This is a genomic window from Pseudomonas sp. CBC3 (assembly GCF_037967085.1).
Classification (GTDB): Bacteria; Pseudomonadota; Gammaproteobacteria; order Pseudomonadales; family Pseudomonadaceae; genus Stutzerimonas.
On the sequence record NZ_JBANEO010000003.1, the window covers coordinates 396,051 to 509,660 of the forward strand.

108 protein-coding genes, 1 tRNA gene and 2 pseudogenes (2 of these 111 running past the window's edge) are annotated in these 113,610 nt (G+C 60.2%); 74 read left to right on the forward strand and 37 right to left on the reverse strand.

Translation table 11 applies throughout. The annotated features are described in order from the left end of the window. The 3 genes in view from V6943_RS14380 to V6943_RS14390 are tightly spaced (each overlapping or abutting the next) and all read right to left on the reverse strand, a layout consistent with a single transcriptional unit that may run on beyond the window. On the reverse strand, positions 1-869 hold the 5' portion of the coding sequence (locus V6943_RS14380; RefSeq protein ID WP_340554087.1) for an efflux transporter outer membrane subunit. 526 nt of this gene lie to the left of the window's left edge; the window shows 869 of its 1,395 coding nt (coding positions 1-869); its start codon is at positions 867-869; its stop codon lies off the left edge, out of view. Then, complete coding sequence (locus V6943_RS14385) at positions 866-2,050, reverse strand: HlyD family secretion protein (protein WP_445324136.1); 1,185 nt, start codon at positions 2,048-2,050, stop codon at positions 866-868. The genes V6943_RS14380 and V6943_RS14385 overlap by 4 nt, the downstream gene beginning before the upstream one ends. Next, positions 2,047-3,624: an MFS transporter gene (locus tag V6943_RS14390; RefSeq protein ID WP_131650587.1), complete on the reverse strand. Its 1,578-nt coding sequence runs from the start codon at positions 3,622-3,624 to the stop codon at positions 2,047-2,049. Before V6943_RS14390 ends, V6943_RS14385 begins: the two co-directional genes overlap by 4 nt. A 276-nt stretch (positions 3,625-3,900) precedes the next feature. Here V6943_RS14390 and V6943_RS14395 point away from each other — a divergent pair, with 276 nt between their 5' ends. Together V6943_RS14395 and V6943_RS14400 are read left to right on the forward strand one after the other, a co-directional pair. Beyond that, entirely contained in the window at positions 3,901-4,353 is a 453-nt protein-coding gene (locus V6943_RS14395; RefSeq protein ID WP_131650586.1) for a PA2169 family four-helix-bundle protein, read from the forward strand. A 122-nt stretch (positions 4,354-4,475) separates the two neighbouring features. Then, entirely contained in the window at positions 4,476-5,396 is a 921-nt protein-coding gene (locus V6943_RS14400; protein WP_131650585.1) for an AraC family transcriptional regulator, read from the forward strand. A 3-nt stretch (positions 5,397-5,399) separates the two neighbouring features. On the opposite strand, the gene V6943_RS14405 is transcribed toward V6943_RS14400, so the two are convergent. The 7 genes and pseudogenes from V6943_RS14405 to V6943_RS20485 all read right to left on the reverse strand — a co-directional run. Beyond that, entirely contained in the window at positions 5,400-5,861 is a 462-nt protein-coding gene (locus V6943_RS14405) for a carboxymuconolactone decarboxylase family protein (protein WP_131650584.1), read from the reverse strand. 10 nt (positions 5,862-5,871) lie between these two features. After that, complete coding sequence (locus V6943_RS14410; protein WP_131650583.1) at positions 5,872-6,609, reverse strand: SDR family oxidoreductase; 738 nt, start codon at positions 6,607-6,609, stop codon at positions 5,872-5,874. A gap of 182 nt (positions 6,610-6,791) precedes the next feature. Continuing rightward, complete coding sequence (locus tag V6943_RS14415; protein WP_371924072.1) at positions 6,792-8,318, reverse strand: sialate O-acetylesterase; 1,527 nt, start codon at positions 8,316-8,318, stop codon at positions 6,792-6,794. Positions 8,319-8,452: 134 nt separating this feature from the next. Next, on the reverse strand, positions 8,453-10,054 hold the full coding sequence (locus V6943_RS14420; protein ID WP_445324144.1) for a response regulator: 1,602 nt from the start codon (positions 10,052-10,054) through the stop codon (positions 8,453-8,455). An 82-nt stretch (positions 10,055-10,136) separates the two neighbouring features. Then, a complete protein-coding gene (locus tag V6943_RS14425; protein ID WP_340554090.1) occupies positions 10,137-11,660 on the reverse strand; it encodes an ATPase domain-containing protein in 1,524 nt (507 codons plus the stop codon). A 378-nt stretch (positions 11,661-12,038) separates the two neighbouring features. Further along, positions 12,039-12,881 (reverse strand): methyl-accepting chemotaxis protein, encoded by an 843-nt coding sequence (locus V6943_RS20480; RefSeq protein ID WP_445324145.1) that lies wholly within the window; start codon positions 12,879-12,881, stop codon positions 12,039-12,041. 12 nt (positions 12,882-12,893) lie between these two features. Next, positions 12,894-14,030 (reverse strand): annotated as a pseudogene (locus tag V6943_RS20485) (HAMP domain-containing protein); the annotation flags it as partial. 213 nt (positions 14,031-14,243) lie between these two features. Here V6943_RS20485 and V6943_RS14435 point away from each other — a divergent pair. Continuing rightward, positions 14,244-15,188 (forward strand): class I SAM-dependent methyltransferase, encoded by a 945-nt coding sequence (locus V6943_RS14435; RefSeq protein ID WP_340554093.1) that lies wholly within the window; start codon positions 14,244-14,246, stop codon positions 15,186-15,188. A gap of 67 nt (positions 15,189-15,255) precedes the next feature. Beyond that, positions 15,256-17,691, forward strand: a complete 2,436-nt coding sequence (locus V6943_RS14440; protein WP_445324137.1) for a PAS domain S-box protein — start codon at positions 15,256-15,258, stop codon at positions 17,689-17,691. Between the two features lie 65 nt (positions 17,692-17,756). Here the strand turns inward: V6943_RS14440 and V6943_RS14445 are convergent, their stop codons facing one another. From V6943_RS14445 to V6943_RS14475, 7 genes are all read right to left on the reverse strand, one after another. Further along, complete coding sequence (locus V6943_RS14445) at positions 17,757-18,563, reverse strand: outer membrane protein OmpK (RefSeq protein WP_340554095.1); 807 nt, start codon at positions 18,561-18,563, stop codon at positions 17,757-17,759. A gap of 355 nt (positions 18,564-18,918) precedes the next feature. Then, positions 18,919-20,193 (reverse strand): hypothetical protein, encoded by a 1,275-nt coding sequence (locus V6943_RS14450; RefSeq protein WP_340554097.1) that lies wholly within the window; start codon positions 20,191-20,193, stop codon positions 18,919-18,921. A gap of 52 nt (positions 20,194-20,245) precedes the next feature. Continuing rightward, on the reverse strand, positions 20,246-20,722 hold the full coding sequence (locus V6943_RS14455) for a curli production assembly protein CsgB (protein WP_340554098.1): 477 nt from the start codon (positions 20,720-20,722) through the stop codon (positions 20,246-20,248). Positions 20,723-20,845: 123 nt separating this feature from the next. Next, positions 20,846-21,682 (reverse strand): CsgG/HfaB family protein, encoded by an 837-nt coding sequence (locus V6943_RS14460; protein ID WP_131650574.1) that lies wholly within the window; start codon positions 21,680-21,682, stop codon positions 20,846-20,848. Positions 21,683-21,700: 18 nt separating this feature from the next. Then, positions 21,701-22,114, reverse strand: a complete 414-nt coding sequence (locus V6943_RS14465; RefSeq protein ID WP_131650573.1) for a curli assembly protein CsgF — start codon at positions 22,112-22,114, stop codon at positions 21,701-21,703. Next, complete coding sequence (gene csgE, locus V6943_RS14470) at positions 22,111-22,494, reverse strand: curli production assembly/transport protein CsgE (RefSeq protein ID WP_181100692.1); 384 nt, start codon at positions 22,492-22,494, stop codon at positions 22,111-22,113. The genes V6943_RS14465 and csgE overlap by 4 nt, the downstream gene beginning before the upstream one ends. Next, complete coding sequence (locus tag V6943_RS14475) at positions 22,491-23,141, reverse strand: helix-turn-helix transcriptional regulator (protein WP_181100694.1); 651 nt, start codon at positions 23,139-23,141, stop codon at positions 22,491-22,493. The genes csgE and V6943_RS14475 overlap by 4 nt, the downstream gene beginning before the upstream one ends. A gap of 241 nt (positions 23,142-23,382) precedes the next feature. Here V6943_RS14475 and V6943_RS14480 point away from each other — a divergent pair, with 241 nt between their 5' ends. The 4 genes from V6943_RS14480 (at position 23,383) to V6943_RS14495 (ending at position 26,450) form a co-directional block, all read left to right on the forward strand. Next, complete coding sequence (locus V6943_RS14480; protein ID WP_340554101.1) at positions 23,383-24,018, forward strand: LysE family translocator; 636 nt, start codon at positions 23,383-23,385, stop codon at positions 24,016-24,018. Positions 24,019-24,109: 91 nt separating this feature from the next. Beyond that, the gene (locus V6943_RS14485; RefSeq protein WP_131650569.1) at positions 24,110-24,571 is read left to right on the forward strand and encodes a VOC family protein; all 462 of its coding nucleotides are present in this window, start codon (positions 24,110-24,112) and stop codon (positions 24,569-24,571) included. Then, positions 24,571-25,395 carry an aldo/keto reductase gene (locus tag V6943_RS14490; RefSeq protein ID WP_340554103.1) on the forward strand — a complete coding sequence of 275 codons (825 nt, stop codon included), beginning with the start codon at positions 24,571-24,573 and terminating at the stop codon, positions 25,393-25,395. The genes V6943_RS14485 and V6943_RS14490 overlap by 1 nt, the downstream gene beginning before the upstream one ends. Before the next feature lie 83 nt (positions 25,396-25,478). Then, complete coding sequence (locus V6943_RS14495) at positions 25,479-26,450, forward strand: SDR family oxidoreductase (RefSeq protein ID WP_340554104.1); 972 nt, start codon at positions 25,479-25,481, stop codon at positions 26,448-26,450. An 11-nt stretch (positions 26,451-26,461) separates the two neighbouring features. Here the strand turns inward: V6943_RS14495 and V6943_RS14500 are convergent, their stop codons facing one another. Beyond that, complete coding sequence (locus V6943_RS14500; RefSeq protein ID WP_340554106.1) at positions 26,462-27,337, reverse strand: DUF6279 family lipoprotein; 876 nt, start codon at positions 27,335-27,337, stop codon at positions 26,462-26,464. 211 nt (positions 27,338-27,548) lie between these two features. Here V6943_RS14500 and V6943_RS14505 point away from each other — a divergent pair, with 211 nt between their 5' ends. Continuing rightward, entirely contained in the window at positions 27,549-27,740 is a 192-nt protein-coding gene (locus V6943_RS14505; RefSeq protein ID WP_131650565.1) for a hypothetical protein, read from the forward strand. A 6-nt stretch (positions 27,741-27,746) separates the two neighbouring features. On the opposite strand, the gene V6943_RS14510 is transcribed toward V6943_RS14505, so the two are convergent. The 4 genes from V6943_RS14510 to V6943_RS14525 all read right to left on the reverse strand — a co-directional run bounded on the left by V6943_RS14510 (position 27,747) and on the right by V6943_RS14525 (position 30,292). Next, positions 27,747-28,280: a hypothetical protein gene (locus V6943_RS14510; RefSeq protein WP_131650564.1), complete on the reverse strand. Its 534-nt coding sequence runs from the start codon at positions 28,278-28,280 to the stop codon at positions 27,747-27,749. A gap of 78 nt (positions 28,281-28,358) precedes the next feature. Next, positions 28,359-29,120, reverse strand: coding sequence for a substrate-binding periplasmic protein (locus V6943_RS14515; protein ID WP_131650563.1), 762 nt, complete (start codon positions 29,118-29,120; stop codon positions 28,359-28,361). A gap of 160 nt (positions 29,121-29,280) precedes the next feature. Continuing rightward, a complete protein-coding gene (locus V6943_RS14520) occupies positions 29,281-30,003 on the reverse strand; it encodes an RNA pseudouridine synthase (protein WP_340554108.1) in 723 nt (240 codons plus the stop codon). Between the two features lie 109 nt (positions 30,004-30,112). Beyond that, complete coding sequence (locus V6943_RS14525; RefSeq protein ID WP_131650942.1) at positions 30,113-30,292, reverse strand: hypothetical protein; 180 nt, start codon at positions 30,290-30,292, stop codon at positions 30,113-30,115. Positions 30,293-30,445: 153 nt separating this feature from the next. Between V6943_RS14525 and V6943_RS14530 the strand changes: the two genes are divergently transcribed. The 14 genes and pseudogenes from V6943_RS14530 to V6943_RS14590 all read left to right on the forward strand — a co-directional run bounded on the left by V6943_RS14530 (position 30,446) and on the right by V6943_RS14590 (position 46,858). Continuing rightward, positions 30,446-31,603 carry a PQQ-dependent sugar dehydrogenase gene (locus tag V6943_RS14530; RefSeq protein WP_340554110.1) on the forward strand — a complete coding sequence of 386 codons (1,158 nt, stop codon included), beginning with the start codon at positions 30,446-30,448 and terminating at the stop codon, positions 31,601-31,603. Positions 31,604-31,626: 23 nt separating this feature from the next. Continuing rightward, positions 31,627-31,819: pseudogene (locus tag V6943_RS20490) on the forward strand (hypothetical protein); the annotation flags it as partial. A 123-nt stretch (positions 31,820-31,942) separates the two neighbouring features. Further along, positions 31,943-32,779, forward strand: a complete 837-nt coding sequence (locus V6943_RS14535; protein ID WP_131650560.1) for a CvfB family protein — start codon at positions 31,943-31,945, stop codon at positions 32,777-32,779. A 422-nt stretch (positions 32,780-33,201) separates the two neighbouring features. Continuing rightward, complete coding sequence (locus V6943_RS14540) at positions 33,202-34,359, forward strand: outer membrane beta-barrel protein (RefSeq protein ID WP_131650559.1); 1,158 nt, start codon at positions 33,202-33,204, stop codon at positions 34,357-34,359. Positions 34,360-34,401: 42 nt separating this feature from the next. After that, a complete protein-coding gene (locus tag V6943_RS14545) occupies positions 34,402-34,935 on the forward strand; it encodes a polysaccharide biosynthesis/export family protein (protein ID WP_131650558.1) in 534 nt (177 codons plus the stop codon). After that, positions 34,935-37,133, forward strand: coding sequence for a GumC family protein (locus tag V6943_RS14550; RefSeq protein WP_131650557.1), 2,199 nt, complete (start codon positions 34,935-34,937; stop codon positions 37,131-37,133). The genes V6943_RS14545 and V6943_RS14550 overlap by 1 nt, the downstream gene beginning before the upstream one ends. Before the next feature lie 141 nt (positions 37,134-37,274). After that, positions 37,275-38,621, forward strand: a complete 1,347-nt coding sequence (locus tag V6943_RS14555; RefSeq protein ID WP_340554112.1) for a UDP-glucose dehydrogenase family protein — start codon at positions 37,275-37,277, stop codon at positions 38,619-38,621. A gap of 14 nt (positions 38,622-38,635) precedes the next feature. Continuing rightward, a complete protein-coding gene (locus tag V6943_RS14560) occupies positions 38,636-40,015 on the forward strand; it encodes an oligosaccharide flippase family protein (protein ID WP_181100717.1) in 1,380 nt (459 codons plus the stop codon). Next, positions 40,012-41,241: a glycosyltransferase family 4 protein gene (locus tag V6943_RS14565; RefSeq protein WP_340554114.1), complete on the forward strand. Its 1,230-nt coding sequence runs from the start codon at positions 40,012-40,014 to the stop codon at positions 41,239-41,241. Before V6943_RS14560 ends, V6943_RS14565 begins: the two co-directional genes overlap by 4 nt. A gap of 168 nt (positions 41,242-41,409) precedes the next feature. Next, the gene (gene gmd, locus V6943_RS14570) at positions 41,410-42,534 is read left to right on the forward strand and encodes a GDP-mannose 4,6-dehydratase (RefSeq protein ID WP_340554116.1); all 1,125 of its coding nucleotides are present in this window, start codon (positions 41,410-41,412) and stop codon (positions 42,532-42,534) included. Between the two features lies 1 nt (position 42,535). Continuing rightward, on the forward strand, positions 42,536-43,504 hold the full coding sequence (gene fcl, locus V6943_RS14575) for a GDP-L-fucose synthase (RefSeq protein WP_181100727.1): 969 nt from the start codon (positions 42,536-42,538) through the stop codon (positions 43,502-43,504). Positions 43,505-43,844: 340 nt separating this feature from the next. Continuing rightward, a complete protein-coding gene (locus V6943_RS14580) occupies positions 43,845-45,089 on the forward strand; it encodes a hypothetical protein (RefSeq protein ID WP_131650551.1) in 1,245 nt (414 codons plus the stop codon). Next, on the forward strand, positions 45,052-45,816 hold the full coding sequence (locus V6943_RS14585) for a glycosyltransferase (protein WP_131650550.1): 765 nt from the start codon (positions 45,052-45,054) through the stop codon (positions 45,814-45,816). Before V6943_RS14580 ends, V6943_RS14585 begins: the two co-directional genes overlap by 38 nt. Before the next feature lie 61 nt (positions 45,817-45,877). Next, the gene (locus tag V6943_RS14590; RefSeq protein ID WP_181100732.1) at positions 45,878-46,858 is read left to right on the forward strand and encodes a phosphoribosyltransferase family protein; all 981 of its coding nucleotides are present in this window, start codon (positions 45,878-45,880) and stop codon (positions 46,856-46,858) included. 41 nt (positions 46,859-46,899) lie between these two features. Here the strand turns inward: V6943_RS14590 and V6943_RS14595 are convergent, their stop codons facing one another. Continuing rightward, positions 46,900-47,886: a glycoside hydrolase family 5 protein gene (locus V6943_RS14595; RefSeq protein WP_340554118.1), complete on the reverse strand. Its 987-nt coding sequence runs from the start codon at positions 47,884-47,886 to the stop codon at positions 46,900-46,902. Positions 47,887-48,060: 174 nt separating this feature from the next. On the opposite strand from V6943_RS14595, the gene V6943_RS14600 reads away from it, so the two are divergent. Continuing rightward, positions 48,061-48,924 carry a WecB/TagA/CpsF family glycosyltransferase gene (locus V6943_RS14600; RefSeq protein ID WP_340554120.1) on the forward strand — a complete coding sequence of 288 codons (864 nt, stop codon included), beginning with the start codon at positions 48,061-48,063 and terminating at the stop codon, positions 48,922-48,924. Positions 48,925-49,006: 82 nt separating this feature from the next. On the opposite strand, the gene V6943_RS14605 is transcribed toward V6943_RS14600, so the two are convergent. The 3 genes from V6943_RS14605 to V6943_RS14615 form a co-directional block, all read right to left on the reverse strand. Further along, positions 49,007-50,230 (reverse strand): lipopolysaccharide biosynthesis protein, encoded by a 1,224-nt coding sequence (locus tag V6943_RS14605; protein WP_340554122.1) that lies wholly within the window; start codon positions 50,228-50,230, stop codon positions 49,007-49,009. A 316-nt stretch (positions 50,231-50,546) separates the two neighbouring features. Further along, on the reverse strand, positions 50,547-51,113 hold the full coding sequence (locus tag V6943_RS14610) for a DUF488 domain-containing protein (protein WP_340554124.1): 567 nt from the start codon (positions 51,111-51,113) through the stop codon (positions 50,547-50,549). Next, positions 51,110-51,325, reverse strand: coding sequence for a hypervirulence associated TUDOR domain-containing protein (locus V6943_RS14615; protein WP_131650545.1), 216 nt, complete (start codon positions 51,323-51,325; stop codon positions 51,110-51,112). Before V6943_RS14615 ends, V6943_RS14610 begins: the two co-directional genes overlap by 4 nt. Before the next feature lie 517 nt (positions 51,326-51,842). Here V6943_RS14615 and V6943_RS14620 point away from each other — a divergent pair. The 6 genes from V6943_RS14620 to V6943_RS14645 all read left to right on the forward strand — a co-directional run bounded on the left by V6943_RS14620 (position 51,843) and on the right by V6943_RS14645 (position 57,985). Then, positions 51,843-53,651 (forward strand): glycoside hydrolase family 5 protein, encoded by a 1,809-nt coding sequence (locus V6943_RS14620; RefSeq protein WP_131650544.1) that lies wholly within the window; start codon positions 51,843-51,845, stop codon positions 53,649-53,651. A 446-nt stretch (positions 53,652-54,097) separates the two neighbouring features. Further along, positions 54,098-54,946 (forward strand): hypothetical protein, encoded by an 849-nt coding sequence (locus V6943_RS14625; RefSeq protein ID WP_340554125.1) that lies wholly within the window; start codon positions 54,098-54,100, stop codon positions 54,944-54,946. Next, positions 54,943-55,383 carry a phage holin family protein gene (locus tag V6943_RS14630; protein ID WP_177493054.1) on the forward strand — a complete coding sequence of 147 codons (441 nt, stop codon included), beginning with the start codon at positions 54,943-54,945 and terminating at the stop codon, positions 55,381-55,383. The genes V6943_RS14625 and V6943_RS14630 overlap by 4 nt, the downstream gene beginning before the upstream one ends. Beyond that, positions 55,380-56,189, forward strand: coding sequence for a DUF3618 domain-containing protein (locus tag V6943_RS14635; protein WP_340554127.1), 810 nt, complete (start codon positions 55,380-55,382; stop codon positions 56,187-56,189). The genes V6943_RS14630 and V6943_RS14635 overlap by 4 nt, the downstream gene beginning before the upstream one ends. Before the next feature lie 96 nt (positions 56,190-56,285). After that, positions 56,286-56,361 (forward strand) — tRNA-Thr (locus V6943_RS14640). A 301-nt stretch (positions 56,362-56,662) separates the two neighbouring features. After that, positions 56,663-57,985 (forward strand): amidohydrolase, encoded by a 1,323-nt coding sequence (locus V6943_RS14645; protein ID WP_340554128.1) that lies wholly within the window; start codon positions 56,663-56,665, stop codon positions 57,983-57,985. Between the two features lie 268 nt (positions 57,986-58,253). Here the strand turns inward: V6943_RS14645 and V6943_RS14650 are convergent, their stop codons facing one another. Together V6943_RS14650 and V6943_RS14655 are read right to left on the reverse strand one after the other, a co-directional pair. Then, positions 58,254-59,495, reverse strand: a complete 1,242-nt coding sequence (locus tag V6943_RS14650) for a polysaccharide pyruvyl transferase family protein (protein ID WP_340554129.1) — start codon at positions 59,493-59,495, stop codon at positions 58,254-58,256. Then, the gene (locus V6943_RS14655; protein WP_340554131.1) at positions 59,492-60,724 is read right to left on the reverse strand and encodes an oligosaccharide flippase family protein; all 1,233 of its coding nucleotides are present in this window, start codon (positions 60,722-60,724) and stop codon (positions 59,492-59,494) included. Before V6943_RS14655 ends, V6943_RS14650 begins: the two co-directional genes overlap by 4 nt. A gap of 432 nt (positions 60,725-61,156) precedes the next feature. Between V6943_RS14655 and V6943_RS14660 the strand changes: the two genes are divergently transcribed. The 5 genes from V6943_RS14660 to V6943_RS14680 all read left to right on the forward strand — a co-directional run bounded on the left by V6943_RS14660 (position 61,157) and on the right by V6943_RS14680 (position 65,367). Beyond that, the gene (locus V6943_RS14660) at positions 61,157-62,032 is read left to right on the forward strand and encodes a YihY/virulence factor BrkB family protein (RefSeq protein ID WP_131650540.1); all 876 of its coding nucleotides are present in this window, start codon (positions 61,157-61,159) and stop codon (positions 62,030-62,032) included. Positions 62,033-62,203: 171 nt separating this feature from the next. Further along, positions 62,204-63,319: a glycosyltransferase family 4 protein gene (locus tag V6943_RS14665; RefSeq protein WP_340554133.1), complete on the forward strand. Its 1,116-nt coding sequence runs from the start codon at positions 62,204-62,206 to the stop codon at positions 63,317-63,319. After that, positions 63,312-64,076, forward strand: coding sequence for a polysaccharide deacetylase family protein (locus V6943_RS14670; protein WP_340554135.1), 765 nt, complete (start codon positions 63,312-63,314; stop codon positions 64,074-64,076). Before V6943_RS14665 ends, V6943_RS14670 begins: the two co-directional genes overlap by 8 nt. After that, entirely contained in the window at positions 64,073-65,068 is a 996-nt protein-coding gene (locus V6943_RS14675) for a lysylphosphatidylglycerol synthase transmembrane domain-containing protein (RefSeq protein ID WP_131650537.1), read from the forward strand. Before V6943_RS14670 ends, V6943_RS14675 begins: the two co-directional genes overlap by 4 nt. Positions 65,069-65,175: 107 nt before the next feature. Continuing rightward, positions 65,176-65,367, forward strand: a complete 192-nt coding sequence (locus V6943_RS14680; protein WP_340554137.1) for a CsbD family protein — start codon at positions 65,176-65,178, stop codon at positions 65,365-65,367. 204 nt (positions 65,368-65,571) lie between these two features. Here V6943_RS14680 and rne read toward each other — a convergent pair whose 3' ends face one another. Then, positions 65,572-68,754 carry a ribonuclease E gene (gene rne / locus V6943_RS14685; protein WP_340554139.1) on the reverse strand — a complete coding sequence of 1,061 codons (3,183 nt, stop codon included), beginning with the start codon at positions 68,752-68,754 and terminating at the stop codon, positions 65,572-65,574. Positions 68,755-69,303: 549 nt separating this feature from the next. Between rne and rluC the strand changes: the two genes are divergently transcribed. From rluC to V6943_RS14700, 3 genes are read left to right on the forward strand one after another with little or no spacing between them, the layout of a single operon-like run. After that, positions 69,304-70,257 (forward strand): 23S rRNA pseudouridine(955/2504/2580) synthase RluC, encoded by a 954-nt coding sequence (rluC, locus tag V6943_RS14690; protein WP_340554141.1) that lies wholly within the window; start codon positions 69,304-69,306, stop codon positions 70,255-70,257. Next, positions 70,250-70,939, forward strand: coding sequence for an HAD-IA family hydrolase (locus V6943_RS14695; RefSeq protein ID WP_340554143.1), 690 nt, complete (start codon positions 70,250-70,252; stop codon positions 70,937-70,939). The genes rluC and V6943_RS14695 overlap by 8 nt, the downstream gene beginning before the upstream one ends. After that, positions 70,929-71,918 (forward strand): S49 family peptidase, encoded by a 990-nt coding sequence (locus V6943_RS14700; protein ID WP_131650055.1) that lies wholly within the window; start codon positions 70,929-70,931, stop codon positions 71,916-71,918. The genes V6943_RS14695 and V6943_RS14700 overlap by 11 nt, the downstream gene beginning before the upstream one ends. A 3-nt stretch (positions 71,919-71,921) precedes the next feature. On the opposite strand, the gene V6943_RS14705 is transcribed toward V6943_RS14700, so the two are convergent. Then, a complete protein-coding gene (locus tag V6943_RS14705) occupies positions 71,922-72,500 on the reverse strand; it encodes a Maf family protein (protein ID WP_131650056.1) in 579 nt (192 codons plus the stop codon). A gap of 103 nt (positions 72,501-72,603) precedes the next feature. Between V6943_RS14705 and V6943_RS14710 the strand changes: the two genes are divergently transcribed. The 14 genes from V6943_RS14710 (at position 72,604) to V6943_RS14775 (ending at position 84,350) form a co-directional block, all read left to right on the forward strand. Next, on the forward strand, positions 72,604-73,131 hold the full coding sequence (locus V6943_RS14710) for a YceD family protein (protein WP_340554145.1): 528 nt from the start codon (positions 72,604-72,606) through the stop codon (positions 73,129-73,131). A gap of 11 nt (positions 73,132-73,142) precedes the next feature. Then, entirely contained in the window at positions 73,143-73,325 is a 183-nt protein-coding gene (rpmF, locus tag V6943_RS14715; RefSeq protein WP_037021568.1) for a 50S ribosomal protein L32, read from the forward strand. A 3-nt stretch (positions 73,326-73,328) separates the two neighbouring features. Further along, on the forward strand, positions 73,329-74,399 hold the full coding sequence (plsX, locus tag V6943_RS14720) for a phosphate acyltransferase PlsX (RefSeq protein ID WP_340554149.1): 1,071 nt from the start codon (positions 73,329-73,331) through the stop codon (positions 74,397-74,399). Between the two features lie 61 nt (positions 74,400-74,460). Next, the gene (gene fabD / locus V6943_RS14725; protein ID WP_340554151.1) at positions 74,461-75,396 is read left to right on the forward strand and encodes an ACP S-malonyltransferase; all 936 of its coding nucleotides are present in this window, start codon (positions 74,461-74,463) and stop codon (positions 75,394-75,396) included. 14 nt (positions 75,397-75,410) lie between these two features. Further along, positions 75,411-76,154 carry a 3-oxoacyl-ACP reductase FabG gene (gene fabG, locus V6943_RS14730; protein WP_340554153.1) on the forward strand — a complete coding sequence of 248 codons (744 nt, stop codon included), beginning with the start codon at positions 75,411-75,413 and terminating at the stop codon, positions 76,152-76,154. A 191-nt stretch (positions 76,155-76,345) separates the two neighbouring features. After that, positions 76,346-76,582 carry an acyl carrier protein gene (gene acpP / locus V6943_RS14735; RefSeq protein ID WP_003283670.1) on the forward strand — a complete coding sequence of 79 codons (237 nt, stop codon included), beginning with the start codon at positions 76,346-76,348 and terminating at the stop codon, positions 76,580-76,582. A gap of 180 nt (positions 76,583-76,762) precedes the next feature. Beyond that, on the forward strand, positions 76,763-78,007 hold the full coding sequence (gene fabF / locus V6943_RS14740; RefSeq protein WP_131650061.1) for a beta-ketoacyl-ACP synthase II: 1,245 nt from the start codon (positions 76,763-76,765) through the stop codon (positions 78,005-78,007). A gap of 2 nt (positions 78,008-78,009) precedes the next feature. Next, positions 78,010-78,825 (forward strand): aminodeoxychorismate lyase, encoded by an 816-nt coding sequence (pabC, locus tag V6943_RS14745; RefSeq protein WP_340554182.1) that lies wholly within the window; start codon positions 78,010-78,012, stop codon positions 78,823-78,825. Continuing rightward, complete coding sequence (gene mltG, locus V6943_RS14750) at positions 78,822-79,889, forward strand: endolytic transglycosylase MltG (protein ID WP_340554184.1); 1,068 nt, start codon at positions 78,822-78,824, stop codon at positions 79,887-79,889. The genes pabC and mltG overlap by 4 nt, the downstream gene beginning before the upstream one ends. Beyond that, positions 79,886-80,518 carry a dTMP kinase gene (gene tmk / locus V6943_RS14755; protein ID WP_181100794.1) on the forward strand — a complete coding sequence of 211 codons (633 nt, stop codon included), beginning with the start codon at positions 79,886-79,888 and terminating at the stop codon, positions 80,516-80,518. Before mltG ends, tmk begins: the two co-directional genes overlap by 4 nt. After that, the gene (locus V6943_RS14760) at positions 80,511-81,500 is read left to right on the forward strand and encodes a DNA polymerase III subunit delta' (RefSeq protein WP_231752225.1); all 990 of its coding nucleotides are present in this window, start codon (positions 80,511-80,513) and stop codon (positions 81,498-81,500) included. Before tmk ends, V6943_RS14760 begins: the two co-directional genes overlap by 8 nt. Positions 81,501-81,532: 32 nt before the next feature. Continuing rightward, a complete protein-coding gene (locus V6943_RS14765) occupies positions 81,533-81,889 on the forward strand; it encodes a PilZ domain-containing protein (RefSeq protein ID WP_131650066.1) in 357 nt (118 codons plus the stop codon). A gap of 90 nt (positions 81,890-81,979) precedes the next feature. After that, positions 81,980-82,765, forward strand: a complete 786-nt coding sequence (locus V6943_RS14770; protein ID WP_131650067.1) for a TatD family hydrolase — start codon at positions 81,980-81,982, stop codon at positions 82,763-82,765. 187 nt (positions 82,766-82,952) lie between these two features. Next, the gene (locus tag V6943_RS14775) at positions 82,953-84,350 is read left to right on the forward strand and encodes an amino acid permease (RefSeq protein ID WP_181100799.1); all 1,398 of its coding nucleotides are present in this window, start codon (positions 82,953-82,955) and stop codon (positions 84,348-84,350) included. Positions 84,351-84,570: 220 nt separating this feature from the next. On the opposite strand, the gene V6943_RS14780 is transcribed toward V6943_RS14775, so the two are convergent. After that, positions 84,571-85,704, reverse strand: a complete 1,134-nt coding sequence (locus tag V6943_RS14780; protein WP_340554188.1) for an aminotransferase class V-fold PLP-dependent enzyme — start codon at positions 85,702-85,704, stop codon at positions 84,571-84,573. A gap of 70 nt (positions 85,705-85,774) precedes the next feature. Here V6943_RS14780 and V6943_RS14785 point away from each other — a divergent pair, with 70 nt between their 5' ends. Next, positions 85,775-86,395: a TetR/AcrR family transcriptional regulator gene (locus V6943_RS14785; protein WP_181100806.1), complete on the forward strand. Its 621-nt coding sequence runs from the start codon at positions 85,775-85,777 to the stop codon at positions 86,393-86,395. 164 nt (positions 86,396-86,559) lie between these two features. Here the strand turns inward: V6943_RS14785 and V6943_RS14790 are convergent, their stop codons facing one another. Next, the gene (locus tag V6943_RS14790; RefSeq protein ID WP_340554191.1) at positions 86,560-87,627 is read right to left on the reverse strand and encodes a M42 family peptidase; all 1,068 of its coding nucleotides are present in this window, start codon (positions 87,625-87,627) and stop codon (positions 86,560-86,562) included. A gap of 485 nt (positions 87,628-88,112) precedes the next feature. On the opposite strand from V6943_RS14790, the gene V6943_RS14795 reads away from it, so the two are divergent. Together V6943_RS14795 and V6943_RS14800 are read left to right on the forward strand one after the other, a co-directional pair. Beyond that, positions 88,113-88,718, forward strand: coding sequence for a DUF4823 domain-containing protein (locus V6943_RS14795; RefSeq protein ID WP_340554193.1), 606 nt, complete (start codon positions 88,113-88,115; stop codon positions 88,716-88,718). 10 nt (positions 88,719-88,728) lie between these two features. Further along, positions 88,729-89,295, forward strand: a complete 567-nt coding sequence (locus V6943_RS14800) for a DUF1285 domain-containing protein (protein ID WP_340554195.1) — start codon at positions 88,729-88,731, stop codon at positions 89,293-89,295. A 92-nt stretch (positions 89,296-89,387) separates the two neighbouring features. On the opposite strand, the gene V6943_RS14805 is transcribed toward V6943_RS14800, so the two are convergent. Next, a complete protein-coding gene (locus V6943_RS14805) occupies positions 89,388-91,043 on the reverse strand; it encodes an electron transfer flavoprotein-ubiquinone oxidoreductase (RefSeq protein WP_131650074.1) in 1,656 nt (551 codons plus the stop codon). 326 nt (positions 91,044-91,369) lie between these two features. On the opposite strand from V6943_RS14805, the gene V6943_RS14810 reads away from it, so the two are divergent. The 7 genes from V6943_RS14810 to V6943_RS14840 all read left to right on the forward strand — a co-directional run bounded on the left by V6943_RS14810 (position 91,370) and on the right by V6943_RS14840 (position 97,347). After that, positions 91,370-92,119 carry an electron transfer flavoprotein subunit beta/FixA family protein gene (locus V6943_RS14810; RefSeq protein ID WP_340554197.1) on the forward strand — a complete coding sequence of 250 codons (750 nt, stop codon included), beginning with the start codon at positions 91,370-91,372 and terminating at the stop codon, positions 92,117-92,119. Next, positions 92,120-93,049, forward strand: coding sequence for an electron transfer flavoprotein subunit alpha/FixB family protein (locus tag V6943_RS14815; protein WP_340554199.1), 930 nt, complete (start codon positions 92,120-92,122; stop codon positions 93,047-93,049). A gap of 115 nt (positions 93,050-93,164) precedes the next feature. Next, the gene (locus V6943_RS14820; protein ID WP_131650508.1) at positions 93,165-93,998 is read left to right on the forward strand and encodes a substrate-binding periplasmic protein; all 834 of its coding nucleotides are present in this window, start codon (positions 93,165-93,167) and stop codon (positions 93,996-93,998) included. A gap of 49 nt (positions 93,999-94,047) precedes the next feature. After that, entirely contained in the window at positions 94,048-94,359 is a 312-nt protein-coding gene (locus V6943_RS14825; RefSeq protein ID WP_131650510.1) for a DUF4398 domain-containing protein, read from the forward strand. Next, entirely contained in the window at positions 94,356-95,162 is an 807-nt protein-coding gene (locus tag V6943_RS14830; protein ID WP_340554201.1) for an OmpA family protein, read from the forward strand. Before V6943_RS14825 ends, V6943_RS14830 begins: the two co-directional genes overlap by 4 nt. Positions 95,163-95,274: 112 nt before the next feature. Next, positions 95,275-96,717 (forward strand): aminotransferase-like domain-containing protein, encoded by a 1,443-nt coding sequence (locus V6943_RS14835; RefSeq protein WP_340554203.1) that lies wholly within the window; start codon positions 95,275-95,277, stop codon positions 96,715-96,717. Between the two features lie 117 nt (positions 96,718-96,834). Next, a complete protein-coding gene (locus V6943_RS14840; protein ID WP_131650078.1) occupies positions 96,835-97,347 on the forward strand; it encodes a hypothetical protein in 513 nt (170 codons plus the stop codon). A 31-nt stretch (positions 97,348-97,378) separates the two neighbouring features. On the opposite strand, the gene V6943_RS14845 is transcribed toward V6943_RS14840, so the two are convergent. Beyond that, positions 97,379-99,946 carry a bifunctional diguanylate cyclase/phosphodiesterase gene (locus V6943_RS14845; protein ID WP_340554204.1) on the reverse strand — a complete coding sequence of 856 codons (2,568 nt, stop codon included), beginning with the start codon at positions 99,944-99,946 and terminating at the stop codon, positions 97,379-97,381. A gap of 126 nt (positions 99,947-100,072) precedes the next feature. After that, positions 100,073-100,240, reverse strand: a complete 168-nt coding sequence (locus V6943_RS14850) for a DUF2897 family protein (protein ID WP_131650080.1) — start codon at positions 100,238-100,240, stop codon at positions 100,073-100,075. A 162-nt stretch (positions 100,241-100,402) separates the two neighbouring features. Between V6943_RS14850 and pyrF the strand changes: the two genes are divergently transcribed. Next, positions 100,403-101,098, forward strand: a complete 696-nt coding sequence (pyrF, locus tag V6943_RS14855; RefSeq protein WP_340554207.1) for an orotidine-5'-phosphate decarboxylase — start codon at positions 100,403-100,405, stop codon at positions 101,096-101,098. Between the two features lie 44 nt (positions 101,099-101,142). Here the strand turns inward: pyrF and V6943_RS14860 are convergent, their stop codons facing one another. Beyond that, the gene (locus V6943_RS14860) at positions 101,143-102,147 is read right to left on the reverse strand and encodes an NADP-dependent oxidoreductase (protein ID WP_131650082.1); all 1,005 of its coding nucleotides are present in this window, start codon (positions 102,145-102,147) and stop codon (positions 101,143-101,145) included. A gap of 215 nt (positions 102,148-102,362) precedes the next feature. On the opposite strand from V6943_RS14860, the gene V6943_RS14865 reads away from it, so the two are divergent. Beyond that, positions 102,363-103,124, forward strand: coding sequence for an SDR family oxidoreductase (locus tag V6943_RS14865; RefSeq protein WP_181100825.1), 762 nt, complete (start codon positions 102,363-102,365; stop codon positions 103,122-103,124). 539 nt (positions 103,125-103,663) lie between these two features. Here the strand turns inward: V6943_RS14865 and V6943_RS14870 are convergent. Next, on the reverse strand, positions 103,664-104,851 hold the full coding sequence (locus V6943_RS14870) for a benzoate/H(+) symporter BenE family transporter (RefSeq protein ID WP_340554209.1): 1,188 nt from the start codon (positions 104,849-104,851) through the stop codon (positions 103,664-103,666). A gap of 220 nt (positions 104,852-105,071) precedes the next feature. Here V6943_RS14870 and fliE point away from each other — a divergent pair, with 220 nt between their 5' ends. From fliE to V6943_RS14920, 10 genes are all read left to right on the forward strand, one after another. Next, positions 105,072-105,401, forward strand: coding sequence for a flagellar hook-basal body complex protein FliE (gene fliE, locus V6943_RS14875; protein ID WP_131650086.1), 330 nt, complete (start codon positions 105,072-105,074; stop codon positions 105,399-105,401). A 15-nt stretch (positions 105,402-105,416) separates the two neighbouring features. Then, positions 105,417-107,201: a flagellar basal-body MS-ring/collar protein FliF gene (gene fliF, locus V6943_RS14880; protein WP_131650087.1), complete on the forward strand. Its 1,785-nt coding sequence runs from the start codon at positions 105,417-105,419 to the stop codon at positions 107,199-107,201. Next, positions 107,194-108,210 (forward strand): flagellar motor switch protein FliG, encoded by a 1,017-nt coding sequence (gene fliG, locus V6943_RS14885; protein ID WP_131650088.1) that lies wholly within the window; start codon positions 107,194-107,196, stop codon positions 108,208-108,210. Before fliF ends, fliG begins: the two co-directional genes overlap by 8 nt. 15 nt (positions 108,211-108,225) lie before the next feature. Beyond that, the gene (gene fliH / locus V6943_RS14890) at positions 108,226-109,002 is read left to right on the forward strand and encodes a flagellar assembly protein FliH (RefSeq protein WP_340554212.1); all 777 of its coding nucleotides are present in this window, start codon (positions 108,226-108,228) and stop codon (positions 109,000-109,002) included. Continuing rightward, complete coding sequence (gene fliI, locus V6943_RS14895) at positions 108,992-110,350, forward strand: flagellar protein export ATPase FliI (protein ID WP_181100840.1); 1,359 nt, start codon at positions 108,992-108,994, stop codon at positions 110,348-110,350. The genes fliH and fliI overlap by 11 nt, the downstream gene beginning before the upstream one ends. A 3-nt stretch (positions 110,351-110,353) precedes the next feature. Further along, a complete protein-coding gene (gene fliJ / locus V6943_RS14900; RefSeq protein WP_131650091.1) occupies positions 110,354-110,806 on the forward strand; it encodes a flagellar export protein FliJ in 453 nt (150 codons plus the stop codon). Between the two features lie 143 nt (positions 110,807-110,949). After that, positions 110,950-111,255, forward strand: a complete 306-nt coding sequence (locus tag V6943_RS14905; RefSeq protein WP_181100843.1) for an STAS domain-containing protein — start codon at positions 110,950-110,952, stop codon at positions 111,253-111,255. Beyond that, the gene (locus V6943_RS14910) at positions 111,255-112,961 is read left to right on the forward strand and encodes an ATP-binding SpoIIE family protein phosphatase (protein ID WP_340554216.1); all 1,707 of its coding nucleotides are present in this window, start codon (positions 111,255-111,257) and stop codon (positions 112,959-112,961) included. Before V6943_RS14905 ends, V6943_RS14910 begins: the two co-directional genes overlap by 1 nt. A 29-nt stretch (positions 112,962-112,990) precedes the next feature. Further along, entirely contained in the window at positions 112,991-113,347 is a 357-nt protein-coding gene (locus V6943_RS14915) for an Hpt domain-containing protein (RefSeq protein ID WP_131650094.1), read from the forward strand. A gap of 120 nt (positions 113,348-113,467) precedes the next feature. After that, positions 113,468-113,610: the start of a flagellar hook-length control protein FliK gene (locus tag V6943_RS14920; protein WP_340554218.1), read on the forward strand. It continues 1,096 nt past the right edge of the window; the window shows 143 of its 1,239 coding nt (coding positions 1-143); the start codon lies at positions 113,468-113,470; its stop codon lies off the right edge, out of view.

Below are 113,610 nucleotides of genomic sequence, written 5' to 3' on the forward strand. Positions count from 1 at the left end.
AGTTCGGCCTGATGGATATCCGGCCGCCGCCGCAGCAATTGCGAAGGTAATACGCCAGGCACCTGGGGAGGATCGAGTGCGAGCAATCCGACGCCGCGCTGCACCGTGCCCGGTAACGCTCCGGTGAGCAGACGCACCGCATTTTCCTGCTCGCGAATCGCCTGTTCCAGTTGGGGCAAAAGCTGCGCTGCGGCTTCGTATTCGGACTGCGCCTGGGTCAGTTCCAACTGCGAGGTGTAGCCGAGACCCGCGCGGTCCTCGGCGACACGCAGCGCCTGCTGACGCGACTCGACGGTTTCGCGGGTCACGTACAGCTGCCGATCCAGCGACAGTAGCGAGACGTAGGCGCGTGCCGTGGTGCTGGCGACGGCCAGGCGCACGGCGTCGCGTTCGGCCTCGCTGGCCTGATATTGCAATTGCGCGGCTTCGCGCAGACGCCGTAGCCGGCCCCAGATATCCGGCTCGTAAGACACCTGCAGCGAGGGCTGCACTGCCGTGGTGTGGGCGATGCCGAGCACGCTGAGCTCGCGCGTGCGCTGCACGCCCAGCACCGCGTCGAGATTCGGCAGCAGCGAGGCGTGGGACAGACGGATCTGCTCGCGTGCCTGTTCGACCCGCGACGCGGCGATCAGCACGTCGGTGTTATGTGCCAGCGCCGCTTCGACCAGTGTCGTCAGCTGCAGATCACCAAACGCCTGCCACCAGGTCGCGGAGATATCGCTCGTCCGCGCTGCGTCGTCGCGCCATTGCGCGGGCGGGGTGAATGCAGCGTCGGGCGGTAGCGGCTGCCGCGGTGGCATGCAGCCTGCCAGCGTGATCAGCAACAGGCTCGGCAACAGACGAAGCAAGGGATGGTACGTGCAAATCATCGCGTGCCGTCCGCTGCGGTATCAGTGGTTGTCACGTCGCCGCTGGTATCCACGTGCGTGACCACCGACAGCCCCGGTCGCAGGCGTTGACTCAGTGGCTGGTTCGGATCGATGGAAATGCGCACCGGTATCCGCTGCACCACCTTGGTGAAGTTGCCGGTCGCATTATCCGGGCGCAGCACGCTGAATTCCGAGCCGGTGGCCGGTGCCAAACGCTGTACACGCCCGCTCAGGCGAGCACCGTCCAGCGCATCGACCTCAATGGAAACCGGCTGGCCTGGGCGCATGGCGAAGGTTTGGGTTTCCTTGTAATTGGCGATGATCCAAAGTTGCTCCGGCACTAGATAGAGCAGCTGCGAGCCGGCCGCGACGTACTGGCCCTGGCGCACCGTGACTTCGCTGACCTGGCCGTCGCGCGGCGCTTCGATGACCGTGTTGTCCAGGTCAATCTGAGCCCGCTTCAATGCCGCTTCGCCAATCTCCACTTGCGCCTGAAGTCCGCCGCGTGAGACTTCGCTAGCCTTCAACGTCTGCTCGGCAATGGCGATGGCAGCCTGGGCCTGCTTCACGTTCGCCGCCGCTGCGCGGGCGCTGGCGCGGATCTGGTCGCGTTCGCGAATCGAGACCGAGCCACGTTCGGCCAGCTCGTTGACGCGTTTTTCGTCGGCCAGGGCGCGTTGCAATTCGGCTTCAGCGGCGGACAACTCGGCGCGGCGTGACGCCAGCGTGGCGCGGTTGGAGGCCAGGGTTTGTTCGAGGTTCTCCAGTTCGAAACGCTGCGCAGCCAACTCGGCACGGCGCTGCTCGACCAGCTGGCGATACTGTCGATCATCGATGCGCACCAACGGCTGGCCGCGCGCGACTTGCTCGAAATCCTGCACCGGCACCTCGGTGACGTAGCCGTTGACCTGCGGCGCGAGCACGGTGATCTGCCCGCGCACATAGGCATTTTCGGTGACCGCGACACGGTTGCTGAACGGCCACAGCTGCCAGGCGTAGAGGATCGCCAGGATGCCGGCCAGGGCGACCAGTACCATCAGAATGACCGTGCGCCGGCTCGGCTTGATCGTCTTCGGCGGATCGTCCGGCGCTGGGCCGGCGTCCGTCATCGCGGCTGAGGGCTGCGGTGGTTGAGCCGTCTGCAAGACTTCTTCTTCGTCGGGTCGTTTGGTTTCACTCATGGAGGCGGGGCATTCCTGTTCTGCCGCGCGATGCGCAGTGTGTGGTAGAGCGTCCAGCCGAACACGCCGATGGCGAGCATGCCGATCAGCCGGAATACATCATTAAAGGCCAACACGTTGGCTTCGCGCGTGGTCGCTTGGCTCAGCTGCGCCGCGCTCTGTGCCTGGCGCAATTGAGGGTCGCTCTGGCGCGGCGCCAGCGCCTGGCTCTGGGCTTGCAGCCGTTGCGCGATGCGCGGATCGCCCGGCACCACCTGCTCGGTCAGATGGCTGGAATGGTATTTCTCACGCATCACCTGATAGGTGCCGAACAACGCTGGCGCCGCGAGCCCGCCGAGGCTTTGGGTCATGGTGAACAACACGATGAAGCTGACCAGGTAATTCGGCCCGTTGCGCAGCGCCTTGCCGATCCCGGTGATCAGCAGCGGGCCGAGGAACATGCCACTGGCGAAGGCCAGCAGGCCCTGGCTAAGAAACATGTCGTGCGGGCGGGTGAGGTTGGTGGCGTCGATGTCGAGGAAACTGGCGATTGCGATCAGCACGATCGACAGCAGGATTTGTGGCAGGGCGGTGGTCGGGCTGAAGGTCATCGCGCTGCCGGCGATACCCATGCTCAACCCGAGCAGAATCACTGCATACAGCGGCTGTAACTGCTCAGTGCCCATGCCCAAAGTTTGCAGCAGGCCGACCGCGCCGTAGGTCTGCTCTGACAACAACAGACGCAGCGCCAAGGCACCGAAGGCGAAGCGCAGCATTTCAGCGGTGCCGAGCCAGCGGGTATGCAGCAAGGGATTGCGTCTGTGGTGTTCGATCATGAACGCTGTGCACATAAGCACCAGCGCGACGATCAGCGCGTAGCCGAGCCAGGGCTGTTCGGTCCACCAAAGTATTCGACCCTGGGCCAGCACCGCAGCGATCAACGCCAGCGCCGGGGCGAGCAGGGCGAAGGTGAGAAAATCCAGCGGCTCGAAGACCTTGATGCGTTCGCCTAGGGGCAACTTGAGCACCACCACCGCCGCCAGCGAACAAAGCGCCAGGCCGCTCTCGAACACGTAGAGGCGGTGCCATTCGCCCATGTCCAACAATGCCGGCGACATCAGCCAGGCCAATGGCGTGCCGAGCTGAGAAATGCCGAAACCGAGGATCACCCCCTTTGGCAGATCCGCTTTGCGGAACGCCTGCAACATGTAGAACAGCCCGAGGGAAGAGGTGGTGGCCGCCGCCAGGCCACTGGCAGCGCGAACGAACACCGCCATTTCCAGCCCTTCGACGAAAACGTGAGCGATGCTCAGCAGCGCATAGAGCGTCAGCCCGATCTCGGCGAAGCGGCGCAAGCCGTACTGCTGGCGGAACTTGATCATCAGCAAATTGGCGGAGACGTTGACCATGAAATACGCTGCCGGCAGCCAGGCGGCTTGCGACGGCGTCAGGCCAAGGTCGCCCTGAATGCTCGGCAGGTTGGCGATGAACAGCGCGTTGCCCAGGCCGCCGGTCAGCCCGACCAGCACGGCGACACAGGCATAGGCGATGCGCATCGGCATCGGATGCAGCAGGATCGCCGGCGAACCGGGCATGGATGGACGTTCGTGGGGTTCCCAACGGGGAACGGGGGCGAGGTATTCCGGCATGTTTCGCAGGGCTCGACGGCGATGGCTCAGGATTATGTGCGCTTCTGCCGGGACGGCAGTCATTCTTGGGACAATCGCGAGCGCGAAACGGTTGTTCGAAGTTATCGACAGGGCACATCGCCGAGGCAGGCGGGCTGAACCTTTGACGAAGCGGGGCAGTCGACTTAATAGGTTGGCCGTGCTGTTTCCGGCCGTTTTAGCAAGCCCCAGGAGGACTATTCAATGGATACCAAAGACACCATTTCCGTGCTCAACGATCTCATCGAAACCAGCAAGGACGGCGAGAAAGGCTTCCGCGAATGTGCTGAAGACCTCAAGAACCCCCAGCTGAAGACCACCATGACCCAGCGTGCGCAAGACTGCGCCACGGCCGCCGCCGAACTGCAGCAACTGGTGCGCACCCTGGGTGGTGACCCGGAGACTTCCACCAGCGTTGCGGGAGACATGCACCGTCGCTGGGTCGACCTCAAATCAATGGTCACGGGTAAAAGCGACGAAGCGATTCTCAACGAATGCGAGCGTGGCGAAGACGTGGCCCTAAAGAGCTATCGCAAGGCGCTCGAAAAGGACCTGCCAGCCGATATTCGCGTGGTGGTCCAGCGCCAGTTTCAGGGCGTGCAACGCAACCACGATCAGGTCAAAGCCTTGCGCGACGCAGAACGCGCCCGTAGCTGATCGTTCATTGCTTCGAAAATTGCCGGCTAACGCCGGCTTTTTTTTGGAAGATAATTGGTGGCAGGCGGCATAGCGGGTCAACAACAGCTACGCTGATTCCCTTCGCATCAAGGAGCCTGCCCATGAATTCATTCATCGCTCCGTCAGACGATGAAACCCTGGCACAGCGCGCCGAGCTGGCGCAGCTAGTCGAACGTTTCGTCGATGGCGATGGCGTGCACCCGACCGCCATTGATCCCCTGCATCTGATTTGCTGCGCGGAGCCGGGCGAGCCGGTCTGGGGCGTGCACAAGCCGGCGCTGTGCATCATCGTGCAGGGCGGCAAGGAAGTGCGTTTGGCCGACGAGCTGTACTGCTATGACCCGCTGCATTACCTGGTGGTCTCGGTCACGCTCCCGGTGGGAGGTTGCGTAGTGCGCGCCTCGCCGCAAGAGCCTTACTTGTGCATCAGACTCGACATCGATCCGTCGCTGATCGCCGGGTTGATCAGTGAATCCGGCCAGCTCGCTGCAGTGGACGAGGCACCAGGGCGCGGCCTGTATCTGGACCGTATCGACGCGTCGTTGCTCGACGCGACCCTGCGTCTGGTGCGCTTGTTGGATAAGCCAAAGGACATTCCGGTACTGGCGCCATTGGCGCTGCGCGAGATCTTCTATCGCCTGCTCTGCGGGCCACAGGGCCAGCATCTACAGGAGGTAGCATTGCAGGGTAGCCAGTCGCATCGGGTAACCCGCGCCATCGAGTGGCTCAACCAGAACTATGTCGCGCCGCTGCGCATCGAGGATCTGGCGCGGCGGGTCAATCTCAGCAGTTCCAGCCTGCATCACCGTTTCAAGGCGCTGACCGCCATGAGCCCGCTGCAATACCAGAAACAGCTCAGGTTGCAGGAGGCTCGGCGGTTGTTGATGGCCGAAGGGGTGGAGGTGTCGGTCGCGGGTTACCGGGTCGGCTACGAAAGCCCCTCGCAATTCAGTCGCGAATACAGCCGGTTGTTCGGCGCCTCCCCGATCAAGGACATGGCGCGGCTGCGCAGTATCGCCTGAGCCTCAACGCGTCGCTGTCGGATCCGGCACTTCCCGCAGCGCTTGCGCCGCATCGATGGCGCGCGGAAAACCAGCGGTAACGGTGGTCAGATAGATCACCTCTTTCAGCTCATCGCGCGTGACCCCGAGCCGCAGCGCATAGCCGGCATGGACCTTCAGGTACGGCAGGTTGCCTTGCGCGGCGAACGCAGCGACGGTCGCCAGCTGGCGGGTGCGATCATCCAGACCTGGGCGAGCCCAGACATCACCGAGCGCGTAGGCGGTAACGCCCTCGGCGAGAAAGGGATAATCCTGTTGCAACGCATCGAGCACCGGTTGCCCGGCGCCGCCGGAGAGCCGTTCCATCACCTTCAGGCCTCGCTCGTGCCGCTCGCTCTCGTCGGCTGCGCAGGAAGCGGCCGTCGACAAGCCAGCGAGCAATGCCAGTCCAGCTGCTATCAGGGTTCTGCTTGCATTGCCATTCATGGGCGTGTCCTCAGTAGGGGCTGGCGGTGGGGCGGACGATCAGCTCGCTGACATCCACATCGGCTGGCTGATCGATGGCATAGGCAATCGCACGGGCAATGGCCTCGGCGGGAATGGCGATCTGGCGGAAATCGCGCATGGCCGAGCGCGCGTCTGCATCAGAGATGCTCTCGGCCAGTTCGGATTCGGTCACGCCGGGGGATATCAACGTGACGCGGATGTCGCCACCGACCTCCTGGCGCAGCCCTTCGCTGATGGCGCGTACTGCATATTTGGTTGCGCAATACACCGCAGCGGTCGGGCTGACCGCGTAGGCACCAATGGAGGCGATGTTGATGAACTGCCCGCTGCGCTGACGCTGCATCAGCGGCAGTCCAGCGGCGATACCGTGCAGCACGCCGCGGATGTTCACGTCGATCATCCGGTCCCACTCGTCGACCTTCAGCGCTTCGAGCTTCGAAAGCGGCATCACGCCGGCGTTGTTGACGATGACGTCGACACGCCCGAACTGCTGTTCAGCGAAATCGATAAAACCTTGCATCTCGGCGCGGTTCGTAACGTCCAGCGCCCGGACCACCGCACTGCCACCGTCATCGATGATCGAGGCGGCCAGCGCTTCGAGGCGTTGCAGCCGCCGTGCGCCCAGAACCACTCGCGCACCCTGGCTGGCCAGCAGGCGCGCCGTCGCTTCACCGATGCCGCTGCTGGCACCGGTGATGGCGATGGCTTTTCCGTTGATGTTCGACATGCGCAGACCCTCCGATTGCATTCATGGATGCAGCACTGCTGTGCTGTGGAGTGAATGCTAGGGAGGCGCGCAAACCAGGCGTTAGGCGGATTCTGCCCAGTACTTGCCTGATTCTGGCGGTCCGGATCGCTGGGTCGAAGCCTGGGCGCTGACGTCGCGCTCGGGGCGGCATGTATCAGCTGTCAGCGCGTTCGCACGGCCTCGTTGGCCTTGGCCTCGATCTCGAACGCGATGCTCCAGTTATGCAGCGGGTAGGGTTCGTCCACCAGCGCGTCGATATTGGCTTCCGGCCACATGCCTTCGTCCGGTAGATATTCGTAGTGGGCGTCAGCCAGGGTTGGATCGCTGTCACGCAGCTCGCCGGCGCCGCCGACCGCGCGGCTGGCGTAACGGATGCGCGGCGTACCGCTCAGATCACGTCCGGCGGTCAGGCGCACGATCGTACCGGCGGCGATCTCGACCCCTTCGATCGGCACCTCACCCTGCTCGTCGCTCATGGTGAAACCGCGACCGTCGATCATTCGTGCCTGCTGGCCAAGGTAGGGTTCGTCGAAGGTCAGCGGAGGATGCGGGACGTGAAAATCGATGAGGATTTCACGGCCCTCGACCGTGGCGCCAAGCGGCGACAACGGCACCCAGTTGCGGCGCTCGACCACGACTTGGTGATAGACCTTGCCAAGCATCTGGCCGAACCAGCGATAACCGTTGGCCGAAAGATGCGTGCCCTTGTCCACGTAGGGGTAAACCGGGCCGGCCAGGTACCAGTTGGGCTCTTCCTGCGCCAGTTCCCACTGGGCCATGCCGATGTCGAGACTGCCGTCCACGACCGACGTCTTGGCATCGGTCTGGTAGCTGATGAAGGCAGGCATGCGTTGCTGCCCGATGGCCTGCGCGGTGTCGGCGTAGAGGTCATCGCGCAGCTGGCGCATCATTGCCTTGTAGGTTTCCTTGTCGTTGATCCCGCCCTGAACCTCGGCGTAATCGTACTCGCCCTGTAACCAGAACAAAGCGCTGAGGCTGTAGCTCGCGCCTTCGTCATCCGCCAGTTGCTTGGCCTGATCGACGGCTTGCAATACCCGTTGGTACTCGTTGGTGCCACCAACCTTGGACAGTTGGGCGATGGAGCGACCGGACGTTGCGGCGTTGCTGGCGACGAACAGATGCTCGGGATCGGCCTCGACGCGGTGCTTTTCCAGATACAGCCGGCGCGCCATGTTCAGCGCGCCGACTTCAACGGACTCGCCTTCTTCCTGGGCGTGCTTTTCCAGCTTCGCGATGGCATCGCCGTCGAGAATGATCTTGGGATCGCGCTTGAACTGCACCACCGCCTTGAGCGGTTTGAATGCTGCCCCTCCGACCGGTACGAAGCGATCGCCGCTGAAGGTTGCCGAACGTGTTGCATCGCCCAGCATCAGATTGTCGTAGCCCGGCTGTTTCGACAGTGCCGGCCAGCCTTCGGCGGCAGAAGCCAGCGACTGGCCGTAGGTGATGATGTGGTTGTACTTGGCGCTCGGGGCGGGGGAGAGGTGATTGGGCTTGGCCATCAGCTGTTCGGTGAGGCGCTTGTTCTGCGCATCGCGGTCGATTAGAGATTGCGTGTCGGCCAGCAAGGGCAGCGAACAACCCATTAGCCACACGCCCAGCAGCGCTGCGGTGCTCCGTTTAGTGGGGCGGGCAAGCGGACAGGGGATATACCGAGGGGCGGGCATGGACGATTCCTTCTGATTGACAGGCGAACGGCATAAGTCAGGGCGAACCGCAGCGGCTCGGAACACGCGTTTCGACGGCCCTGCATGTGGTTAGTTCGCGACGCGGCGAGTCTCGTCGGACAACCGCAGGCGGATCAGAGTGCGGCCAGGCTCGTCAGTTCGGCGCTTTCAATGGCAAGTTTCAACGCCGCGCCCAGCTCTTCGAGGCGGTAGGGCTTGGCCAGCACATGCACGCCTTCGGCCTCCGCCGACTTTCTCGCCGCCTCGGCGTAACCGCTGGTGAGCAGGACGGGAATGCCGAGTTGCCGCGTGTGGATTTCTCGCGCCAGTTCCACGCCGTTCATGCCGCCGGGCATCATCACGTCGGAAAAGACAACGTCTACTCGGTGCCCGTTCGCCAGTGCCCCGAGGGCAGCGGCAGCGCTGCCGGAATGGATCACCTGGTAACCGAGGTGCTCGAGCATCTCGCCCACCAGCGCGGCGACTTCTTCGTCGTCGTCGACCAGCAGGACGCTACCTGCGGACACGTCGGGAGATTCATCGATGCGGGCATCCTCGATGTGCACTTGACCCGGCACATGCGCCGAGCGAGGCAGCATCATGATCACGCTGGTGCCTCGCCCGCATTCGGTATCGAGCCACACCGTGCCGCCGGACTGGCGGGCGAAACCGTAGACCTGAGCAAGCCCCAGGCCGGAGCCCTTGCCGATTTCTTTGGTGGTGAAGAAGGGGTCGAATACCCGTTCGCGCAGATCATCCGGGATGCCGGTACCCGAATCGATCACCGCCAGCCTGACGAAATCACCCCGGCAGCCCAGCACCTGCTCGTTCGGCGCATTGGCTGCCTGCAGCAGAATCGAGCCGCCTTCGGGCATGGCATCGCGAGCATTCACCGCCAGGTTGAGGATCACCAGTTCCAGCTCACCGGGATCGACCTCGATTGGCCAAAGGTCCGGCGCAAACTGCACCTGAACATGAATATCACCGCGCAGGCTGCGATCGAGCAGTTCGCTCATCTGGCTGATGCGCAAGGCAAGGTCCACTGGCTCGGGTGCCAGCGACTGGCGCCGGGAAAAAGCGAGCAACTGGCGGGTCAGGGCGGCTCCGCGCTGCGCGGCCTGACGCATGCCATCCATCAGACGCTGGCGACGCTCCGGATCCGCTCGCCGATCGATCATATCGAGGCCGCCGGAGATGACCATCAGCAGGTTGTTGAAGTCGTGAGCGATCCCGCCCGTGAGCTGGCCGATGGCTTCGATTTTCTGCGTCTGGCGCAGGGTTTCCTCTATATGGGCGCGTTCAGCCATTTGCGTGCGCAGTTCGCCATTGGTCTTCTCCAGTTCGCTGGTGCGCTCCATTACCAGCGCCTCCAGTTCGAGGGATGCCTGTTCGCGAGCTTCTATCAGCGCTCGCACTTCATATTGGCGATGTCGGCCGCGTAGCGCCGTCTGGAGGGCGCTGGTGAGGGTAATGCTCTGTACCGGACGTTCGAGCAGCGAGACGTTGCGCAACGCCGCCACCATGCGCTGACGCCAGGCGGTGACTGCAGGTTGCTGACGTTTGCTGGTTAGCACGACGAACGGGAAATCGGACCACGTCGGTTGCCGATCGACCCATGCAGACAGCGCGTCGAGGTCTTGGCCGAACAAGCCTTCTTCGGCGATGAACACCGCATCGGCATCCGTGTCGGCGCGCTCCAACACCTCCTCGACACTGTGACAGACGATGGCATCCATGCCGCTGCGGCGGAGCAGGTCGGCTGAGGCAGGACCGTCCCTGCCAATGGGGGCGTAGACGGCTACTGTCGGGCTTGCTTGCTCAGGCGTCGTCATGCTCGTCTTTCATGAGAGGAGTGGCATCGCCGGTGTACTCCGGCGTGCCTGAGAATATGCCGCTGAAGTTCGAAAGCGGTGGCCCGACCTTGATGCCGGAATAACCAAGCTGGAATTCCCGAATGGTGTTTTCGTGGCGGCCGCTGCGTTTCTTGACCACCGACAACGCGCGCCGAACGACACCAGCATGCTCGAAATAGCGCAGCATGATAACCGCATCACTGAGATAGCTGATATCCACGGGCGTTTCCATCGGTCCGACCAGGCCATGCTGAGCCAGAACCATCACGCTCATCACGCCTTGCTGGCCCAGATAGCTGAGCAATTCGTGCATCTGCAGAATCAGGAAGCGGCCGTCCGGCATCGCATTTAGATAGCCGTTAAGACTGTCCAGCAGCACCAGCCGTGCGCCCTGCACCTCGACACTGTGGCGCACCGCGGCGGTAAATTCGCCAGGTGAAAGCTCGGCGGGATCGATTTGTTGCAGGTGCAGCAGCCCTTTTTCGATCCAGGGCTCGATATTGAGTCCCAGCGCTCGGCCACGGGCCAGCAGCGTGCCGATGCCTTCATCGAAGATAAAGAAAGCAACCTGCTCGCCACGTTGGCACGCCGCTATGGCGTAACCCAGCACCAGCGAAGACTTGCCAACGCCGGCTGCGCCGATCAGCAGCGCGTTGGTGCCGCGCTCCAATCCGCCGCCGAGCATTTTGTCTAGCCCGGCATTGCCGCTGGAGATCAGTTCGCCGGTAAAAGCCGCGTGATGTTCGGCAGCGATCAGCCGCGGGTAGATGGCCAGCCCACCCCTCTTGATGCTGAAGTCGTGATAGCCACCGCGGAACTGGATGCCACGCATCTTGATGACCCGCAGCCGCCGTCGCTCGGCGCCGTAATCGATGGCCAACTGCTCGAGCATCACCACACCGTGGGAGATCGAGTGCAGCTGCAAATCCCCGCTTTCCGAGGTCTGGTCATCGATCAGGATGACCGTGCAGCGCCGGGTGGTGAAGAAGTGCTTGAGCGCCAGCACTTGCCGGCGATAGCGCAGCGGGCTCTGTGCCAGCAGGCGCATCTCGGACAGGCTGTCGAATACGACGCGGGTCGGGTTGGTTTGGCTGACGCGATCAAAGACCTGCTTGGTGGTTTCGCTCAGCTCCATCTCGGCCGGGTGCAGTACCGTCAGCTCGAGTTCGGGGTCGAGGCTGGCCTCCGGTGACACCAGTTCGAACACATCGATACCTTCGAGTGTCCAGCCGTGGCGCTTGGCAACAAGCTCCAGTTCCTGCTTGGTTTCTGAAAGGGTCACATAGAGCACCTGCTCGCCTTTGCGTACGCCTTCGAGCAGGAACTGCAGAGCTAGGGTGGTCTTGCCGGAACCGGGGCTGCCCTCGTAGAGGTACATCCGGTTGGGGTCCAGTCCACCGCCGAGGATGTCATCCAGGCCTTCGCTGCCGGTTGAAATACGCGGCGAGTCGTCGTCTTGGGTGAAGGTAAGATCAGGGGATTCGGTCATTCCATACTCCTTTCGCGGGCTCTGCATAAGGTCGCCGCGTTCCTTTACTTCTGGCGCTCCGGCCATAGAGCGGTTGCCGATTACGAGGCAAAGTACGCCCAACAATAGCCGGGCTAAGCCGCTCGATGGGCGCCTGCGGGGGGATATTGCGCAGATGATATGCGAGAGGCGCCGTTATTCAATCCGACTCGGCTTTTACCAAGCCGTTCCGCATGGCCAGCGCGTTAGAGCGGCATTCCTGGCGTCGCCGCGACGGCGACGCGAGGTGAAAAGCCGGGGTGGTGGGCGTTTCGCTGACGCGAAAAGCTGCTCGAATGGGGCAGCACTGAAGCCCTCATCACCCATCGTCGACCGCAGCGTTTCCGCGCGCTTTCGCATTTACAGCTTGAAGCGGCTCACCATGGCGATCAGGCGGTCGTTGGATGCGGACAGGCCATCGGTGCTCTTGCTCACCGTCACGCCGGATTCCACCAGTTCGTCGACCATATCCCGCACCGCAACCATGTTCTGGTTGATTTCCCCGCTGACGGCACTCTGCTCCTCGGCAGCCGCGGCGATTTGCGCGCTGAGGTCGTGGATGCGGTTGACCGAATCGGCCATTTCATCGAGCCCGCTATTGACGCGGGTGGTCCGCTCGGCTGTGGCCTGGCAGCTGCCTTTGGTTTTTTCCATCGCGTCTACCGCAGCATCGACAGCGCTCTGCAAGGCCGCGAGCATCTCGTTGATTTCCGACGTGCTCTGCTGTGTCCGCCCGGCGAGCGCGCGCACTTCGTCGGCGACCACGGCGAACCCGCGCCCTTGTTCACCCGCGCGGGCGGCCTCGATGGCGGCGTTCAGCGCGAGGAGGTTGGTCTGCCCGGCAATTTCACCGATCACGCCCAATACATCGTTGATGCGGCGCGCGTCCTGCTGCATCGCCTGGACGCGCGCGGTAGCCGAGTCGACTTCATTGACCAGCGCCAGCACGCTTTGCGCCGCTTCGTCGACGGTGCGACGCGAATGCGCGGCGTGATCGTTGGCAGCCTGGGTGAAATTGGCGGTTTCGTTGGCGCTCTGGGCGACCGAGTCGGCCGTGGAGCTCATTTCGGTGATGGCCGTCACCGCCTGATCCGTTTCGCTGGCATGGCGAGCCAGAATGCCGTTGGTGTGATCGGATTGCTGCTTGAGCTGTTCGAGTTCGACCGAAATCTGGCGGGACGAGGTGGCCAGGTCGGCGATCATTTCCTGCAGATAGGCGATAAAGCGGTTCACCGCGACACCGATGCGGTCGACTTCATCGTTGCCCTTGATCTCGATGCGGCGGGTCAGATCCGCATCGCCGGACGACAGCGACTGGATGTTGGCCGACAGCAGATGCAGTCGACGCATCAGGTTGCGCAGCGCGACGACCATCAGCAGCAAAAGGAAACCCACCAACGGCAATTGCAGCCAGCCCAAGGTGCCGAGCACCGAGCGGGTCTTCTCGGTCAACAGGTGGCTGGGCAGCGCGGTTGCGAGCAGCCAGGGCGTGCCCTCGATGGGTTTGAGGAAGAACGAGGTCTGCTCGCCATTCTGGCCTTCGAACTCGGTAAAGCTGCGCTGGTCGCCACGGTCCAGCGCGGCCTTGATCTGCGCCACGAACGGCGTGCGTGACGCCAGCTCGGAGACGTTTTTCAGGACGGTCTGTTCGCTCAGGGCAGGCAGGTTGCTGAGAATCTTGCCGTCCGCCTCGACGATCATGATCTGGCCCTGGATTTCCTTTTCCTTGGTCGCAACCAGTTCATTGAAGAAGCCCAGCGTCAGGTCGATCGTCGATACGCCATAGACGCTGCCGTTCTTGTTGATCGCCATGGCGCAGTTGGTGCGTGGTTCGGCACTGGCGTCGTCCTTGTAGGCGGCTGCCCAGGCGCAGCGCCCGCTAGGCGTTTGCGCGCCGGCCCGGTGCCAGGGCTGCTCGAAGTAGTTCAGCGACTCGGCGCTGTTCCAGTGCGTGTTGATCTTCAGCTGACCGCTGGCGTCACGGTGATAGAAGGTGCTGTGTTTCGCTACGCCGGGCGTCCGAGCGTTGGGCAGCGGCCAGATGCCTCCGCCGAACACCTTCTGATCGCCGTACTGGTCGATAAGCCCAGGCAGCACCGCGTCGATCTGGTCGCTGTCGAGCAGCGCGACGGTTTGGGTAATGGCGCGGGACTGGCTTTCGATCCGCGCCAGATTAAGCCGAATTGCCTGGGCGATCTCGTCGACTTTTTCTTCCACTAATTGGACTTCGGTGGCTTTCAACTGGGGTGCGACGAATTGATAGATGCCCAGCAGCGTCAGGCCGATGGCGACAAGGATGAAGGCCGCGAAAGTGGTGAGGTAGCGTGCCTGGATCGTTTTCAAGAAGGTCATGGTTGTGCTCGTTACAAGGGGCTACGGCGGAAGAACGCCCATACGTTCGCGTTATCGGCGCACCCTTCTGAAGCTGTAGGGCTATTGGTCGACTCGGTACGCTTGGCGAGCCGGGGACGCGAGCGTTTCTCGATGGCTGCATTGGCGGCAGGTCCGCAAGCGCTTCGAATCCTGTTTAAAATCGCGCGCTTTCTCTAACTAACGATGACCTTCATGCACGCCGATGCCCTTGTCACTTTGCAGAACCACCTCGCCACTGCCTTGATGCAGCTGCCCGATGAGACCCGCCGTCTTTTTCATGGACGCGGTCGCTGCTGGGAGGGGCTCGAGCATGTGACGGTCGATTGGCTACAGGGCATCGTGCTGGTTTCGTTGTTCCGCGCGCCGGCGGACGCCGAGCTGGATGCGTTAAGGCTCGGCTTGTCGACGCTCACCCAAGGTGCCGAGTGGCAGAACAGTGGGGCGCATAGCCTGCTGTTGCATCACCGCTATCTGCCCGACAGCCACATGGAACAGCTGCTGGGCGAGCCGGTCAACGAATGGCTGATCAGCGAGAACGAGCTGCGCTACAAGCTGGATCTCGGCATCAAGCAGAACAACGGGCTGTTTCTGGACATGCGCTACGGCCGTCGCTGGGTGCAGGAACAGGCGCACGGCAAGCGGGTACTGAACCTCTTCGCCTACACCTGCGGTTTTTCCATCGCTGCCATCGCGGGTGGCGCCGAGCATGTGGTCAACCTCGACATGGCGCGCGCCGCGCTCAGTCGCGGGCGCGACAATCATCGGCTCAACGATCATGACCTGAGCAAGGTCAGCTTCCTCGGCCACGAGCTGTTCAAGTCGTGGGGCAAGGTGAAGAAAAGCGGCCCGTATGACATGGTCATCGTCGATCCGCCATCGTTCCAGAAAGGTAGCTTTGCGCTCGACAAGGATTACCGGAAGATCCTCCGGCGCTTGCCGGAGCTGCTGACGCCCACGGGTACGGTGCTGGCCTGCGTCAACGATCCCGACGTGGGTCCCGAATTCATCATCGAAGGCGTTGCTGCCGAGGCGCCGGACTTGGTATTTCAACAGCGTTTGCCGAACCCGCCGGAGTTCCCGGATGTCAACTCCGACAGTGGCTTGAAGGCACTGGTTTTCAGCCGCACGCCGGAGTAGCGACGGCTGACGAGGGGGCGTCGAAGCATTCCTGTCGCTGTTACTCTTCGCTGAAACTTCACGGCCTTTGGCTGACCACTACTCTGGCCTGCGGCCTTGTACCTTCACGGCGGGGCGAGCACTCATAGCAACGTCGCGGGCGCGAATTCGACCCGCCACAGGAGACATCGCCATTCCTGATCCAGGCCAGCAAGTACAGGCAATTTTCAACGCCGCCAGCGACTGCGCCATGCTCACCACCGATTGCGACGGCATCATCACGGCCTGGAGCTCGGGTGCCGAGCGCATCTTCGGCTGGACGGCGCAACAGATGTACGGACAACCCTTCGACCGCCTATTCAGCGGCGATGGCCGCAATGCGGAACTGCTGCGCGAGCAGATGCAGCGCGCCCTGCAGCAGGGCAGCACCAGCCACGAACGTTGGTATATCCGCGCCGATGGGTCACGTTTACATGGCGCGGGCACGCTCACGCCGCTGTTTGGCGAGAAGGGGCATTTCGGCTTCCTGAAAATCCTGCGTGACCGCACGGCGGAGGATGAGGCCGCGCGGCGATTGACCGAGAGCGACAACCGTTACCGCCTGCTGTTCGAGGCGATCGATGCGGGCTTCTGCATCATCGAGATGAAATTTGACGCGCAGGGTAAGCCGATCGACTATCGGTTCGTTGAAACCAATCCGGCCTTCGTACGCCAGAGCGGGCTGGTCGATGCCGGCGGCAAATGGATGCGCGACCTCGCGCCTGCACATGAGCAGCACTGGTTCGATATCTACGGTGAGGTGGCGCTGAGCCGCCGCCCGGTGCGTTTCGAGAACCATGCCGAGGCCTTGCAGCGTTGGTTCGAGGTGCAGGCGATGCCGATCGGCGAGCCGTCCGAACAGCGTGTCGCGGTTCTGTTCAACGACATCTCCGCACGTCGCAACGCGGAGCAGGCCCTACAAGCCCTAACCGCCTCGCTGCGCGAGGACGTCGCAACCCGTACCAAGGACCGTGACCAGCTCTGGGAGTTGTCCAGCGACGTGATGCTTCGCTGCCGTTTCGATGGCGACATCATCGCGGTCAATCCAGCCTGGGAACGGTTGCTGGGCTGGCCCGAGGAGCAACTTCTGGGTGCCAATATTCTCGACTTCATCCACTCGGACGACCTGGCGGACACGAGTGCGACCGTTGGACAGTTGTCGGAGGGGCGCTCCTTTCTGCATTACGAAAATCGCTACCGCTGCACCGATGGCAGCTATCGCTGGCTCACCTGGTCGGCCCGGCCGGCGGACGGTGTGATCAATGCCGTGGGGCGCGACATCACCGCCGAAAAGGAACAGGCGCAGGCGCTCGCCCAGGCAGAGGCGCAGCTGCGCCAAAGCCAGAAGATGGAAGCCGTCGGCCAGTTGACCGGCGGCCTGGCGCATGACTTCAACAACCTGCTGACCAGTATCGGCGGCAGCCTGGAACTGCTCGAAAAGCGCATCGAGCAAGGCCGTGTCGAATCGCTCGCGCAGTACGTGACGGTGGCCCAGAACGCGACCCGCCGAGCGGCGGCGCTGACGCACCGCTTGCTGGCGTTTTCTCGCCGCCAGACGCTCAACCCGATGGCCACCGATGTCTGCGAGCTGATCAGTGACCTGCGCGAACTGCTCAGCCGCACGGTCGGCCCTTCGATCACGCTGCAGACGCAGTGTGCCGAGGATCTGTCTCCAACGCTGGTGGATCGCAACCAGCTGGAAAACGCCTTGCTCAACCTCGCCATCAACGCCCGTGACGCGATGCCCGACGGTGGGACGCTGACGATCGGTGTCAGCAACATCTGGCTGGACGACCGCAAGGCGATAGATCTCGACGTGCCGACCGGGCAATACGTGCTCGTATGCGTCACGGATACCGGAGTCGGCATGTCCAAGGAAGTCGCCGCGCAGGCATTCGATCCGTTTTTCACCACCAAACCATTGGGCATGGGAACCGGTCTGGGATTATCGATGGTGTACGGCTTTACCCGGCAGTCGGGCGGGCAGGTGAAGATCCAGTCCGAACCGGATCATGGCACCACGATCTGCCTGTATCTGCCGCACGTAGTCGCGAATGTGCAGCAGGCCGATACGGTGATCGATCCCAAGTCGACACTTCAGGTAAGCGGTGGGTCAGGCGAGACGATCCTGGTCGTCGATGATGAACCGGCGGTGCGCCTGCTGGTGGTGGAGGTTCTCGAGGAGTTGGGCTATCGGGTGCTGCAGGCAATCGATGGTAAAAGCGGCCTGAGTATTCTTCAGAGTGGCGAACCGGTTGCACTGCTGGTCACGGACGTCGGGCTAACGGGCGGTATGAATGGCCGCCAGCTAGCCGACGCCGCTCGCCAGTCCGACCCCGCGCTGAACGTGCTGTTTATCACCGGCTACGCGGAAAGCACCGTGATGGGCAACGGTCAGCTCGAACCGGGCATGGGTCTGTTGACCAAGCCGTTCACGATCGATGCGCTGGCAGAGCGCATCGAAGCGTTACGCGGCAGGAACTGATGCCGCCATCGAGCCTGACCGTAACCGCCGGTTTGGCTCGCGACGGCGCCCGAACGCCGCCAGGATCAGTAATGGGCCTTTACGATGAAGTTGGTGACATTGTTGTCGGTGTTGAACGCAGCGCTGTCCTGCACACCGTATTTGTCCGACCAGTAGTCGTACTCGATACCGACGTATAGCTTGCCAGGGGTGTAGTCCAGCGCTTTGCCCAGGTCATACTTGACCTGCGGGTTGATGTGCAGGTTCTTTGCGACGAAGTCGTTGCTGGTTTTGGAGCCGGCATCATTGACCACCCAGTCGATATAGCCATCGAAGAGGATGTCGGACTTGCCCAGCGGGAACGTGATGGCCCAGGTTGGCGTGATCTGCCATTGGCCACTGGCCTGGCCGGTGATGCCGTCCGGCTTGCGGTAATAGGTGTTGATCGACAGACGATCGAAGCCCGGTACGGCCAGGTCGATGGCGGGGCCGAGCAGGTAGTTGCGGTTGCGTCCTTCGCCTCGCTCATAGGTCGCCGAAAGCAGAACGTCGGTGACTGGCCCAAACGATAGGTCTTGCCCGGTGATCTTGCCCAGTGAAAGACGAGGGCTGAATTCCCCGTAATAGGTGCGGCCATCATTGCCCGAATGACCGTTGAACCACTTGTGGTCGACGAACAGGAACATGTCGCCCCAGGTCCAGCCACTGGCATGTTCGAAGGTAATGGTCTGCTGGATATCGGCCTCACGCCCATCCTCGCCTGAGTCGACGGCGAAATTTTTGCCGTAGAGGTAGGTCAGGCTGTTGTTCTGCCAGAGCATTGGGTCGGCCATGGCTTGGCTGGCGAAAGTCAATCCCGCCGCGAAGACGGCGGTGCTGAGGCTGCATTTCATCGATGTGCTCCCTTGTTGCAGTTGCGGCTGCTTTATTTTGAGCTTTGTCCAAACGGGCAGGCGTTGTGCTCGAAGCAGTGCCGCGCCAGTCGATCAAGCGCAGCGGAAATACCACAGAAATCGTTTTATTTCATCGTTTCGTGAGGGCGCAACGCTGTCGCGTGGCGGTTTTGGGAGAAGCGGTCGATAACGAGCAAGCGAATAAGCGGCTCGTATCGGAGCTGTTGTACGCGTTTCGATCCGAATTCGGTTGCGGGTCGATCGCCTAAGGGAGCGTGAGTCAGAGGAACGCAGGCGGCGGCCCCAGAAACGAAACTGCCGGCGCAAGGCCGGCAGTCGCGAGGTGTAGCGCGGATCAGTGTTGGGTAACGATCGCCATGTTATTGAGGCCAGCCTGGCGGATCAGGGCGTTGTTGCCCATGCCGCTCTGGTCGACCAAGGCCTCATGGCCGGTGCCATTTTGAATGACGGTCGCCAGATGGCTTTCGCCGTACTGGGACAGAATGGCCATGTTGTTTACACCGTCCTGGGTGATGCTGGCCAGGTTGAGATCGCCGTCCTGGACGATATCGACGTCGTTACCAGCGTTGCTGCTGGAACCGGTGATGCGGTTGCCTTCACCTTCTTGCACGGCGCTGAGCATGTTGTACGTACCGGACTGGTTGAAGTTCAGCTCGTTGGCGTTGCCCAGCTGGTCCACCGTCGCGTTGTTGTAGCTACCATGCTGACCAACTGTGGCGACCTGATCACGGCCGTCCTGATCGAGCACTGCGCCGTTGCCAAACCCGTACTGATTGGCAGTGGCGGTGTTGCCATTGCCGCGCTGGGCGAGGTTGGCGTCGTTCTCATTGCCCTGCTGATAAACGAAGGCGTTCTGGTAGCTGCCGCGCTGATCCACGTTCAGGTTGTTGTTGTCACCACCCGAATAAGTATAAGCCTCGTGGTTGGCGCCAGTCTGGCTGACGGATGCATTGTTGAGGTTGCCGGCCTGCTCGACTTCGGTGATCGAGCCAGCACTCCAGTTCTGAGCGATCTCCGCGGCGTTCTCGTTGCCTAGTTGGTCGATCATGGCGCGGTCGTTCGAGCTGAACGACTGGCTGACGCTTGCATCGTTGAGGTTACCGTCCTGGTAAAGCTCGGACTTGCTGCCGTTGGCCAGCGCCTGATAGCTGTTGGCGTAGTTCCGGTTGCCCAGCTGCTCTGTAACGGCGTCGGCGCCACGGGTGGCGACCTGTTCGGTTTCGGCGATATTGGCGTTGCCGTGCTGATGCTGGTCAGCGCTGCTGTCCCAAGTACCGCCCTGGCTGATGCTGGCCTCGTTGCCTTTACCGTTCTGCCATTGCTCCGCGGTGCTGCGCAAAGCGACCGTCTGGTTGACCTCGGCCTTATGGAAGTTGGCGATCTGGGTTTGCAGGACCGAGGACGAGAACGAGCTGTTCTGCTCGACCATCGCGCCGTTGCCCCGGCCGCTTTGCAGCTGCGTGGCTGTGTTCGAGCTGCCAGCGCTCTGCGTGACTTCGGCGATGTTATCGATGCCGTTCTGGCGTTGTTCGGAGGTGTGCTCAGCGGCGAAGGCCTGGGCAGTGGCGATAGTCAGGATGGCAGCTACAAGGGGTTTGATCTTGAACATTGTTATCTCTCCATGGAATGTTTTCAGCGGTACTTCCTGGTGGTGCTTTGTTTCAGCGGTACTGGCGAACCAGCACGCTCAGACCCTGGCCGTTCTGCGTGACGCTACTGCGATGCCCGGTACCGGTCTGTTCGATCAGCGCGTTGTTGTGCGCGCCGTATTGCTCGATCCGGGCCTGGTTGTAGGCGCCTGATTGAACAATTAATCCCTGGTTGTGGCTGCCGTGCTGCTCGATGGATGCAGCATGCGCATAGCCGCTCTGAAGGATGAAAGCTTCCAGAGCGCTGCCGGTTTGAGTGATAGAGCTGGTCAGGCTGTCGCCAAGCTGGGTGACGAGTGCGAAGTTCCCATGCGCGGCGCCGATGGCTGGCCGGGTCGATGCAATCGAATGGTTCTGGCTCGATGCGATTTCGCTGGGCCACAGATCGAGTGAGGATGGACGATCGGTCGCGTGGAGGGCTGGGCTGGCTAACCCTGCGAGAAGCAGCGGCAGCAGCGCTTTGCGGGCAATCCATTGCGCCTGGCTCATCAGTCATCCCTGGTTGAATCGCGGTAGGTCATCCTGTCCTAAACCGCGATCCGGCAAATCCATCAAACGGATGAAACCGCTGCGTTTGTTTCTGGGCTGTTTCATGCCCAGAAACAGAACGACCTACAGCTTGGTCGGCGCCGCGAGGTACTTCGCCAGTTCGGCCTCGATTGCGGGTGTCGTTTCGGCGGTCTGCCATAGCCGACGGTCGACGCCTTGGGCGATCAGGTGGGCGACCGCCGCCTCGATCGCCGACAGCACGCAGAGTTGCGCCGGTTCGTTGGTGGTATAGCCGGCCTCGGCCTCGAGCAGCTCCTTGAACTCGATGAACTTGTAGACGTTGGCGCTGCGCCCGATGGAATAGATCGTCTTGGTCGTCATCACGTTGGAGAGCACCTGGCCGCTGCGCACGTCGACGGCGCGCAGATTGACCGTGACCTGATCGACCCGGTACTCCTGCGATACGCCGATACCCAGATACCGCGCGCCCTGGCCACCGCTGCGCACGTTGGTTTCGTAGGCGACGATGGCGCCTTCCATGATGATGTTGGCGGCCAGCAGCGAGGGCAGTTCCGACTGTATGTTCGGTGCCACGTCCGGCTTGGCCTGGGAGGCGCGGATGATCTTGCGCTCGGTCAGCACGTTCTGCAGGCCCTCGCGCTCCAGCACGATGAACCAGCCGCTGGCCTGCATGGCATCGACCAGCATGCTTGCCGCGCCCTGGGTGACGGCGGTGGAAAAGGAACTCGCCGGGCTTGGTTTGTACTGCCCGGTCTGGTCGCGGAAGCCGTAAACGGCGGCGACCAGCGGGCCTTTGGGGCGGGGCAGTTGCAGCAAGTCCTGATAGGTCGAAGTGCGCGGGGTAAGGGTGGGTGTTTCCTGGTCTGCGGACATCGGTTCGCGCACTGCGCAGCCCTGCAGAACGGCCATCATCCCGATGGCGACGAATAGGCTTCTCATGGCCTTTGCTCTCCTTGATCAGTTTTCGCCGATGACGATTTCGGACACTTCGCCGGTCAGCCGGTCGGTGATGCTTACAACCAAGTTGCCGAGGTCGTCGTTGATGACATTTACGATGAAGTCATCCGTTGTGACCGACCCGGTCTTGCCGTCTCTAGCATCATTAAGCAGATCGCCAAGCAGCCGTGATTCCAACTGACTGGTGAAACGGTCCAGCGCCGAGGTGCCGGACAGCGAGGAGCGGTCGATCGCGTCCGGGTCCTTGGTGTCGTTTTGGGCCTGGGCATTGCCCAGCAGCCAGGCGCCGTTCAAAGGGCTGCCGCCAAAGGACGGATTGACTGGGGTATAGACCAGTTCGGTTGCCGTAACGGCAGAGCTGAGCAATAGCCCGGCCAGGAGAATGCCGGTGGTTTTTTGTTGTGGCCGGTTCATAACTCATCCTTCGCAAGATCAATGGTGTCTTCGAACATTGCTTCAACTTTCTTACGGTTTATCTCTTGCAGCACGTAATCCGCCGCGTCATAAGCGGTTTGCTCCATGTCGCCGACGTTCGGTTGTAGAAAGCGGCGGTAAAGCGGCTGGTTGTTCTGCTCGACCCAGACCAGAATGCCCCAGCGTGCCGACGGTCTTTCCTTGACCGCCAGGTTGAAGTCCAGGGAGCTGGTGTCGTTCAGGCGTTCGCAGAACTTGCGGTAGAACTCCTGACCGGATCGGGTAACGGTGTTGTTGGTAATGAAGCCCTTGAGCTCTGCTTCTTCGGCATATGCCTGCACAGCGAAAAGTAGCATCAGGCACAGGCACGCGGCCTTCATGTGCCGGCCTCGCTCACGTGCCCCAGCACCAGCGACGCACCCTGCGCGCGGTTGGATGCGCCCAGTTTGCCCAGTGCGTTATGGATATGGCTCTTGATGGTGTGAGTGCTCAGGTGCAGGCGGTCGGCGATTTCCGAGTTGGACAGCCCCTTGCCGGCGAGCGCGAGGATCTGCTTTTCGCGCACCGATAAATCATCGATGGCGCGCGACGCATGGGTCAGCTGACGATAGCGACCGAGCAGTTTTTCCATCAGCGCGCGGGGCAGCCAGTCGCCACCGTTGAGCATGACAGTGACGCCGCGGCTGAAATTGCTGCGGCTTGTGCTCGGGTAGAAGACGCCCTTGATCCAAGGGTGTAGTTCCAGCAGCCGGCGTGCCTGTTCCGGCTGCGCATTGACCAACGCGGTGACGGTATCGCGCAGCTGCCGGAGTAGGCGCAGGCATTCGTCATCGGTAAAGCTGCCGACGTCGACCAGTAGCAGGTCTGCATCGCTCACGCCGGGGCGAAGCGCGTTGCTGCGCGTCAGACGCAACTGAGCGCTGTCGTGAAGATGTTGGTGAAATGAGTTGTCCAGCAGCTCGCTGTTGGACAACAGGACGAGACGCGCTGAGGGGGCGACGAGGGCCGTGCGGGCTTCATCGATCATGTGCATTTCCTTTGCTGTTCATGGCTGTGTCGGGCTGCGCCCGCGATCCTTGCCGGAGGCCTGGCGCTTTGACATTAACGCTAACAAGGTAGTTCAGCTGGGTGACAATAAAAAGTCGGAACTGTGAGTGCATGCCAGTTTTCCGACGAACTGCCTGCGCGGGTTCGAATTGCAAGCCTGGAAAGCCGAAGTCCGCTCGACTACATTCAGTGTCTTTCCTGCTCATGACTGGAGAGCCGAAATGTCGGACCCGGCGTTCTGGTTGGTCTTTTTCTCGGCTGCTCTGGCACTGAACCTGCCGCCCGGTCCCGATCTGCTGTTCGTGCTGTCGCGTACGCTCTCCGGTGGGCGGCGTGTCGGCGTGGCCTCGGCATGCGGCGTCTGCAGTGGTGCTCTGGTTCATGTGGCAGCCGCCGCGCTGGGGATTTCGGCGATTCTGGCTACTTCGGCGCTGGCCTTTACGGTGGTCAAGTATGTAGGTGCGGCCTATCTGCTGTACCTGGGCATCCAAGCGTTGCGCTCTGCGGGTGCCGGTACGCAGCTCAAACTTGGAACGACGCCACGGACTACCGCCTGGCAGGCCTATCGCCAGGGCATTCTCGTGGACATTCTCAATCCCAAGGCGGCAATTTTCTTCATGGCGTTTCTGCCGCAGTTTGTGCGTCCGGACCAGGGCGCGGTGGCGCTGCAGCTATTGGTGCTGGGTGTGTTAGTCGTTCTGGTGGCAATCGTCGTGGAATGCACGCTCGTGCTGCTGGCGGCTCGTGCCAGCTCGGCGCTACGCGGCAATCAGCGACTGAGCCAATGGCTCGATCGTGTCCTCGGGTCGGTGCTGATCGGCCTGGGTATTCGCCTTGGCTTGGCCGAACGCGCATAACCGTGGGAACGTCGGCGCCCTTATCGGTCTGAATGCGTATGCGGTGCGTCTTGTACGACGGCGATGGCCGCGGCAATCGGAAGGAGCTTTCATGTCCCTGTACAGCAAAAACACCACATCCAATCTCATCCCCTGTCTGCATTACCGTGACGTACCCGCGGCGCTGGACTGGCTGTGTCGAGTGTTTGATTTCGAGCAGCACCTGGTGGTCGAGGACGCGCAAGTGGGCGTCATTCACGCGCAGCTCAATTTCGGTAGCGGCATGCTGATGCTCGGTCCGGTTAGCGATTCAGAATATGGTCGCCAGGTGCGGATGCCGGACCAGGTGGGCGGTGTTTCCACGCAGAGCATCTATGTCATCGTCAACAGTGCCGATGCGCTCTATACCAAGGCCAAGGCTGCCGGGGCGGAGATCGTCATCGAGTTGAAAGACGAGGATTACGGTGGCCGAGGCTTCAGCTGCCGCGACCTGGAGGGACACCTGTGGAATTTCGGCACCTACGATCCCTGGGCCGAGCCGGTCGCTGAGCAGAACGTGCGAGGGAACGGCTGATGCGCACCCTGACACTGACAGATGGAACCGAAGTCCCTGTGATTGGCCAGGGCACTTGGCACATGGGTGAGAATCCGGCCGAACGCAACAACGAGGTAGGAGCGCTGCGCCTCGGCATAGAGCTGGGCATGACGTTGATCGATACCGCGGAAATGTACGGCGAGGGCGGTGCGGAAGAGGTTGTCGGTGAAGCGATACGCGGTCGTCGCGACCGGATCTTTCTGGTCAGCAAGGTTTATCCGCACAACGCCAGCCAGAAGGGCGTACCGGAAGCCTGCGAGCGCAGCTTGCGTCGGCTCGGTACCGAATGCATCGATCTGTATCTGCTGCACTGGCGCGGCCAGTATCCGCTGGCGGAAACCGTCGAAGCCTTCGAGCGGCTCAGAGAGCAGGGCAAGATCCGCCGCTGGGGGGTGTCGAATCTCGATCTGGACGACATGCGTGAGCTGAATGCACCCGCTTGTGCGGCCAACCAAGTGATCTACAACCCTAGCGAGCGTGGGATCGAATTCGACCTGCTGCCCTGGAGCCAGGCTCAGGGTATGCCGGTCATGGCGTATTGTCCGTTGGGGCAGGGCGGTGCGTTGTTGCGGCATTCGGCAGTGGCCAACGTTGCCCGCCGACACGGTGCGCAGCCCGCTCAGGTGGCGTTGGCCTGGGCCTTGCGCCAACCCGGCGTTTTGGTAATTCCCAAGTCTTCCAACCCGGCTCATCTGCGCAACAATGCGTCTGCCGCAGAGCTGCAGTTGACGGCTGAAGATCTGAACATCCTCGACGATGCCTTCCCGCCACCGTCTCGCCGGCAGGCGCTGCAGATGGTTTGACCCCGACGATCCTCCGGACGGCGGGGAATGTTTGCCTCGCCGCGGCTGTCAGCTGTTAACGACAGCAAACCGGAGAATCGGGCATGACTGAAAACAGACTCGAAGGCGCGGTGGTGGTCATCACCGGTGCGTCCAGTGGTATTGGGCGCGCCACCGCACAAGCATTCGCACGTCGGCGTGCCCGTGTGGTGTTGGCTGCACGTGACGAGGAGGCGTTGCAGGAGGCGGCTGAAGAATGCCGGGCGCTCGGCGGCGAAGCGCTCGTGGTGCCAACCGACACGACCCTCAGCGACTCGGTGGAACAACTGGCCACTGCCGCTGCCGAGTTCGGCCAAGGGCGCATCGATATCTGGATCAACAATGCCGGTGTCGGTGCGGTCGGCACATTCGACGAGACGCCGCTGGATGCTCACGAGCAGGTCGTGCAGACCGATTTGATCGGCTATCTGCGGGGCGCGCATGTGGTGCTCCCTTACTTCAAGCAGCAGAACGCCGGCATTCTGATCAATACGCTCTCCGTCGGCAGTTGGGTGCCGCAGCCATTCGCGGTGGCCTATTCGGCCAGCAAGTTCGGCCTGCGCGGTTTTTCCCAGGCGCTGCGCGGTGAGCTGGCGCAATGGCCGGGAATACATGTGTGTGATGTATACCCATCGGTGGTCGACACCCCCGGTTTTCGCGACGGCGGCAACTATGCCGGGCGTTCGCTGCAACCGCCGCCACCGCTGTGCGATCCCCGGCAGGTGGCCGAGGCGATGATCAGCCTGGCGTTGCATCCTCGCCATACCACCTCGGTTGGGATGGTGGCGACCTTGCTGCGCTTCGCGCATTTCGTGACGCCTGGTTTCAATCAGCTGTCGGGACTGCTGACCGGTGCCGCGCTGCGGCGTGCCGATCGAGTGGCGCCTTCTTCCGGCAATCTGTTCCATCCAGCACTGGGCCAGCGGCGAATAGATGGCGGATGGCGTAAAGACAGCCACCCGCAGCGCACCTTGATGCTGGCTGGAGGGGTTGCGGTAGGCGTAGTCGGACTGCTGTTGTGCTGTCGTAAACGCTAAGGAGGCCGCAGTCAGCGCGACTCCGGCAAGCAGGCCAGCGAGCCCAGATCCTTGCGCACGTTCTCCAATTGGCCGTCGAAATGGCTTCGCTGGTCAGTATCGGACATCGCGTAGAGGTCGCTGGCCAAATCCAGGGCAGCCTGTTCGATGCGGTCGAAGGCCGCTCGGTACTCGGCAGTCCAGAAGGCTTCGCCGCCTTGTAGCAGCCGCGCGATGCGATCATCGAATCCCACTTCGTGACGTTGGGCGACCGCGGCGCTCAGGGCGTGTTGCCATTGCACCCGGTTGTCCAGCCACAACCGGTTATGTTCTCCGAGGCTATGCGCCCAGACGAGAATGCGCTGCCGTTGCGCCGCGCTGATCGTACCCAGCCAATGCTCGACCCGCTCGCCCATGCGTTCGGCACGCTCTCTGATCTGCTGGTCCAGTGGTGGCTGCAAGTATTTTTCGGCCCGCTCGCGACGGTCTTTCTCTAGCGCCTCGTTGAGCGTTCTGACCTGTGCATCGTCAAGATCACGCAGAAGCTGCGTGGTGGTCGGGGTGATCTCTTCGGTAATTGCCTGAATCGCCTGTTTCGCATGCTGGTAGTGAGTGCGCAGCGTGGCCTCGTTGATTTCATCCCGCCGAACCTGGTGCTGCAGCTGTCCGATGATGTCGAGATAGACCGGTAATTGCGTTTGGCAGTGCCAGCTCAGATGGTCGCGCAGCTGCGCGCGGAAGCGCTTCTCCTGAGCGCGATCCAGGTCCAGATAGTCGTCGATCCACCACGGGATCAGCGTGTCCAGGTTGCGGTACGCGAGGTTGATGCGGCTGCAGCCGGCGATGATAAGCGTGAGTGCCACCAGCAATAGGAATGGCTTGCGGCCAGGTGTCTGACGGATCTGCATCGGAGCCCTCGTTTTCTCGGTATGGGCATCTCTCGATAAGGACGAAATGGCCTTCTCGCCTATTAATAGAACGACAGGACGTCCTGGCAGTTCGAGCCAAAACAGCAACGGTTTGTTTCGGCGAGAAAAACGGTCGAACTTGTGGTCCCTTTATTGAAGAGGGTGTGCCGCCGGCACGCCTGCAATAACGGTAATAGACGTGGAGGTAGGCATGCAGACGACGATCAGACAGCTGACCGGAGACCAGGTACCGCAGGGCTGGCGCCCGACCTGGGTGACTTGCTGGGTGGTGGAAATGGACGGCAAGACGATCGCCGGCCCCTATGCCACGCGCGAAGAGGCGCAAGCCGTGATGGATGGGGAGCAGGAACCCAAGGTATCGCAGACACCTACACCCCGGTGAGGCAGATCACAGGCATTTAGTGGGGCAGGGATCGACCCGCTCGGGTATTGGTGGCGGCGGCTCGACGAGCTGGGAAACCAGCTCCAGAGCTTTGTCGAAGGATGGATAGCCGCTGCGCGCGACATCCAGCTCGGCGTAGGCCTGGCGATATTCCTCGGCCTTAGTGGCGTCGCGTTCGTCCAGCAGATAGGGCTCCTGGTGCATTTTGTAGAGCAGCGCCGTCGCATGCGGGTGGCCCTTGGCGCGCGCCTGTTCGAGCAGGTTCAGCACGCCCGCTTGTTGCGGTCCCTGGCGTATCAGCAGCAGTGCCTGATAGAACTCGATTTCGCCGTGCTCGTCGAGATGAGCACTGCGTTCGAGCAGGGCGTCGGCCAGTTCATAGCCGTCTTCGTCGCCGATGGAGATGAGAATCTTGGCCTGCAAAAGATCGTTCTGATAGAGCAGTCGCTCCGCACGACAGGAGCTGCCCGGTTGGTCACAGGGTTGAGAGGCGCAGCCGCCCAGGACGATGAGCAGTCCGAGTAGTAATGAGTTCTTCATCGCTGCCTTGTTCTCTGGATTGTTTATATGTGTCAGCGCGAGTTCTGACCTGCGAGTTTCGTTTCTGTTCAGCCCGACTCACGGCTCGCTGGCGATGGGCTTGAGGCCATAGTGAAACAGAAGGACCTGCCACTCGGGGTTAGCTGGAAGGGTACTGAGCAATTGATCAAGATAGTCTTTCACCGCTTCGTCCAGCGTGTCGGTTATCAGCATGTGCCGCGCGAACTGGTACAGGGGCGTTGACGATATGTATAGCTCGCCCGGCTTATGTTCCTTGCGGTAATGGAGCAGGGTGGAGCGAGCGATCAATAAAGTATTGATGCGCCCGGAGAGCAGCTTCTCAAGGTTCTGCAGATCGTTGTGTACATTCTGGCGTTCTATCGCACCCTTGGCGATATCTTCCTCAAGTCCCTGATACCGGTGGCCGAGCACGCCACCCAGAACCAAGCCGTGCAAGGATTCCGGCCCTTCATATTCAACCGGCGCATCGGGTAGTGAGACGAATACCTGTTGATCGATCAGTAGCGGTTCCGACCATCTGGCGTTTGCTGTCTGCGCGGCAGTGAAAAAGCTCGGCGTTGCCCAGAGCAGGATGCCGGGGCGGTTTCGGGCGAGGCGAATGTCCACACGCTTGCGCGGTAGCTCCACTAGCTCGAAACGGAAGCGGCCACGGTTGGCCGGGTCGCGATTGAGCAGTTCGACGAACGCGTGTGAAAGGCCCTGCCCATCGCCGAGTATGAATGGGGGCGAGAAGTGATAGTTCCACACCTCGATCCGCTGTTGCGCGGTGCAGATCGAAGGCAGTAGAGCGAGCATGAGCACCACAACGAGTCGTTGCATGGCGCACCTTCAGAATGATGGCGAAGCGGCCGGTCCAGGACTCGGTGATGCTGCCCGCGGATGGCTTTTGCCTGTTCGATGATGAACAAGCATAGTCGACAGGCGGCAGGGAGCGAGCAGCCAGGCTGGTTCGTTTTTTTGCCGAAAGGCTGTTTCCGTTCTAGAAGCGTTCGTGCTCGCCGAGAAAGCGCCACTCGCCGACAGGCAGTTTGGCCATCGACAGGCGACCGACGCGTATGCGTTTGCAGCTGAGCATCTGCAGGCCGATGGCTTCGCAAAGTTGTCGCAGATCGCCCGCTTGCGGTGCCTTGAGCACGATGCGCAGACGGGTTTCGTTCTGCCAGCTGGCCCTGGCTTTCGGCAGAATCCGGCCGCGGTGCCCGATGCCTTTGGCCAGTAATGCCAGGCCACCTTCCTCGGGTTCGCCGGCGACTTCCACGATGTATTCCTGTTCGAGCTTGTCGCGAGGGTCGGCGAGTTTGCGGGTCACCTCGCGCTGCTGGCTGAACATGACTAGCCCACTGGCATCCGGCTCCAGCGGTAGCAGTGCGGTCTGACGAGCGAAGTGCCGATCACGCGGTGCGAGACGAGCATCATCGCCCGTCCAGTGAGTGGCCTTGGCGAGCTGTTCCATGACGCCCGCCGGGTCTGCGGCGGTTGCCTGGCCGGCCGGTTTGTGCAGCAGCAGCGTGACGGGCGGCAGCTCGGCTGCGATGGCGCCAGGCAGGAGTTCGATTCGCTGGTCGCCGACCTTGAAATAGGGGGCTTCGATGATCTGCCCATCGACGCTGACCCAGCCACCCTCAATGTACAGCTCAGCCTCACGCCGCGAACAGCCGAGTTGCTCGGCGAGGCGTTTGGACAAGCGTATCGGGTCGGTCATGGGTATCTCGGATGTCGCGGGAGGGGAAACCCGGCGAGCCACTGCAGTACTGCGTGACAGCTGAAGCTCGCGGTCAGGTGTTGCGGGTTTACTGCTTAGCTATTTATTTCTATTTCTTACTGATGGTGATCTGCCGCGATGGGCCTTGAGTCTGGCCACTGACGCCGTTGGGAATCTTCTGAACTTCACCGCCGGCCTTCAGAAAGGCTGCCATTTGCTCGGCCAAGGACTGGCTGGTTTCGCTGGCGGGTTCGGGTTTGCGTTTCGCGGATGTGGTCTTGGAGGCCATCGTCATCGGATTCCTGTGGATCAATCGAACCGGCCATTATACAGATCTGGCTAATTTTTGTTCGAATTTTCCTTGAGCGGTCATCAGGTGAGCAAATCGCTTCGTCTATGGTCTTCACTAGATACCTGCCCGTTTCGCTCCGGAGGATTCTTCATGCCGCGCCATGCCATTCGCGCCATCATCTGCTGCACCACGCTTTCCTGTTCGACCCTCGCGGTCGCCGAGGTCGAATATTTCGACAGCGAGCAGGGTCGTGTCTCCGTCGAAGAAATCGCTACCGGTCTGGAGTACCCCTGGGCCGTTGCCTTCCTGCCGGACGATGCTGGCATGCTGGTCACAGAGCGTCCCGGCAGGTTGCGTGTGGTTGACGGCAACGGGCAGCTTTCCGAGCCGCTCGACGGCGTGCCCGATGTCTATGCGCAAGCGCAGGGCGGGTTGCTGGACGTGCAGCTATCGCCCAGCTTCGCGCAGGATCGGTTGGTCTACCTCAGCTATGCCGAAGAAGGCGAGGGCAAGGCCGGCACCACCGTGGGGCGTGGTCGGCTGGCCGATGACCTGAGCGGGCTGGAAGATTTCACAGTCATTTTTCGCCAGCAGCCAAAGCTCTCGAACGGCATCCATTTCGGTTCGCGACTGGTCTTCGATGGCAGCGGCCACTTATTCATAGCGCTGGGGGAAAACAACCAACGACCTACCGCTCAGGACTTGGACAAGCTGCAGGGCAAGCTGGTGCGGATTCACCCGGACGGCAAGGTTCCGGACGACAATCCGATGGTGGATACCGAAGGCGCCCGGCCAGAAATCTGGTCCTACGGTCATCGCAATCAACAGGGGGCCGCGCTCAACCCCTGGAGCGGCGCTCTGTGGACGCATGAACATGGCCCGCGTGGCGGTGATGAAATCAATATTCCGCAACCGGGGCTCAATTACGGCTGGCCGCTGGCGACTCATGGCATCAACTACAGCGGCCAGCCGATCCCCGAAGCCAAGGGTAAAACCGTGGACGGTACCGAGCCGCCGCACTATGTCTGGGAGCGTTCGCCCGGCATCAGCGGCATGGCGTTCTACGATGCGGAACGCTTCCCCGCATGGCAGCACAACTTGTTCATCGGCGCGCTGGTGGACCAGTCGCTGATTCGTCTGCAACTCGACGGCGACAAGGTGACCCATGACGAGCGCTTGCTGAAGGATCTCGGCGCGCGAGTTCGCGACGTTCGCCTGGGACCCGACGGCTATCTTTATCTGCTGACCGACTCGGCCAGCGGCAAGCTCCTGCGCGTTGGTCTCGATGCGAGCGAAGGCGGACGTTGAGGGCATCTCATCGAGAGTGCTTGCACCTGCGCGTCTACGACGTCCCCACCGCCCAAGGAGTTGCGCAAGTGGCGGTCGCCGGCCGGCGGGCAAGCCGCTCCGATGACCTATCTGAGTCGTGCGGGCCGTCAAATAGTGGTCGTGGTGGCCGGCGGTCATGGCGCGCTCAGAACCAAAGCGGGCGATTCGATCATCGCCTATGCATTGCCGCAATGAGTTACTCAGGGCGGACGTATGTCCAGCCTCGCCCTTGTTTCAGTGCTATTCAGCTAACCGGGCGGGCGCTGGTACTCGACCGGCCTGCTAGAATCGCCGCATTCGACTCACAGGATCTTTCACATGGCCGCAATCGGGCGCTTCAATAGCATGCAAATCGTCAAGCACACCGGTTTCGGCCTTTACCTGGATGGCGGTCCGGATGGCGAAATCCTGTTGCCCAATCGCTACGTCCCGAAGAATGTGCCGACCGAGGTCGATGACTGGCTGAACGTCTTCGTTTACCTCGACAGCGAAGACAAGCTCATTGCGACTACGGAGAAGCCGAAGGTGCAGGTGGGCGAATTCGCCAGCCTCAAGGTCAAGGAGATCAACCGCGTTGGGCTGTTTCTCGACTGGGGGCTGACCAAGGATCTGCTGCTGCCGCATTCCGAGGAAAAACGCCAACTGAACGAGGGCGACTACTGCGTCGTTCACGTCTACCTCGACAAACACACCCGCCGCATCACCGCCACGGCGCGGCTGGATCGCTACCTGGACAAGACGCCGCCTCGCTACAAGGTCGGCGAAGCCGTTGACTTGCTGGTCGTGGAGGCGACCGACCTTGGCCACAAGGCGATCATCAATGGCAAGCATTGGGGGCTGATCCACAAGAACGAGGCGTTCAAGTTCCTGCGCAGCGGTATGCACGAAAAGGGCTTCATCAAGGAAATGCGCGCCGACGGCAAGATCAGCCTGAGCCTCCAGCCGGTGGGCAGCGAAGCCGCTGACGCCCTGCAGGCGCTGATTCTGCAGAAGCTGCAGGAAAACCAGGGCAGCCTGCCGGTCAGTGACAAAACCGCAGCCGATGAGATCGCCCGGTTGTTCGGTGTCAGCAAAGGCAATTTCAAGAAGGCCATCGGCGGCCTTTACAAGCAGGGCCGCATCGTCATCCATCCGGATCGCATCGAGCGCACCTGATCCGTTGGCGCGGCCACTGCAGCCAGGCGCCGACGTACTTCTCCTCTCCTACGACTGCGCGCAGGCGCTGGGCTTTCCTGCGCCGGCTGTCTTTGCGTGACGCAGCCAAATGGCTCGTCTCGATCAGTCGTTGCTGAATGTTACAGGCCTGTCGTTTGATCGCTGACTGTAGCGTTCACGACCTTGACTCCAGCAAGGCCGCAGCTTCAGTACTTGCCGATATGCACATAACCGGTGGCGCTAGCCTGTCCTGACGGGTCGTTGCGCGTGCGTTTATGGCGCTTTGTTCCGCCTCGCCCATTGATTCTGCAACTGTCCGGGATATTTGCGGTCTGTTGCGTGTCTATGCCTCCTCACAAGAACAGGCGTCGCGGCCAGAGTGCAGGCATGAACAACTATTTATCTCCGAGAAGGGATTCCATATGAGGAACATCACGCTTCCAGGTGTATCGCTACTGTGCCTTGTCGCTACCAATAGCTGGGCAGAGAACGAGCCGCAGGATATTCGCATCGGTGGTTTCGAGTTCACGCCTACGCTGGTCGTACGCGAGAGCTACGACGACAACTATCGCGGCTTGTCGGATAACGAGCAGGCATCCTGGGTTACCGGAATCAATCCGACCTTCCTGCTCGGCACAGGGAACCGCAATAGCGAGTACGAACTCGAGTACTCGTTCAATAGCGACATCTTTCATTCGGACTCCGAAGCCAGTAATACCGACCATCACTTGCAGCTCAGAAGTGTCATGGAATTCACGTCTCGTCATCGCTTGAGCTGGGGGCTTGCCTACCATCGCGTAGAGGAAACGGCGGATACCGAAGTCGATACCGAAAACGACAAGTACAGCCGGGCCATCGCCCGCGCGGCTTACCGCTTCGGTGCCCAGAGCGCGCGCAACCAGCTCGAGTTCGGTACCAACTACGAACAGCGTCGGTACCACAACAGCGACAATCTCAACGCCTCCGAAGAACGCGATAGCCTGATGTTCAACTCCATCTGGTTCCATCGTCTTGGCGCCGACACGCGCTCACTCGTCGAGGTTCGTCACACCGACCACGATTACAAACTCTCCAGTGCGCTGCGCGACAGCACCAACGTGGCGCTGCTCGGCGGTATGACCTGGGAAGGCGGCGCGAAGACATCCGGCTCGGTCAAGGTCGGTGCCGAGCGCAAGGACTTCGACAGCGATCAGCGTGAAGATTTCACCAGCCCCATGTGGGAAGTCGGCGTTACTTACAGGCCACGTACGTATTCGGCATTCTCGATCGATTCCCGCCGTGCTTTCGATGAGGGTGACGACGGTGCCAGCACCATCAATGATTGGACGACCGTCGCCGCCTGGAATCATGACTGGACGTCGCGCATATCGACCGAACTGCTCTACCGCTTCTCGGATCGCGAGTACGAAGGCATCAACCGGGACGACGAGCGCACCGGCTACGGCGCCGGCGTGACCTGGTCGCCGGATCGCTGGATCGATGTGACCCTTTCATACCTCCGGACGGAGAACGATTCCAACTTGGACATCGAAAGCTACGACCGAAACGTTTACCTGCTGAGTTTCGACCTGAGCCTTTGAGGCCGGGCAGGACATTAACCCGTGCCTAAGGAGGAGCCAATCATGCGCATCCCGAACATCTTCAAATTCCTTTCCGTGCTCGTGCTGCTGGTATTCAGCGCAGCGGCCAGCGCCGCGCAGTACCAGTTGGGGTCGGGCGACATCATTCGTATCAACGTACACGGCGAGCCGGACCTCACCTTCGAAGAGATTCGTCTGACGGACGCCGGAACCTTCACCTTTCCCTTCATCGGTGAAGTCGATGCCAACGGCAAGACGCCGGGCGAGGTGCGCAACCTGCTGGTCGAGAAGCTGAAGGATGGCTATCTGATCGACCCGCGCGTGTCGGTATCGGTTGCCAACTATCGGGAGTTCTACATCTCCGGCGAAGTGAAGCTTCCCGGCGGCTATCCATTCCAGCCTGGGCTGACCTTGGATCGGGCCATCGCCTTGGCTGGAGGCCTGACCGAGCGCGCATCTACCAGGCGCATGACCATCGTTCGCGGCTCCGAAGGCAGCCGCGCCGAAGAAAAAGCCACCATGAACACATTGGTTCGCCCCGGCGACACGATCAACATCGATGAAGGATTCTTCTGATGAACAGCCCAGTTCGCCCGGATCGGCCATGGCAGCGCCCCGTCGGGCCGGCAACCGATAGCGATTTCATAGACCTCAAGAAAATCTGGCACGCGGTCTGGTCGCGCAAGTGGGGGATTGCCCTGCTGGTGGGCATCGTCGCGCTGCTCACGATCATTCTGCTGTCGCGGATGACGCCTATTTACAAGGCCGTCGCGACGGTGCTCATCGAGACGAAAGGCACGCCGGTATTGTCTTTCCAGCCTGCGTCCGATTCCCCTGTTGAGCTCAGCGAATACCTGCAGACCCAGCTCAGCCTGATGCAGAGCCGCGGCGTTGCCGAGCGTGTGGTGCGCGATCTTAATCTGACCGAGCACCCCGAGTTCGACCTGCGTCAACAGTCCGGACCGCTGATCGACTTCAGTGGCATTGCCGCTGCCCTGACCGGTGAAGAGGAAGAGGCGCCTACCGAAGCGCAGATCCTCGACTACGCCACTCAATCCCTGATGGAGCGGACGTCGGTATGGGTCGAAGGCAAGAGCCAGCTGGTCTATCTGTCCATCGCGATGGCTGACCGCATGACTGCCGCCGAAGCGACCAACCAACTGGCGCAGGCCTATATCGAAGCGCAGCTGGAAGCCAAGGTCGACATGTCGATGACCGCCGCCAGCTGGATGAACGAGCGTCTGGTCTCCCTGCGTGAAAATCTGCAGGACTCCGAAGACCGTCTTCAGGCCTACCTGGACGCCGAAGGTCTCGTGGATCTGGATGGTGTCGGCACCATCAGCGCCAACGAGCTGTCGCTGACCGGTGACCGCATGATCGATGCGCGTCGTCAGCGGGCCGAAGCCGAGAGCCAGTATCGTCAGGTCGAATCCATGCGCAGCCAGGGCTGGGAGCGTCTCGCCAGTGTGCCGGCCGTTCTGGGTCACCCGCTGATTCAGCAGTTCAAAGCGGATCAGGCACATGCCCGGTCGCGTGTCGAAGACCTGTCCCGCCGTTATGGTGATCGTCATCCGTCGATGGCTTCCGCACGCTCGGATCTCAACGCGGCTACAGCCAGTCTGCGACAGCAGGTCGAGCAGGTAGTGGCGAGCATCGAGCGCAACTATCAGTTGGCGTTGGCCAATGAAAACTCTCTGCGTGCTTCGTTCGACGAGAACAAAGGCCGCATCCAGGACATCTCGCGCAAGGAATTCAAGGTGCGTGACCTTCAGCGTCAGGTCGAAAGCGACCGCGCGCTGTACGACACCTTCATGACCCGCCTGCAGGAGACCACTGCGACTTCGGACCTGAGCACCACCAATGCCCGCGTGGTCGATTCGGCCATCCCGCCGACCGAACCCAGCGCGCCGAACAAGAAGCTGATTCTCGTCGTGGCGTTGTTCCTGGCCCTGGTAATTGGCGTTATTCAAGCGATCGTCCGCGAAATTCTCGACAACACCTTCAAGAGCTCCGAAGAAGTCGAAAACAAGCTCGGGCTGCCGGTCATGGGCATCGTTCCGATGGTGCCGCGCAAGCTGCGCAAGGAAGTCAGCCATCTGTTCGAACGCAGCGGCGACAAGCGCTTCTGCGAAGCCGTGCGGACCATCCGTACCAACCTTTTGCTGAGCGAAGCCAATCAGCCGCGGCAGGTGCTGGTGATCACGTCCACGGCGCCGGACGAAGGCAAGAGCTCGGTATCGGCCAACCTCGCGTTCGCCATGGGGCAGTTGCATCGTGTGCTGCTGATCGACGCCGACCTGCGCCGCGCGACCCTCGACAAGGCGTTCGACTTCAAGCCGGGTACGCCGGGGCTGGTCAATCTCATCGGCGGCAACGCCAAGCTCGAGGAGTGCATCCACACGGTCGGGAACGTCGACATGATCGCTGCCGGTGCGGTGCCTTCCAACCCGCTCGAGCTGCTGTCCTCGCCACGCTTCGCGAAACTGCTCGAAGTGGTCAAGGGCCGCTATGACCGCATCATCATCGACTCGCCGCCGAGCCAGGCGGTCAGCGATGCCGCCGTGCTGTCGACCCTCGCCGATGCGGTGATCTATGTCGTCAAGTCCGACGCCACGCTGATTCCGCATGTACAGAAAGGTGTGAGCCAGCTGCAGAACAGCAATGCGCCGCTGACGGGTGTAGTGCTCAATGCCGTCGATATCGAGAAAGCCAAGAAGAACGGTCAGTTCCGTGGCTATTACGACCACTACGGCTACAGCGAGCAAACGGTCTAAGCCGGCTCGTTCATCCGTCACGGGTCAGGTTCGGCCAGCAAGGAACCTGACCCGTTTGAATCTGCCCAGTTTTGCGCCACCGGCCACCGAAAGGGTCGCGCCGAGGCATGCCTGTTTCAATGTCTAATCGAGGATCCTGCTATGAACATCACCGTCGTTGGAAGCGGCTACGTTGGGCTGGTTACCGGTGCCTGTATCGCTGAAATGGGCAACACGGTTTACTGCGTCGACGTCGACAAGACCAAGATAGAGAACCTCAAGCAGGGCATTCTGCCAATCTACGAGCCAGGCCTCGAAGACATCGTCGTCGAGAACCACACCTCAGGACGTCTGCACTTCACCACTTCGCTGAGTGAGGCGGCCGAGCAGTCTGAAGTCTTCTTCATCGCTGTCGGCACCCCGCCTGGCGAAGACGGTTCGGCGGACTTGCGCTATGTGCTGGAAGTCGCTCGGCAGATCGGCGATACCCTGAGCGGCCCGGCGATCGTGGTGAACAAATCCACCGTGCCGGTCGGGACGGCGGACCTGGTGCGTACAGCGGTGGCGGAGCGTCTCGAAGCGCGCGGCGTCGATATCGAGTTCTCGGTGGTATCGAACCCGGAATTTCTCAAGGAAGGTGCTGCGGTCGATGACTTCATGCACCCCGACCGGATCGTGATCGGCGCCGACAACGATCACGCCCGCGAGGTCATGAGTGCCCTCTACGCGCCCTTCATCCGCAACCGCCCGCGCACCATGTTCATGGGCATCCGCGATGCGGAGATGACCAAGTACGCCGCCAACGCAATGCTGGCGACCAAGATCTCGTTCATGAACGAAATCGCCAGCCTCTGCGAGCGCCTCGACGTGGACGTCGAGAACGTGCGCCTGGGCATCGGCTCGGACGAGCGCATCGGCTACCACTTCATCTATGCCGGTTGCGGCTACGGTGGTTCGTGCTTCCCGAAAGACGTCAAGGCATTGATCAACATCGCGCATCAGAACGACTTCGAGCCGAAGCTGCTGCAGGCGGTCGAGGCCCGTAACGAACAACAGAAGCACTCGCTGTTCAACAAGATTTCCACCCACTTCAACGGCGACCTCAGCGGCCGGACCTTTGCCGTTTGGGGCCTGGCGTTCAAGCCGGGTACCGATGACATGCGCGAAGCGCCGAGCGTGGTGCTGATCAACAGCCTGATCAATGCCGGCGCCAAGGTGCGCGCCTTCGATCCGGTCGCCCGCGAGACAGCGCGCCGCGAATTCCCGGAAAGCTGGTTCGCCGACGGTCGCCTGCAGATCGTCGAAGGCCAGTACGAGGCCGCCATCGATGCCGACGCCCTGTGTCTGGTTACCGAGTGGAAGCCATTCCGTCGTCCGGATTTCCGTGCGCTGAAGCGCTTGTTAAACACTCCGCTGATCATCGATGGGCGTAACCAGTACGACCGCGAGCAGGTCAAGCGCGAAGGCTTCAGCTACTACGGCGTCGGCCGTCAGCCGGTTCAGGCCTGAACGAGGGCTAGCGAGTGAGCGCCATCGAACAGCCCAACATGCGCAGCGGCTCCGCCCCAATCAGGGAGCGGCTGGCCGCGCTGCTGCGTGGCGGCCTGCGTAGCAAGCTGCTGCGCAACATCCTCACCGTGGTGACCGGTACCGCCGGTGCGCAGGCGATCACTCTGGCATTCATGCCGGTGATCACGCGTATCTACGGGCCGGAAGCTTATGGCGTGCTGGGCACCTTTCTTAGCGTGACCATGATGCTGATTCCGGTCGCGGCGCTGACCTATCCCATCGCCATCGTGCTGCCCAAGCGCGATGGCGATGCGCGGGGCCTGGTGCGGCTGGCGCTGACGATTGCACTGGCGCTGGCTTCGGTGGTTGCGCTGGGGCTGTATCTGTTCGGTGTGCAGCTGACGACCGCGCTGGAGATGCAGATCATCCAGCCGTTCCTGATGCTCATCCCGTTCGTGATGTTCTGTGGCGCGGCACTGGAAATCTGCCAGCAATGGCTGTTTCGCACCCAGCGCTTCCGTATCACGGCGAGCGTGGCGGTCGGGCATTCGCTGCTGTTCAACTCGATGCGGACCATTGCCGGGTTGGTGCAGTCCTCGGCTTTGATGCTGGTGTGCACCACTGCGCTGCAGCAGGCGTTGCACGCGGCCATGTTGGGCCTGGCGATGCTGCGGGCCAAGCCCCACGAAGATAATCACGCCGGTGAAGCGGGGCAGGAGCGCCCCGGTATGCTCGAACTAGCCCGTCAGCACAGCGACTTTCCCAAGTTCCGCGCCCCGGTGATGCTGATCAATGCCGTCTCGCAGCATCTGCCAACCCTGGTTCTCGCGGCGTATTTCGGTCCGGCGGCCGCTGGGTTCTTCGCATTGTGCAAACAGGCGCTGACCATGCCGACCAATATGATCGGCAAATCGGTGGCCGATGTTTATTACCCGCGCATCAGCCGCGCCATTCACGACCGGGAACCGGTCGCAGCCATGTTGTTGAAGGCGACCACCGCGCTGGCGTTAGTCGGTCTGGTGCCGTTCTCGTTGGTGGTGGCGCTCGGGCCCTGGATGTTCGCGTTTGTGTTCGGTGAGCAATGGCATGTGGCAGGCGAGTATGCCCGCTGGCTGGCGCTGGCCGAGTACGTGATCTTCGTTTCGCGCCCGTGCGTGGTGGCGGTCCCGGCGCTGTCGCTGCAGGGCCGGTTCCTTCTGTTCGAGATATTCAGCACCAGCTTGCGCGTGCTTTCGCTGTTTGTCGGAGCACTGCTGGTCGGTAGTGCACTGGCAACTGTGCAGGCCTTTGCCGTCGCCTGCATCGTCATCTATTCGTCGCTGATCGCGATCGTGCTGATTGCCGCGCGCCGGTGGTATGCGGCCCAGCGTATTAAAGAGAGCCTAGATCAATGAAGGTTTTGCATTTGGTCGCTGGCGAATTGACCGGAGGCGCTGCTCGCGGCGCGTACTGGTTGCACCAGGGGCTGCGCTCGCTGGGGGTCGATTCCCGCGTCTATACCAATAGCCAGGTCACCCATGGCGATACCTCGGTGGTATCCGTCAGCCGCAGCAAGAAAGACAAGATCATCAGCATCGCCAGAAGCCAGGCCGACCAGGCGTTCGCCAGTTTCTACCGTGGACGCCAGTCGGGCATGTTCAGCGCTGGCGTGATGGGTGCCGATTTCACCAAGAGCGATGAGTGCCGTGAGGCTGACGTGGTGCATTTGCATTGGGTCAACGGCGGTTTCGTCGATATGAAGCACCTGGCTCAGCTGCGCAAGCCGGTGGTCTGGACAATGCGTGACATGTGGCCGATGACTGGTGGCTGCCATTACGCCATGGGCTGCGAGAAATTCACCACCGGCTGCGGCAGTTGCGATCAACTCGGCAGCCGCTCCGACCGAGACTTGTCGCGCTTCGTGCTCAACCGCAAACGCAAGTATCTGCCCAAATCGATGAAGATGATCGGCATCAGCGACTGGGTCTCCGAACAGGCCCGGCAGAGCCTGCTGTTTCGCGACTTCGACGTGCGCACCATTCATAACAACGTCGACGCCAGTGAATTCTTCCCGCTGGACAAGCAGCTGGCTCGGCAACTGCTCGGGTTGAATACCGAGAAGAGGATCATCCTCACCGGTAGCACCAGCGCTAAGGACACTTACAAGGGCTTCGGCAAATACCTCGAGATGCTTAAGCACCTCGATCCGGCCAAGTATCACCTGTGCTTCTTCGGCAAGCTGGACCAGTCCATCGCCGACGGATTGGGTTTCGACTACACCTCGTTCGGCTATCTGCACGACAGCATCTCGCTGCGCCTGCTTTATTCGGCCGCCGATGTGTTCATCGCGCCGAGCCTGATGGAGGCGTTCGGCAAGACGCTGGCCGAAGCCATGGGGTGCGGCACTCCCGTGGTGTGCTTCGACGCCACCGGCCCGAAGGACATCGTGACCCATAAGCACGACGGCTATAAGGCAGCACCCTTCGAGGCGCAGGGCCTTGCTGACGGCGTCGAGTGGGTCACGGGCGAGGCGGACTATCCACAGCTCGTGCTCAATGCGCGGGAAAAGATCACCAGCACATTCGACAGTCCTGTCATCGCCAGGCAATACCGGGCGCTGTATGAGGAAATGCTCGCATGAGAGGCCCGTCTGTCCGCACCAGGCCGCTCGGTAACGCCTCGTTAACCTTGGCTGCCAACAATCAATCGAACCAGCCGTCTGGCGGAGCAGGGCGCCTGGGCGCCGATGCGTCGTCCATTCGGTCTTGCATCAACACCCTTGTCATCTGGAACCTACAGGTACATTGAAATGGAAAAGAAACGCGCGCTGATCACCGGGATTACTGGCCAGGACGGTTCCTACCTCGCCGAACTCCTGCTGGAAAAGGGTTACGAAGTGCATGGCCTCATACGCCGTGCCTCGCAGTACAACACTCAGCGGGTCGACCACATCTGTCAGGACCCGCATGTCGAGCATCAGAACTTCGTTCTGCATTACGGCGACCTGACCGATTCGTCCAACCTGACCCGCATCATCCAGGAAGTGCAGCCGGACGAGGTCTACAACCTGGGCGCGCAGTCGCACGTCGCGGTCAGCTTCGAGTCGCCTGAATACACGGCCGACGTCGATGGCATGGGCACTCTGCGTATCCTCGAAGCCATTCGCCTGCTGGGGCTGGAAAAGAAAACGCGTTTCTACCAGGCCTCCACCTCTGAGCTTTATGGTCTGGTACAGGAGATTCCGCAGAAGGAAACTACGCCGTTTTACCCGCGTTCGCCCTATGCGGTGGCCAAGCTGTACGCCTACTGGATCACCGTCAACTATCGCGAAGCCTATGGCATGTACGCCTGCAACGGCATCCTGTTCAATCACGAATCACCGCGCCGCGGCGAGACCTTCGTGACGCGCAAGATCACTCGTGGCCTGGCGAACATCGCCCAAGGTCTCGAGAAATCTCTGCATATGGGCAACCTCGACGCGCTGCGTGACTGGGGCCATGCCAAGGATTACGTGCGCATGCAGTGGATGATGCTGCAGCAGGAGCAGGCCGAAGACTTCGTCATCGCCACCGGCGTGCAGTATTCGGTGCGCGAATTCATCAAGTGGTCGGCGGCCGAACTGGGCGTCGAGTTGCGCTTCGAAGGGAGCGGCGTGGATGAGCGCGCTATCGTGGCAAGCATCGAAGGAGACAAGGCGCCGGCGCTCAAGGTCGGCGACGTCATCGTCCGTGTCGATCCACGCTTCTTCCGTCCGGCTGAAGTGGAAACCCTGCTCGGCGACCCGACCCGCGCCAAGGAACAGCTCGGCTGGACGCCGGAAATCAGCGTGCAGGAAATGTGCGCCGAAATGGTCCGCGAAGACCTGAAGATCGCCCAGCGCCATGCCCTGCTCAAAGAGCACGGCTTCGACATTCCAGTGTCCGTGGAGAACTGATATGAATCGTGACGCACGTATTTTCGTTGCGGGACATCGCGGCATGGTGGGCTCCGCCATCGTCCGTCGTCTGCAGGCGCTGGGGTACGACAACCTCATCACGCGTGGACGTGAGGACCTGGATCTGGTCGATCAGGCAGCGGTAAACGCATTCTTCGCCGAGAACAAGATCGATCAGGTGTACATGGCTTCGGCAAAGGTTGGCGGCATTCATGCCAACAACACCTATCCGGCCGAATTCATCTACCAGAACCTCATGGTCGAGGCGAACATCATCCATGCGGCGCACTGCAACGACGTCAACAAGCTGCTGTTCCTCGGCTCGTCGTGCATCTATCCGAAATTCGCCGCACAGCCCATGAAGGAAGAGGCGCTGGTCACCGGTGTGCTCGAGCCGACCAACGAGCCGTACGCGGTCGCAAAGATTGCTGGTATCAAGCTCTGCGAAAGCTATAACCGTCAGTACGGTCGCGACTATCGCAGTGTCATGCCGACCAACCTCTATGGCCCGAACGACAACTTCCATCCAGAGAACAGTCATGTAGTGCCGGCGTTGCTCAAGCGCTTCCATGAAGCGACCCAGCGCGGTGACGACGAGGTGGTGATCTGGGGCAGCGGCAAGCCGCAGCGCGAGTTTCTTCATGTGGACGACATGGCCGCCGCCAGCGTGCACGTGATGGAGTTGGATGACGCGACCTACCAGGCGCATACCCAGCCGATGCTGTCGCATATCAACGTGGGTACCGGCGTCGATTGCAGCATTCGCGAACTGGCCGAAACCATTGCCCGGGTTACCGAATACCAGGGCCGGCTGGTTTTCGACAGCTCCAAGCCGGATGGGACACCGCGCAAGCTGATGGACGTATCCCGCCTCAAGGCGCTGGGCTGGCAGGCCAGCATCAGTCTGGAAAATGGCTTACGCGATGCCTATCGCTGGTTCGTCGAGAACCAACACCAGGCTCGGCATTGATTGATCGACAGCGCGGCAGCACAGTAGAACTGTGTGCGCTGCGCAGCAATACAGGGAAAGGCAGGGAAGAGGGCGGGACAGAGCAGACGCGCATCTTTTGGCGACTGAAAAGCAGAGGCCGGTAGCGCCTGGATGACGAACTCGGTGCCTTTTGGCCACGGCGGCGGACTTTTTTGTCGCTGTCGTTGTCCATCCATGGCACCTGATTCCTCGCCGTGGTGAACCGTCCTCCAAGGTCGTCAATCCAAGCCGGTTCGGTTCTGTGTTCGCCACGTCACATCTGGAAAATTGGGGAAAGCGCTTGTTAAGGAAAGTTCTGGCGTACAAGAATCTACTGTTCATGCTTCTGTTGCTGAACTCCACCTGCTTCTTCCTGACGGATGATAAGCGGGCCGGAATTCCATACTTTCAGGAGCTGTTCCTGCTGCTGGTCGTGGCAGCGACCGCCTGCCTATTCGTCGCATGGAAGTGGGTCTATCAGTCCAAAACGAGCCTGTGGATCATTTTCATGGGCGTCATGCTGCCGTTGATATCGGCAGTGCTTGCAAACCTGAATTTTGGCCAGCCGCTGGTGTACGGGTTGTTGGAAGAGCGCCGTTTCCTGCAATACCTGGTGTTCTTCCCGACGCTGTTCCTGCTGATCATGGCGTCTCCGACCCAAGAAGAGCTGGGGAAGTACTTCCTCTATGTAGCGCTGTTCTGCGCGACCCTGGGTTTTGCCTATTACCTGGGGATCATTCCCCAGAATAAAGGCGTTTCCTTCACCGTAGATGACTGGACGCAGTACGAAGATCTGTTGCGGCCGGATCGCTTCCGTATCGGCTCGCCCTTCGTCACCATCTCCGCATTCATGGTGATGTACAGCATGCGGGACCGCGTGACGGTCGGCAGGTTGCTGATTCTGCTCTACTTCGTCGCCTATCTGTGGTTGGTGCTGCAGACCCGGCAGACCATGGTGGTTTGGGCCTTGGCGGGTATGTGGATCTTCCGCAAGCGCATCGACTCGCTGATGAAGATGAGTGCGCTTGGGGTGGCGATTCTCGTTGTTTCCTATCTGCTGGCGCCGGAGTTCTATCACGCGCAATTCGCTCGATTCGATGCGTTGCTTTTCGACGCCACGTCCGGGCCGGGCGTACGGGAAAGAACCGTCGCGATCATTCTGGACGCCATTAGTGCGAACAACTACTTCGGTATGGGCGCGTTGTCTCTGCAATGGGACGGTGGATTCTCACGAATCTACAATTCGCACTTCTATCTTGCCGACGTCGGAATATTCGGTGTGTATTACCGATTCGGATTCCTGGCGCCTATCGCCGCTCTAGTGTTCTATGGCGGCTTCATCTGGATCATGCGCCAGTGCGCGGATAAAGGCGCTCTCCTGGCTGCGCTGCAACTGTCATTTGTCGTCAGTATGCTTAACTTTGCGCTTTCCAACGCGTTGACGTTTTCTGGCGATATTTATGGCATGGCTGCAGCGTTCTTCCTTTATTACGCCAAGCTGCAAACAGAAAACTCGACTCTTACGGCAAATCTCGAACAGGTGAATTATGGTCAGTTTCAGTATCGTAACTATAAACTGGAATAATTTTGACGGCCTGAAGGAGACGTATCGGAGCCTGGCCGCCCAAACTTACCGGAACTTCCGCTGGATCGTTATTGACGGCGCATCCAAGGATGGCAGTGGTGAGTGGCTGAAAAGCCTGGATGATAGTCAGGCGGAAATCACTATCGAGCCGGACAAGGGTATTTACGACGCGATGAACAAAGGGCGGCTTCGTGCAGTCGAAACGCCCGGCTATACCTTGTTTCTGAATAGCGGAGACTCGCTTGCCGACTCGAAGGTACTTGAGCGAATAAGTGAACAGCTGTCTAAAACGGTTATTCAGCCAAAGTTCATCTACGGTGATTTCTATCGCAAAGAAGCTAACGGCGATTTGAAACTCACCAGTGCTCACCCCATCGAACGTGCTCCGCTGGGTTTGCCCGCCAGCCATCAGACCATGTATTTCGAAAACGAGCGGCTGCGCACGTTCGAGTTCAGGCTCGATTACAAGTTATCGGCAGACTACTGTCTATTGCTTGAATTTCTGAAAGGGCTGGATCTTCAAAGCGAAGTGATGCAGTTGTCGTTCCCATTGTGCATCTTTGACACTTCCGGTGTTTCGCACAAACGACGCTTCGAGGCGATTCGAGAGGATATGGATATCAGAACGCGTTTTCTGAACTTTTCCAAGCCCAACGCACTGGCCCTCTATGTACTTCACTATGTGCACACCCATACAAAGCAATTACGTGCGTCGTTAGGGCGCTGAACATCGACAGGTTTGTCATCTGGAAATGGACCGTTAAAAGAACAGGACACAGGAGTGCTCGATGAATTACCGAAGCCTGAATGATCTATCACGGCTCAGCAATGAATGTGCCAGCAAGATTCCAAATGATATCGACCTGGTGGTTGGTATCCCACGAAGCGGGATGCTGGTCGCCAGCATCATCGCGCTGAAGCAGAACCTGCCGCTGACGGATCTCTATTCGTTCCTGCGCAATGATGACCTGAAGAAAGGCAACACTCGTACTTACAAGCATGCCGAACTGGTCAAACCCAGGGATGCGAAAAAAATACTGCTCGTCGACGACAGTATCTCCTCGGCCAAATCGATGCGGGCCGCCGAAGAGCAGATACGGGCTATCTACAATGGCAACGTCGTGACGATGGCAGTGTTTGCCGAGCGGCATAACCGCCACCATGTGGATATGTATCTCGAGCTCGTCGAGCAGCCCCGCGTATTCGAATGGAACATCATGCATCACCCGTTTCTGACCCAGGCCTGTCTGGATATCGACGGTGTGCTTTGTGTCGACCCGACGATCGAGGAAAACGATGACGGGCCGAACTATCGGGATTTCCTCAGTTGCACACGGCCCCTGTTCATTCCTTCGGTCAAGGTCGCGCATCTGGTGACCAGCCGCCTGGAAAAGTATCGCGCCGAAACGGAAGAATGGTTACAGCGCAATGGTGTGCAGTACGGAACCCTGCACATGCTCGACCTTCCCACCGCTGAAGAGCGTCGCCGGCTGAATATTCATCACAAGTTCAAGGCGGAGGTGTATGCCAAACAACCGCTGACCCGGTTGTTCGTCGAGAGCGAGGTCAAGCAAGCTATCGAGATCATGAAACTCAGCGGCAAGCCGGTGTACTGCATCGAAACCAACGAGATGTATGTGCCGGGCCAGGTCTACAACCTCAAGGCCAATACGCTGCGTAAAAGCTATAGCCTGAAGGCGAAGCTGATCGGCAAGGCCAAATCGATACTCGGCAGAGGAGTGCCGGTAGCACCTTCTTCGAAGAGCTGAAAAGAGAACTCTCGGCTGCCTGCGCAGCCGAGAGATGTCATTCAGGCGTTTGGCCCGATGCGGGCGCATTCGCCCTGACCGACGTACTTGCTGAGAATGTCCCACTGCGGGCGGTCCTGACCGTCCTTCGGCTCAATGGACAGTTTGTATTTGCCCCATGCCGATCCTGCCGCCCAATACGTCATCGGAATGCAGTGTTCCTGCAAATAAGCCAGCAGGTTATCCATCGCTTCCAGCAAGCGCGGTTCATCTGCCGGAATACCAAACTCACCGATATGGCCTTGCCTGTCATGCTTGATCAGCCAATCGATGAAAGGTTTGACCCGTTTGACGCCGAGCATGGTGTCGAAGTCGTCTTCCAGCGGTTCCTTGTATTGTCCGCTACTGTGTTTGTCCAGATACAAGTGGGCGGAAAATATCAACTTGTCGGAGGGGTCTTTCAGTTGCAGCAGCGGATCATTGAACTTGGGCCAAAGAAAACTGCTCGACCAGAAGTTTCCTTCGATGAACAAGGGGCGCTTCTCGTCATGTTTTCTGATGGCGTCGATACCGGCCTGGGCTGCTGCCGGCCAGTATTCGTCGGCGCCGTGTGGCTCGTTCATGATGTCGTAGGCGTAAAGCCCTTTCTGATCTTTCCAGCGCTTGGCGATGCGTTCCAACAAGTCCTCATATGCCGATATCGGTACGGCTTCGGTTCCTATGATCTGTTTCTGATAGCGGGCATAGTTATGGATATCGAGGATCACGCGTATGTCATGGTCGGCGGCTTGTTGGAAGGTTTGCTCGATCAACTGTGCGTAATCTTCGTCAAGCTCTGCATACAATTCTCGTTGCAGGCGTTCCCACATGATTGGGAAGCGAATGGTCTTAATTCCCTTCTCCTGCCACTGGGCAAAGTAGCCGGGGGCGGGGAAGAAATAATTTGTTTTATATTTTCCAGGAATGACATTCCCGGAGAATGCGGCTCCGCCAATGTTGAGGCCGATCAAATCGATATTTTCTGCCTCGCTTGCGGCACTCCCGAGCACAAGTGCGAGTCCGAGGAGTATTCCTTTTGACCGTTTCGAAGCGCTGCGTGTCCTTATCATCTGACTACCTCTTCTTGCTCTTTGAGAAGGTGCCGCAGGGGCGGCTGCTTCGTTTGTCCGACATGGGCGGGCAATGTTCAGTTTTTTCTAAGCGAATCTTCCTCACCGCGGTGTGTGATCCATGACTTGTCGCGGCGGGTATCCAACGAGTTTTCAATCGAATTACAGACAGAGAAGCTATTTATGAAAAATCCCCTCACCAAAAGGACGGATCCTTTGATAGGGAAGCTGAAACTACTGGATGAAGTGGAGACCGGGCATTTCATTTCCGAGCTGAGAAAGCGTGAGTCGCCAACGATTCTTGGTTTTCTCAATCAGCACGGCTACAACATTGCGCAACGTCACCCTTCGGTTCGGGATAGTTTTCTCCAGGTCAATTACCTGCTGCGCGATGGCATAGGCATCAAGATCGCCTGCATGCTCAACGGTTTGGAACCGAAGGCCAATCTTAATGGTTCTGACTTCATTCCAGAGTTGATCGACGATCTGGTAGGTAACTCCGAGGATCGTTACGAGCTGTTTGCGATGGGCACGCGAGAGCCGTGGTTGAGCGATGGCGCCCGCAAGCTGTTTGGGAACCGCATGTTCCATGCGATAGATGGATTCAAGCGTTCCGAGGATTACCTGGCGTTTTATCGGCAGCACCATGTACCGGGTCGCTATCCAATCATCGTTCTGGCTATGGGCATGCCGAAGCAAGAGCATGTGGCTCTGCATCTTCAGAAGGCGATGGACACTCCTGCTTTGCTGATCTGTGGCGGTGCGATTCTGGATTTCACGGCGCAGCGCTTCCCGCGTGCGCCGATGTTTTTTCGTCGATTCGGACTGGAGTGGGCGTTCCGCATGCTCATGGAGCCGCGCCGGCTGTTCAAGCGTTACGCCGTGGGTATCCCGCTATTTTTCTATTATCTGTCGCGTAATGCCTTCGCTGGATCTCGGCGCGTCGGCGGCTTCAACGCACTCAAGCGCGAACCCTGAACACAGACGAAAGGACGGACGCGTTATCGGCGCGTCCAGCAGCCCCTTGAAACTTCCTGCAGTTGCCCTTTTCACTGACTCGCTAGCGGGGAATGACCCGTAGCGTCATTAGCAAGCTGAACAGGTAGTGGCCCGAAAGCGTTATTGCATAAAGCAGCAGCACCGAGGTGATCGGTAAGTCCAGTAGATGCGCGCTGACGAAACAGGCGACCGTCAGGATTGCACGCTGCACGTTCAACATCAGGAGCAGGCGCTGGCCTTCGAATATCGATAGCAGATGCGACGCTGGCGCGTGTATGAACTGGAACAGAAGGTAGATCGCCAGGATCGATGCCAGCTCACCCGCCAGCTCCCACTGAGCCCCGAACGCAAGGGAGAACAGCGCCGGGCCGAAGACCAGCAGCAATAGCGTGGGAGCGACCGCGAGTGCAAGCAGCCGTTTGATGACCGAATAGGTGACCACGCGAATTTCGGCCGGGCGTTTGCGTCCCATCGAGGCGATTTCGGCGTAATAAGCCTTGCTTGTGGAATGCCCCAGCAGATTCATGGGCAGCGCCAACGTCATCATTGCCAAACCCAGTTGGCCGGTGGTTCGGGCGTCATAGACGGATGCGGTCAGTAATAGTGGCGCCTGGCTTGAGAAAATTTGCAGCAACTGCGATGGCAAGCGGTAGGCGGGAAAGCTCCTGTAGCGCTGCAACATGTACCAGCCTCGCCTCAGCGTAACGTGGCGCCAGTAGCGTCTCACGTCCGCGCGAAACGTCCGTATCAGTGTCATCGTTCCCGCGCCGGCGCCCAAGACCTGGCCCGCGAGAAGCCCGAGCGGCTTCAGTCCCACCATTCCCAACGCAATCTTGGCAATCGACCCGATGACGCTCTGCTGCAGCTGAGTCCGAGCGATGGTCGAATAGGCGCGTCGGCGTACTGCCCAGATCAGCAGCACCTCATATATACCTGCACTGAACAGGGCGAAGATCAAAATCCAGCGGTACGGTATCAGTGCCTCCACCGAGGCCACGGTCAGCAGAGCGGGGCCGACCAGCGCGAGCATCACGCTCAAGGCCAAGGTCATCAGGACGATGAGGAGGGCGGACAGCGCCATCAGGATCATGGCCGTGCTGTCTCGGCGGGGCAGCGGGACGGCAAGCTCGTAACGCAGCGTCATCAAGGGCGTCAGTATCAGCAGCAGGGCGGTGAAAACCGAAAGAATGCCGAAGTGCTCGGGGCTGTAGATCCGGGTAAGGAACGGTATGGCTACCAAGCCCGCGATTCTCGCCAGCCCATTGCCGACGGCGAGAGTCGCCATACCTTTGAATATCTTCGCGGAAGAACCGCCTGCGAACCGTTGTGTGGCCGCAACGAGCTTTTCTGACAGGCTTAGAGTTGGCAATTGCAGTTCTCCCTGAGCATGCCGTTTAGAGCAAGCGGGTCCGTCGCGGTCCTATGAGGGTGTTGCGCAGTGGCGTTTGGCTCTATTGCTGGAGCCGGAATGCGGCGGCTGCGAGCGATCCAGCCATATGAAGCTATGAAGACAGAAAAGTTTCGCCCCGCTCCAGCCCGAGCAGGCTTCGCATGGATGCGGCTGCGGCCGCTGCTTCACTGCCTCTCAGCGTTGGCTGCGCTCAGGATGCGCCAGGCCCGGTTGTCTTGAGCGGCTCACCCGCACCTTCGTCGTAGGTCAGCTCGCCACGTTCCAGTCTTGCCGGCGAGGTGTAGGGATGCAGCGTCAGCCGTTGTTCGTCCTGGATATGCCATACCTCGATACCCTGCAGCTTCAGCACGTCCGACACCATGGAGCGATGGCATCGCCACCAGAGAACCTCCGCGCACATCATGGCGGTTGGCTGGCGGGCGGCCAGACGCAGGAGCCGTTGCAATCCGCTGGCGAACTCCTCGCTTTTCAGATGCTCGGCGTAGCCGCGGAACGAGGTGTTGCGCCACGCACTCATGCTCGGCCCTGGAGGAGCTCGGCGGCGGCCGCCGAGCTCCTCTATCCACTCATAGCCGATGCCATGCTGGGCGAGCGAGGCTTCCAGATTCGCCGACATGAACTGAGGCAGGCGTCTCGACCCCGGGAAGCGGCGAACATCTGCGATCGCCTCGATACGGTAGTGGCGTAGCAGCGCGATGAGCGCCTCGGGCGTGTGCGTGGAATGGCCAATCGTCCAGATATGTTGGGGCAGGGTCATCCGATTTTGCTCAGCGCGCTTCCTTTGTGCATCGCAACGTGGTCGGTCTTGTCGCTTTTGATCTCGTATTGGGGCTCGTCGGGGCTGGCCCTGCGCGTGTGCCCTTTGTAGTCGGTATCGCGCGTATGGACCTTGGTGATATGGCCAGTGACATGGCCGGCTTCTGAATTCCAGCGGACGTGATCACCGACTTTGAACGTGTGCTGCGTCATGGTGGCTCCGATTGCCGTCGTGGGGGTTCGTTTCGGGAATTACCGGGGCGGAAATCTCCCTTCCTCTCCTATCAGCCGACCGGAAATTGGAGGATCTTGCTGTGACCGTTCGTCGGTTCGTCCTATAGCCGAAAGCAAACCTGCCGAGGGCGAAATTCAAAAAAATGACGCCGACTTGGCGAGTAAATAAACGATCTAAAGCGGCTGGGATACTATTAGGCGCAATATCAAAAAGCCACATTCTAATAGCGCATTAATGGCTGGCCAAAAAGATGGCGGAGATTTGGCGATCTAATGCCGTCAAAAAAATTTTGAGTTCTTTTTAAAACCTATTATAAAGCCGCCACGCAACGGATTGCCGGGTTCACCCACTAGGTAATCCGGCGTCCTTTGCCAAGCGGTTCGTCCGGTTGCGCGTAGTGAGATATCTGCCAGTAAGCGCCTGTACGACTTAATTAACTCCCGCACTTTTTTAAAGGCTCCGGCCTTTCGAAGTATTAAGTTTCGGAGAGACTGAATGTCTATCAATGTTTTTACTGGTGCCCCTAAGGCACTTGTTCGCTCCATCGCTCTTGCTGCAGCATTTGGCACTTTCGCCATGAGCGGTCACGCAGCTGCTGATATTTCGATAACTGCATCGTCGGCGACTGCCTTCACCTCCTCGATCAACAAGTTCAACAGCACCGATTTCCTCAATGGTGTCTGGCGCAAGTCTGCAGGCCTTTCGGTCCCGGCATCGTCCGCTGCGATCGCCGCATTCAAGCCGGGCGTACAGATCAAGTTCGCTGACGGCCAGGTGCGCAAGATCACCCGCGTCTACGTGGTTGGTAAGAACATCAGCCTCTACGTCGACGGCGGCCTGCTCGATGGCGCCAAAGTTGGTGCACCGCGCACTGTCAGCACCGTAGTCAGCTCGAATACTGCCGCGAAGCCAGCGCCGGCGCCGACTGCGCCCGCACCGACTCCGGCTCCGACTGCACCTAGCAGCAGCTACACGGCCAGCATGAATAGCTTTACCAACACAGATTGGGAAAATGGCATCTACCGTAAGTCGGCTGGCTTCTCGATCCCTGATAACGCCGCTAACAAGTCCGCGTTCGTTGTCGGTACCTCGGTGAAACTGGCCGACGGTCAAGTGCGTCAGGTCGCTGCGGTCTATGACGTTGGCGCTCACCTGTCGGTGATGCTGAAGGGCTCTGCACTGTCGGCCAGCGCTGTGGGCTATCCGAAGACCATCAGCGTGGTGTCCAGCACTGGCGCGACCACGCCTTCGGTATCGAAACCCGCTCCGGCTCCGGCTCCAACGCCTGCTCCGACTCCAGCTCCGGCGCCTACCCCCCCGGTGGTCTCCGACGGCAGCGGCATCGACCTGGTTGGCGTCAACTTCGGTTCCGGCGTGTTCGATCCGGGCACCGTTCCGGGCGTCTACAACAAGGGCTACACCTACGCTGACGAGTCCTACTACAAGCGTCACAGCGAGCTGGGCTTCAAGCTGGTCCGTCTGGGCTTCCTTTGGGAACGTATCCAGCCCAAGCTCGGTACAGAGCTGAACGCGGCTGAGCTGGGGCGCATCAAGCTGTCGCTGGATCATGCACAGAAGCACGGCATCAAGGTCATCCTTGATATGCACAACTACTACCGCTATTACGGCAAGGTGATCAACTCACCGGAAGTACCGCGGGCGCAGTTTGCCGAGACCTGGCGCAAGATTGCCGTGGAGTTGTCCAGGCACCCGGCGCTGTATGGCTACGGTCTGATGAACGAGCCGTACAACACTGGCAATAACATGTGGCCGCAAACTGCCCAGGCAGCTGGTCAGGCGATCCGTAAAATCGACCCCACCAAGTGGATCATGATTGCCGGCGATCGTTACTCCAGCGCCTTCCATTGGCAGAAGTACAACACCCAGCTGATCAACGATCCGTGGATGCGCGATCCGAAGAACAACCTGGTCTACGAAGCGCACCAGTATCTGGACTTCGATTACTCGGGTACCTATACCAAGCGCGCCGAAACCTTCCATCCGATGCTTGGCGTCGAGCGGGTCAAGCCGTGGGTGGAGTGGCTGAAGAAGAACAAGCTGCGTGGTTACATTGGCGAGCATGGCATCCCGGATTTCTCCCCGTCTGCTGTCGTCGCTACCGACAACCTGCTGGCCTACCTGAACGAGAACTGCATCCCGAGCACCTACTGGGCAGCTGGTCCGCGCTGGGGTGAGAACATCATGTCGCTGGACGTTCGGAGCGGTAAGCACCGCCCACAATTGGCTCCGCTGCAGAAGCATGCAAAAGCCAAGAAAACTTGCTCCACCATCGGTCCGCTGTAAACCGCGACCAAAAATGAAAACGGGCCTACGGGCCCGTTTTTTTATGCTTTGAAAAAGGCGGCTACAAACAAGAGTGCTGCTCGTCGGATGCGGTTTCGCTCGGTGGGAAGGGTGGGGCGCGACTTCGGTTTATCTGAGCTGTTTAAACTATCGAGCAACCGTTTCGCTTGTTAGCTACGCCGTTACGCTTAAACCCATTAGTTTGGCGGCATTGCAAAGAATTGCGGGCAAGTTGCCATTAGCCGGGTTTGGAAAAGTTAAGAAAAAAGACAAGTTTACGCAACTAACTTTCCCGGTCGGGGGGCTTGCCGAAATAAGGGAACTCGAAAATACAGACCCGGTCACCATATATGTGCGCACCGAAATTACACAGTTCGCGGTTCTGCAATTGCTGTTTTTTTACGGACCGTGGTCTTCCGGCCAAGCCATATAAAAGGTGAATCAAAATGACGACACCCGACGAAGAAATCACTGGTTACGGTGGCCAGCCCAAGACCGGCCCCAATTCTGCTTCCAGCACTCCAACCTCTACCTCCAGCCAGTCCACCACCGGCTCGACGATGGGGCATGCAGCTGAAGACGCGAAAGCCAAGGCTCGGCACGCTGCCGATGAGGTGAAAACTCAAGGCAAGAGCCAGCTTGAAGGCTATCGCGAAACAGCTGCCGATGAGCTAGAAGCTGTCGCTCAAAGCGCGAAGGCAGCTGCTCAGGAACTGGAAGGTCAGGATCGTCTGGGCTTGTCCACTTATGTTTCAACCATGGCGCAAAGCATGGTCAAGCTCTCGGATGATCTACGCGGAAAGAGCGTGGATCAGCTGTTTCAGGACGTGAATCGGCTGGCACGGGATAACCCGGGCTTGTTCATTGCCGGCAGCGTTGCCCTCGGTTTCGGGCTGACCCGGTTCGCTCGTGCCTCCAGCAAGCGAACTTCTCATGGCGACTATGGCCATCACGATAGCTCCACTTCGTTTTCATCCTCGGGCCGGGGTGGCCATTTCTCCGATCAGGATGAGCTGAACGAACGTCTGAACACCGGTGAGTCTGGAACGATTGGCAGCATCAGCAACGCCGGGGTTTCCTCAGCCACCAGTTCGCGTCCCGCTACGTCTACGAGCGGAACGGGCGCCGGTATCGGTAGTGGCACCACTGGCGCAGGCGTCGGGTCCGGTCTTGGCACCAGCAGCACTGGGACCAGCACAGGCACCGGTAGCGGCCTGGGTTCGACATCGGGCGCTGGTCTGGGCTCCACAACCAACCGCGACGGCAAAGGTACTGACGGAGGGCTTTTCCCATGAGCGAAGCACGTAAGACAACCACGACCACGGTGACACCGGAGCCAGGCATGCGCACCGAGAACGACACCTCCGTAGGAGGGCTGCTGCGACAGCTGACTCATGAAGTGCCATCTCTTGTGACCAAAGAGCTGGCGCTGGCAAAAGCCGAACTGAGCGAATCCATCCGCGCCACCAAGGCCGGAGCTGCCAGCGTTGCGACCGGCGGTGCGGTGCTGCTTGGTGGTTTCATCGTCCTGCTCATGTCGGCGGTGTATGGCCTGAGTACGGTCATGGAGCAATGGCTCGCCGCGCTGATCGTTGGCGGTGTCGTCGTAGTGATCGGGCTGGTGATGGTGTCTGCCGGCAAGAAGAAGTTCGAGGCCTCCTCGTTCAAGCCTGAGCGCACCATTCACTCGGTCAACAAGGATAAAGAAGCCGTCAAGGGGCACACATCATGAGCACACGTAATCAGATAGATGCCGAAGCACAGAAGGATCCCGCCGAGCTGGAGCGGGAAATTGATCAGCAGCGAGCCGAGATAGGCAATATCGTTCACGCGCTGGAGAGCAAGTTGTCTCCGGGCGAGCTCATCGACACCGCACTGGGGTACGTGAAAGGTGGTGGCGGAGAGTTCTTTTCCAACCTGAGCAATACAGTCAAGGCCAACCCTGTGCCGACGGTACTGACATCGATAGGGTTGCTTTGGATGATGGCGGGGCAGAATCGTCAGCCGCATTCGAATATCACCACTACCAGCTATGGCGCCTCAACCGGACCCTCGATGGGTGAGAAACTTTCGGCCAAGGCCGCTGGGGTCAAGCAACAAGGCGCTAGCATCAAGGACAAGGCCAGTCAGATGAGCCACAACATGTCCGAGTCGCTCGGCAATGCCCGTACACGGGCCAGCGACTCTGGGCGCCATGCCTCCGAAAGGCTGCGCGGTGGCGCTGACCGGGCGCGTGGTGGCTTCAATCAACTGCTCCAGGAGCAACCCTTGGCACTTGGTGCCATCGGTATCGCGTTGGGTGCGTTGCTGGCTGCTTCGGTGCCGCCGACGCGGCGTGAGGACGAGATGCTGGGTGAGGCCAGTGACCGCATGACCGACAAGCTTCGCCACAAGGCTGAGGAGGGATATCAGAAGACATCCGCCAAAGGCGAAGAGGTCGCGGCTCAGGTCAAGCAGCAAAGCGCCGAACACAGCGAAGCTCCTCGATCGAACTTGAGTTCGGCCAGCACAACCGGCTCGACCTCGGCTGGCTTGTGACGTCACGCAGCGTCGCTTCCGGCTCTGCCAAGCGGTAGATTTCGCCGGGAAGGGGCTTGAGCCGCACCGGCGAAACTCAATGATGCGCCGCTTGTTGCCGGTGTAGCTCAGTAGGTAGAGCAGCGCATTCGTAATGCGAAGGTCGGGGGTTCGACTCCTCTCACCGGCACCAGTAAATTCAAGGCCTGCAGCGATGTGGGCCTTTTCTTTTCAAGCGACTGGAGTGGCTTGCATCAGGTAAGCAGAGGCTGAAACTTCCAGGCCGCCAGCGATGTCCAGAATGGGAAGGCGGTACCTGCCCACACGGCAAGCAAAGGCGCATGAAGCCGTGCCTGATCGCCCGGAATCCGGGATTGATCGTAGCGCTGCTAATCCAGCCAAGCCGTTGGGGCTCATCAGAGTTGCACAGGGCAAAGACATGCTACGGGACAGTGCAACAACGTCCTTTCACACAACCTGATCAGGTACAGCATATGACCTTTCTACCCAAGCCCTTTTATCCAGCCCTGTTGGCAGGCCTGCTGCTCAGCCTGGGCGTCAACGCCAATACCCAGCTGGAGCAGCAAGTGCGCAAGGATGCCGCCGCGATAGAGCCCCAGCTGATCGAGTGGCGGCGGGATATCCATCAGCACCCTGAATTGGGCGAGCAGGAAACCCGCACCGCCAAGCTGGTCGCCGATCATCTCAAGTCGCTGGGCCTGGAAGTCACGACCGACATCGCCCGTACCGGCGTCGTCGGTATCCTCAAGGGCGCCAAAGCCGGGCGCACGGTAGCGTTACGCGCCGATATGGATGCGCTGCCCATCAAAGAGCCGGCGGGCTTGCCCTTCGCCTCCCAGGCGCGGGGCGACTACCACGGCACTGAGGTGGATGTGATGCATGCCTGTGGCCACGATGCGCACACGGCCATGCTGATGGCCACTGCCAGTGTCCTGGCCGGGATGAAGGACCAGCTTGAAGGCACGGTGATGTTTATCTTCCAGCCCGCCGAGGAAGGTTCCAGCCTGGTCCAGCCAGGACCAGACGCCAGCTGGGGCGCAAAGAAAATGCTGGAGGAAGGGCTATTCGAATCGTTGAAGCCGGACGCCATCTTCGCCCTGCACGTTATGCCGGGCCCATCAGGGCAGATTAGCTGGCGCACCGGTGCGACCACCGCCGCCAGCGACATGCTCAATATCCGCGTCACCGGCAGCCAAGGCCACGGCGGCATGCCTTGGAATACCGTTGACCCCATCGTCACGTCGGCTCAAGTGATCAACGGCATCCAGACCGTAGTCAGCCGCAAAGCCAACCTCACGCTCTCGCCGACGGTCATCACTATCGGCACCATCAACGGCGGCAGCGGGCCGAATATCGTCCCGGAAACCGTAGAGATGTCCGGTACCATCCGCACCTACGACGAGGGTGTCCGCGCGCAGGTCGGTGATGACCTGAAGCTCAGCGCGCAGAAGATTGCCGAAAGCGCTGGAGCAACGGCGCAGGTATCGGTCGAGCCCATGTACAGCACTACTATCAACGACGCCGAACTGGCCGAGCGCATGGCCCCTGCCATCGAACGGGCTGCCGATGGCAAGGTGGGCACTGCCGAACTGCCAGGCGCGGCTGAAGACTTTTCCTTCTTTGCCCAGCAGGTGCCTGGTCTCTATATGTTTCTCGGTATCACTCCGGAGGGCCAGGATCCGACTACCTCCGCACCCAATCACAATCCTGAGTTCTTCGTAGATGAGAGCGCGCTGGTGGTGGGAACGCGAGCGATGTCGACGATGGTGGTGGACTTCCTGTCAGGCGGGAACTGACAAGGCCTGCTCCGCTGCTAGCCCTAACCACAGTGAATTGTTTGGTTAGGCTGTTCATGCATAGGAGCGTTTGAGCAGAGCTGCTGGCATGACGGATCGTCAGCAAGCCGGCTCTTACGACAACGAAGGAGCAGACCTTCCTGCCCCTATCGCCAATCATCGGTCGCTCCAGAGGGAGCGACCTTGCAGGCAGCCGTTAGCGGTGTGAATTTCGTCACCGCATCGTTGCGGGTGTTTGCCGCTGTTTTTCACGTGCTTGTCGGGAAGCTCAGTTCGCGGCGAGAGCTTCTGAATCGGGTTGCCCATTTGTCGCCGTCTCGCCTCGAACCGGCGCCTGCTCGTAAAGTTTGACCATGTGGTCGAGATTGGCGCGCACGCGGCTTTTCATGGCTTCGACTACAGCCCGCAGCTCGGCTCGCTGGGTGTCGCCGAAGGCGTTGATCAGGTTGGAACCGATCTGGCTGATCTGGGGGACCTCCGCGAATCCGCAAGACTGCTTCGGCACCCAGGTTTCGAGAAAACTCGACAGTTTGACGACGCGCTGCGGAAGCAGCGCGATCTGCGGAACGGCATATGCCAGGGCGGTGATGGCGCCATGCAGGCTGGTGCCGCAGTAGAGCTTGCTGGTGGCGATGCAGCGGATGATGTCTTCGATGTTGCCGCTGTCGACACGGTAAGCGCGCTCGTCGCCCAGCAGGCTGTGCAGCTTGTCGAGCGGGCCGTCGTCGGAATGCCCAGGGGCCTTACCGATGGTGAGTAGGGCGATCTTCAGCCCGGTGCTGACGTTGAGTTCGGTCAGTTGCTGGGCGATCGCCTCGATGCGCCGCTTGGCGTGGTGATCGGATATATGGAAGACGATATGGCCGGGCTCGGTCGAGTCGACCTGCTGCGGGAAAATATCGGATATGAGAATGGCGCTGTCGGGCACCAAGTTGTGCTCGACACCAAGCTTGTCCAGTTCGGCCGAGGTCTCGCGGTCACGCACCGAAACATAGGTGCAGTCCTTGAGATTCCGTCTGATGGCTTGATGAATCAGCGGTTTCTTTCGGCTGATCTCGTTACCGCCCACGCTGTTGTACATCACCTTGTAACCGGGCAGGTCGCGCTCGCCCAATACCAGCGGGATATCCGACGGAATCGAGGTGAACAGTCGGCTCAGGCGAATGAATGCCTTGTGGCCGATGAGGTAGGGGCTGGCCTTAATCGGGTAGTAGATCGCCTGCGGCGCGAGGTAGCCGATGATGCTTTCCCATTGCGCGGTCAGGCATTCGCCGCCGGCGACGATGAGCATGGTTTTAGGCTGGTCACGGGTTATTTCCAGTGCTTTCTTCAGCGGAATGGTAGGTAGCGCGCCATAGCTCGAAAGATCGGATTTCTTGGTCGCCGCGACCAGTACGGAAAAGCGGCCGTCCGCTTCCAGATAACGTTTGAGGACGATTGCAAAGAGCAGGTCGCCATAGTTGTGCCGGTCATAGGCTCCGTAAGCAATTACGTTTACCCGGTCAGTCATGGCGTCGGACTCCTTTCGATTTGTTTGAACTGGACGTAGAGCAGGGCGTTTTTCAGTGTCAGCGCCACGGCGGTGGCGAAACAGGCGCCATTGACGCCGTAGCGCGGAATCAGAATCAGGTTGAGCGCCACGTTGATCACACAGGCGGCGATGTTGTTGTGCAGGTAGCGGCGATGGTTGCCTGTCATGGTCATGAAGATGCCAAGCGGTCCTGCGGCCAGCACGAAGAAATAACCAGCAGCCAGCACCAGCAACGGGTAGACGCCCTGTTCCCGATACTCGGCGCCGAACACGGCCAGGATGTATTCGCGCAGCAGGCCGATGGCGAGCAGGATCACCAGGGCCAGCGCAAGCATGAAGCGCGAATACTTACGCACGATGGCGAATGCCCCCGCACGGTCGTTCCGGGCCCAGCGTTTCGAGATGTCGGGGGCGATGGTGCCGTTGATGATGAACAGCAAGGTCGTCGAGAGCGCGGCGATCTTGGCAGCTATGTAATAGATGCTGACCTCGCTGGCCGAGCGCAGTACGCCGAGCATCAAGGTGTCGGACAGCTCGATGATGCTGTTCATCACGGCGATGAGCATCAGCGGTATGCACAAGGTGAGCATTTCCCGCCAGCTGAGCGCGTGTTCGGAGTCGGGCGCCGGTAAGCTGGAATGGGCGCGCCATATCGAGCCAACAATGGCCAGGCCGTAGCTGATCGCAAAGCAGCTGGCCACGGTGGTCAGGTCATTGCCGGAGATCGCGACCAGCAGCAACGTCAGGGTTGGTTGAAACGCGGTCTGCCAGAACAGTCCCTCGCTGGTTCTATGTTTGGCTTTCAGCGTCTCGCTGGAAATGCTGAGCAACGACAGGCCGAGCGCGGTGACCGCGAACAGTACGGTGGCGTGAGCGAAATGCGCCTGGGTGGTTTCGGAGAAATACACCACCGCCAGGCCGATCAGAAAGACCGGAACGTTCATCAGCGTGGCGAGGCCCAGCGCACGGTGAAAGTAGCGGCGTTGCTGGCCATTGCTCAATGAAGAAATACTCTTCAGACAGGCGATGTCCAACCCAAGCCGCGCCAGCAGCGACAGAAAGATGCCCAAGGCGACGCAAAAGAACACCGTACCGGCGAGCTCGGGAACCAATAGGCGCGCCAGCAGAATATTCAGGCCGAGCGTAGCCGCGGCGCCGCTGCCTTTGGTAAAGATCAAGCGGGCGTATTTGAGAAGGTCTGCGCTCATTCGTGGCTGTGGGGCGTCCGTTGCATATCCCGATTTCATTCGATGCTCCTGCGGCCGCGAAAGCGGCATAAGCCATATCTGGCGTATCCGCGTGGCAATTTTCGGGGCGAGCCGAGATTCCGACAGATCAACCGCATGTTCCGGTCGTTGCGCTGCGCGGTTGCGCCTGCATTCAGCGATGCACTGAACTGAGACTCCATCAAGAGCGTTGGCGAGGCCGAAAGTTCCTTGGTTACCGTTGCCATACGCAACAATTACGCTCCGCTCAGGCCGATAACGCGGGCCACTCCGGTACGTCATGGATACCGGCGCAGGCGGATTTCACGAGTCTCTGTCTGGGCGACAGCCGGGGCGGCCGTAGGAGAACTCTTGTACGGTCCGGTCGTCCCATTTTTTGATGGTTTCGGTTTTTATCAGCTCGGGGGTAACGCAATGGCATTGCTGGATACGCGCGGCATCGGCAGTTTCGAGTTGCTGAAACGCACCGTGAAGGAGTTCAGCAACGATGACATGACGACCTATGCATCGGCGCTGGCCTATCGAGCGATTTTTTCGTTGTTCCCCTTCCTGCTGTTCCTGATTGCCATGCTGGGCATGCTCAATCTTGAGGATTTCTTCGCCTGGCTGCGCGAGCAGGTATCGCTGATGCTTCCGCCCGATGCACTGCAGCTGGTCAATCCGGTGATCGACCAGATGCAGGAGCAGAAAAGCGGGCTGCTATCGATAGGTATTCTTGTTGCGTTGTGGTCCGCGTCGATCGGCGTTCGCTCGCTGATGAATGCCATGAACAAGGCCTACGACGTCAAGGAGGGCCGGCCGACCTGGAAGCTGATGCTGTTGGCGGTCGTTTATACCGTCGGCCTGGCGCTGATTCTGCTCTCGATGGCAGGTTTGATGGTGACTGGACCGCAGGTGATCGAGTGGCTCGCAGAGCAGGTAGGCCTGAAGGACATTGTGGTAACGCTGTGGACGTGGCTGCGCTGGCCGGTAATCGTGTTTCTGATGATGCTGGTCGTGGCGTTGCTGTACTACGTCACGCCAGACGTCGAGCAGGAGTTTCGCTTCATCACGCCGGGTTCAGTGCTGGCGGTCATCGTCTGGATTGCCGCATCGGTGGGCTTCGGTATCTACGTGCAGAACTTCGGCAACTACGACGCCACCTACGGCAGTATCGGGGCGGTCATCGTGCTGCTGCTCTACTTCTATATTTCCGCAGCGGTGCTGCTGTTCGGAGCGGAGATGAATGCTGTCATCGAGCATGCGTCGTCCGAGGGCAAGGATGAGGGGGACAAGCGCGTCGATGGCTAAGGTCGCCGACTCGGCTCGCGCGAACAACTGTCAAGGCTGGTTGTCCATTGATTTCATTGCAGAATCTTTCGGGCGCAGCCGGCGCTAGCCGCGGTGGGTACCGGCTGAGCGAGTTAGCCGTCGCTCGTCTTCCGAAGGTGCTGCATCGAGACCTTACGGAGACGCTCCATCTTGCATATCGCCGACATGACAATGTTCTACGCCCCCGCCAGTGGTGGGGTGCGTACCTATCTCGAGGCCAAACACCGCCGGCTGCAACTGTATTCGGGGGTGCGCCACAGCATCTTGGTGCCGGGCGACAGTCATAGCCATAACGGCGGCATTTATCAGATACCCGCACCGGCGCTGCCTTTCGGCAAGGGCTACCGTTTCCCGGTACGGCGCGCTCCGTGGCGCAATCAGTTGCACATCCTGCGCCCCGATGTGATCGAAGTCGGTGATCCGTACATGACCGCCTGGGCGGCGTTGGACGCGGGGCGACGTCTCGACGTTCCGGTCATCGGGTTCTATCACTCCGACCTGCCGCTGCTGGTAAGCAACCGCATCGGCGGGTGGCTGGGCACGAACATGAACGGCTACGTCTCGCGGCTGTACAGCGGCTTCGACCGTGTGCTTGCGCCGAGTCGGATAATGGCCGAAAAGCTGCAGGACCTTGGCGTCGGCGATGTCTATGTGCAGCCCTTGGGCGTGGATCTGGAAACCTTCCGCCCAGATCGACGCGATCCTGAACTGCGCCGGAAGCTGGGGTTGCCAGAGGAGGCGCGGCTGATGATGTTTGCCGGACGCGGCTCCAGAGAGAAGAACATCGATGTCCTGCTGGACACCGCTCGGTCACTTGGCAAGCCCTATCATCTGTTGTTGGTTGGGTCGCGCATGCCTCACCGGGTGCCGGAGAACGTTACGGTGATCGACCGTTTCTGTCCGGCAGCCGATGTGGCGCGTTATATGGCCAGCTGCGATGTGTTGCTGCATGCCGGTAACCAGGAAACGTTCGGGCTGGTAGCACTGGAGGCCATGGCCTGTGGCATTCCGGTGGTTGCTGCGCGAGCCGGTGCATTGCCTGAGCTGGTGCCGTTTCATACCGGCCGCCTGTGCCGCCCGCTGGATGCACTGGCGATGGCGCAGACGGTGCGCGAGATCTTCGAGGACGACCCACGCTTGCTGGGTGCCCAAGCCCGCCAGCACGTCGAAGCTCATCATGCCTGGGACGCCGTAGTGGCCGGCCTGCTCGCGCACTATCACGCAGTAATGGGTACTGTCGATCTGCCGGTCGCCGTGCATGGCTGAGCGCAGCCTGATGCTGGTGCTGCATGACGTGGCGCCGGAAACCTGGCCTGACTACGAACCCTTTGTCGAAGCCGTCGATGCGCTGGGCGGGATTCCGATTTCCTGGTTGGTGGTGCCGGATTTCCATCACCGCAACCGACTCGAAGACCATCATCAATTCAGGCATATGCTCGATGGGCGTCTCGCCCGCGGTGATGAGCTGATACTGCACGGCTACCATCACGCAGACGAGGCGCCGGCGCCTCGCACGCCTCGCGAGTGGTTCATGCGCCGGGTGTTTACGCATGAAGGAGAGTTCTATTCGCTGGATCGGCACGAGTCAGCCAGGCGCCTGCAGCGAGGCATCGAGCTGTTCGAGCGAAACCAGTGGCCTTTGCACGGTTTCGTCGCGCCGGCGTGGTTGTTGGGTACCGGGGCGCGGCAGGCCTTGGCGGCAACTGGTCTGAGCTACACCAGCGATCCGGGGCATTTCTACCTGTTGCCCGATTACACCGCAATAGACGCACCCGGCTTGGTCTGGAGCGCGCGCAGCGCCTGGCGCCGCGGCATGTCACATCTAGTCAGTGAAAAAATGCTCAGCCGGCACCGTCAGGCAGCGGTGTTGCGTCTCGGGCTGCATCCGGTCGATATGCGCCACGAGTTTTCTCGTCGCTACTGGCTTGATCTGCTGGCCAGGCTGCTGGCGGAAGGAAGAACGCCAATGACCAAAATCGAGTGGTTGCGCCGGCACGCACCTGTATCGAGCGCCGTGGCATGAACCGCCGCTGGTGGCTATTGTTCGGCGCCTTGCTGATCGCGGCACTGGTTCCGTTTCTGTTGGGCGGCAGCGGACTGTTCGAGCGGTTGCTACGCTTCCCGCCGGGGCTGTTGTTGGCGATGCTTGGCATGATCGTGCTCGGCTGGTATCTCAATGCGTTTCGGTTGCGACTGCTGATCGGGCGCCGTCGCCTGCGGCAGCCTCGTGCGCTGGGCATCGTCATCGCCACCGAGTTTGCAATCTGCGCCACGCCGGGCGGGGCCGGCGGGCCGCTGACGATGATGGCATTGTTGCTTCGCCAGGGCGTGACGCCTGCCAAGGGCACCGCAACCTTTGCCGTCGAACAATTGGCCGATCTACTGTTCTTCAGCTGCGCACTGGTGGGTGTGTTGATTTACGCGGTAACTCACTCGATCAACACCTATATCGCCAGCCTGCTGGGTTTCAGCGCTGCGTTGCTGCTCGGCCTGATGGTCCTGCTGGCGTTGCTCGGGCGTTTCCATCGGCAGGTATTTTTGATCAATGGTTGGCTGGCCGGTCGTCTGGGCATGAAGGCCCCACGAAAGCGCTTCTGGGCGCGCAAGGTGTTGAGCTTCCGCAATGCTCTGTTGGATTGTTTCCGGCTGCCGCGGGCGATCCTGCTTGGCGTGTTCGTACTGACGACACTGCACTGGCTGCTGCGTTACAGCGTGCTTTACCTCACCCTGCAGGGGTTGGGTAGCCAACTCGCCTGGGCGTGGACCTTCATCATCCAGCTACTGGCCCTTACTGCCGGGCAGTTGAGCTTGTTGCCGGGTGGTGCAGGCAGTGCCGAGTTGGCATCGGCTGCCTTGCTCGCGCCTTTGGTAGGCAAATCAACCGCTGCGGCCGCCATCCTTGTCTGGCGCTTCGTTACCTATTACTTCTATCTGATCGTTGGCGCGCCGCTATTTTTTCACCTGGCCGGACGACCGCTGTTCAACCGGCTGATGAAAAAAGCACGTAGCGGTTGAACCTTTCTGGCCTGGAAGCGTGTCGATACCGCTTTTCGGAAAAGCGAAACTATCGCGCGATTGGCTCGGTCCATTGTTCATAACCCACGAAGCGAGAGGAACATGCCATGAGCAGCTCTGAAGACAAAATGAAAGGCAACCTCAATGAAGCGGCCGGAAAGGTAAAACAAGGGCTCGGTGAGGCTACCGACAACCAGCGCATGAAGAACGAAGGGCAACGTCAGGAAGTCAAGGGTGACGCGCAGCAGGTGAAGGGTGAAGCCAAGGATACCCTGAAAAAAGGCATCGATCGCGCCTGATGACGCCATGAGAAATGCCCGCTCCCTGCGGGAGTGAAATGACGAACCCCACTTAAGAGTGGGGTTCGTCATTTTTGGCGAGCCTGAATGCGTGGCGGTTAGCCTGCTCGCAGCGAAGCGAAGCCGCTCAAATAAAAAGCCCCGGCTAGAAACCGGGGCTTTTAGTTGGAGGCCCTGCATGCAGGGCTTCAACAGCTGTGGCTATCAGCTCTGACGCTTTTTGTCGTCGTCCTGCTCGTCGGCTTCGTCAGCCTCAGGCTCCGCTTGCGTGGCGGGCTTGAACGGCTCTGCCTCGGGTTGCGTGGTCTCGGCGAAGACTTGTTCGACTTCCGGCTCTGTTGTGAACTGCTCAGGCTGTGGGGCGGCTTCAGCAATCTTTTCCTCGCCGCTGGCTGCGCTGGCCGTTTGTTCGGCTGGTGCATCGCCAATTGGCGCGCTCACGATCTCCGGGCTGGCCAGGTCTGACGACAAGTCTGCTTCGGCTTGAGTTTCGGTTGCTGTCGGAGCCCGAGTTTCGGCTGCTTTTGCTTCAGTTTCAGCGGCTTCCTTTGCCAGACGCTCCTGCTCGATGCGGCGACGACGTACCTCGCGCGGATCGTTAGGCGCACGACCGGTCATGGTCGGGGCTGGTGCCGGCTCGATCGACGCCGGAGCAGGCTGCTCAGCGACAGGTGCGGCTGCTTCAGTGGGAGTGGGCTCGCTCACGATCGACTCAGGCTGGCTGGCTACCTGTGGGGCAGGGGCAGGGGCAGGGGCAGGGGCAGGCTCGGCTTGCGCAGCGACTACCTCAACGGTGTCTGCCTGAGCAATCGGTGCGACGCTTTCGGCTGGCTCAGCCACTTCGGTTTCGGCAGCGGTCTCGTTGGCCGTTTCAGCTTGTATCAGTGCTTGTGGAGCAGCCTCGACGTCTGCCTGGGCTACAGCTGGCGCCGTATCGGTATCGGCCGTGTTAGCAGCGAGGGCCGCTGCGGTCGCGGCAATGGCGACCTGCTCGGATTTCACCGGAGCATTGCTTTCGTTGACTTCGGCTGTGGTGGTCTCGCTTTCGCCGTCGATCTCGTTCCCGTTAGCGTCGCGCTGACGATCACGGCGGTTGCTGCGACGACGCTGACCACGGGAACGGCGCCGTGGGCGATCACCGTTCTCGGTCGAATCCTGCTCGTCCTGGGCGTTCTCAGCCGTTTCGCTCTGTTGCAACTCCTCCGCGCTCACGCTTTGCTCCGCGCGCGGCTTGCGATCCTCGCGAGGCGGGCGCGGCTTACGCTCGGTAGTCTCCTCACCGGTGCCGGCGTTTGGAGCGGTCTGCGTTGGTTCGTCGAGCGGTGCGCGCAGTTCGCGCTTGCGCTCTTCGCGGGGCTGACGGTCTTCACGAGGGGTGCGTTCGCGGCGTGGCTGCTGCTGCGAAGGGCTATCGTTGGCCTCGATCGGCTCACGGGCTTCGCGTGGCTTGCGCTCTTCGCGTGGCGGGCGCGGCTGACGCTCTTCGCGGGCCGGGCGTTCTTCACGAGGGGCGCGCTCTTCGCGCGGAGCACGTTCCTCGCGTGGCTTGCGCTCTTCATCACGATTACCGCGTGCGTCGCGACGGCGGTTTTGTTGACGACCGCTACGGCGCTCATCGTTGCGTTGCGGGCGGCTGCTCGCGGCAGGTTTCTTCTCGGCTTCGACCGTCGGTGCTTCCTGCTTGCCGGCGAAGAGGCCAACCAGGGACTTGACCAGCCCCTTGAACAGGCTCGGCTCCGGAGCGACAGGCGCAGTTGCTATTGGCGCGGGGGCGGGCGTCGGTGCAGGGGCGGTGCGCTGTGGTGCAGTTTTCACTGCGGCTTCCTGGCGAACCAGCGTACGTGTAGAGCTGACTGGCTGAGCTTCCTCGACCTCGGTCGGGCTCATTTCGTAGCTAGCCTGACCGGCGACGATTTCCGGGCTGTCGTCACGCAAACGCTGCACTTCGAAGTGCGGCGTTTCCAGGTGATCGTCCGGCAGAATGAAGATCCGCGCGCGGGTGCGCAGTTCGATCTTGGTAATGGCGTTGCGCTTTTCGTTAAGCAGGAAGGCGGCAACCTGGAAGGGTACGCGGGCGCGAACTTCGGCGGTGCGGTCCTTGAGTGCTTCCTCTTCGATCAGGCGCAGGATGGCCAGGGAGAGTGACTCGACGTCACGGATAATGCCTTGGCCGTTGCAACGAGGGCAGACGATGCCGCTGGTTTCGCCGAGCGATGGACGCAGACGCTGACGGGACATTTCCAGCAAGCCAAAGCGCGAGATGCGACCGACCTGAATGCGTGCGCGGTCGGCTTCGAGAGCCTCGCGTACCTTCTCTTCCACGGCGCGCTGGTTTTTCGCTGGAGTCATGTCGATGAAATCGATAACGATAAGACCACCGATGTCACGCAGGCGCAGCTGACGAGCGATCTCCTCGGCTGCCTCCAAGTTGGTCTGCAGCGCGGTTTCTTCGATATCGCCGCCTTTGGTGGCGCGTGCCGAGTTGATGTCGATGGACACCAGGGCTTCGGTGGGGTCGATGACGATGGATCCGCCGGACGGCAACTTCACTTCGCGCTGGAAGGCGGTCTCGATCTGGCTTTCGATCTGGAAGCGGTTGAACAGCGGCACGCTGTCTTCGTACAGCTTGATCTTGCTGGCGTACTGCGGCATCACTTGCTGGATGAACGAAAGGGCTTCGTTCTGCGCTTCGACGCTATCGATCAACACCTCGCCAATGTCCTGGCGCAGGTAGTCGCGGATGGCGCGGATGATGACGTTGGATTCTTGGTAGATCAGGAAGGGAGCGGGGCGGTCCTGGGAGGCTTCCTTGACTGCGCTCCATAGCTGCAGCAGGTAGTCCAGGTCCCATTGCATTTCTTCACTGGAGCGACCAAGGCCGGCGGTGCGGACGATCAGCCCCATGTCAGCGGGTACGTTGAGGCCGTTCAACGCTTCGCGCAGCTCGTTACGCTCTTCGCCCTCGATGCGGCGGGAGATGCCGCCTGCTCGCGGGTTGTTCGGCATCAGTACCAGATAGCGGCCAGCCAGGCTGATGAAGGTGGTCAGAGCAGCGCCCTTGTTGCCGCGCTCTTCCTTCTCGACCTGGACGATGACTTCCTGACCTTCGCTCAGAACGTCCTTGATATTAACGCGGCCTTCCGGAGCCTTTTTGAAGTACTCGCGGGAAATTTCCTTGAGGGGGAGGAAGCCGTGGCGGTCGGCGCCGAAATCAACGAAAGCGGCTTCAAGGCTGGGCTCGACGCGAGTGATCTTGCCCTTATAGATGTTGGCCTTCTTCTGCTCGCGAGCACCAGATTCGATATCGAGATCGAACAGGCGCTGGCCGTCGACCAGTGCAACACGCAACTCTTCGGGTTGAGTTGCGTTAATCAGCATTCTTTTCATGTAGTACCGTCGGTTTCCAGGGCAGCGGAAACGGCGTTCGGCACACACGACTCTCGCGGTCGGTGTCAGGTGAGTCAGGAATGGTTGTAAGGCACTCCAGTGTCCAGCGATGTGAGGCCAGTTGGGCCGGCGTCGCGACGACGTCTCCTGCTTCTGTCGGAACAGAGGCAATTGTTCGGGGAGGAGGAATCAGCAATCGGTAGCGGACGGAATGAAGCGTCTGTGAAAGCCTTTGCTACGCAATCCGATGGCTGTGCATCTCCACCCAACACTCATACTTTGAAAATCGGGTGCCGCTCACAGAGTCCGGGAGCGGGTTATCGATTATCGCGATTCCCCAGCGGGGGCACGCATCATGTCTTCAAGGCTTGTTTCGGTGCCTCTGCTACTGAGAGAAGCTCCGTCGGACGGCCTCACGTCCTCGAACAGTACTGAGTCGGGAATGGCGGTTTCGCTGGCATCCCTCGACTTGGCCGCTTTTGGCGGCGTCTGGACTATAACAGCAATGTTTCGGTGCTTCAAATAAGGGAAAATTGCTATCATCCGCGAATGACCAATACCCCCTCTCAGACCTCCGGCGTGCAACTGCTCGAGGTCTCGCCGGAGCTTGCCGGCCAGCGCATCGACAATTTTCTCCGTACTCAGCTCAAGGGCGTGCCCAAGACGCTGATTTACCGCATCCTGCGTAAAGGCGAGGTGCGTGTGAACAAGGGGCGGATCAAGCCCGAATACAAACTCCAGGCGGGTGACGTCGTTCGTGTGCCGCCGCTTCGGCTGTCAGAGCGGGACGAGCCGGTTCCGCTGGCGCAGGGGCTGCTCGAGCGGCTGGAAGCAGCGATCGTCTACGAAGATAAGGCGTTGATCGTGCTGAACAAGCCTGCAGGGATCGCGGTGCATGGTGGCAGCGGTCTCAGCTTTGGTGTCATCGAAGCGCTGCGCCAGCTGCGCCCGGACGCAAAGGAGCTGGAATTGGTGCATCGCCTGGATCGGGATACGTCCGGGCTGCTGATGATTGCCAAAAAACGCAGCATGTTGCGCCATCTGCATCAGGCGCTGCGCGGAGACGGTGTCGACAAGCGCTACATGGCACTGGTGCGTGGCCGCTGGGATGCCGGTAAGAGGCAGGTGAATGCGCCACTGCTGAAAAATACCTTGCGCTCAGGTGAACGGATGGTCGAGGTCACCGAGGAGGGCAAGGAGGCGCTGACGCTTTTCCGTGTGCTACGTCGTTTCGGTGACTTTGCCACGCTGGTCGAGGCTAAGCCGGTGACGGGACGTACTCATCAAATCCGTGTACACGCGCGTCATGCCGGTCATGGCATCGCCGGAGACAGCAAATATGGCGATGAAGAATTCTCCAGAGTCATCCGTGAGCTGGGCGGCAAACGTTTGTTTCTTCATGCCTATGCCTTGACGGTGCCCCTGCCGGACGGCGGCGAACTGAGCCTGGAAGCGCCGGTTGATGATACCTGGGCGCGGACGCTGGAGAGGCTTGGTGAATAGATACGATCTGTTGATCTTCGACTGGGATGGAACCCTGGTGGACTCGATCGGGCGCATCGTCGAGTCGATTTCCGTCGCGGCGGCGAACTGTAGCCTGCCCGCCCTTGACGACGACATCATCAAAGGCATCATCGGGCTCGGTCTGCCCGAGGCGATCGCCGCGCTGTATCCGCATGTGACGGATGTGAAAAGGGTCGAGGCGTTTCGTCGTGCCTATGCCGATCATTATCTTCTACTGGAAGCTGAGCCATCGATGCTCTATCCGGGGGTTGCGCTGGCATTGCAGCAGTTACGCGAGCAGGGACACCTGCTTGCCGTTGCGACTGGAAAAGGGCGGCGCGGGTTGGATAGGGTGCTCGCAGGTCAGGGTTGGAGCGATTTTTTCGATGTGACCCGCTGCGCGGATGAGACCGCGAGTAAGCCTGATCCGTTGATGATTCACGAGATTTTGGCGCACTGCGGCGTCCGTCCTGAGCGGGCCTTGATGATCGGGGACTCGTTGTTCGATCTCGAGATGGCCAGGCGGGCGGGGGTAGACAGTGTCGCTGTCTCCTATGGTGCGCAGACCCTTGAAGTATTGCAGGCCTGTGCGCCGTGCATGTCCATCAATCACTTTTCGGAGCTCGGTGACTGGCTGTGCTCCACTGATACCGCTCTCGAGGTAGTTGAATATGTCGGATGAATGGAGAGCGCCCGTAGTCGAGGCTGAGGACAAGGGAGAGCGCAACAGCTGGAAGGTACTGGAAAAGACCTTGCTTGCCGGTGTGCAGGAACAGCGGCGAGCTCGGCGCTGGGGAATATTCTTCAAGCTGTTGACCTTCATCTATCTCTTTGGCGCTCTTTTGCTGTTCTCCCCGTTGTTGCAAGTCGGTGACGGCAAAGGTGCGAGCGGTAGCCATACTGCGGTAATCAACGTCCGTGGAATGATTGCCGATGAGGAGTCGGCGAGTGCGGACAATATTGTCGGGGCGCTGAGAGCGGCCTTCGAAGATTCCAGCACCAGGGGCGTGGTGTTGCGGATCAATAGCCCGGGCGGTAGCCCAGTGCAGTCTGGCTACATTTACGACGAGATTCGCCGGTTGCGTGGCGAATATCCTGCCGTCAAGGTCTATGCGGTGATTACCGATCTGGGTGCATCGGGCGCCTACTACATCGCTAGCGCCGCGGATGAAATCTATGCGGACAAGTCGAGCCTGGTCGGTTCCATAGGAGTCACGGCGGCTACCTTCGGATTCGTCGAAACGATGGATAAGCTTGGGGTGGAGCGCCGGGTCTACACCTCGGGTGAGCACAAGGCGTTTCTTGATCCATTCCAGCCGGAAAAACCGGAGGAAACCGAATTCTGGCGAGGTGTGCTGGGAACCACTCATCGCCAGTTCATCGAAAGCGTCAAGCGGGGTCGCGGAGATCGTTTGCAGGTTGCTGAGCATCCCGAGCTGTTTTCCGGGCTTATCTGGTCTGGTGAACAGGCGCTGGAGCTCGGCCTGATCGATGGGCTTGGAAGCACCAGCTACGTTGCGCGCGAGGTGATCGGAGAGGAAGAGCTGATGGACTTCACCGTCAAAGATTCCGCTCTGGATCGTTTTACCAAGAAGCTGGGTGCCAGTGTCGGTTCACAGCTGGCTTTGTGGATGGGGTTTCAAGGGCCGCAGCTGCGCTAGCTGTCAGGGCACCTCGATCCCAGCGTTATTGAGCATGTCGACCAATCGAATCAGGGGGAGCCCGATCAGGCTCGTGGCATCGGGGCCTTCCGTGGCTTGGAACAGGCTAACCCCCAGTCCTTCGGCCTTGAAGCTGCCTGCGCAGTCAAAAGGCTGTTCGGCTTGCAGGTAGCGCTCGATCTGTTGATCGTTGAGCTCTCTGAAGTGCACCGTAAACGGCGTGCAGTCGACCTGGATGGCTCCGCTTCGGCTGTCCAGTAGTGCCAGTCCTGTCAGAAAGCTTACGCCTTTGCCGCTGCAGGCTCGCAGTTGCTGCTTTGCTCGTTCGAATGTGTGAGGTTTGCCTAGGATTCGTTGTCCCAAGACGGCGACTTGGTCGGAGCCGATGATCAAATGATCCGGGTAGGTGGCTGCCAAGGCTCGAGCCTTTTCACTGGCCAATCGGCGTACTAGATGTTCGGGTAGCTCGCCTGGGCGTGCGGTTTCATTTATTTGCGGGGCGCTACAGTCGAAAGTCAGCCGCAGTCGTGAAAGCAGTTCGCGTCGATAGGGCGAGCTGGAGGCGAGAAGCAGGCGGCGCATTTTTCTTCCTTTATATGGGTGTCTGGTTGCCGGTCGGCTACGCTCGATTGTGGGATTGAATTCCTTTGACAGTCGAGGGGTGCGTCCCTAGAATGCCGCGCTTATGTTGAAAGGACCAATACCACCGCACGTTGAACCGCGCAAGCTCGCTGACCGAGCGGCCACTTTGAAGGGTGAGCTGCAATTGTCGGAGCTGAGGCGGCTCGTCGATCCTCTCGAGGATGACAAGGGTGTGGTGCGCGCCAGTTTAGTTTTCGGGCGCGACGAGCAGCACACAGTGGTAATTCACAGTGCGCTGGATGTTGAGGTCACGATGATTTGCCAGCGTTGTCTGGAGCCGGTTGTTCTGCCTATTCACAGCGAATGCGTCTACGCCGTGGTGAATGAAGGCGCGAGCAGTCAGCACCTGCCTAAGGGCTATGACGTGCTGGAAGTGGGAGAAGATCCGTTGGATCTGCTGGCGCTGGTTGAAGAGGAGCTTCTGCTTGCTCTTCCGATTGTTCCACTCCATGACCAAGAAGTTTGCCAGCCGCCGGTTGGGCCTGATGAGCCCGAGCCGAATGAGGACGAGGTATCGCGGTCCAACCCGTTCAGCGTACTGGCTCAGTTAAAGCGTGACCCAAACGTTTAGGAGTTGATCCAATGGCTGTTCAGCAGAACAAAAAATCTCGTTCCGCCCGTGACATGCGTCGCTCGCACGACGCGCTCGTGCCGAACGCCCTGTCTGTGGAAAAGAGCACAGGTGAAGTTCACCTGCGTCACCACGTTTCCCCGGAAGGTTTCTACCGTGGTCGTAAAGTGATCGACAAGGGCGCTGACGAGTAAATCTTGTCTGCTCCGATCATAGCGATCGATGCAATGGGTGGGGACTTCGGTCCCCACTGCATTGTTCCGGCCAGCCTCCAGTGTCTGGCTGAAATCCCCTCGCTGCACCTGGCCCTGGTTGGCCAATCTCCCGTTCTTGAAGAAATCATCGCTCGGCATCCGGCTGTGGATCGCGCTCGTCTGGCGATTGTCAGTGCCGACGAGGTGATTGGCATGGATGAACGCCCGACGCAGGCGTTGCGTGCCAAACCGCGCTCTTCCATGCGTGTTGCGCTGGAGTTGGTGCGTGACGGTCATGCTCAGGCCTGTGTCAGCGCCGGCAATACCGGTGCCCTGATGGCGCTTGCTCGTCACGTATTGAAGACGCTGCCTGGTGTCGATCGTCCGGCCATGATGGCTGCAATACCTACGATCGAGGGTGTCTGCCTGTTGCTTGATCTTGGCGCGAATGTGGATTGCACTGCCGAGCAGCTCTATCAGTTCGCGGTGATGGGGTCGGTTGCGGCAGAGAGTCTCGGTATCGAGCGTCCGCGGGTTTCGTTGCTCAACGTGGGCACTGAAGACATCAAGGGCAACCAGCAGGTCAAGGCGGCCTCGGGGCTGTTGCAGCAAGCTGGCGATATCAACTATCGAGGCTTCATCGAGGGTGACGGGCTGTTTCGTGGAGAAACCGACGTGGCGGTGTGCGATGGCTTTGTTGGGAATATCCTGCTCAAGTCCAGCGAAGGATTGGCGCATATGGTCGCCTTGCGTGTCGAAGCGCTTTTCCGCCGCTCGTTGATTTCACGCGCGGTGGGGGCATTGGTGTTGCCATTGTTGCGGCAGTTGCGCGCCGATCTACGGCCGGCGCAGTACAACGGTGCGAGCTTTCTCGGGCTTCAGGGTATCGTGGTCAAGAGCCACGGTAGTGCGGGCGCGGAGGGATTCCGGTCGGCGATCCTGCGCGCGGCTCGGGACGTTCAGCATAATTTGCCGGAGCAATTGCATAGTCGGCTCGAGCACCTGCTCGTGACCAATCGGTCAATAAGCGGCGCTGGTGATGTGACCGCTGCCGGCAGCTCGCCATCCAACTGAAAATTCGGTGCGTCCCCGCGGCGTATTCATTCTGACGAACAACCACAAGAGAGCCGTTTTCATGTCCGCATCACTTGCATTCGTCTTTCCAGGCCAAGGATCCCAGGCCCTCGGCATGCTCGCCGAGCACGGCGCACGGTCCCTGATCATCGATACCTTTGCCGAGGCCTCTTCGGTGCTTGGTTACGACCTCTGGGCACTGTCTCAGCAGGGCCCAGAAGACCATCTGAATCAGACCGACAAGACTCAACCGGCTATTCTCACTGCCTCCATTGCTCTATGGCGCTTGTGGTTGGCCGAAGGCGGCGCGAAGCCGGCATTCGTCGCTGGGCACAGTCTTGGCGAGTATTCGGCACTGGTCGCGGCAGGAAGTTTAGCGTTCGCGGATGCCGTGAAGCTCGTTGAGCTACGCGGTCAACTCATGCAGCAAGCCGTTCCGGCCGGCACTGGTGGTATGGCAGCGATACTTGGATTGGAAGACGCGGATGTCCTGGCGGCTTGCAGCGAAGCTGCGCAGGGTGAGGTCGTCAGCGCGGTCAATTTCAATGCGCCTGGCCAGGTCGTGATCGCCGGTAGCGCTGCGGCTGTCGAGCGTGCTATCGAGGTCTGCAAGGGCAAAGGCGCCAAGCGCGCGATGCCGTTGCCGGTCAGCGTGCCGTCGCATTGCGACCTGATGCGTCCAGCGGCAGAGCGTTTTGCCGACTCCCTCGCTGGAGCGGCCTGGCGGGCTCCGGAGATTCCGTTGGTCCAGAATGTCAGTGCGGCTATCGTTTCGGATCTCGATACGCTCAAGCGTGACCTGCTGGCCCAGCTCTACAGCCCGGTTCGCTGGGTCGAGACCATTGTTGCGTTGAGTGCGCAGGGCGTGACCGAACTGGTCGAATGTGGCCCGGGCAAAGTGCTTTCCGGTCTCAACAAGCGGTGCGTCAAAGGCATCAACACTTACAATCTGGACACCCCGGAGGCCTTTGCTGCCGCTCGCGGCGCTCTGGTCTGAACAAGGAGACATCTATGAATCTGCAAGGCAAGGTCGCCCTGGTAACGGGCGCCAGTCGTGGTATCGGCCAGGCCATCGCTTTGGAACTTGGTCGTCAGGGCGCCATCGTGATCGGCACGGCGACCTCTTCCTCGGGAGCCGAGCGCATTGCCGAGACACTCAAAGAGAACGGTATCGAAGGTGCTGGGCTGGTGCTGGATGTTTCCAGTGACGAGTCGGTGGCGGTTACGCTGGAGCATATCCAGCAGCATCTCGGACAACCGGCTATTCTGGTCAACAACGCCGGCATCACTCGTGACAATCTGATGCTGCGGATGAAAGACGATGAATGGCACGATGTGATCGATACGAATCTCAGCAGCCTTTATCGCCTGACCAAGGGGGTTTTGCGCGGTATGACCAAGGCTCGCTGGGGGCGGATCATCAGTATTGGTTCCGTAGTAGGTGCGATGGGTAACGCGGGGCAGGTAAACTACGCTGCGGCCAAGGCCGGGCTCGAAGGTTTCAGTCGCGCACTGGCTCGTGAGGTCGGCTCGCGTGGTATCACGGTCAATGCCGTGGCGCCAGGTTTCATCGATACAGACATGACGCGTGAGCTGCCAGACGCTCAGCGTGACGCTTTGCTGGGGCAGATCCCGCTGGGTCGCCTTGGGCAGGCGGAAGAGATTGCCAAGGTCGTCGCTTTCCTTGCTTCTGACGGCGCTGCCTACGTTACCGGGGCCACGGTTCCGGTGAATGGCGGCATGTACATGAGCTAATGTGACGTCTAACGCAAGCATGCAGTCATAACGGCTGATTCGTTTCGTTATAAAACTGCGGTTAGCTTATAGACAGAAGGTTGAAAGCAGGTTCATGCTTGCCCGCTTTCAGCTTGAAATGCGGAAAACGCTTTCTATACACTACCGCGCAGATCAGCTGCCTGATTTTTCCATAGGAGTGAAAACAAGGTATGAGCACCATCGAAGAACGCGTCAAGAAAATCGTTGCCGAGCAGCTTGGCGTCAAGGAAGAGGAAGTCACCAACAGCGCTTCCTTCGTCGAAGACCTGGGTGCCGACTCCCTTGATACCGTTGAGCTGGTCATGGCTCTGGAAGAGGAATTCGAGACTGAAATCCCGGACGAGCAAGCCGAGAAGATCACCACTGTTCAAGAAGCTATCGATTACATCAACGCCCACGCGCAGTAAGTTGTAATCCTGCTTCGAACCAGTAAGCCGCACTGCCTCTGAACGGGGCAGTGCGGCTTTTGTTTGAGATAGTTAAAATCGGCTGGTCGTGCACTTGTGCGATGCCTGATGGTTCGTCTTCCGTCCGTTGCGAGCGTTGAAGAGCGGAACGAGCCAAATATAGACGTAAGGAGAATTGCTGTGTCGCGTAGACGCGTCGTAATCACCGGGATGGGGATGCTATCACCGCTGGGTAACGATGTGCCAAGCAGCTGGCAGGGGATTCTCGCCGGCCGCAGTGGCATCGGCCCAATAGAACATATGGACCTTTCTGCCTATTCCACGCGCTTTGGTGGATCGGTCAAGAACTTCGACGTCGAACAGTATCTGCCTGCAAAAGAAGCGCGCAAGCTCGACCTGTTTATCCAGTACGGGTTGGCAGCCAGCTTTCAAGCTGTACGTGATTCCGGACTGGAAGTTACCGATGCCAACCGTGAGCGCATCGGCGTTGCCATGGGCTCGGGAATCGGCGGCCTGACCAATATTGAAAACAGCTGCAAGGCCTTATTCGAACAAGGTCCGCGACGAATTTCCCCGTTTTTCGTGCCTGGCTCGATCATCAATATGGTTTCAGGTTTCCTCTCGATCCATCTGGGTCTGCAGGGACCCAATTATGCGATCGCCACGGCTTGCACTACCGGTTCACATTGCATTGGCATGGCTGCACGCAATATCGCTTACGGCGAAGCCGACGTCATGGTTGCCGGCGGCTCGGAAATGGCTACCAGCGGTCTCGGCATCGGCGGATTCGCCGCAGCGCGCGCGCTGTCCACTCGCAACGATGATCCGGCCGCAGCCAGTCGTCCGTGGGACAAGGACCGTGATGGCTTCGTATTGTCCGACGGCGCCGGCGCACTGGTTCTGGAAGAGCTCGAACATGCCAAGGCACGCGGCGCGAAGATCTACGCCGAGCTAATCGGTTTCGGTATGAGCGCCGATGCCTTCCACATGACCTCGCCGCCGGATGACGGCGCTGGTGCTGCTCGCTGCATCCGCAACGCTATTCAGGATGCCCGGATCGATGCGGCTCAGGTGGATTACATCAACGCTCACGGCACTTCCACGCCGGCCGGCGACAAGGCCGAAGCCGCGGCGATCAAAACCGTGTTCGGCAGCCATGCTTATGAACTTTCGGTCAGCTCGACGAAATCGATGGTCGGTCATTTGCTAGGTGCAGCGGGTGCTGTCGAGGCGATTTTCAGCGTGCTTGCCCTTCGCGACCAGGTTGCGCCGCCAACCATCAACCTCGACGAGCCCGATGACGGCTGCGATTTGGATTTCGTGCCTCACGAAGCGAAGCAGAGAGCAATCGATATCGCTGTTTCCAACTCCTTTGGGTTCGGTGGCACCAACGGCTCTCTGGTTTTTCGCCGGTTCGCCGAGTGACATTGAGCTGGGTAGACGGGCAGCCTGCCAATGGGCTGCCCGTTCATGATCGCGGATTCGCATACGGTGACGGCCTGTTCGAAACTATAAAGGTAATGAACGGGCGACCGGAGTTGCTCGATCGTCATCTGAATCGCCTCGGTCTCGGTTGCCAGCGTTTCGCTATCCCTTTTGATGTAGATGCTCTGCGTTCGCAGATCATGGCGTTCAGCGCCGTGCTGGAGACGGGTGTAGCCAAGCTGATTCTGACGCGCGGCGATGGTCTGCGGGGCTACGGTCCGCCGTTAGCCTGTCGGCCCCGGACAGTGCTGACGGGCGCGCCGCTGCCGGCCTACGCGCCTGAACGCTCTACGGTGGGCGTGCGCCTGTATCCCTGTAAAACTCGTCTTGCCGAGCAGCCTGCTCTCGCTGGGCTGAAACATCTGAATCGCCTGGAGCAGGTACTAGCGCGCGCCGAATGGCATGACCCAGCTTTTGCCGAAGGATTGATGCGCGATACCTCTGGACGTATCGTCGAGGCTGTTTTCAGTAACCTGTTCATCGTTGAAACCGGTGTACTGCTGACGCCATCGCTCGAGCGATGTGGCGTGGCTGGCGTGATGCGTGAAGAGATTCTCGATCGGGCGCGACAGGCCGGAATGCCGCTCCAGGTCTGTGATCTCTCGCTCGAGCGAATGCTTGGTGCTGACGAAGTCTTCGTGTGCAACAGCCTGTATGGCATCTGGCCGGTGCGGCAGTTGGAAGCGCGCGTCTGGCCGGTAGGTCCGCTCACACGTAAACTTCAACGCCTGGTTGATGATCTGTCGAGTAATACGTGATTCGAAAACTGACTTTCGCATTCCTGGGCGCTGTGCTGGTCGCCGCGGTGGCGCTCGGCCTGGCCGCCTGGAAACTCCACGCCACGTTGGAGCAGCCGTTGCAGCTCAGCGAGGCGCACACGCTGGAGGTCCGATCCGGTGATACGCCCAGTGGCTTGTTCCAAAGGCTGGAGCAAGAGGGAACGCTAAGCGACTCGTTCTGGCTGAGGTTGTACTGGCGGCTGAATCTCTCCGGGCAAACATTGCACAGCGGGGAGTATCGATTGCAACCAGCGATGACCGCGCGCGACATGATCGGGCTGTGGCAGCGCGGCGAGGTTGTGCAATACGCTTTGACAATCGTCGAGGGTTGGAGCTTCCGCCAAGTTCGCGTGGCGCTGGAGACAATGCCTACGATCCAACAAACGATCACAGGTCTGTCCGATAACGAAGTCATGGAACGGCTCGGCCATCCCGGTCTGCATCCTGAAGGACGCTTCTTCCCCGATACCTACAATTTCACCCGTGGTGTAACCGACCTCGAATTGCTTAAGCGGGCCTTTACGCGCCTGGAAACCGTTCTGGCGCAAGAGTGGCAGCAGCGCAGCGAAGGTTTGCCTTATCAGGATCCGTACGAGGCATTGATCATGGCTTCGATCATCGAAAAGGAAACCGGTGTGCCATCGGAGCGCGGCGAGATTGCCGGCGTCTTCGTGCGCAGGCTGGAGCGGGGCATGTTGCTGCAGACCGATCCTACCGTCATCTACGGCATGGGCGAGCGATACAGAGGTCGGATTACCCGTAACGATCTACGCAGACCGACGCCTTATAACACCTATACCAACAGCGGGCTGCCGCCGACGCCGATTGCTATGGTCGGGCGCGAGGCCATTCATGCTGCGTTGCATCCGGTAGACGGCAAAAGTCTATATTTTGTCGCGCGTGGCGACGGTAGCCATGTTTTCAGCGAGTCGTTGAGCGAGCACAACCGTGCGGTGCGTGAATATCAGCTCAAGCGCCGCGCCGACTATCGCTCCAGCCCACCGCCGCAGCAAGCTCCGGCACCGACCGAGACTAACCAGTGACAGGACTCTTTATTACCCTGGAAGGGCCGGAAGGTGCGGGCAAGAGCACCAACCGTGACTATCTCGCTCAGTGTCTTCGCGACCGCGGCCTCGATGTCGTACTGACCCGAGAACCCGGCGGGACGCCGCTGGCCGAACGAATCCGGGACCTCCTTTTGACGCCTGCGGATGAGCCCATGTCCAGCGACACGGAGTTGCTGTTGATGTTCGCGGCGCGGGCGCAGCATCTGGCTCAAGTCATTCGACCTGCGCTGACGCGGGGCGCCATTGTGCTATGTGATCGGTTCACCGATGCCACCTATGCCTATCAAGGCGGTGGGCGTGGCCAGTCGGTTCAGCGCATCGAGCAGCTCGAGTGTTTCGTGCAGGGTGACATGCGTCCGGACCTGACGCTGATCTTCGATCTGCCTGTGGAAGTCGGGCTGAGCCGTGCCGCCGCGCGCGGGCGTCTCGATCGCTTCGAGCAGGAAGGGCTGGAGTTCTTCGAGGCCGTGCGTAGCGCTTATCTCGACCGCGCCCGCCAGGCTCCGCAACGCTATCGCGTGATCGATGCGGGGCAGCCATTATCCGCAGTGCAGCAGGATCTGGACGCGCTGTTGCCTGAGCTGTTCGAGCGTGCCCGTGGCTGAAGGCATCCTTTCGTGGCAAACCGATCTGTGGCGCTTGCTCGCAGGCCGCCAGCAACATGCCCACGCCTACCTGCTGCACGGTCCGGCCGGCATCGGCAAGCGCGCGCTGGCCGAACGCCTGATGGCACTCTTGCTGTGTCAACAGCCGGCGCCGAGCGGAGCCTGTGGGCAGTGCAAGAGCTGCATGCTGCTTGCCGCTCAAACCCACCCCGATCATTACATTCTGGAGCCGGAAGAAGCGGACAAGGCGATTCGTGTCGATCAGGTCCGCCAACTGGTCGGATTTGTCAGCCAGACCGCGCAGCTCGGCGGGCGCAAGGTGGTGCTGCTCGAACCGGCCGAGGCGATGAATCTGAACGCTGCCAACGCGCTCCTCAAGAGCCTCGAAGAACCAGCAGGCAATACCGTGTTGCTGTTGATCAGTCATCAGCCCAGTCGATTGCTACCGACGATCAAAAGCCGCTGTGTTCAGCAGAGCTGCCCGTTGCCGGTCCGTCAGCAAAGCCTGGACTGGCTTGCAGGCAAGCTTCCGGAGCTGTCGGCGGCTCAGCGCGAGGAGCTGTTGACGCTTGCGGCGGATTCGCCCTTGGCGGCGCTCAAACTGCACGCTGTAGGCGTGCTGGAGATGCGTGTGCAGGTGGTGGATGGGGTGAAGAAGCTGCTAAAACGGCAGCAATCGCCCAGTCAGTTGGCCGAAGCCTGGAACCCGCTATCGCTGATTCTGTTGTTCGACTGGTTCTGTGAATGGGCCCACCTGATTCTGCGTTTTCAGATGACCGGTGATGAGGAAGAGCTTGGCGCCGCCGATATGCAGAAGGTCATTCAGTACCTGGCGCAGAAAACCTCACCTGCCAAGCTGCTAGCGTTGCAGGACTGGCTACTGGCCCATCGACAGAAAGTGCTGGGTAAAGCCAACCTCAACCGTGTCTTGCTTCTCGAAGCGCTCTTGGTGCAGTGGGCAAGCTTGTCCGGACCAAGCTAGAATCCTTTGGAATAGTCGTTAGGGAATACCGCATGAGTCTGCCTGCAAACCTTGGTCCGCGTAACGGCATTCTGTCTCTGACGATCAAGGACAAGTCGGTGCTCTATGCCGCGTTCATGCCATTCATCAAGCATGGCGGGTTGTTCATCCCCACCAACAAATCCTACAAGCTCGGCGACGAAGTGTTCATGCTGCTGAGTCTGATGGATGAGCCGGAAAAGATTCCGGTCGCCGGCAAGGTCGTGTGGATTACACCTAAGGGTGCGCAGGGCAACCGGGCAGCCGGTATCGGCGTGCAATTCAACGAAGGCGATTCAACCGCTCGTAACAAGATCGAAACCTATCTGGCCGGCGCGATGAAGTCCGATCGACCGACACACACGATGTAAGCGAGCTCCAGCGCAGCCCTCTCTGATCGCTTGCAGCTTCCTTTCTTCTACAATGCACGCCGGTCATGGCTTGATGAGTAGCGTGTTCAAATGCTGGTAGATTCCCACTGTCATCTCGATCGTCTCGATCTCACTGCGCATCAAGGTTCTCTTGATGCGGCCCTGGTCGCTGCGCGTGAACGTGGCGTTGGCCACTTTCTCTGCATTGGCGTCAGTGCCGACAATACGGCGGCTGTAAAGGCTTTGGCAGAGCGTTACGACGATGTCGACTGCTCGGTCGGTGTACATCCGCTGGACCTCGATCCGGGTGCGGAACCCGCGCTTGAGTGGCTGCTGCAGGAATTGGAACACCCTCATGTCGTGGCAATCGGTGAGACGGGCCTGGATTACCACTACGAACCGGAAGCTGCTGCGTTGCAGCGACAATCCTTTCGTCTTCACCTGGACGCGGCGAAAGCGAGCGGCAAGCCGGTAATCGTTCACACCCGTGCGGCTCGTGCCGACACGCTGGAACTGCTTGGCGAAGCGGCGTTGCCGCAGGCTGGAGTACTGCACTGCTTCACGGAGGACTGGGAGATGGCGAAGGCCGCGCTGGATCTTGGGTTCTACATCTCGCTGTCCGGGATCGTCACCTTTCGAAATGCCGACGCACTTCGCGACGTCGCCCGCCGCGTTCCAGCGGATCGCTTGCTGGTCGAGACGGATTCGCCCTATCTGGCTCCGATTCCCTACCGTGGTAAACCGAACCTTCCGCAGTACGTACGTGAGGTCGCCGAGTTTCTTGCGCAGTTGCGTGGTGTCGATTTCGAGGTCCTGGCTGAGCAAACCACGAATAACTTCAAGCGGTTGTTTCCCTTGGCTCGGGTCCGTGGCTGATTAACACCTATCAGTCGAAGCGATGCGCTTGTTTGAATCTCTCGATCGCTGATGCCGTGTACAATTCGCGCCGCTTCGGTCCGCATGTCGACAATCGGCATGCGGACACGATGGTTCCGCTTGGCTCCGTATCTCCACTCATCACGGGCCGCGCCGTTTCTCGTCACAGACCCAACAAGGTGACGCCATGTCCAGCGATTCGCTGCATACCGGGCCGCTTCAGCGCGGCCTAAAAAACCGGCACATCCAGCTCATCGCGCTCGGTGGCGCTATCGGCACGGGGCTCTTTCTCGGTTCGGCAGGCGTGCTTCGCAGTGCCGGTCCGTCGATGATTCTCGGCTACGCCATTGCAGGATTGATCGCCTTTCTGATCATGCGGCAGCTGGGCGAGATGATCGTCGAGGAGCCGGTTGCCGGCTCTTTCAGCCACTTTGCGCATAAGTACTGGGCACCCTACGCTGGCTTTCTCTCGGGCTGGAATTATTGGGTGCTCTATGTGTTGGTGGGGATGGCTGAGCTAACCGCGGTCGGTAAATACGTGCAGTTCTGGTGGCCGGAAGTGCCAACCTGGGCCACCGCGGCGGCTTTCTTCGTACTGATCAACCTCATCAACCTGGTAAACGTGAAGGCCTTCGGTGAAACCGAGTTCTGGTTCGCGATCATCAAGGTCGGCGCCATCGTCGGCATGATCGCGCTGGGCCTCTATCTGTTGCTGAGCGGCAAAGGCGGCGAGCAGGCCAGCTTCAGCAACCTGTGGAGCCATGGCGGATTCTTTCCCAACGGCATCAGCGGCATGGTCATGGCGCTGGCGATCATCATGTTTTCCTTTGGCGGGCTTGAACTGGTCGGGATCACCGCTGCTGAAGCATCGGATCCGAAAACCGTCATTCCCAAGGCCATCAATCAGGTTGTCTACCGCATCCTGATTTTCTATATCGGAGCGCTGAGTGTGCTGCTGGCGCTGTATCCCTGGGACAGCCTGCTGGAAACGCTGGGGGCCGCGGGCGATCCTTACAGCGGTAGCCCCTTCGTGCAGATATTCTCACTGATAGGTAGTGATACCGCTGCGCATGTCCTGAATTTCGTGGTGCTGACAGCGGCGCTTTCTGTCTACAACAGCGGCGTTTACTGCAACAGCCGGATGCTCTATGGCCTGGCCGAGCAGGGCGATGCGCCCAAAGTATTGATGACTGTGAATCGTCGTGGGGTGCCGGTGCTGGCGATCGCTTTCTCGGCGGCAGTGACCATGCTCTGCGTATTGGTGAACTACTTGCTTCCCCAGAATGCGCTCGAACTGTTGATGTCGCTTGTGGTTGCTGCGCTGCTGATCAACTGGGCAATGATCAGTCTTGCTCATCTGAAATTCCGCAAGGCGATGAGGGAGCAGGGCGTCCAACCTTCGTTCAGGGCGTTTTGGTACCCGTTCAGCAACTACCTTTGTCTGGCGTTCGTGGCCCTGATCGCAGCCATCATGCTCTCGATGCCGGGGCTCCGTACGTCGATTATCGCCATTCCGTTCTGGGCGCTATTCATCTGGGTCTGCTTTCAGCTTCGGCTCGTCAGTCGGCGCGCCAGGCATGCCTGAAGAGCCGTTCAGCTGGCTAGGCAAAAAAAACCCGGCCTCAAAGGAGCCGGGTCAAGACCATTAGGAGTATGAGGTCACGTTCCTCGCTCCCTCAGCTGGCCGAGCATTGGGGGATTGCGCGGCCAGTGCTTGAAGTATTGGTCCTGATCGACAACTTTGCAGGCGCGATTGATGCCGTTCTTAAACGGATTTGGAATAGCTGCTCGTACCTTGATTGCGCTCACTTTGCGAGCAGGCCACGAATCACTGCCAGCGACTGCTCGATGACCTCCTGGCGCGTGTAGAAGTGTGGCGAAAACCGTATCCCTCCGCCACGAAGCGCGCAGACGATCTGCTCCGCCTTGAGGCGTTCGAACAATGCTTGATTGTCCCAACCATCGATCTTGAATGTGATGATACCGGCGCGCCGCGTCGGGTCGGCAGGACTCAGTAGCTCGACGCCGGGCATGGCTGACAGTTCGTGCTGCAGAAAGTCGACGCGCTCTGCTAGCGCTAAGCCTACTTCGTTCATGCCGACTTCTTCGAGCAGGGACAGGCTGGCGTCTAGTGCCATGGCCCCCAGCAGGTTCGGACTGCCGCATTCGAAACGACGTGCGCTGCGGGCTGGCTGCCAATCGCTGCGCTCGTAGTCGCCAGCATGTTCGAGCATGTGCCAGCCGTATTCATGAAGTTTCAGCTTGGCGCGCAGATCGCTGCGGCAGTAAAAGACGCCGAGCCCCTCGGGACCCAGAAGCCATTTGTGGCCATCGGCCATGGCGAAGGCGCAGCGGTATCGCTGAACGTCGAATGGTTGGGCTCCCAACTGTTGGATCGCATCGATACAGAGCAGGACTCCGCGTTGTTCGCAGCCTTCGCCAAGGCGCGGCAAGTCAAGCCGCAATCCGCTGGCGTACTGCACGGCGCTGATCGCCATCAGGCGCACCTTCGGACCGCAGGCGGCCAACAGGTCAGCCTCAGGATCGTCGCCCTTCAGGTTGACCTGTAGCACTTCGACACCCTGAGGTTTCAATGCCTCCCAGACCACACGGTTGGACGGGAACTCTTCGTTACTGATAACGATCTGGTCACCTGCTTTCCAGTCCAGACCGAATGCCACGAACGAAAGCGCCTCGGAAGTGTTCTTGACCAAGGCGATATCAGCCGACGACGGAGCGTTGAGCAATCTGGCCAGGCGGCCGCGCAGGCTGGTTTCGACCGCAAGCCATTGCGGATAGTTGCGCGCGCCGAGCGTTATGTTCTGCTGGGCGAACGCAGTGACGGCGTCGGCGGCTCGGCGCGGCCAGGGCGCGACCGCAGCATGGTTCAGGTACCGTAAGCCTTCGATCTGAGGAAATTCGTCATTCAATGTGCTCATGGGAATGTTCCGTGCATTTTCTGACTGGATAGGCATAATCGTCTGCTTCTACTCTGAGCTGCAGCTTCTTATGCAAACTGAACCCCGGAAGGTCCGCGAATTCCGCCGTCGCGAGCAAGAGATTCTCGATACTGCGCTCCAGCTGTTCTTGGAGCAGGGAGAGGACAGCGTTACCGTCGAGATGATCGCTGACATGGTTGGCATCGGCAAAGGCACCATCTACAAGCATTTCAAATCCAAGGCGGAGATTTACCTGCGGCTTATGCTCGATTACGAGCGGGATCTGAATGAGCTTCTGCATGCGCCCAACCTAGACCAGGACAAAGAGGCGCTGTCGCGTGCCTATTTCGAGTTCCGCATGGGTGATCCGCAGCGTTATCGCCTGTTCGATCGTCTTGAGGAGAAAGTCGTCAAGGGCAATCAGGTGCCGGATATGGTCGAGGAGCTTCACCGCATTCGCGCCTCCAACTTCGAGCATCTGACCCAGCTGATCAAGGGCCGCATTTCCGAAGGCAAGCTGGAAGATGTGCCTCCCTATTTTCACTATTGCGCCGCCTGGGCGCTGGTGCATGGTGCGGTAGCGCTTTATCACTCGCCGTTCTGGAGCAATGTGCTGGAGGATCAGGAAGGTTTCTTCCAGTTCCTAATGGATATTGGTGTGCGCATGGGTAATAAGCGCAAGCGCGATTAGCCCACCGCGTCAGGTGAAAAGGCGCCGGGCAAACAGAGCTGTAACCCGTTGAGTGCATCCCCATCCGCGATATCGAGCCGGTCGTTCCGGTTGGGGGACGCTCTCCGAATGACGGAATGGCAACAAGCTTGTATCCCGACGACCGGCAATCTAAACGCGGCGCGCTATTCGAGTGAAACCAGATAATCGACCAGCGTTCTGGCACACGCATCCATGCTCTCTTGCAAGATGACCTCGTAGCCGTGCGTGTTCTCGGTTGGAATCGCCAGGCAAGCGGCGCGGGGTGAGGATCCCGAACCGAGCACGGCACTGGCATCCGACGCGAATCCGGGCATTAAGGCAGGCTGTGGACAGTAACCGCAGCGTTCAGCCGCTTTAAGCAGGCCATCCGATATCTGCTTGGAGTAGTAGCCCTTCTCATCACCGGTCAGCACGATGGGGTCGAGCGCCAGGCGCGTATCGTACTCGGCGGCTATCGGCCCAACCTCAAGCGCGATGCGCACCGAGCCCGGCAAGGTCCGGGCTGCGTACTGCGCCCCGGAGTTGGTTTCCTCTTCATTGGTCGTCAGGACAATTAGCACGTCACCGCGCAACTCATCCCGTCGCTTTGCCAGGCGCCTGGCAGCTACTAGCGCCGCGACGACAGGCGCTCGGTCATCGAGGAAGTGGGCTGCAACGCAATCTCGTATTAGGAATGGCTTGCGCCAATGCTGGCTCAGCACCACCCGCGTGCCGGCGCGCACGCCTAGCTCGCCGAGTTCCGCCTTGCTGTATCGGGTAATCACATGCACGTCGGTCCATTGCACGTCTCCTTTGAGCACGTGCATCGACTGGCTCGACTCGCTCGTCCCGTGCATGGTGCCGAAGGACAGCGCGCCGGCAACCGTTTGTGTGTCTGCGAGAATATCCACCGGACACATGCCGAAATTGACTGGAAACGCCCCGCCCAGCGCCACAACCCTCAAGCGACCATCAGCGTCTATGCGTTTGACGACCATCGCAATCTCATCCTGATGGGCCATCACGCGCGTTGAAAGGCGCTCCGCTTCATCACGCGGAACGCCGACAGCCTTGATGCGGCCGATGAGGTTTGCTGCTGGATCCTGCCAGACCTCGTCGCAGCACTGTTCCAATTCGCGCCGGCATATTTCCCTGACTTCTTCCTCCTGGCCTGCGGGACCACGCGCAAGCAAGAGCTCCTCAAGCAGGGCCAGTTGTTCTTGATTGGTCATTAAGCCTCCAGATCCGTTTCGTCAGGCTTATGACTCGATCAGTCACCAGCCGTGCGACGGAATCGCCACGAGCGGTTGATCGAGCCAGCTTCACTCCATTGCAGTGCTTAAGAAATGGAACAAGTTACCGGGACGACTACTGCGACTTTGACTCGACCGCAGCTGGCGTATTTGACTACGCTTGTTGCAGTTTCCCGCGGTGTTAGGGCGGCTTTCGTCAGTAAGAACTGCGCTCAGTAAGCGCTCTTTGTTGAACGTGTTTTCTAGTCGTTGGAATGCATTCGTGTTTCGCTGCGGATATACGTCCGCTATCGAGCGCCCAAAGAATGTTTTTAACCCGGGCAGGCGGTTTGTCGGCGCAGACCGCAGCGCCATTGCAAATCCGCTGCGCTATGCATGGCGAGGTGGTCTTAGCGCTTGCGTAGAACTGGCTCGTTTGCTGCATCGCTTTGCTATCCGCCGGTTTTCCGCCAGAGGCAGGAACGATGATGAATGTGTGGAGCCTTATCGCAGCCGTGTTGCTATTGAGCGGGTGTATGAAGGTCAGCGATATGGCTGAGAGTACTCGCCATCAACTGCGAGACGTGGGCATTCTCGATCACAGTGAGACGGTGAGATCGGCATCCTGGCGTCTGCAGCCCGATTCGTTCATCTATATCGCTCAGGGCCACTTCGTCCCGCCGGGCGATGCCTATCCGCGGCCAAACGTGGTTGCCGAGGAGGCGTTCAAGGGCTTCGTCGAGTACTTTCCGCTCGTCCGTCGTGCCCCTGAACCTGCCGGGTTGGAGGAAGCGTTGAACCAGGCGGCCTCCGCAGGTGCCCATTACTTGCTATACACACGTTTTGCCGCTGCAGACGACCGCATCGGTAGTTTCGATGAGTTCAACGATCAGCGCGCTCTGGATCGTCTGGGTGTGGACACCAGCGTGATTCAGCTGATGCTCATCGAGACCAGCACTAGATATTTGGTCGATACGGCGCGTATTCGAAGCCGTGGCGGACTGTTGAACATTTATGACGCGACACCACAGGTACTGTTGGGGCCGCCTTTGCGCGACTATGCCCGGCGCCTGACAGGCCTTAGTCGCTGAGGAGTCGCTTATGAGCAATTCTGGGAAAGCTGCGGATCTGCTGAGCCAGATTCCGAAGGCTGAGAAGAAGGGCATGCCGCCGGTACACCTGTGGAACCCGCCGTTCTGTGGCGATCTGGACATGCGAATCGCCCGTGACGGCAGCTGGTTCTACATGGGCACGCCGATCGGCAGGCCTGCGATGGTACGGCTGTTTTCCACGGTCATCCGGCGCGACGGCGATGATTACTTTCTGGTGACGCCGGTAGAAAAGGTTGGCATCAAGGTGGACGATGCGCCTTTCGTGGCGGTTGGGCTGGAAGTGGAGGGGAGTGGCGAGGCGCAGGTGCTTCGCTTCGTCACCAATGTCGGCGATGAAGCCGAAGCAGGGCCGGAGCATCCCATGCGCGTCGAACTTGACCCAACGAGTCAAGAGCCGGCGCCCTATGTGCATGTGCGGGCCAACCTCGAAGCGCTGATTCATCGCAACGTCTTCTATCAGCTGGTGGAACTGGCCGTGCCGCGAGAAATTGACGATGCCGGTTGGCTGGGTGTCTGGAGTAGCGGGCAATTCTTTCCGATCGGACGCGCTGAATAGTCATGACTGAATGAGGCGATCCGTCCGATACGCATTTTGGACCAGCCGAAACAATGGATATGAAAAAGGCTCCCGCAGGAGCCTTTCTTGTTTTACATGTTGGGGTAGTTGGGCCCCCCGGTTCCCTCCGGCGCTACCCAGGTGATGTTCTGGGCAGGGTCCTTGATGTCGCAGGTCTTGCAGTGCACGCAGTTCTGCGCGTTGATCTGAAAGCGCTTGCTGCCATCGTCATTGGCTACCACTTCATAGACGCCGGCCGGGCAGTAGCGCTGCGCGGGCTCGTCGTACAGTGGCAGATTCTTCTCGATGGGAATGCTTGGATCGGTCAGCTTGAGGTGAACCGGCTGCTCTTCTTCATGGTTGGTGTTGGAGAGGAACACCGAGCTGAGCTTGTCGAAGCTGAGCTTGCCGTCAGGCTTGGGATAGTCGATCTTCTTCGATTCTGCTGCGGTCTTCAGGCATGCGTAATCCGGCTTGGTGTCATGCAGCGTGAACGGAATCTTGCCGCCGAAGATGTTCTGATCGATGAAGTTGAACGCGCCACCCTTAACCGCACCCCACTTGTGAATCGCAGCGCCGAAATTGCGGCTGGCGTATAGCTCCTGGTAGAGCCAGCTGGCCTTGAAGCCTTCTTCGTAGCCGGTCAGCTCGTCACCACCCTCGCGGCCCGCGAACAAGGCGTCAGCCACCGCTTCGGCGGCCAGCATGCCGGACTTCATTGCGGTATGGCTGCCCTTGATCTTGGCGAAATTCAGTGTGCCGGCGTCGCAGCCGATCAGTGCGCCACCGTTGAAAACCATCTTCGGCAAGCTATTGATGCCGCCCTTGGCGATGGCACGTGCACCATAGGAAACACGCTTGCCGCCTTCCAGGTACTGCTTGATCACCGGGTGATGCTTGTAGCGCTGGAATTCATCGAATGGGGAGAGGAACGGGTTGCTGTAGGACAGGTCGACGATCAGGCCGACCACCACTTGGTTGTTTTCCAAGTGATAAAGGAAAGAGCCGCCGGTGTTTTCGTCGTCGAGTGGCCAGCCTGCGGTATGCACGACCAGGCCCTGTTCGTGCTTGGCCGGGTCGATGTCCCACAGCTCCTTGATGCCGATGCCGTAATGTTGCGGATCGACATTGGCATTGAGCTGGAAACGATTGATCAGCTGCTTGCCGATATGACCGCGGCAGCCTTCCGCGAACAGCGTGTATTTTGCGCGCAGTTCCATGCCGGGTGTATACATGCCTTCCTTCGGGTTGCCTTCACGGTCCACGCCGAGGTCACCGGTAAGAATGCCGCGAACCACGCCTTGGTCGTCGATGAGTGCTTCCTGGGCGGCAAAGCCTGGGTAGATTTCGACACCCAGGTTCTCTGCCTGCTGGGCCAGCCAGCGGCAAAGGTTGCCGAGCGAAATGATGTAGTTGCCCTCGTTATGCATGGTTTTGGGGACCAGTGCATTGGGCAGCTTGCGAGCCGCTTCGGCGTTCTTGAGCAGATAGATGTCGTCGCGCTTGACCGGGGTGTTGAGCGGCGCTTCGAGTTCTTTCCAGTTGGGGAACAGTTCATTCAGTGCGCGCGGCTCGAACACGGCGCCAGACAGAATGTGGGCGCCTACTTCGGAACCCTTCTCGACGACGCAAACGCTGATTTCCTTTCCGGCATCAGCGGCTCGCTGCTTCAGTCGGCAGGCAGCGGACAGGCCCGCGGGGCCGGCGCCGACGATGACTACGTCGAATTCCATATATTCGCGTTCCATTGGCTATCTCCTACTCAAGGCTTGATTGTTCTATAGATGGAGGGCTGGATCGTGTCCCTGATCAAGCCGAGCTGGCGCATTATATATAGCCGCCGTAAAGGGTCCAATACAAACGTTTGTTTGAATTTCCCTCGAGCCTGTTTAGTATGGCGAAACTGCGTTTATAGCTGGGTATATGCGTTATTGACCCCGACTATTGCCTGCAGTCAAGATACGGGCAGTTTGCGCTCGCCGAACAGTCCGACGGCCGATCGATGGCCCGGATCTCGAGCACGGCTCGGTTCGCCTCGGCGAAATTCTATTCACCGGAGAGTAACGAGGAATCCATGAAGGTTCTTGTAGCTGTCAAACGAGTGGTCGATTACAACGTCAAGGTTCGCGTCAAGGCGGACAACTCCGGCGTCGACCTCGCCAACGTCAAGATGTCGATGAACCCCTTCTGCGAAATCGCCGTGGAAGAAGCCGTGCGCCTGAAAGAAAAGGGCGTGGCGAGCGAAATCGTCGTGGTTTCCATTGGTCCGACCGCTGCCCAGGAGCAGCTGCGCACCGCGCTGGCACTGGGTGCCGATCGCGCTGTGCTGGTCGAATCGACCGAAGAACTCAACTCCCTGGCCGTGGCCAAGCTGCTCAAAGCGGTCGTCGACAAGGAGCAGCCGCAGCTGGTCATTCTCGGCAAGCAGGCCATCGACAGCGACAACAACCAGACCGGCCAGATGCTCGGCGCGTTGACGGGCTACGCCCAGGGCACCTTCGCCTCGAAAGTCGAAGTGGAAGGCGACAAGGTGAAAGTCGAGCGCGAAATCGATGGCGGCGCGCAGACCGTTGCGCTGAACCTGCCGGCGATCGTGACCACCGACCTGCGCCTGAACGAGCCGCGCTATGCGTCTCTGCCAAACATCATGAAGGCCAAGAAGAAGCCGCTGGAAGTGCTGACTCCGGACGCGCTGGGTGTCACCACCGCCTCCACCGTGAAGACCCTGAAAGTCGAAGCGCCGGCTGCTCGCAGCGCGGGCATCAAGGTCAAGTCCGTGGCTGAACTGGTCGAGAAACTGAAGAACGAGGCGAAGGTAATCTAAATGACTATCCTGGTTATCGCTGAACACAACAACGCCGTTCTGGCTGCTGCGACCCTCAACACTGTGGCTGCCGCCCAAGCCATTGGTGGCGACATTCACGTACTCGTCGCTGGTAGCAACTGCGCCGCCATCGGCGAAGCAGCTGCCAAGATCGAAGGCGTATCCAAGGTACTGGTCGCCGACGATGCAGCCTACGCCCACCAGCTGCCGGAAAACGTCGCGCCGCTGATCGCCGGTCTGGCCAGCAATTACAGCCACGTCCTGGCTGCCGCCACCACCAACGGCAAGAACTTCCTGCCGCGCGTTGCAGCGCAGCTGGACGTCGACCAGATATCCGAGATCATCGCCGTCGAGAGCGCCGATACCTTCAAGCGCCCGATCTATGCCGGTAACGCCATTGCCACCGTGCAATCCAGCGCGCCGATCAAGGTGATCACCGTGCGTGCCACCGGTTTCGATCCGGTCAATGCCGAAGGTGGTTCGGCTGCGGTCGAGCAGGTTTCGGGCACTGGCGATAAGGGTATTTCTTCCTTCGTGGGTGAAGAGCTGGCCAAGTCCGACCGTCCCGAGCTGACCGCCGCCAAAATCGTCGTTTCCGGCGGCCGCGGCATGCAGAACGGTGAGAACTTCAAGCATCTGTACTCGCTGGCCGACAAGCTCGGCGCTGCCGTTGGCGCCTCGCGTGCGGCAGTCGATGCTGGTTTCGTACCGAACGACATGCAGGTCGGTCAGACCGGCAAGATCGTTGCACCGCAGCTGTACATCGCCGTGGGTATCTCGGGGGCCATTCAGCACCTGGCCGGTATGAAGGACTCCAAAGTGATCGTCGCGATCAACAAGGACGAAGAAGCGCCAATCTTCCAAGTCGCCGATTACGGCCTGGTGGGTGACTTGTTCGAGATCGTGCCGGAGCTCGAGCAGCTCGTTTAATCGAGCCGCCTTAAAAGAACCCGCTCTCGCAGCGGGTTTTTTGTGGGCGCTCGGCTGCGGCGGCCAGTGGTAACATCCCGTCTGGCGCCGATGGGTGCCTGTCCGAATTCGAATGATGAGGTTCTCGATGCGCAGTGCCGTTCAGTTCGCTTTGATCGCCTTGCTGCTGGCAACACCCTTTGCAGCGGGCGCGGCGGCTTCGAAGTGCGACCGGCTAATCGCGACCGGTGGCGCGGATAACCCGCCATTCCTGTGGCGCGACCCGCAGAACCCCAAGCGTCTGGTGGGCGCGAACGCCGAGCTGCTGAAGAAGATCACCGACTCGCTCGATCTGAAACTCGAGGTTCTTTACACCGGCGATAGCGGCAAGGCGCTCGAGGAGGTTCGCAGCGGCCGGGTAGACCTGCTGGTCGATGCGCTGCTCAGCCCGAAAGAACTGGCGTACCTAGACTTCATCCATCCTTCCATCACCGTTCTGGAAACGGCCGCTTGGGTACGCAACGAGCCGGGTTTTTTCTATTCCGGTCGAGACGATCTAAAGGACAGGCCTGGCACCTATGTCGCAGCGACGCGTTTCGGTGGTGAGTTAGCGACCTATGCGAAGAACAATCTTCGCTTGAGTTCGGCTCCCTCCCTGGCGGAAGCCGTGAAAAGGCTGATGGCTGGCCAGGCCGATTACATACTGCATGAGCGCTACAGTGCCGTCGCGCAAGCCGGATCGCAGGGGGTGCTGGACGACATGCAGCGGCTTGAGCCATCGGTCGGTAGCCGCGGCATGCATTTCGCTGTGGCACACGATTCGGCCTGCAACAGCCCTTGGCTACGCGGACAGCTCGCAATAAAAATGACAGAATTGCGCGCCGCCGGCGTGCCGCAGCAACTGCTGGTAGAGAATCTCGAGCGGTGGAAACAACGCCAACCGGCACCGTCAGGCGATTCGCAACGCTAGGAATCCAATCTTGATAAGACTTCTTCCATGCATGCTGGTGCTGGCGATGATGGCCGGCTGCGCCAGCGATCCGGCACCCACCGAACAGCTGCGTCTGACCGAGCAGGCGTTGATCCAGGCTCGTTCAGTTGGTGCTTCGCAGGCGACTCCAGAGTTGGTATTGGCCGAACAAGCGTTCGCAGCTGCCGTCGCTGCGATGAAAGACGAAGATTATCGGGAAGCACGCCTGCAAGCCGAGAAAGCTGAACTGGACGCTCGGCTGGCGGAGGCAAAGGTGCTCAACGATAAAAGCCAGCAAGAACTGGCAGAAGTGAACCGCCGCATCGAACGGCTCCGTGAGCAATTGAGGGCCTTGCAGTGAAGCCTATTCTTCTGGCCTCTGTATTGCTGGCGTCGCTCGTCGGGCTCCAGGGTTGCGCCACGCACGCATCGCAACAGCAACTGGAACAAGCGGCTGCCATGTTCCAAAGCGTCAGTGAGGACCAACAGGTGCTTCAAGATGCGCCCAAAGATGTGATGCGCGCGGCCGAATCGCTGGATAGAGCCAAGCGGTTTGCCAGCTATTGGGGCAGCACGGAAGATGTTGGCCATTACGCCTATCTCGGCAAGCGCTACAGCGAGATCGCTCGCCAGCACAGCGAGCAATTGCAGAATCAGCGGCTCGCCACCCAGCAGGCGATGGAATGGGAGCGCCTGCGCCAGGCTCTGCAGGAAGCCAAGCTGCTCGATCTGCAGCAACAGGGCCGTTGGCTCGAAGACCAGATGATTGGCCTGGCGGCAGCCGAAACTGAGCGCGGCTTGGTGATGACTCTGGGCGATGTCTTGTTCAGGGCCAACAGCGCCGAACTGGGATCATCGGCCAATCGCACCTTGCTCAAGGTCGTGCATTTTCTACAACTCAATCCCAAGCGCAAGATCCGCATCGAGGGGTACACCGACAACCGGGGCGGTGCGGCCGAAAATCTCGTCTTGTCTCAGGCACGCGCCCAATCGGTGGGTAATTTTCTGCAGAGCCTGGGGATCGACGCAGCGCGCATGGAAATGGTCGGTTACGGCGAACAATACCGCGTCGCGGAGAACGCGTCGGCGCGTGGCCGTGTGCAGAACCGGCGGGTCGAGATCTTGTTTTCGAACGAGCAAGGGCAGCTGGGCAGCGCTCGTTGATCTATTGACGGCAAACGTAACTGACTGTGTCGGCGAGTTCGCCGGTAACTGTATTGGTTTCGCATAACGGTGTTGTACTACTGTTATGGTTCAGTTGCCGGAGCCGGACGAAATGACCAATCTGTTGCTTTATCAGCGCATCGCACACCAGCTTGCCGAAGACATTCGTCGCGGCGTCTACCGTCCGGGCGAGCGCGTGCCCTCGGTGCGCAAGATGAGCATGCAGCTGAATGTCAGCCATGCGACGGTCCTGCAGGCCTATGCCAATCTCGAAGATCAGGGAATGATCCGGGCGCGTCCGCAATCAGGCTTCTACGTTCACCACACGCCGGCGCTGACCGCGCCCACACCGGATATTGCGCAGGTCGAGCGGCCAACCCTGGTCACACGCAGCAGCATCATCAATCAGGTTCTCAGCGAATCACGCCGCGACGGGCTCATTCCGCTGGGGGCCGCGGTGCCTCATGTGGACTACTTGCCGGCTCGCGCCCTGCATCAACAGCTCGCCAAGGTCACTCGCTTTCAGAGCCAGTGGGCGTTCAGCTATATGTTCAGCCCCGGTTACGAGCCGTTGCGCCGGCAAGTGGCGATTCGCATGCGCGACGCCGGCGTGGTCGTCGGGCCGGACGAAGTGGTGATCACCCACGGTTGTGTCGACGCGCTGCAGATGTCGTTGCGGGTGCTGACCAAACCGGGCGACCTGATCGCCGCCGAGTCGCCCAGCTACTACGGGTTGCTGCAGTTGGCCGACCTGCTCGGGCTCAAGGTCATCGAAATTCCCTGCGATCCGGATACCGGTCTCAGCCTGGAAGCGCTGCAGCTGGCCGCCAGCCAATGGCCAATCAAAGCCTTGGTCTTGACGGCGCGCTTGAGCAATCCGCTGGGAGGCAGCGTACCCGACGCGCGGCAGAAGCAGTTGCTGAAACTGGCGGCGAGTTTCGACATCCAAATCGTTGAGGACGATATCTACGGCGAGCTACTGTTCGATGCGGGATCGATCAAGGCGCTCAAATCCAATGATCGAGAGGGGCGAGTGATCTACTGCTCGAGCTTCTCCAAGACGATCTCGCCAGGTGTGCGCATCGGCTGGATCGTTCCCGGTCGTTATCGAGAAGAAATACAGCGCCTGCAGACGTTCAGCACGCATTCGGCCTGCAGCGTTACGCAGATGGCGGTTTCGGCGTATCTGGAAAATGGTGGATACGATCGCCATCTGCGATACATCCGCCATGAGTATCGAAAGAATCTAAGTGCCGTTCAGTTGGCGGTGCAGCGTTACTTTCCAGAGGGCACGCAAATGACGCGGCCAACGGGCGGTTTCATCCTCTGGGTCAGCCTGCCGGCTCGGGTCAATGCCAAGGAATTGCATCAGCAGGCCCTGAAGCGCGGAATCAGCATTGCGCCCGGTCTTATTTTCAGTAACACCGAACAGTTCAACCACTGTGTGAGGCTCAACTGCGCATTGCCGTTGGCGACCGAAGCGGAGCGGGCATTGAAGACCCTTGGCGAGCTGGCAGGGGAGCTATGTCGGCAGGTCAGTGAACCGATCGGGTAGGGCGGGAATCTAGAGCAAGGCACGGCAAACAGGCTGTCATGCGCATGCGTTAACTGCGATAAATCGGTTGGTCGAGTGCCGTGGTTTTTACATCGTCTGGAAGGAGGGCGTTGGCAGATGAAATGGTCGAGTTTGCTGCTTGCGCTGCTTTTTCTGAGCGCCTGTGATGGAGACGATCTACCGTCCCAGCCTGGTCCACCGGCTGCGCCTGAGGTCCAGCCTTCGGTCGATCGCAACGCCGCAACCGCGCCCGTGCAACGAGAAACTGATATCCCACCTAAAATCGAGATCGAACTCGAGCCTATTACTACCGGCGATCCCGAAGAGCTGCCATCCGAGCGAGTCGTGCCGGCAACCGAATCGAAGGCCGTTTCGGCCGCGCCGAAGAAAAAGGTCGCGGTCGAGCAGGTCAAGTTGCCCGAGCCGGAGCTGGATTTGAGCCTTCCCGAGGATTGGGCCGAGGAGCTCGAACCTGCCCCGGACGCAGCGGCCTTGAAGCTACTGCCGCCGTTGTTCGAATCAGGCGAGGACTCTCGCTCGGTGCAAATGAGCGGCAGTCTGTTGCCGGGGCTGGAACGCGACGACGCGCTGATCGACGGGGCTCAGATCAATTTCGAACTCAAGCGCTGACCGGTCGGGCACCGTTATGCAGGGTTCCGACCTATGGCTCGGTCTCGACGCCGCTCAACAGGGCACGGAAGTCCGTGGTCATGAGCGGATGGCTCATGTAGAAACCCTGCATTTCGCTGCATCCATTGGCGAGAAGTCGTTTCAATTGTTCCGAGGTTTCAACGCCCTCGGCCGTGACGCGCATGCGCAAGCCATGCCCGAGTTCGATCAGCGCCTTGACGATGGAGTGGTCCTCGACGGAGTGCTCCATGCCGGAAACGAAGCTGCCATCGATCTTGATGGTGTCGAACGGGTAGTTGCGCAGGTTGCTGAGCGATGAATAGCCAGTACCGAAGTCATCCATGGCAAGCCTTACGCCAAGTGTTTTTAGCTCGCTGAGCACCGCCAGTGTGCGCTGGCTTTCCTGGAGCAGCGCTGTTTCGGTTACTTCGAGTTCGAGGCGATTGGCCGCAAGCCCGCTCTGTTCCAGCGCCGCTTGAACTACTTCAACCAGCTCATCGTTGCGTAACTGTAAGGGCGAAAGGTTGACTGAAACCATGATGTCGCTTGTCCAGCTTGCCGCCTCGATGCAGGCCTGACGTAGCACCCATTCGCCGAGCGGATCTATCAGCCCAGTTTCTTCTGCCAGCGGAATGAAATGCTCGGGCAGCAGCAGGCCGTGAGCGGGATGTTTCCAGCGCAGCAGGGCCTCTGCGCCGATGATGTGCATGCCGTCGCCGAAATATCGAGGCTGGTAATGAACCTCGAACTGATCCTCGCTGATCGCTTGACGTAGGTCGTCTTCCTGTCGGCGTCGCTCCAGCAGTCGTTTATCCATCTCGCTGCCATAGAACCGCCAGGTCCCTCGACCACCCGCCTTGGCCTGATACAAGGCGATATCCGCACAGCGCAGCAGCTCGTTGGCTTGCGTCGCATCGGTAGGCGCTATCGCGATACCGATGCTGGCACCGATATGAATTTGTGTACGTTCATAGAAAAAGGGTTCGCTGATCGCATCGACGACGCGCGCGCAAAGCTGCTCGATGTCTTCGTTGTGCTGCAGGCGACTCATCACCATGACGAACTCGTCGCCGCCTAGGCGCGCGACCAGGTCGTCTGCTCTGATGCACTGCGTCAGGCGGCTGGATACGCCGGTCAGTACCTCGTCGCCAGCACTGTGGCCCAGTGTGTCGTTCACCGGCTTGAAACGGTCCAGATCGATATACAGGACGGTCAGTCGGGATGCGCTGGTGAGCGAGGCGAGTTTGGTGTCCAGATAGTCGCGCAAGTGGTTTCGATTGGGCAGGCCGGTCAGGGCGTCGTGCTGCGAAAGGTACTGAACGCGTGCCTGGGCTCGGGTTTCCTCGGTGACATCACTGGCAGTGCCTCGGTAGCCCAACAGCTCGTCGTTTCGGTAGATTCCACGTGCGGATAGCCGGCAGTGGCGCTCGCAGGCGTTCGCCGCCTGGTAGCTGCAGCGCAATGGTGTCTTGTGCGGAGCGGCCAGCCAGTCCTGCAGCGCCGCGTGATCAGTGATCAGAAGGTCGATCAACGGTCGGCCAATCCAGGCGGCTGGATCGTGGCCGGTAATCTCCTCGAAACGCCGGGAGAGGTACGTCAGGCGGGCATTCTGGTCGGTTTCCCAGATCCAGTCCGATGCAGCTTCCGCTACGTCGCGGAAGCGCTCTTCGCTGGCGGCCAGTGCGCTACGGCTTCTTGCCAGGCGCTCGTAGTTGACGTTCATGATTCTTACGGTCTTCATCGCCTGGCGCAGCAGCAACCAGGCAAGCAGACCAAGGCCAAGGGTGACCGCCGCGAGCACCGGCAAGGTCATCCACAGCAGATACCGGCCAGGCCGGGATAGCGTCCAGGTAAATGATAGGGGCGATCCATCAAGCGTCCGCAGGGCAAGCACTTCATCCTTGCTCCGGGCGGTTTCGCCGTTCAGGCGCAGGCCGTTGATCGCATAAGCCTGACCCAAGTCGAGCAATCTTTTTGGCTCCAACACATCGGCGAAAACCAGGATCGAGGCGGGATCGTCCATTTCCTCGACGTCGCTGTCGCCGGACGTCATCACGGCGGCGGCCACCATGGCCGGGTGGCCTTCGGCCGAAAGCATGCCGACGGCGGTCTCTCCCTGTTCCAGCGCTTCGCGGGCCTGGGCGAGCAATGTGTCGAGTCCGTTGCCAAGCCAGGCGCGCGCATCGATACGCACCAGCTCCCCGCGAATGACCGAGTAGGTCGTTTCACCGCTGGCGTCGATCACCAACACCGCCTCATAGCCGAAATCGTCATACAGCGAAGGGCCGAGGTTCGCCTGCTCGTAGGCCCAGTTCAGATTGACCTCTTTGCTCAGGTTGGCGTAGGCGTCGCCCCAGAATCCATTGTCGGCGACATGGCGGGACATGCCATTCATCTGCGCCTCGAATGCTTTGCCAGCGAGAAAATGTTCCAGAGCCAGGGCGTCGTGATCGATGGTGCGGGCGATGTGTATCACCGCGATCGCCGCGGCGAGCAGGGCTGCGGCCAGTAGGCAGGCGATGCCGGGCAGAATCCGTCGGGAGAAAGCGACCTGCGCCTTCGGGCTGCCGGCTCCGAACGAAGAGAAAACTGATGACATTGATGCTTCCTTCAAAGGAGGCAGACGGATTACTTGGATGAAGGCCCAAAAGCCCCCTTTTAACTGTCGGGCCAGTCGGCGTGATGGGTCGGGTGGACATGACCGACGGTTGGCTGCCAGCAGGCGCTACCTGTTCCGCGCGTCTTCGGCATCCGCTTCGGCGTTGCGTTGGGCAATTCGTTGTTTCTGCTCTTCGGTGAGCGGGATCTTGCGGGCGCCGGCGCGCAGCATCAAAAGCCCGCCAACGATCGTACCGAGCACCAGGGCCAGCAATAACCAGATATACCAAGGCATGTTCTTTACTCCTGATGACGACGCGGTTCATTTCACCTTACGTCACGAACCGTAGCGGCGCCATTATGTGATTGGACTGCCTGGCGGGCGACGCCCTCGCGTGCCGCCTGGACGATGTTTTTTCTGCGACAATGCGCGCCGAAAATTTGCCGAGGAATCGCTATGACTTGCCAGACTCCCATCATCGTTGCGCTCGATTTTCCGTCCCGTGATGCTGCGTTGGCGCTGGCCGGCCAACTCGATCCGGCGCTTTGTCGCGTCAAGGTCGGCAAGGAGCTGTTCACCCGTTGTGGTCCGCAAATAGTCGAAGCGCTACAGGCACAAGGATTCGAGGTGTTTCTCGATCTGAAATTCCATGACATCCCCAACACCACGGCGATGGCGGTCAAGGCGGCGGCGGAGCTGGGCGTGTGGATGGTCAACGTGCACTGTTCGGGTGGCCTGCGGATGATGGCGGCGTGTCGCGAAACGCTGGACAAGGCGAGCGGGGCGAAGCCGCTGCTGATCGGCGTCACGGTGCTGACTAGCATGGAGCAGGCCGACCTTGCCGATATCGGCCTCGACCTAGCACCGCAGCAGCAGGTGTTGCGTCTGGCAGGCCTGGCGGCGGAGGCCGGGTTGGACGGCCTGGTCTGTTCGGCGCAGGAGGCCCAAACATTGAAGGCGCAATTCGCCCGGCTGCAGTTGGTGACGCCGGGCATTCGTCCGGCTGGCAGCAAGGCGGATGATCAGCGGCGGATTCTCACGCCAGCCGAGGCCATGGCGGCGGGTTCGGATTATCTGGTAATCGGTCGCCCTATTGCGCAGGCGGCCGATCCGGCCCAGGCGCTGGCCGCAGTAGTCGCCGAGCTGGCGTGAATGATGAGCCGATCGCCTGATGCGGCCGGCTCGGTCCATACGGCTTAGCTGACCTTCAATACCAGCTTGCCAAAGTTGCCGCCGGTGAAGAGTTTCATCAGCGTGTCGGGGAAGGTTTCCAGCCCCTCGACGATGTCTTCCTTGCTCTTCAGCTCGCCGCTCTGCATCCAGCCTGCCATGTCTGTCATGGCCTCGGGGTAACGCGGCACGTAATCCATCACCACCATGCCCTGCATGCGCGCGCGGTTGACCAACAGGGACAGGTAATTCGCCGGCCCCTTGACCGCCTCCTTGTTGTTGTACTGACTGATGGCGCCGCAGATGACGATGCGGGCTCCGACGGTAATGCGCGTCAGCACTGCGTCGAGAATATCGCCGCCGACATTATCGAAAAATACGTCGACGCCCTTCGGGCAGGTGCGTTTCAGGCCGGCGGCGACGTCTTCACTCTTGTAGTCGATGGCCGCATCGAAACCGAGCTCCTCGGTAAGGAAGCGGCACTTGTCGGCGCCGCCTGCGATGCCGACCACGCGACACCCTTTTATCTTCGCGATCTGCCCGGCCACGCTGCCCACCGCACCGGCAGCGCCGGACAGCACCACGGTTTCGCCGGCCTTCGGCTCGCCCACCGCCAGCAGGCCAAAGTAAGCGGTCATGCCGGTCATGCCTAGCGCCGACAGGTAGCGCGGCAGCGGTGCCTGGTTCGGATCGACCTTGTAAAAGCCTTTCGGCTCGCCGAGGAAATAGTCCTGCACACCCAGCGCGCCGTTGACGTAATCGCCTTCAGCGAAATTGGGATGCTGCGAGGCGATTACCTTGCCCACACCCAGCGCGCGCATCACTTCGCCAATGCCGACCGGCGGGATATAGGATTTGGCATCGTTCATCCAGCCGCGCATGGCCGGGTCCAGCGACAGGTATTCCACCTTGACCAGAATCTGGTTCGCGCCGGGCTCGCTCACGGGTTTTTCGACGAATTCAAAGGTGTCGCGGGTTGGCGCGCCGATCGGGCGCTTGGCCAAGAGGAACTGGCGATTGGTCGTGTCCATGTAAACCTCGGTCTATGTAAGAACCTTGGTTTAGCCCGCCGAAGCCGGCCGCGCAAGCAAGGCGAGAATCTTGGAATGCAGTGGCATCCGCCTGAGTGATATCGCCCTTGAACCCTTAATCCGCGCCTGGGATGGCGGTATAACCATGACCCGCGTTTGGCTTGCAGTCATTTTTCGGACTCGGCGCCTTCATTCAATCGATCAGGGTATCTAGCATGAGCATGTCTTTTTCCGGTCAGGTCGCGTTGGTAACGGGAGCTGCGGCGGGCATCGGCCGCGCGACGGCGCTAGCGTTCGCCGAGCAGGGGCTGAAGGTGGTGGTGGCGGATCTGGATGAGATGGGCGGTGCGGCATGCGCCGAAGCCATTCGCGAAGCCGGCGGCGAGGCGATATTCGTGCAGTGCGATGTCACTCGCGACGAGCAGGTCAAGGCGATGGTCGAGCAGGCGGTCACGACCTTCGGTCGCATCGACTACGCGTTCAACAACGCCGGCATCGAGATCGAGAAGGGCCGTCTGGCTGAAGGCAGCGAGGCGGAGTTCGACGCCATCATGGGCGTCAACGTCAAGGGTGTCTGGTTGTGCATGAAGCACCAGCTGCCGGTGATGTTGGCGCAGGGCGGAGGTGCCATCGTCAACACCGCGTCGGTTGCTGGGCTTGGTGCGGCGCCGAAAATGAGCATTTATGCGGCGTCCAAGCATGCGGTGATCGGACTGACCAAGTCGGCGGCGATCGAATATGCCAAGAAGGGCATTCGCGTGAATGCGGTGTGTCCGGCGGTGATCGATACCGATATGTTCCGCCGTGCCTATGAGGCGGACCCGCGCAAGGCGGAGTTCGCGGCGGCCATGCATCCGGTTGGGCGGGTCGGCAAGGTTGAGGAAATCGCTGCTGCGGTGCTTTATCTCTGTAGCGACGGTGCGGCTTTCACCACTGGCCATGCGTTGGCGGTGGATGGTGGGGCGACGGCTATTTAGGGTTTTGGTTCGGGCAATCCCTGTGTTTGGAAGGTTTGGGTTTATAAGTGTTTATTGAGTTGTTTGATGGCTTGGTTTCGCCCTGCTGGGCGAGTTTCTTTTGGCAGTCGCCCCAAAAGAAACCAAAAGGTCTTGCCCCTGCATCCGGCCCCGGCTGCGCCGGGGTTCGTTCGCTCCATCGTCGCTCCAGGGGCCGGCTTACAAGGGCCATCCATGGCCCTTTAAGCCTCTCGCCGCATCCATGCGGCTCGCTCCCTTCCGCAACGATTGCGCTCACCCTCCTGAAAGGGGCGATTGATGTCGCCTGACGGTTCGTGCAAAAGAAGCTAAGCAAAGCATCAACGATCTTTCAGGCAACTCGGACCCTGTTCCCCTTCAGGAGGCCGGATGTTGGGGCGGCCTTCTTTTAGGTTCCTTTTTCTTGGCCAAACAAGAAAAAGGGACTCGCCCAGCAGGGCGAAACCTGAACTGTCAGCACACTCAGCAATCATCCCGGCAAAGCGATTCATGCCATCTGTTTCTGAAAACAGCACGCGTTTTCAAACCCGCCTCCCCAAGATCACCAACGTCACCACCCCAGCAATCAACCCCCACAGCGCCGCGCCAATCCCAAACAGCGTCAGTCCGGAAGCGGTGACCATAAAGGTAATCAGCGCCGCTTCGCGCTCGTGCGGCGTCTGCATGGCTTGGGTCAGGCCGCTGCCGATCGAACCGAGCAACGCCAACGCCGCGATGGACAGCACCAGTGCTGCCGGAAAGGCCGCGAACAGCGCCGCCAGCGTCGCCCCGAAAATGCCGGCGATGCCGTAGAACAACCCGCACCATACCGCGGCCGTATAGCGCCGGGCGGGATCGGGATGCGCTTCGGGACCCGCGCAGATCGCCATGGTGATCGCAGCCAGATGGACACCATGCGAGCCAAACGGGGCGAGCAGAACCGACGCGATACCGGTGACCGAAATCAGCGGCGAGGCCGGCACCTGATAGCCCTCGGCGCGCAGCACGGCCAGCCCCGGCATGTTCTGCGACGCCATGGCGATCACGAACAGCGGTATGCCGATGCTGAAAATGGCCGCGAAAGACAGGCTCGGCGTGGTCCACACCGGTACCGCGATTTTCAGGCTCAGTTCGCTGAAGTCCAGCAGCCCCAGCACGCCGGCGAGCACACAGCCGACGATCAGCGCCGAGAGCACGGCGTAGCGCGGTACCAGACGCTTGGCCAGCAGGTAACTGAAGAACATGCTCAGCACCAGCACAGGCTGAACGTCCACGGCACGGAAGATCTCGCTGCCGATGTTGAACAGCACGCCGGCCAGCAGCGCCGCCGCCAGCGAGGCGGGTACCTTGCGCATCAGGCGTTCGAAGCTGCCGGTAAGTCCACATACCGCAATCAGCACCGACGCGAAGATGAAGGCGCCAATCGCCTCGCCATAGGGAACGCCGGGCAAGCTACTGATCAGCAGCGCCGCGCCGGGAGTCGACCAGGCGACCACCACTGGCGTGCGATAGCGCAGTGACAGGCCGATGCTGCACACCGCCATGCCGATCGACAGCGCCCAGATCCACGAGGAAATCTCCGCCCCGCTGAGCCCTGCTGCCTGTCCGGCCTGGAACATCAGGACGAGCGAACTGGTATAGCCGGTAAGCATGGCAATGAAACCCGCCACGACGGTCGAAGCCGAACTGTCGGCGAAGGGGCGGGATAGCGAGTGGGCGGCGTCCGGCATGGTTGTCTCTGTTGGGTTTTTTCGGCCTAGCCTAGGGGCGCCGGTCGCATGCGTCACCATACAGTCGACGGGACGATCTACGTTACAGAATCGATAAGCGCTGGAAGCTGGACTACCGAGCAGTCGCAAGCGGCTAGCCACGAACTTATCTGGCACCGATGTTGCAATTACCCCTGTGCTTGCTGCGAAGCGTCAAAAAACCGCGGCTGTTGGAGGAATAATGAGCCAGGGTATCGAATTCAATCGCTTGATGCTGGAAATGCGGGCCATGCAGACCGATGCGATGGCGCGCGCCAAGCCCGTGACCGCTACCCCCGAGGTTGGCGCTCCGAGCTTTTCCGACATGCTCGGCCAGGCCGTCAACAAGGTGAGCGAAACCCAGCAAGCCTCCAGTCAGCTGGCCACTGCTTTCGAGATGGGGCAGGGCGGGATCGACCTGACTGAAGTCATGATCGCGTCGCAGAAAGCCAGTGTTTCCTTTCAGGCCATGACCCAGGTGCGTAACAAGCTGGTCCAGGCGTATCAAGACATCATGCAGATGCCCGTTTAAGGCAGGGTTTGAATAATGGCTGAAGCGCTTAGCAAAGTTCCTGTAACGGTCGATTCGGACGCTCCGAAGAAGCCGCTGTTTGGCCTGTCGTTCCTGGAAAACCTTTCCGAAATGACGATGTTGCGGCAGGTCGGCCTGTTGGTCGGGCTGGCTGCGAGCGTCGCCATCGGCTTTGCCGTGGTGCTCTGGTCGCAACAGCCGGACTACCGTCCGCTGCTCGGCAGCCTCGCCGGGATGGACGCCAACCAGGTGATGGAAACCCTCGCTGCTGCCGACATCGCTTACACCGTCGAGCCCAATTCCGGCGCCTTGCTGGTCAAGGCCGATGATCTCGCCCGTGCGCGGCTGAAACTCGCCAGCGCTGGCGTTGCACCGACTGATAGCAACATCGGCTTCGAGATTCTCGACAAGGAGCAGGGCCTCGGTACCAGCCAGTTCATGGAAGCCACCCGCTACCGTCGTGGTCTGGAAGGCGAGCTGGCTCGTACCGTCTCCAGCCTGAACAACGTCAAAGCGGCGCGCGTGCATCTGGCGATTCCGAAGAGTTCTGTATTCGTGCGCGACGAGCGCAAGCCGAGCGCTTCCGTGCTGGTCGAGCTCTATCCGGGCCGCAACCTCGAGCCGAGTCAGGTGATGGCGATCATCAACCTCGTCGCTACCAGCGTGCCGGAGCTGACCAAGTCGCAAATCACCGTGGTGGATCAGAAGGGCAACCTGCTGTCCGACCAGCAGGGGCTGACCGAGCTGAGCATGGCCGGCAAGCAGTTCGACTACAGCCGTCGGATGGAAAGCCTCTACACCCAGCGCGTGCACAACATCCTGCAACCGGTGCTGGGCAGCGGTCGCTACAAGGCCGAAGTCTCCGCCGATGTGGATTTCAGCGCCGTCGAATCGACGTCCGAAACCTTCAACCCGGATCAACCGGCGCTGCGCAGCGAGCAGAGCGTCAGCGAACAGCGCCAGAGCAGCGTCGGCCCGCAAGGCGTTCCGGGTGCGCTGAGCAATCAGCCTCCAGGCCCTGCCACCGCGCCGGAAAATGCGCTGGCTGGACAAGCCGCCGCGGGTGCGGTCGCACCGGGGCAACCTTTGCTGGACGCCAATGGTCAGCAGATCATGGACCCGGCGACCGGCCAGCCGATGTTGGCGCCGTATCCGGCAGACAAGCGTGAGCAAGCGACCCGTAATTACGAGCTGGACCGTTCCATCAGTTACACCAAACAGCAACAAGGTCGCCTGCGCCGCTTGTCGGTTGCGGTGGTACTCGACGACCAGGTGACGGTCTCTGCTGATGGGCAGACCACTCGTGTACCGCGGACCGCCGAAGAATTGGCGCGCTTCACCCGCCTGGTGCAGGACGCCGTTGGTTTCGATGCCAGCCGTGGCGACAGCGTAAGTGTGATCAACGCACCCTTCGCCGCCGACTCGCTAGAAGAGACCTTCATCGACGTTCCGTTCTACTCGCAGCCGTGGTTCTGGGACATCGTCAAGCAAGTGCTTGGAGTACTGTTCATCCTGGTGCTGGTGTTCGGTGTGCTGCGGCCCGTACTGAACAACCTGACCAATGCTGGAAAGGGCAAGGAGCTTCAGCCTGTCGGTAGTGACGGCGAACTGGCTGACATGGACGGTTTGGATGGTGCGCTGAGCAATGATCGGGTCAGCCTGAGCGGGCCGCAGAGCATCATGCTGCCGAGCCCGACCGAGGGGTACGATGCGCAACTGAATGCCATCAAGAATCTGGTAGCAGAGGATCCGGGCCGGGTGGCTCAGGTCGTCAAAGAGTGGATCAACGAAGATGAGTGATGCACGAGTTCCAGCCAAGCTGAACAAGGTCGACAAAGCCGCGATTCTGCTGCTCTCGCTGGGTGAAGCCGATGCTGCGCAGGTTCTGCGCCATCTCGGTCCAAAAGAGGTACAGAAGGTCGGCACCGCCATGGCGCAATTGCGCAACGTCCAGAAAAACCAGATAGAACAGGTGATGGGAGAGTTCGTCGAGATCGTTGGCGACCAGACCAGCCTCGGGGTCGGCTCCGACGGTTATATCCGCAAGATGCTCACCCAGGCGCTGGGCGAGGACAAGGCGGGCGGCCTGATCGATCGCATTCTGCTGGGCGGCAACACCAGTGGCCTGGACAGCCTCAAGTGGATGGAGCCGCGCGCGGTCGCCGACGTGATTCGCTACGAGCACCCGCAGATCCAGGCGATCGTGGTGGCTTATCTAGACCCCGACCAGGCGGGCGAGGTGCTGTCGCATTTCGATCACAAGGTGCGGCTCGACATCGTGCTGCGCGTGTCCTCGCTCAACACCGTCCAGCCGGCGGCGTTGAAGGAGCTTAATCTGATCCTGGAGAAGCAGTTCTCTGGCAACTCCAATACCACCCGCGCGACGCTGGGTGGCGTCAAGCGCGCGGCGGACATCATGAACTACCTCGACAGCTCGGTCGAAGGCCAGCTGATGGACGCCATCCGCGATGTCGACGAAGATCTGTCGTCGCAGATCGAAGACCTGATGTTCGTCTTCGACAACCTGGCGGATGTCGATGACCGGGGCATTCAGGCGCTCATGCGTGAAGTATCCTCCGATGTGCTGGTAATGGCGCTCAAGGGCGCGGACGAAGCGATCAAGGAGAAGATCTTCAAGAACATGTCCAAGCGCGCCGGAGAACTGCTGCGCGACGACCTGGAAGCCAAGGGGCCGGTGCGCATCAGCGAAGTCGAGGGCGCCCAGAAGGAAATTCTCACCATTGCCCGCCGTATGGCCGAAGCCGGGGAAATCGTTCTCGGCGGCAAGGGCGGCGAAGAAATGATCTAGGTCTAAGCGAGCCGTATGTCCAAGGAAAATCCCAGCGATGTGATCCGCGCGAAGGACGTCAACCTCTTCGATCGCTGGGCCTTGCCGAGCTTCGATCCGCTAGGCGGAGAACCGGCGGAGCCGGAGGCGTTCGAGGAATCGGGCGCGGAACAGGACCTGTCGCACAGCGAGGACGTCCCGGTCGAGGAAGTCAAACCGCTGACGCTCGACGAACTCGAAGCGATTCGCCAGGAGGCCTACAACGAGGGCTTCAGCACGGGCGAGAAGGACGGCTTTCATGCCGGACAACTGAAAGCCCGGCAGGAAGCCGACGCGGCGCTGGCGCCCAAACTCGCGAGCCTTGAGCAGGTGATGACGCAATTGCTCGAGCCCATCGCCGATCAGGATCGCAACCTCGAACACGCCATGGTCACGTTGATCTGTCAGCTGACACGCGAGGTGATTCAGCGCGACTTGCTGATCGATTCCAGCCAGATCCGCCAAGTGCTTCGGGACGCCCTGAAGCTGTTGCCGATGGGCGCCAGCAACGTGCGCATCCATATCAATCCGCAGGATTTCGAGCTGGTCAAGGCGCTGCGCGAGCGCCATGAAGAAACCTGGCGAATCGTCGAAGACAGCGATCTGTTGCCGGGCGGCTGCCGGATCGAAACCGAACAGAGTCGCATCGACGCCAGCGTCGAAACGCGGCTGAGTCAGGCGATCAAGCAGCTATTCGAACAGCAGCGGGAAAACGCCACCAGCCCGCCGGAAGCGGATCTGCACCTGGATCTGGACAGCTCAGATGCGCCTTGAACGCACCAGCTTCGCCAAACGCTTCGAGACCTACAGCGAGGCGATCAAGCTACCCAGCCAGCCGATCCTCGAGGGTCGGCTGTTGCGTATGGTCGGCCTGACGCTGGAGGCCGAAGGCCTGCGTGCCGCCGTCGGCAGCCGCTGCCTGGTGATCAACGACGACAGCTACCACCCGACCCAGGTCGAAGCCGAGGTCATGGGCTTTTCCGCCGGCAAACTTTATCTGATGCCGGTTGGCAGCCTGGCCGGCATCGCGCCGGGCGCGCGTGTCGTGCCGCTGGCCAATACCGGACGCCTGCCGATGGGCACGTCGATGCTGGGGCGCGTGCTCGACGGTGCCGGCCGCGCCCTGGATGGCAAGGGCGGAATGAAGGCCGAGGACTGGGTGCCGATGGACGGGCCAGTGATCAACCCGCTCAACCGCCACCCGATCAGCGAGCCGCTGGATGTCGGCATCCGCTGCATCAATGGCCTGTTGACGGTCGGCCGCGGGCAACGTCTTGGCTTGTTCGCCGGTACCGGTGTGGGCAAGTCGGTGTTGCTAGGCATGATGACCCGCTTCACTGAGGCCGACATCATCGTCGTCGGTCTGATCGGCGAACGTGGCCGCGAGGTCAAGGAATTCATCGAGAACATCCTCACCGAAGAGAGCATCAAGCGCTCCGTAGTTGTCGCTTCGCCTGCGGACGATGCGCCCTTGATGCGCCTGCGCGCGGCAATGTATTGCACGCGCATCGCCGAATATTTCCGTGACAAGGGCAAGAACGTCCTGTTGTTGATGGATTCGCTGACCCGCTTCGCCCAGGCCCAACGGGAAATCGCGCTGGCCATCGGCGAGCCCCCGGCGACCAAGGGTTACCCGCCTTCGGTGTTCGCCAAGCTGCCGAGTCTGGTGGAGCGCGCCGGAAACGCCGAGGCGGGCGGCGGTTCGATCACGGCGTTCTATACCGTGCTGTCCGAGGGTGATGATCAGCAGGACCCCATCGCCGACTCCGCGCGGGGCGTGCTCGACGGCCACATCGTGTTGTCGCGACGGCTGGCTGAAGAGGGCCATTACCCGGCGATCGACATCGAGGCCTCTATCAGCCGGGTCATGCCGCAGGTGGTCAGCCCCGAACATGTGCGCAGTTCGCAGCGGTTCAAGCAGCTGTGGTCGCGCTATCAGCAGAGCCGCGATCTGATCAGCGTCGGCGCGTACGTACCGGGTGGCGATCCGGAAACCGATCTGGCCATCGCGAGGCAGGCGGAGATGGTCCGCTATCTCCGGCAGGGTCTGGACGAAGCCGAACCCCTGGCGCAGAGCGAGGCTGCACTGATCAATGTCTTCAATCCCAAGGCCGCAGGCTAAACCTTGGCGACGAGTCGTGCCGCGCGGCTGGCGCCCGTGATCGACATGGCCGAGCGGGCCGAGCGCGACGCCGCGGGGCAATTTGGACAGGGGCAAACCCAACTGTCCCAGGCCGAAACCAAGTTGGGCGAGCTGCGCCAGTACTTCAGCGACTACCAGCAGCAATGGATGAGCCAGGGCAGCCAGGGCGTATCCGGGCAATGGCTGGTCAATTATCAGCGGTTCCTTTCACAGCTCGAATCGGCCATCGCTCAGCAGCAGCGCAGTGTCGACTGGCATCGCAACAATCTCGACAAGCTCCGCGAGCAGTGGCAGCAGCGACGCGCACGGCTCGATGGGCTGCGCAAATTGGTCGATCGCTATATTCAGGAAGCGAGAACGGCGGCCGACAAGCGCGAGCAAAAGCTGCTCGACGAATTCTCGCAGCGGCTGGCAAGTCGGCCCAGACAGGATTGATGCTTGCTGTGCCGGGGTTTGGGTGCTAAATCTTCATCAGTTTGTTTACTGCAGTACGGCCAGCCCTAAAAGGCGCCGGCGGATGCGCCTCGTTCGTCCGGCAAACACGGCTGCCACGTTTCCGCTTGGATCAGGAGTGCTACATGACCATCAGTTCACAGCTATCGGCAGATGGACAGGAGCTGACGATTACCATCCAGGGGCGCTTCGATTTCAATGCTCATCAAGCATTCCGCGATGCCTATCAGCGCGCTGATTGCACGCCCAAGCGCTACGTGATCGACCTCGCTGGCGCGACCTATCTCGACAGTTCGGCCCTCGGGATGTTGCTGCTGCTGCGCGATCACGCCGGCAGCGATAAGGCCGATATCCGCCTGATCAACTGCAACCCAGATGTGCGAAAGGTCCTTTCGGTATCCAATTTCGAACAACTGTTCGCGATAGCCTGATGCCTCGCCGGCTCTCCATACTCATCGCCGAGGATGGCGCGGCCGACCGCATGCTGCTGGCCGCCATCGTCGGTCGTCAGGGGCATCGTGTAACTACGGCGTCCAACGGTGCAGAAGCGGTCCGATTGTTCGAGAGCGAACGGCCACAACTGGTGCTGATGGACGCGCTGATGCCGGTGATGGACGGCTTCGAGGCCGCGCGGCAAATCAAACAGCTGGCCGGCAACGAGCTGGTGCCGATCATCTTTCTCACCTCGCTCACCGAGCACGAAGCGCTGGTGCGCTGCCTCGAAGCGGGAGGCGATGATTTTCTCGCCAAGCCCTACAACCCGGTCATCCTCGAAGCGAAGATCCAGGCCATGCATCGTCTGCGCAGGCTGCAGGCGACGGTGCTGGAGCAGCGTGATCTCATCGCGCGACGCAATCAGCAATTGCTCGACGAGCAACGCGCCGCCAAGGCGATCTTCGACAAGGTGGCGCATGCCGGTTGCCTGAGCGCACCCAACATCCGTTATCGACAGTCTCCGCGCGCGCTGTTCAATGGCGACCTGCTGCTTGCCGCGCATGCGCCTGCCGGCAGGATGTTCGTGCTGCTGGGAGACTTCACCGGCCATGGGCTGCCGGCCGCCATCGGTGCCATGCCGCTGGCCGAGACCTTTTACGGAATGACCGCCAAAGGCTATTCCAGCGGAGAGATCCTGTGCGAGCTCAACGCCAAGTTGAAGCTGATCCTGCCGGTGGAAATGTTCTGCTGCGCCGCCTTGCTGGATATCAACCTCAAGCAGGGCATGTTGCGCGTCTGGAACGGCGGGCTGCCGGATGGTTATCTGCTCAGGGCCGCGGAGGGCGAGCGGCTGCCGCTGCGCTCCAGGCATTTGCCGCTTGGCGTACTCGATGCGCTCCATTTCGATGACAGTTTCGAGACCTTGCCACTGGCGATCGGTGATCGCCTGCTGCTGATGTCCGATGGTGTGCTGGAGAGCACCAGTGCCGATGATGAATTATTCGGCGAGCAGCGGCTGTTGGCGGTCATGGATGCCAACACCGAGCCCTCGACCTTGTTGGATGAAATCCAGGCCGCTCTGCATGATTTCCATGGTCAAATACTTGACGACCTGAGCCTCGTCGAAGTGAGCATGATCGAGGCGGAGGATGCCGTTGCGGCGCAATCGTCGGCTGTTTTCCCACTCGGCGCGCCAGAGTTGCGTGCGAGAGATTGGTCCGCCAGTTTCGAGCTGCGCCCCAGCAGCTTGCGCGAGTACAACCCACTGCCGATGACCATGCAGCTGCTGTTGCAGATATCACCCCTGCGCCACCGTGCCGGCACGATTTACACGGTGCTGACCGAGCTTTATGCCAATGCGCTGGAGCATGGCGTGCTGCTGCTCGATTCCTCCATGAAGTGCGACGCCGACGGTTTTGCCAACTACTATCAGGAACGCCAGCGGCGACTGGGTGAGCTTACCGAAGGCTCGGTGTCCATCGAGCTGAGCGTCAAGTCCGAAGAGACCCGAGGCTATCTGTGCATCGCAGTGCGCGACAGCGGACCGGGATTCGATGTGCAGCGGGCGCTGGACCAGCAGTACTGTGCCGGATGCCTGGGCGGGCGGGGGCTGCGGATGATTCGTCAGATGAGTGAACGCTTCTACTGGGAGCCGGACGGCAAGGTTCTGAATGTCGAGTTCCATTGGGCCGCTCATGCATAATTCGCTGCTTTCCAGCCAGGAGCCTATCGATGGTCGATCATCTCGACACTAGCGTGCTGGCGACCCTTCAAGAGGTGATGGAGGCGGAGTATCCGGTGCTACTGGATACCTTTCTGGTCGATTCGGAAGAGCGGCTGTGGTTGCTTCAGCAGGCCTGTCGCAGCGGTCAGGCGGAAAACCTGCGTCAGGCTGCCCACAGCTTCAAGGGCAGTTGCAGCAACATGGGCGCAGCGTTACTGGCGGATCTCTGTCGCCAGTTGGAAGAAGCGGCGCGGCTCGAACAGATCGACGAAGCCCCGCACTTGATCGAACGCATCGAGCGTGAATTTGCCATCGTACGGATTCTCTACCGAGCCGAACGCCAGCGCTACGGCGGGCTCGGCTGACTGGCGGGTTTCATTGGCGTGCACCTTCGGTGGCCGGGTTACCGATACAGGCGTCTATAAAGCTTATGGCCTGGACTTTGCTTGAGTAAACGCAATGTCATCATCCTGAGCGGAAGACCCATGGCCGTTTCCCCCGATCTATTGCTCAACATCAAGGCTCCCACGGCTGTCGCAAAGGCAGCGAGCGCGACCCCTCAGGCCGCCCGCCAGCCCAGCCGGGACGAGCCTTCCAGCTTCGCCAACGTCTACGCCAAGGAGCGCCA

Bases quoted from the DNA above. Each gene is read 5' to 3' on its own strand.
- V6943_RS14385 (WP_445324136.1), bottom strand. From the start codon at position 2,050: ATGAGTGAAACCAAACGACCCGACGAAGAAGAAGTCTTGCAGACGGCT.
- V6943_RS14390 (WP_131650587.1), bottom strand. From the start codon at position 3,624: ATGCCCGGTTCGCCGGCGATCCTGCTGCATCCGATGCCGATGCGCATC.
- V6943_RS14395 (WP_131650586.1), top strand. From the start codon at position 3,901: ATGGATACCAAAGACACCATTTCCGTGCTCAACGATCTCATCGAAACC.
- V6943_RS14400 (WP_131650585.1), top strand. From the start codon at position 4,476: ATGAATTCATTCATCGCTCCGTCAGACGATGAAACCCTGGCACAGCGC.
- V6943_RS14405 (WP_131650584.1), bottom strand. From the start codon at position 5,861: ATGAATGGCAATGCAAGCAGAACCCTGATAGCAGCTGGACTGGCATTG.
- V6943_RS14410 (WP_131650583.1), bottom strand. From the start codon at position 6,609: ATGTCGAACATCAACGGAAAAGCCATCGCCATCACCGGTGCCAGCAGC.
- V6943_RS14415 (WP_371924072.1), bottom strand. From the start codon at position 8,318: ATGCCCGCCCCTCGGTATATCCCCTGTCCGCTTGCCCGCCCCACTAAA.
- V6943_RS14420 (WP_445324144.1), bottom strand. From the start codon at position 10,054: ATGGATGCCATCGTCTGTCACAGTGTCGAGGAGGTGTTGGAGCGCGCC.
- V6943_RS14425 (WP_340554090.1), bottom strand. From the start codon at position 11,660: ATGACCGAATCCCCTGATCTTACCTTCACCCAAGACGACGACTCGCCG.
- V6943_RS20480 (WP_445324145.1), bottom strand. From the start codon at position 12,881: ATGATCGCCGACCTGGCCACCTCGTCCCGCCAGATTTCGGTCGAACTC.
- V6943_RS14435 (WP_340554093.1), top strand. From the start codon at position 14,244: ATGCACGCCGATGCCCTTGTCACTTTGCAGAACCACCTCGCCACTGCC.
- V6943_RS14445 (WP_340554095.1), bottom strand. From the start codon at position 18,563: ATGAAATGCAGCCTCAGCACCGCCGTCTTCGCGGCGGGATTGACTTTC.
- V6943_RS14450 (WP_340554097.1), bottom strand. From the start codon at position 20,193: ATGTTCAAGATCAAACCCCTTGTAGCTGCCATCCTGACTATCGCCACT.
- V6943_RS14455 (WP_340554098.1), bottom strand. From the start codon at position 20,722: ATGAGCCAGGCGCAATGGATTGCCCGCAAAGCGCTGCTGCCGCTGCTT.
- V6943_RS14460 (WP_131650574.1), bottom strand. From the start codon at position 21,682: ATGAGAAGCCTATTCGTCGCCATCGGGATGATGGCCGTTCTGCAGGGC.
- V6943_RS14465 (WP_131650573.1), bottom strand. From the start codon at position 22,114: ATGAACCGGCCACAACAAAAAACCACCGGCATTCTCCTGGCCGGGCTA.
- csgE (WP_181100692.1), bottom strand. From the start codon at position 22,494: ATGAAGGCCGCGTGCCTGTGCCTGATGCTACTTTTCGCTGTGCAGGCA.
- V6943_RS14475 (WP_181100694.1), bottom strand. From the start codon at position 23,141: ATGATCGATGAAGCCCGCACGGCCCTCGTCGCCCCCTCAGCGCGTCTC.
- V6943_RS14480 (WP_340554101.1), top strand. From the start codon at position 23,383: ATGTCGGACCCGGCGTTCTGGTTGGTCTTTTTCTCGGCTGCTCTGGCA.
- V6943_RS14485 (WP_131650569.1), top strand. From the start codon at position 24,110: ATGTCCCTGTACAGCAAAAACACCACATCCAATCTCATCCCCTGTCTG.
- V6943_RS14490 (WP_340554103.1), top strand. From the start codon at position 24,571: ATGCGCACCCTGACACTGACAGATGGAACCGAAGTCCCTGTGATTGGC.
- V6943_RS14495 (WP_340554104.1), top strand. From the start codon at position 25,479: ATGACTGAAAACAGACTCGAAGGCGCGGTGGTGGTCATCACCGGTGCG.
- V6943_RS14500 (WP_340554106.1), bottom strand. From the start codon at position 27,337: ATGCAGATCCGTCAGACACCTGGCCGCAAGCCATTCCTATTGCTGGTG.
- V6943_RS14505 (WP_131650565.1), top strand. From the start codon at position 27,549: ATGCAGACGACGATCAGACAGCTGACCGGAGACCAGGTACCGCAGGGC.
- V6943_RS14510 (WP_131650564.1), bottom strand. From the start codon at position 28,280: ATGAAGAACTCATTACTACTCGGACTGCTCATCGTCCTGGGCGGCTGC.
- V6943_RS14515 (WP_131650563.1), bottom strand. From the start codon at position 29,120: ATGCAACGACTCGTTGTGGTGCTCATGCTCGCTCTACTGCCTTCGATC.
- V6943_RS14520 (WP_340554108.1), bottom strand. From the start codon at position 30,003: ATGACCGACCCGATACGCTTGTCCAAACGCCTCGCCGAGCAACTCGGC.
- V6943_RS14525 (WP_131650942.1), bottom strand. From the start codon at position 30,292: ATGGCCTCCAAGACCACATCCGCGAAACGCAAACCCGAACCCGCCAGC.
- V6943_RS14530 (WP_340554110.1), top strand. From the start codon at position 30,446: ATGCCGCGCCATGCCATTCGCGCCATCATCTGCTGCACCACGCTTTCC.
- V6943_RS14535 (WP_131650560.1), top strand. From the start codon at position 31,943: ATGGCCGCAATCGGGCGCTTCAATAGCATGCAAATCGTCAAGCACACC.
- V6943_RS14540 (WP_131650559.1), top strand. From the start codon at position 33,202: ATGAGGAACATCACGCTTCCAGGTGTATCGCTACTGTGCCTTGTCGCT.
- V6943_RS14545 (WP_131650558.1), top strand. From the start codon at position 34,402: ATGCGCATCCCGAACATCTTCAAATTCCTTTCCGTGCTCGTGCTGCTG.
- V6943_RS14550 (WP_131650557.1), top strand. From the start codon at position 34,935: ATGAACAGCCCAGTTCGCCCGGATCGGCCATGGCAGCGCCCCGTCGGG.
- V6943_RS14555 (WP_340554112.1), top strand. From the start codon at position 37,275: ATGAACATCACCGTCGTTGGAAGCGGCTACGTTGGGCTGGTTACCGGT.
- V6943_RS14565 (WP_340554114.1), top strand. From the start codon at position 40,012: ATGAAGGTTTTGCATTTGGTCGCTGGCGAATTGACCGGAGGCGCTGCT.
- gmd (WP_340554116.1), top strand. From the start codon at position 41,410: ATGGAAAAGAAACGCGCGCTGATCACCGGGATTACTGGCCAGGACGGT.
- fcl (WP_181100727.1), top strand. From the start codon at position 42,536: ATGAATCGTGACGCACGTATTTTCGTTGCGGGACATCGCGGCATGGTG.
- V6943_RS14580 (WP_131650551.1), top strand. From the start codon at position 43,845: ATGCTTCTGTTGCTGAACTCCACCTGCTTCTTCCTGACGGATGATAAG.
- V6943_RS14585 (WP_131650550.1), top strand. From the start codon at position 45,052: ATGGTCAGTTTCAGTATCGTAACTATAAACTGGAATAATTTTGACGGC.
- V6943_RS14590 (WP_181100732.1), top strand. From the start codon at position 45,878: ATGAATTACCGAAGCCTGAATGATCTATCACGGCTCAGCAATGAATGT.
- V6943_RS14605 (WP_340554122.1), bottom strand. From the start codon at position 50,230: ATGGCGACTCTCGCCGTCGGCAATGGGCTGGCGAGAATCGCGGGCTTG.
- V6943_RS14610 (WP_340554124.1), bottom strand. From the start codon at position 51,113: ATGACCCTGCCCCAACATATCTGGACGATTGGCCATTCCACGCACACG.
- V6943_RS14615 (WP_131650545.1), bottom strand. From the start codon at position 51,325: ATGACGCAGCACACGTTCAAAGTCGGTGATCACGTCCGCTGGAATTCA.
- V6943_RS14620 (WP_131650544.1), top strand. From the start codon at position 51,843: ATGTCTATCAATGTTTTTACTGGTGCCCCTAAGGCACTTGTTCGCTCC.
- V6943_RS14625 (WP_340554125.1), top strand. From the start codon at position 54,098: ATGACGACACCCGACGAAGAAATCACTGGTTACGGTGGCCAGCCCAAG.
- V6943_RS14630 (WP_177493054.1), top strand. From the start codon at position 54,943: ATGAGCGAAGCACGTAAGACAACCACGACCACGGTGACACCGGAGCCA.
- V6943_RS14635 (WP_340554127.1), top strand. From the start codon at position 55,380: ATGAGCACACGTAATCAGATAGATGCCGAAGCACAGAAGGATCCCGCC.
- V6943_RS14645 (WP_340554128.1), top strand. From the start codon at position 56,663: ATGACCTTTCTACCCAAGCCCTTTTATCCAGCCCTGTTGGCAGGCCTG.
- V6943_RS14650 (WP_340554129.1), bottom strand. From the start codon at position 59,495: ATGACTGACCGGGTAAACGTAATTGCTTACGGAGCCTATGACCGGCAC.
- V6943_RS14655 (WP_340554131.1), bottom strand. From the start codon at position 60,724: ATGAGCGCAGACCTTCTCAAATACGCCCGCTTGATCTTTACCAAAGGC.
- V6943_RS14660 (WP_131650540.1), top strand. From the start codon at position 61,157: ATGGCATTGCTGGATACGCGCGGCATCGGCAGTTTCGAGTTGCTGAAA.
- V6943_RS14670 (WP_340554135.1), top strand. From the start codon at position 63,312: ATGGCTGAGCGCAGCCTGATGCTGGTGCTGCATGACGTGGCGCCGGAA.
- V6943_RS14675 (WP_131650537.1), top strand. From the start codon at position 64,073: ATGAACCGCCGCTGGTGGCTATTGTTCGGCGCCTTGCTGATCGCGGCA.
- V6943_RS14680 (WP_340554137.1), top strand. From the start codon at position 65,176: ATGAGCAGCTCTGAAGACAAAATGAAAGGCAACCTCAATGAAGCGGCC.
- rne (WP_340554139.1), bottom strand. From the start codon at position 68,754: ATGAAAAGAATGCTGATTAACGCAACTCAACCCGAAGAGTTGCGTGTT.
- rluC (WP_340554141.1), top strand. From the start codon at position 69,304: ATGACCAATACCCCCTCTCAGACCTCCGGCGTGCAACTGCTCGAGGTC.
- V6943_RS14700 (WP_131650055.1), top strand. From the start codon at position 70,929: ATGTCGGATGAATGGAGAGCGCCCGTAGTCGAGGCTGAGGACAAGGGA.
- V6943_RS14705 (WP_131650056.1), bottom strand. From the start codon at position 72,500: ATGCGCCGCCTGCTTCTCGCCTCCAGCTCGCCCTATCGACGCGAACTG.
- V6943_RS14710 (WP_340554145.1), top strand. From the start codon at position 72,604: ATGTTGAAAGGACCAATACCACCGCACGTTGAACCGCGCAAGCTCGCT.
- rpmF (WP_037021568.1), top strand. From the start codon at position 73,143: ATGGCTGTTCAGCAGAACAAAAAATCTCGTTCCGCCCGTGACATGCGT.
- fabD (WP_340554151.1), top strand. From the start codon at position 74,461: ATGTCCGCATCACTTGCATTCGTCTTTCCAGGCCAAGGATCCCAGGCC.
- fabG (WP_340554153.1), top strand. From the start codon at position 75,411: ATGAATCTGCAAGGCAAGGTCGCCCTGGTAACGGGCGCCAGTCGTGGT.
- acpP (WP_003283670.1), top strand. From the start codon at position 76,346: ATGAGCACCATCGAAGAACGCGTCAAGAAAATCGTTGCCGAGCAGCTT.
- V6943_RS14765 (WP_131650066.1), top strand. From the start codon at position 81,533: ATGAGTCTGCCTGCAAACCTTGGTCCGCGTAACGGCATTCTGTCTCTG.
- V6943_RS14770 (WP_131650067.1), top strand. From the start codon at position 81,980: ATGCTGGTAGATTCCCACTGTCATCTCGATCGTCTCGATCTCACTGCG.
- V6943_RS14775 (WP_181100799.1), top strand. From the start codon at position 82,953: ATGTCCAGCGATTCGCTGCATACCGGGCCGCTTCAGCGCGGCCTAAAA.
- V6943_RS14780 (WP_340554188.1), bottom strand. From the start codon at position 85,704: ATGAGCACATTGAATGACGAATTTCCTCAGATCGAAGGCTTACGGTAC.
- V6943_RS14785 (WP_181100806.1), top strand. From the start codon at position 85,775: ATGCAAACTGAACCCCGGAAGGTCCGCGAATTCCGCCGTCGCGAGCAA.
- V6943_RS14790 (WP_340554191.1), bottom strand. From the start codon at position 87,627: ATGACCAATCAAGAACAACTGGCCCTGCTTGAGGAGCTCTTGCTTGCG.
- V6943_RS14795 (WP_340554193.1), top strand. From the start codon at position 88,113: ATGATGAATGTGTGGAGCCTTATCGCAGCCGTGTTGCTATTGAGCGGG.
- V6943_RS14800 (WP_340554195.1), top strand. From the start codon at position 88,729: ATGAGCAATTCTGGGAAAGCTGCGGATCTGCTGAGCCAGATTCCGAAG.
- V6943_RS14805 (WP_131650074.1), bottom strand. From the start codon at position 91,043: ATGGAACGCGAATATATGGAATTCGACGTAGTCATCGTCGGCGCCGGC.
- V6943_RS14810 (WP_340554197.1), top strand. From the start codon at position 91,370: ATGAAGGTTCTTGTAGCTGTCAAACGAGTGGTCGATTACAACGTCAAG.
- V6943_RS14815 (WP_340554199.1), top strand. From the start codon at position 92,120: ATGACTATCCTGGTTATCGCTGAACACAACAACGCCGTTCTGGCTGCT.
- V6943_RS14820 (WP_131650508.1), top strand. From the start codon at position 93,165: ATGAGGTTCTCGATGCGCAGTGCCGTTCAGTTCGCTTTGATCGCCTTG.
- V6943_RS14825 (WP_131650510.1), top strand. From the start codon at position 94,048: ATGGCCGGCTGCGCCAGCGATCCGGCACCCACCGAACAGCTGCGTCTG.
- V6943_RS14835 (WP_340554203.1), top strand. From the start codon at position 95,275: ATGACCAATCTGTTGCTTTATCAGCGCATCGCACACCAGCTTGCCGAA.
- V6943_RS14840 (WP_131650078.1), top strand. From the start codon at position 96,835: ATGAAATGGTCGAGTTTGCTGCTTGCGCTGCTTTTTCTGAGCGCCTGT.
- V6943_RS14845 (WP_340554204.1), bottom strand. From the start codon at position 99,946: ATGTCATCAGTTTTCTCTTCGTTCGGAGCCGGCAGCCCGAAGGCGCAG.
- V6943_RS14850 (WP_131650080.1), bottom strand. From the start codon at position 100,240: ATGCCTTGGTATATCTGGTTATTGCTGGCCCTGGTGCTCGGTACGATC.
- pyrF (WP_340554207.1), top strand. From the start codon at position 100,403: ATGACTTGCCAGACTCCCATCATCGTTGCGCTCGATTTTCCGTCCCGT.
- V6943_RS14860 (WP_131650082.1), bottom strand. From the start codon at position 102,147: ATGGACACGACCAATCGCCAGTTCCTCTTGGCCAAGCGCCCGATCGGC.
- V6943_RS14865 (WP_181100825.1), top strand. From the start codon at position 102,363: ATGAGCATGTCTTTTTCCGGTCAGGTCGCGTTGGTAACGGGAGCTGCG.
- V6943_RS14870 (WP_340554209.1), bottom strand. From the start codon at position 104,851: ATGCCGGACGCCGCCCACTCGCTATCCCGCCCCTTCGCCGACAGTTCG.
- fliE (WP_131650086.1), top strand. From the start codon at position 105,072: ATGAGCCAGGGTATCGAATTCAATCGCTTGATGCTGGAAATGCGGGCC.
- fliF (WP_131650087.1), top strand. From the start codon at position 105,417: ATGGCTGAAGCGCTTAGCAAAGTTCCTGTAACGGTCGATTCGGACGCT.
- fliG (WP_131650088.1), top strand. From the start codon at position 107,194: ATGAGTGATGCACGAGTTCCAGCCAAGCTGAACAAGGTCGACAAAGCC.
- fliH (WP_340554212.1), top strand. From the start codon at position 108,226: ATGTCCAAGGAAAATCCCAGCGATGTGATCCGCGCGAAGGACGTCAAC.
- fliI (WP_181100840.1), top strand. From the start codon at position 108,992: ATGCGCCTTGAACGCACCAGCTTCGCCAAACGCTTCGAGACCTACAGC.
- V6943_RS14905 (WP_181100843.1), top strand. From the start codon at position 110,950: ATGACCATCAGTTCACAGCTATCGGCAGATGGACAGGAGCTGACGATT.
- V6943_RS14910 (WP_340554216.1), top strand. From the start codon at position 111,255: ATGCCTCGCCGGCTCTCCATACTCATCGCCGAGGATGGCGCGGCCGAC.
- V6943_RS14915 (WP_131650094.1), top strand. From the start codon at position 112,991: ATGGTCGATCATCTCGACACTAGCGTGCTGGCGACCCTTCAAGAGGTG.